Consider the following 111953-nt stretch of genomic DNA (forward strand, 5'->3'; position numbering starts at 1 on the left):
AAGCTCACCGGCACCATTCAGAACGACATCCTCAAGGAGTACGCCTCGCGCGGCACCTGGATCTGGCCGCCGGAGCCGTCGCTGCGGCTGATCGCGGACACCATCGAGTTCTGCGCGGCTGAGGTGCCGAAGTTCAACGCGATCTCGGTGGCCGGTGCGCACTTTCGCGACGCGGGCGCCAACGCTGTTCAGGAGATGGCGTTCACGCTCGCCGATGGTGTCACGTACTGCGACACCGTGGTCGAGCGCGGCCGGATGACCATCGACCAGTTCGCCCCCCAGATTTCGTTCTTCTTCTATACGCACGGGGATTTCTTCGAGGAGATCGCCAAGTATCGGGCGGGCCGCAGGCGATGGGCGACCATCGTTCGCGAACGGTATGGCGCCACCACGGACAAGGCGTCGATGTTCCGGTTCGGCTGTGTGGCGGGCGGCGCGTCGCTGTATGCGCCCCAGGCTCAGAACAATCTGGTGCGGGTGGCATACGAGGCGATGGCGGCGGTTCTCGGTGGCGTGCAATCGATGTTCACCGCGGCGTGGGACGAACCGTTCGCGCTGCCCAGCGAGGAGTCGGCGACGCTCGCCTTGCGCACGCAGCAGATCCTGGCCTACGAAACTGGGGTCGCGAAGGTGGCCGACCCGCTCGGCGGCTCGTACTTCGTCGAGGCGCTCACCGACGCCACCGAGGAGAAGATCATCGAGATCATGCACGACCTCGAAACCCACGGCGGCATGGTGCGCGCCATCGAGGACGGCTATCTGCAGGGGTTGATCGCCGACGAGGCGTTCAAGATTCACCAGGAGGTCGAATCCGGCGAGCGCCCGGTCGTCGGCGTGAACAAGTTCGTCTCCGACGAGCCGCCCCCCGAAATCGCAACGTACGAACTGGATGCCGAAGGCCGCGACCTCCAGCTGAAGCGGCTGTCCAAGGTCAAGGCGGAGCGGGATTCCGAGGAAGTGGCGGCCAGCCTGGCGGCGCTGTCGCGTGCGGCGGAAGGCGATGACAACTTGATGCACAAGCTGATCGACTGCGCAGGAGCGTATTGCACTGTCGGCGAGATGGTCTCCTCGCTCAAAGCGGTGTGGGGCGAGTTCCAGCAACCGGTGGTGTTCTAGTGGCTGAATTCGCTCCCGCGCCAGCCCGCCCGGCCCGTGTACTCGTTGCCAAGCCCGGTTTGGACGGCCATGACCGCGGCGCGAAGATCGTTGCCCGAACATTGCGCGACGCGGGCTTCGAGGTGATCTACACCGGGATCCGGCAGCGCATCGAGGACATCGTATTGATCGCGCTGCAGGAAGACGTTGCCCTGGTGGGCCTTTCGATCCTGTCCGGCGCGCACGTCGCGCTCACGACGCGCACCGTCGAGGCATTACGGGCGGCCGAAGCCGGTGATATCGCCGTCGTCGTGGGTGGCACCATTCCGCAGGGCGACGTCCAGAAATTGTTGGATGTCGGTGCTGCGGCGGTGTTTCCGACCGGAACACCGCTGGACGTGTTGGTCGAAGAGGTGCGCAAGCTGACGGCCGAAAGGGTGACCGACTGATGCGTCTTGGCGTGATGATCGGGGCCGAGCGCGGCGATATGGCCCGCAAGGTCTCCAAGTTGCTCGACGATATCGAGTGGGCCGAAGCCGCAGGCCTTGACACCGCGTGGATGCCTCAGGTGCCCAACGACTTCGACTGTCTGACCATGGTGTCGCTGATGGGTGCACGCACGTCCCGGATCGAACTGGGCACCGCTGTCGTGCCACTTCAGGCGCAACATCCGATCGCGTTGGCCCGCCAAGCGCTGTCCGTGCACGCCGGAACGGGGGGACGACTCGCGCTCGGTGTGGGTCCGTCGCACCACTGGATCGTCCGCGACATGCTCGGCATCTCCTACGAGAAGCCGGCGGCCTACACGCGCGACTATCTCGAGGTGCTCAACAAGGCGGTGGCGGGTCCCGGCGATGTCGACGTGGAAAACGACACGTTCACCGTCCACAACCCGACGGTGTTGGGCGCGCAGACACCGATGCCGGTGCTGGTTGCCGCGCTCGGCCCGGTGATGCTGCAGATCGCGGGTGAACTCGCCGATGGCACGGTGTTGTGGATGGCCGACGAGCGCGCGATCGGCGAGCACATCGCACCGCGGATCACCAAGGCCGCGGACAACGCGGGTCGTCCGGCGCCACGGATCGTCGCGGGCATCCCGGTGTGCCTGTGCGCGAACTCCGAAATCGACGCGGCCAAGGAGCGTGCCAATCGCATTCTCGCCGAGGCCGAGACGTCGCCGAACTATCAGAAGCTGCTCGATCGTGGCAACGCCCGCGACGTCGGCGACCTGACCGCCGCCGGCGACGAGGAGGCGATCCTCGCGCGATTCCGCAGCTTCGCCGACGCCGGTGTCACCGATCTCTCGGTTCGACTGTTGCCGATCGGTGAAAACCGCGACGAGCTGGTCGCGTCGAAATACCGTACCCGCGAGGTGATTTCAGACCTCGCGGCCGCAGTGCGATGACTTCCGGCCCGCTTTCTGGCATCCGCATCCTCGAGGTCGGCGTGATGTTGGCCGGACCGTACGCGACGATGCTGTTGGCCGACCTCGGGGCCGAGGTCATCAAGATCGAGCCGCCGGGCGGGGAGATCTCCCGGCAGGTAAGCGACAGCTACTTCGCCAGTCTGAACCGCAACAAGCAGAGTGTGTGCCTGGACCTGCGGTCGGAGGAAGGGCGGGAGCACCTCGGCGAACTCGTCGCGGATTCGCAGGCGCTGCTGGTGAATATGAAGCCGTCGGCGATCAAGCGGTTGGGCCTCACCTACGACGCGTTGCGCGTGTTCAACGACCGAATCGTCTGCGTGGCGGTCACCGGGTTCGGATTGAACGGCGGTGACGATCCGGCATTCGACTATGTCATCCAGGCTGCGACGGGTGTCGCAGCAATGACAGGCGACCCGGACGGCCCGCCGACGTTGCCGGGCTACTCGTCGGCCGACAACTCGACTGCCCTTGCCGCCGCGTTGGGATTGCTCGCGCAGATCGTGTCGGGGCGCGGCGGGCAGGTGGACGTATCGCTGCGCGATGTGATGCTTTCGCAATTGAACTATCGGGCGTCGGCTTATCTGAACGACGGCGCGGCACCACAGCGGTACCCGCACGGTGCGCATTCGTACTACGTTCCCGCGCAGCTCTTTCCGACGGCGGACGGGTATCTCGCGCTGTTCATCACCCATGATGCATTCTGGAAAGCCTTCGCCGTCGAAGCGAAGATCGACGGCTTCCCGACTATGGCCGAGCGCGCGGCGAAGCGTGCCGAAGTGCTCGAGGTCGTCACCGCGGCGCTCGCGACCGACACCGCGGCGAGTTGGCAAACACGGTTGCAGCCCTTGGGTATCCCCGTGGCCGCGGTGCGGACGCTGCCAGAGGCGCTGGACGCAACGCCGGAGGCACTAGTCACGGCGGGTCAATTCCGGCTGATCGGCAGCCCGATCCGCATCCTTGGGTATGAGCCCGAGTATCGGCCTGCGCCGCGACTCGACGAGCACGGCGCTCAGTCGGCTCAATCGGCTCAATCGGCTCAGTCGGCTCAGTCGTCGTAGGTGACGCTTATCGACGCGGTGTCCGGCACCGCCTGGCAGGTCAGCACGTATCCGTCGTCGATCTCGTCCTGCTCGAGGGCGTCGTTGACGCGCATCGTGGCGCTGCCCTCCGTGAGCTTGCCCATGCAGGTGCCGCAGTTGCCCGCCTCGCAGGAGAACGGCGGCGACAGGCCGGCGCGCCGGGCGCTCTCCAGAAGCGTTTCGTTCGCCGCCCGCCGCACCGACACCTTCTTACGATCGAGCACGATCGTCACCTGGCCACCCTCATCGGGCGGTGAGGGCGGCACCGGTTCTGCCGTCATCAAGCCCCTCCTGGCATATGGGTTCTGAAAATCCGAGAATACCATTCTCGATAAGTGATACGCTATTCTCGGCGGTACACCCATTCCCGGTTAGGACAGCGTGTGAGTGAAGCGACCGCGCTCGCATTCGAGCAGCGTGAGTACACGCTGCCCCAACTCGACACGCTCGCCAACGGGATGGCCACCGAACTGGGAAAGCGTGGCGTGCGGGCGGGGGACCGGGTCGCGGTGATGTCGTCGAATCGGCCGGAGTTCGTGATCGCTGTGTGGGCGATCTGGCGGCTGGGTGCGGCGGCGGTGCTGTTGAGCCCGGCATGGAAGCAACTCGAGGTCGACAATGCGCTGGCGCTGACCGGGCCGTCGCATGCGGTCGGCGATCATCCGGTGCTCGCCGAGGCGATGCCGATGCTGTCCCTGGACGAGGCGATCGCCCGCGGGCACCGGACGTTCGAAACGCCAGATCCGTCGAGTGATGCTCTTCTTGTGTTCAGTTCGGGGACGACGGGGATGCCCAAGCCGGTGCGGCACACCCACGCGTCGTTCGCCGTCGCCGTGCGGCACTGGCGTGACGCGCTGCACCTGACATCGGCCGACCGCATGCAGATCATGACGCCGCCCTCACACATCCTCGGCTTGCTGAACATCATGATGGCGCTGGACAGCGGCGTCTGGCTACGACTGCACCGCCGCTTCGACATCGACCTGATGCTGCACCACATCGAGAAGGATCGGCTGACGATCGAGATGGCCGTTGCGCCAATTGCTTTGGCGCTGACCGCGCACCCGCGCCTCGAAGGCCATGACCTGTCGTCGCTGCGATACATCATGTGGTGCGCGACACCGGTAACGCAGAGCGTCGCCGAGACGATCACCGCCAGAACAGGCGTCAACTGGGTGACCGCCTACGGCACCAGCGAATTGCCGGTCATCGCGTGCAACGAGATCGACGGCGCGCGACTGGACACCGTGGGCAGGCCGGTTTCCGGTGTGCGTGTGCGGATCGTGTCCCTCGAGGACGGGTCACCGCTGTCGAGTGGCACAGTCGGTGAGATTCAAGCGCGCTCGCAATCCGTGATGGCCGGTTATCTGCCTGACGACGTCACGGCACAGGCTTTCTCGGATGGTTGGTACCGCACTGGCGATGTGGGCTACCTGGACGAAGGCGGTCGGCTGCACATCACCGATCGCGCCAAGGAGATGATCAAGGTGCGGGGGTTCCAGGTGGCGCCCGCCGAGATCGAGGCGATCTTGCACGGGCACGGGGCCGTCGACGACTGCGCGGTGTTCGGCGTACCCGACCCGGCCAACGGCGAAGCCATCGTTGCGGCGGTCAAGACACACAGTCCAGTTGAGGCGGACTTGCTGATCGAACTCGTGGCCGAGAAGCTGGCGTCCTACAAGCGGCCGAGCCACGTGGTGTTCGTCGAGGAAATTCCGCGCCTGCCATCGGGAAAGGTGTTGCGTCGAGTGTTGAAGGAGCGGCTGTGGACGTCCGTCTGACTGCTGAACAGCAGCAGCTGAGGGAGGCGGCCGCCAAGCTGGCCGACGATCTGGGGCCGGGATCCGTTGCCGATCTCGGTGATTCGAGCCGGATCGCCCGGCTGGAGAAGGCCGTCGGGGGCGCCGGGTTTCGGACACTGCGATCCGACGGCGCCTCAGGGGTGGAAGTGGCCATCGTCGCCGAGGAATTCGCGCGGGGTCTGGTCGACGTGCCTTTCCTGGGTCCGGTGCTCACCGACGAGCTGCGGCGGCTTGGTGTCGAGCCGTCGATACCGCCGGCTGCCCCGGACTCGGTCGATCTGACCGGAAGCCTGGTGGGAGCGGCCGAGTCGCCTGCTGAGTTGAGCGCGCTGCCGGAGGGGGACGCCGGGCGATGGCGTGCTCTTGCGCTGGCCGTCACCTGTGCCGAGTTGGTGGGCGCCGCGCGCGGTGCGCATGGCTTGGCAGTGGACTATGCGAAGGTGCGCGAACAGTACGGTGCGACCATCGGGTCCTACCAGGCCGTCGGCCATCTCCTGGCCGAGAGCCTGGCCCTCATCGAGGGGTCGATCAGCGTGCTGCGCCACGCGGCGTGGGGGGTCGACGAACTGCCCGCGGCTGAGGCGATCGAGGCGGCGAAGGTCGCGAAGATCTATTGCGCGCGTGCGGCGTTGACCGTATGTGAGACATCGATTCAGGTGCACGGCGGCATCGGCAACACCTGGGAATGCCTCGCGCATGTGTACCTGCGCCGGGTCCTGGCCGCGACCGAACTGTGGCCGGTGAAGCTGGAGGAGTTGACCATTGGACTTTCGTGACTCACCGCAGGAAGCCGCGTTCCGCGACCGGTTGCGCGGCTGGCTGACCGAGCAGAAGGGCAAGTTCCCGACGTCGGGCGACGAGTACTGGGCCAAGCAGGGCGACTGGCACCGCGCGCTCTACGAGGCGGGGTTCTTCGGCACGTCGTGGCCGAAAGAGTATGGCGGCCAAGACCTGCCACCGGTTTACGACGTGATCGTCGACGAGGAGATCGCGAAGGCCGGTGCGCCCGCCCGGCCCAGTCTCGGCTACCTCGTCGTGGGCCTCGGGCAGCACGGCAGCAAGGAACTTCAGGACAGATTCCTGCCGGGCATGATCAACGGCACCGAGCGCTGGTGCCAGGGCTTCAGTGAGCCGGGCGCGGGTTCTGACCTCGCATCACTGACCACCACGGCCACCCGTGACCGAGATTCTGATGAGTACGTGATCCACGGGCACAAGATCTGGACCAGCTACTCGGACGTGGCTGACTGGTGTCTGCTGTTGGCGCGCACCGACAAGGATGTGCCGAAACATCGAGGCATCTCGGCGTTCATCGTTTCCATGCACCAGCCAGGCATCGAGCAGCGTTCGCTGAAGATGATCAGCGGTGTGACGAAGGAATTCGGGCAGGTGCTGTTCGATGGCGCGCGTGTGCCGGCAGCCAACATGGTCGGTGCGCCGGGTGAGGGCTGGAGGCTGGCGATGACCGTCGTCAGCCACGAGCGAGAACCGTCGACACTGGGCTTCTCGGCGCGCTATGGAAAGTTGGTGCGGCAGTTGGCGTCCCGCGTCGACGGTGGTGTCCCGGAGGAGCTGTCGTGGGCGTGGGTGCAGACGGAGATGCTGAGGCTGCATGTGCGCAGGAGGCTCTCCGAGCAACTCGACGGCATCACGCACGGGCCGCAGGGGTCACTCGACAAGCTGCTGATGACGTGGGTCGAGCAATCAGTCGGACACGCCGCGCTGAAAACCGTTGGCACCAGCGACCAGGAGTTGTTCGGCGCTTACATGTACAGCCGCGCGCAGAGCGTGATGGGCGGCACCAGTCAGATCCAGAAGAACATCATCGCTTCGCGCATTCTCGGGTTGGGAGTCTAAATGTATGACATGCCAGCGGAAATCGACGTCAAGGCCGACGGCCCCCTACGCGTCATCACGCTCAACCGACCCGATGCGCTCAATGCGGTCAACGATGCGCTGCACGTCGGGCTCGCCAAGCTCTGGGATGCGCTCAACGAGGACGCCGACGCGCGCGCGGCGGTGATCACCGGCGCGGGGCGGGCGTTCTCGGCGGGCGGCGACTTCAACTATCTCGATGAGCTCCGCGGTAACGAAGCGTTGCGGCAGAAGACGATCAAACACGGGCGAGACATCGTCATCGGTATGGTGCGATGCCGCATTCCGGTGATCGCCGCGGTGAACGGCCCAGCCGTGGGTCTCGGTTGCAGCCTGGCTGCATTGTCCGACGTCGTCTATGTCGCCGAGACGGCGCACTTCTCCGATCCACATGTGCAGATCGGCTTGGTGGCGGCCGACGGGGGTCCGTTGGTGTGGGGCTCGCAGATCAGCCTGCTGCAGGCCAAGGAGTTCGCGTTGACCGGTGTGCGCATCAAGGCGCAGCGGGCGGTCGAGCTAGGGCTGGCCAATCATGTGGTCGAGGATCCGCTGGCCGAGGCGATCGCATGCGCGAAGAAGATCCTGGAATTGCCGCAGCAGGCGGTCGAGGCGACCAAGCGGTTGATGAATCTGCAGCTGGAGAAGTCGGTGATGGCGTCGCTGGACTATGCCAACCTCGCCGAATACGTATCCTTCGGCACCGCCGACTTCAACAAGATCGTCGACGGCCTCGTGGAAAAGGGCGCCAAGAAGTAGCGCACCACCTTCCGCGAACGTGCGTGTCTGCCCGCCGACACGCCGCGTGATGCGTACATTCGCGCACGCTCGCGCTTAGGTGACGGTGCTCCTTCTGACGCGCTCTCTCATCGACGCGATCACTCCGCCGTCGTTGAGGATGTCGGTGCCGGTGAGGTAGCCGGCTCTGGCGCTGGCGCAGAAGGCCAGCAGTTCTGCCATCTCCTCCGCCGTGCCCCACCGCGGGACCGCGGCGTCGGCGACCATCGCGCCGGCGCCTGCCTGTTCCTCGAGCCTGCCCATTTCGGTGTCGATGGATCCCGGCGAAACCGAGACGATGCGCAGGCCCCTGCCGTTGAATCTCTCGGCCTGCGATGTGCTGTACCACCTGACGAAGCTCTTGCTCACCGCGTAGGCGATCCCGGAGCGCGCCTCCTCGGGTACGACGTCGTAGACCGACGCCATCTGCTTCATGAAGGCGTCTTCGTCGTGCAGGGCGAGCGAAAAGTGCGCTGTCGGGATCATCTCTTCCGGCAGCATGTGGGCCGCCATAGACGCGACGTTGACGATCGCTGAGCCCTCGCCGCCGGTGGCGAAGAAGGATTCGTTGACGTTCACCGTGCCGATCGCGTTGGTCCTCATGACGAAATCGGCGTCGCCCATGCTGGGGCTCACCCCAGCGGTGTGAATGACCGAAGCCACTTCCCCGAAACCGGTTGCTGTCTCGAACAGTTCGGTGACCGCCCCTCGGTCGGTGACGTCGCAGTTGACGACAGCGGGCTGCATGCCGAGACCCGTCAGCGTCGCGGCCGCATCGTCAAGCCTATCCTGCCGGACGTCGCAGAGGACCACGGTGTGGTCTCGGCCGACGTTCTTGGCGGTGGCCAGACCCATTCCACCCGCGCCGCCGGTGATCACCGCCGCCCGCTTCATTTCGTATGCCCTTTCCGTCAACCGACGAATTCTTCCGAGCGCTGCACGGTGCCGGTGATGCCGCTGGCATCCTGTTGCGCCAACAACACCGCCGCATTCGCCATCGCCTCCGGCGGCTCGACCATCTCTGCCGGAATCTCCACGCCGCCGCCACCGGCTTGCCAGCCCTCGGTGAGCACCACCCGCGACGGGCTCAGGCAGTTCACCGCGATGTTGTCGGCCTCGAGCTCTGCGGCCAGACCGAGATACAACCGCTCGACGCCGGCTTTGGACACCCAGTAGGCGTTCGAGCCGCGTTCGATCATGCCGACGCCGGTCGTCGTGATCGCGATCAGCGACCCGCCGCCGCGGGCCTTGACGTACGGGACGGCGGCCTTCGTCACCAGGAACACCCCGGTCAAGTTGACGTTCAGGCACAGTTGCCAGCGCTTCAACGGCGTGGATTCGATCGGACCCAACCACAGCACGCCTGCGTTGGCGACCAGGATGTCGATCCCGCCAAGCTCCGAAACGGTCTGTGCTACCGCGGTTTCAACGGACTCCTCGCTGGTGACGTCGCAATGCACAGGCAACGCGCGGCCGCCCGCCGAGGTGATCCTGTCGGCGACGGCGTGGATCGTGCCTGGCACCTTGCCTTCTCGTTCAGAGCGCGCCGCCACCGCCACCGCCGCGCCCTCGCGCGCAAGTGCTTCTGCGACGGTCGCCCCGATGCCCCTGCTGGCACCGGCGACGAAGGCCACCTTGCCGTCGAGTGTCATTTCGGCGGGAACCGCAGCGCCCCATCCAGGCGAATGATTTCGCCGTTGAGATAGTCGTTTTCGATGATGCTCTGCGCCAACTGCGCGTACTCCGTTGACCGGCCCATGCGCTTGGGGAAGGGGATCTGCTGGCCCCAGTATTGCTCGAGCTGGTCAGCCGCCTTCCCGTACGCCGGGGTGTTGATGGTGCCCGGCGCGATCGTGACGACGCGAATCCCCAACGGGGACAGGTCACGTGCGGCGACAAGCGTCATCCCGAGCACACCGCCCTTGGCCGCCGAGTAGGGGAGTTGCCCGATCTGACCCTCGTATCCTGCGATCGACGCTGTATTGACGATGACGCCGCAGCCGCCCTCCTCCAGCGGTTCGGACTTTGCGATCTCGGCGGCCGATAACCGCATCACGTTGAACACCGCCGTGAGATAGAACTCGATCGTCTTCTTGAAGCCGTCGAGATCGAGCGGAGAACCGTCCTTGCCGATCAACCGGCCGCCGCTCGCGGGTCCGCCGTGGGTGTCGACGGAGATGCGCAGCGGAGCCAGCGACGACGCCTCCGCGATCGCCGCGTTGACCGACTCTTCCGACGTGGCGTCGGTCCGGACGTAGCGCACGCCCAGCTCGCTCTCGAGTTCTTTGCCCTTGTCGTCGGCGAGGTCGGCGACGACCACTTTGGCACCGGCCGCATGCAGGCGCCGCACGGTTGCCTCACCGAGGCCGCCCGCCCCACCCACAACGATCGACGAGCTACCTGCGATTTGCATGTGGTTCCCCTTCTTGCAACTGGCACTCTCGGACTGAGAGAATAGCATTCTCATCAGAACGGAGAGTTCCCATGCCAGAAGCCGTCATTGTGTCCGCACTGCGCACGCCGATCGGCACCGCGATGAAGGGCACACTGCGCGACACCGACGCCTACCAGCTTGCAGAGCACGTCGTCGGCGCGGCGGTGTCCGAGGTCGGGGGCGCCCCGATCGACGACGTCGTCCTGGGGGAGGGCCTCTACGGCGGCGGCGTCGTCGCTCGCCACGCAGCGATCACGGCCGGACTCCCGTCGGTGCCGGGCCTGGCCGTCAACCGGCACTGTGCCGCCGGCCAGGCCGCCGTGCAGAGCGCCGCGGCGAGCATCCGAGCAGGCATGGATCGCCTGATCCTGGCCGGAGGCGTGAACTCTGCGTCGACGTCGCCGCGATTCAAACGACGTGAGGGCGATGAGACGGTGGACTGGTTCCCACCCACGCATCCCAACCGGCCCGACGCGCCGAACATGGACATGTCGATCACGGTCGGCTGGAACGCCGCGGTGAAGGCGGGGGTCTCGCGCGAGGAGATGGACGAGTGGGCGCTCGGCTCGCATCGCAAGGCGATCCAGGCCATCGATGAAGGACGGTTCAAGCACGAGATCGTGTCGATCGAAACGCGGCACGGCCTGTTCGAGGTCGACGAGCATCCGCGGCGCGACACCAGCATCGAAAAACTGGCCGCGCTCAAGCCGCTGCATCCCGAGATCGAAGGGTTCTCCATCACCGCGGGCAATGCATGCGGCGGTAATGACGGCGCCGCGATTCTTGGTATCGCGAGTGATCGGCTCGGGTTGCCGGCGTTGGCCACGATCCGGTCATGGGCGTCCGTCGGCGTCGATCCGGCGTCGACAGGGCTTGCGCCTGTCGAGGTGATCCCGAAAGCACTTGACCGAGCCCGCCTTTCCCTCGCCGACGTCGACCTGTTCGAGATCAACGAGGCGTTCGCGTCCATGTGCGTGGCCACCATCAAGCTGTTGGACCTCGACCCCGGCAAGGTCAACCCCAGCGGCAGCGGCTGTTCGCTCGGCCATCCTGTCGCGGCGACCGGTGCCAGGATGCTCGTCACGCTCGTGCACGAACTGCGCAGGCGGGGCGGTGGGATCGGGGTCGCGGCGATGTGCGCCGGTGGCGGGATGGGCAGCGCGACAGTGATCGAGGTTCCGGCTCCTTAGACTGAGATCGATGACCATCGACGAGCTCATCGCTGCGGCGCGCAACGGGTCGACCCGAGCGGCCGGGCGACTGCTGAGCCTTGTGGAAAGTGAGCGCCGCACCGAGGTTCTCGACGCTCTCGGACCGACTGCGACGCCCCGCATCGTCGGTGTGACGGGGCCGCCGGGCGCGGGTAAGTCGACGACCGTCGGGGCTTTGGTCGGTGCCTACCGCGAGCGCGACATGCGGGTGGCCGTGCTTGCCGTCGACCCGTCCTCTCCCTACAGCGGGGGTGCGCTGCTCGGCGACCGGATCCGAATGACCGCGCACATCAACGACTCCGACGTACTGATCCGCTCGGTGGCCACCCGCGGACATCTGGGCGGCTTGGCCGCGGCCGTGCCCGCCGCTATCAGGCTGCTTGCCGCGCTGTCGTTCGACCTGATCGTGCTGGAGACCGTCGGGGTCGGACAGTCGGAAATCGAGATCGCCGCCATCGCCGACCCGACCATCGTCATTCTCAATCCCGGTGCCGGCGACGCGGTTCAGGCCGCGAAGGCGGGCCTGCTCGAGGTGGCCGACATCGTCGTGGTGAACAAGGCCGACCGCGACGGCGCCGACCAGACAGTGCGCGATCTGCGCGCCGAGACGATGGCACCGATACTCAAACTCGTTGCCGCCCAGAGCCTCGGCATCGCGGAACTGGTCGACTCAATCGAGGAACACCACCGCGCTGACAGTGTGGAACGGCGAACCGCGCGCGCCAGGGCGCAGATCCTGTCGTTGGCGCAAACACTGTTGCGCAATCATCCGGATGTGGATCGATTGGCCAAACTTGTCGCCGAGGGTGGCGATGATCCCTACACCGCTGCCGAGCAACTCATCAATCCGACGCGGGTAGGTTGATCATCCGGCGTGTCATCTCTTTGAGTTGGGCGCGCAGTGTTTTGCCGTCGACGTCGGCAAGCAGGGGGTGCATCACGGCGACGCTGATGGCGCTCGACAGCATCGCTGCGTGCAATCGCGCTTCCACCCCTACCTCCGTGCCGAGCAGCGCCGCATAGAGGCGTTCGATGAACCGCTGAAATGGCTCGTACTCCGCCTGCAGCCGAATGATGACCGGATCGAACAGTGGAACGCTGAACTCGCCTCTGCGGTCGATGGCCTGCTCGATCATTCGATCGAGCAGAACCTCCCGGGCTCGAAGCGGATGACCTTCCGCCTCGGCGGCTTCGACCGCGTCTTCGAGCTTGCTCATCTCCCGCTCGGTGATCGCGATGACAATCTCTTCCTTGGTCTTGAACTGGCGGTAGACCGCCGCCTTCGTCACACCCATCTCGTCGCCGATCATCTGCAGCGATGTCCCGCTGACGCCGTGCTCGGAGATCAGTTTCAGTGCGGCGTCCAGCACACGGGTTTGCGCTGCCGTGCGCGTGATGGCGCTGAACCTGCCCTCTCGCGTTGACGTCACAGCGCCGAGGGTAGCCGAGGATTGACCGCCCGGTTGCCGATCGGCTACCGTCCAAGTTGCCGATCGGCAACCGACGCTATCTGCGAAGAGGGTTCGACGATGAGACGAACTGACGGCGAGTTGATCTTGCTATGGGCGTTACCTGTGATCGGAATCATCTGGGTCTCCGCGTTTTTCCTCTTTCCCGGTTTCGGCCACCCCATGTCGCCAACGATGTCGGCGGACGCGGTGGCCGAGTTCTATCGCGATGAGACCGCGCGGATCCGCTACAGCATGATCTTGTTCAACTGGTTTGGTGTCGGCCTGATCCCCACCGTCATCTTGTTGGCGATGCAGGTGCGCCGGATGGCGCACCGGACGCCGATCCTGTCGTACAGCCTGATCGCCTGTGCCGGTGGACCGCCCTGTCTTTTCCTGATCGCCAACATGTTCTGGCTTCTCGGTGCCTTCCGGCCGGAGCGCTCGCCAGAGTTGACGCAACTGCTCAACGACCTCGCTTGGGTCACCTTCACCGTCCTGGTCTCGTACCTCATCGCGCAATGCCTGCTGCTGGCGCTGGCGATCTACTGGGACCGTCAAGAGGAACCCGTTTTCAAAATGTGGGTGGCACACTTCAACGTAGTCGTCGCGGTCGCGTTGGCGCCTGCCGCCTTCACCGCGCTGACGTTCAGTGGTCCGTTGGCGTGGGACGGCTTGCTGTCGTTCTGGGTCAAGAACATCGCGATCGCCGTTTGGATCGTGGTCATGGGAATCGTTCTGGCTCAAACGATCATGCGCCGACGCGCCGGCGAGCCGGTGGCTGCCGCATGAACTCCGCGCTGAGCAGGCTCGTCAGGAGCGGTTGGAACAATCCCAAACGCGAACTGTGGTTCGCGTGGTGGGTGATGGTGATCTTCTACAACCTCTACGGCGTGCTGTTCTTCCTCGTCACCCGTGTCCAGCCGCCGCCAAGCCCGGCCTGGAGCACACCGATGGTCGTGGCGTGGTTCGACGCCAGGCACGACGGAATTCTCGCCGGATTCGGCATAGTGTTCCTCATCTCCGGCATGTGCGCGCCGATGAATGCTCTTCTCGCGTACTCGATGCGACGCATGTCGGTGAGTCGGGTGTACGGATATTCATACCTCGTCATGTACTCGCTCAGCGCCATCCCTGGCATGCTGGTCATGGCCATCGCGATGACCGTCGGCGCCCTGCGACCGGACCGCGATCCTGCGATGATCCAGTGGCTCTTCGACTTCGCGTTTCTGTCGTTCAGCGGCACCATGGGCGTGTTCATGGTCGGTTCGGTGGTCTGGTTGGTGGCCATTTTGATCGACAAGAACCGGGTGTTCCCCAAGTGGTTCGGATACCTGGGCCTTTGCAATGCGTTGACCGAGGTCGTCGTCGCGCCGGCGTGGATCTTCCAACGTGGGGTGTTCGCCTGGAACGGCGCGATCGCATGGTGGATCAACATGGTGGTGTTCCTCACCTACACCGCCTGCTTCATCGTGTTGCTGAGGAAGATGATCGAACGTGAGGACTTCGGCGTCGGCCCGCTGCCTGATCTACCACCCAAATCCGCACGCTTTCAACCGGACTCGGTGGGCGCGATGCAATGACGCACCTCCAGCAAGACTCTTCAACGGAGCAGACCGACCGCCACAGATTCGTGCCCGGGCAGCCGGACATGTGGGTGTTCGTCCTGTTCGAATCGCTGCTCTTCACGGGTTACTTCTCTGTGTACCTCATCGGTCGCATCCAGAACCGCGAACTCTATCTGCAGTCGCAGGCCGCGCTGGATCTGCGCTTCGGCGTTTTCAACACCGTTGTCTTGCTGTTGAGTTCGTGGGCGATCGCCCGCTGCGTTCAAGCGTCTCGTGAAGGTCTCTACCGCGACGCGCTGAGGGGTGCCTTCCTGACCATCGGCTTCGGCGTCGCGTTCCTGGTGTCGAAGATCATCGAGTGGACGAAGGAGGCTCGGCTCGGAAACACGTTCACCAGCAACGAATTCTTCCAGCATTTCTTCTTTCTGACGTCGATCCACCTGATTCATCTACTGATCGGCTTCATCGTGATGGGTGTCGCGGTGTGCCAGTTGTGGAGTCCGAGGCGGCGGTCACAGCAGCTGGTGGAGACCTGCGCCACCTATTGGCACACAGTCGATTTCCTATGGGTCCTGATTTTTGCGTTGATCTACGTCGTGAGGTGAGCAGTGAGCGGAAGGTTCAACAAGAGGCTGGCGATCGTCTGGCTGGTGCTCACCGCGATGACACTGGTCTACGTGTGGCTGGACCACTCTGCCGATGACGACGGGATGCTGAGGGCGAGCACCGTGGTCACGGTGAGCGCGATCGTCATCGCCCTGGTGAAGGTGCGCATCATCTTTCGCGAGTTCATGGAGGTACGGCACGCTCCGGTGTTGCTGCGTCGACTCACCGATGGCTGGGTGGTGCTGATGGCAGCGTGCTTGCTGGGCAGTTACGTCATCGGCTCGGCAGTGGTCGGCTGACTCCGGCGAGTTTGTGTCTGCTCGCGCTCGGAACGGGCTAGGAGTGCGCTGCCGCTGCCCGTCCCGCCCGATAGCCGAACACCATTGCCGGGCCCAGTGTTCCGCCCGCGCCGCCGTAGGCCTTGCCCGTCGCACCGGCCATTGCGTTGCCCGCGGCGAACAACCCCGGGATGACCGAACCGTTCACGTGCAGCACGCGGCCGTCGCGGTCGGTGCGGGGACCACCCTTGGTGCCCATCGCGCCGATCGACACCTGCACCGCGTAGTACGGGGCGGTGTCGATGGGCCCCAGCGTCTTACCTGCCGTGGTGGACGCCGTGGCGTCACCCCAGTAGCCGTCGTAAGCACTCGAGCCGCGGCCGAAGTCGGGATCGGTCTCGTGTACCACGTTGTCGTTCCACGCCGCCAGCGTGCGCGCGAGGCCGTCGGGGTCGATACCGGTCTTGGCGCCTAGTTCGGCGAGATCGGCCGACGGCGAAAACCACTCGGGCGCTTCGTCGCCGGGCAGCACGCCGAGGAAGCCGTACCGCTTGAGATGCTGTGAGTCGAAGACGATCCACGCCGGGTCGTTCGCGTACCCGGCGCGTGGGTCGAGGTATTGGAACGGCCCCGCCATCGAGTTGTATTCACCCGCCTCGTTGAGGAACCGGTTGCCCGCCCGGTTGACGATGATGCTTCGCGGCCGGGTCCGCTCCAACCGCACGCTGCGGCTGCGCGGGTGCCCCTGGAACGTGTCGTCCGGCAGCTGCACGATCGGCACCCACCACGCCTCGCCCATGTTCGCGAGGTCGGCGCCGTGTGCCATCGCCATGCGCAACCCGTCGCCGGTGTTGTTCGGAGGCGACACCGCCCCGCGCATGGGCCCGCGCAGATAGGCCTCGACGAGCCGCGAGTCCCACTCGAACCCACCGGTGGCCAGCACCACCCCGCGTCCGGCGCGCACGCGAATCTCCGTACCATCCACATTGATCCGCACGCCCGTGATGCCGAGGGCGTCGGCGAACAGTTCGACGGCGCGGGCATTCGTCCGCGGCACCACGTCGGCGTCGAGCAGTCCCTTCAACAATCCGGCGATCAATGCGGTGCCTGCCACGCAGTAGTCGCCCGACTCGCTGTTTACCGACGCATGGATTCGGGCGCGCGTCTCGGCGTCGATGCCGACGTTGCTGAAATCCGCCGGAAAGCTGGTGATTCGGTCGCGCCAGTCGCCCAGCCGCGCCAAATCGAACGGCTTGGCGTTCAGCGACCGACCGCCGCCGGGTCGCCCGCCGGGTAGTTCCGGCTTGTAATCCGGAAAGCCATCGGCGATTTCGAACTGCAGTTCGCTGTGCTCCTCAACGTAATCCAGCATTTCTGCACCGGTGCGGACGAACGTTTCCATCAGGTCGTCGTCCATGAATCCGAGCGACTGTGCGCGCAGATATGCCATCGCGTCCTCGACCGGCAACTCACCGTCGACCGACCGCGAATGGGCGGGAATCCACACGATGCCACCCGAAACAGCGGTCGTGCCACCAACGGTCGCGGCCTTCTCGTAAACGGCGACCGACGCCCCGGTGCTCGCCGCGGTCAGCGCCGCCGTCAGGCCGGCCCCACCGCTTCCCAACACGACCACATCGACCTCGGTGTCCCAGTCGCTCACGGCTGTCTCCCTTCGTCGCGCACGCCGAACGTGGGTTTGCGCCTCAGAAATCTGCGAGATCCCGCACAAAAGCTCACGTTCGACGCTCCTTTCAACTGAGGGTCGCGGAGAGTTCGTCGGCGGCCTTGATCACCGCGTCCCTGCCGTCGATCACCACGTCCTCGCGATGTGAGATCAAATTGATGCACGTCGGCGGCGACGGCGGCCTGCGCCGCACCGGCACGGCCAGGCCGTACGTATTGGGCTCGACCTCGCCATGGGTGATGACCCAACCCTGTTGGCGCGCAAGGGGAACCAGGTCCCGTTCGCCAGGGCGCGGCGGCATGCTGGCCAGCAGTGCGATTCCCGCGGCGCCTCGTTCCAGCGGATATCGACTGCCCTCATGGAAGGACAGTTGGTAGAAGACCTTGCTCGGCACGATCACCGCGATCGCCACCTGCTGATCACCCTCGGCCACCAATAGCGACACCGTCGTGCCGAGTTCGTCGGCCAGTTTGCGCAGTGTCGGCACGCTCAACTGTCGGACATTGTTGTCGAACGACGCGCCCAACACCGCCAACCCGGCGCCTGACCGGTATCGACCATCTTCGCCCTTGGCCACCATTTTGAACTGCGCGAGCGTGTTGAGCAGGCGATACGCGATCGTTCGATGCACGCCGATATCGTCGGCGACCTGCTGGACCGTCAACCCCGTGCGCGCCGCGGCGACCAGTTGCAGTGCGGTCAAACCCCTGGCCAACGTCTGCGAACCGGGCGCACCGTTCTGGGCCTCGCCCTCCGGCGTCATGGCGGCCCCTTCCTTGACAGATTCACTCCGTGAGAGTGATGCTCTGACTATAGTGCACATAAATGTGCGATAAATGAGCAGAGTGCTTACAAAATACGAGAATTGCATTCTCGGCGTCAAGAGAGGTCAGGGGTGGCGGAGCACGAGAGCGTGTGGGGCGATCTGCAGGGCGTCCCGTTCACACAGGGGTTCCTCGACGCGGGCGGAGTGCGCACCCGCTACTTGCACGCCGGTGACCCCGCCAAACCCGCGTTGGTGTTCCTGCACGGCTCGGGCGGACACGCCGAGGCATATGTGCGGAACCTCGACGCACATGCCGAGCACTTCTCCACCTGGTCGATCGACATGCTGGGCCACGGCTACACCGACAAGCCGGGCCACCCGTTGGAGGTGCGGCATTACGTCGACCACCTGATGGCATTCCTCTACGCGATCGGCGCCGAACGCGCGCACGTCAGCGGCGAGTCACTCGGCGGCTGGGTCGCCGCACGTGCCGCCGCCGACCACCCCGACCGCATCGACCGACTGGTGCTCAACACCGCGGGCGGCTCGCAGGCCGACCCGGAGGTGATGAAGCGGATCGTCACGCTGTCGATGGCCGCCGCCGAGAACCCGACGTGGGAGACCGTGCAGGCACGCATCAAGTGGCTGATGGCCGACAAGTCGAAAGGCTACGACGACATCGTGGCGAGCAGGCAGCGCGTCTACCGACAGCCGGGGTTTGCCGCAGCGATGAAAGACATCATGGCGCTGCAGGATCCGGAGATCCGCGCCAAGAACCTGCTCGGGCCTGCCGAGTACGGTTCAATCACCGCGCCCACGCTGGTGGTGTGGACCAGTGACGATCCGACCGCCGACGTCGATGAGGGCCGCCGCATCGCGTCGATGATTCCCGGTGCACGGTTTGAGGTGATGCCGGGGTGTGGGCATTGGCCCCAGTACGAGGACCCGAAGACATTCAACGCACTGCATCTCGACTTCCTGTTGGGCCGCTGATCATGGGCGGCCACACGGATGTCGTCATCGTCGGGGCGGGCCCCGTCGGCCTGACCCTGGCCAACATCCTTGGGCTGCAGGGCGTTCGCACCCTGGTGGTCGACGAACGGCCGTCGCTGATCGACTATCCCCGCGGCGTCGGCCTCGACGACGAGGCGATTCGGACGTTCCAGTCGATCGGCCTTGCCGACCGCATTCTGCCGCACACCGTGCCCAACCAGATTCTGCGGTTCTTCGACGCCAAGCGCAGACTGCTCGCCGAGATGGCACCACCCGACGCCCGGTTCGGGTGGCCGAAGCGCAACGGCTTCGTGCAACCGATGGTCGACGCCGAATTGCTCGCAGGACTTGGACGATTCGACCACGTCGAGACGGCGTGGAACCGGCGGATGGAATCCTGCAGGGAGTCCGACGACCATGTCACGGTCGAATTCGCGGACGGCGGCGAACCCGTGCGGGCCCGGTATGTCGTCGGGTGCGATGGCGGCCGAAGCGTCACCCGCCGTCTGATGGGAGTGTCGTTCGACGGCACCACCTCCTCGACGCGCTGGCTGGTGATCGACTGCGCGAATGATCCGCTCGGCCATCCCAACAGCGAAGTGGGCGCGGACCCCGCGCGACCGTACGTCTCGATCTCGATCGCACACGGAATTCGGCGCTTCGAGTTCATGATTCACGGCGACGAGCCCGACGAAGTGGCCCAGGATCCGGAGTTCGTCAGGCGCATGCTGTCGCACCTGGTGCCGCATCCGGAGCGTGTCGACATCATCCGGCACCGCGTCTACACCCACCACTCGCGCATCGCCGGGGCCTTCCGAAAGGGCAGGCTGATGCTGGCCGGCGACGCTGCGCACCTGATGCCGGTGTGGCAGGGCCAGGGCTACAACAGCGGCATTCGCGATGCCGCCAACCTGGGCTGGAAGCTGGCCGCCGTGGTCAAGGGGCACGCAGAGGATGCCCTATTGAACAGCTACGACGTCGAACGACGAAGGCATGCGCGCGCGATGATCGACTTGTCCACCCTTGTGGGACGAGTCATTTCGCCGACGAATCGGCGAGTGGCTGCGCTGCGCGACCGTGTCATCCATGCCGCTTCGGTGGTGCCCACACTCAAGCGGTACATCCTCGAGATGAGGTTCAAGCCGATGCCGCGCTACAGGGAGGGCGCCGTGGTTCACACCGGCGACCAGACGTCGCCGACGGGAACCCTGTTCGTCCAGCCACGCGTTGACACCCGCGACGCGCAGAACGTGCTGCTCGACGACGTGCTCGGACCGGGATTCGCGGTGCTGTGCTGGAGCAACAACCCCCGCGCGTTCCTCGGCGACGACGTGTTCGACAGGTGGAAAGCGTTGGGAGCCACATTCGTTGCCGCTCGGCCGATGACTCAGTTGCACTGGACCGGACACGACGACCGGGACGTGGTGATCGTCGGGGATCGCACCGGCGCACTGAAGGCCTGGTTCGACAGCAACACCGACTCCGTGCTGTTCCTCCGTCCCGACCGCTGCATCGCGGGAGCGTGCATCGCGCAGCGCGCGGCCGAACTGTCCGAATCATTGTTCAGGGTTCTCTGTCTGACCCAGGGAGGAGGTAACGGTGCCACTGGCCCTCTGCTGTATGTCACACAGCCCACTGCTGAATCTTCCGGGACCGTCGCAGGATCTCCTTGACGACATCGAATCGGCGCTCGCTCGCGCGCGTGAGTTCGTTGCGGCTTACGATCCCGAACTCGTCGTGATCTTCTCCCCGGATCACTACAACGGGTTCTTCTATCGGACGATGCCCCCGTTCTGCATCGGCACCGCGGCCCAAGGGGTCGGTGACTACGGCACCCACGCTGGACCGCTCGACGTTCCTCAGCACATCGCGACCGGATGCGCTGAGGCGGTTCTCGAATCCGGTGTGGATGTGGCGATCTCGGCCAGCATGGACGTCGACCACGGCACTGTGCAGCCATTGCAGAAGCTGTTCGGCGACGCCGCGGCCATCCCGGTGATCCCGGTCTTCATCAACTCGGTCGCGACACCACTGGGACCGCTGCGCCGGGTGCGCGCGCTGGGCGCGGCCGTTGGCTCGTATGTGGCGACGCTCGGTAAACGCGTGTTGCTCGTCGGATCCGGCGGCCTGTCCCATGATCCGCCGGTGCCGACTCTGGCGACTGCGCCGCCCGCCGCGCTGGAGCGGATCGTGCACGGTCAGCCGATGACCCCGCAGCAGCGGCGGGCCCGGCAGGTTGCGGTGATGGAGGCGGCCAGGGAATTTGCTGGCGGCAAGGGACCACTTCAACCGCTCAACCCTGACTGGGACCACGCGTTCCTCGAGTTGCTCGACACCAACCGGCTGACCGAGGTCGATGCCTGGTCGAACAGCTGGATCGAAAAGGAGGCCGGCCACTCGGCACACGAAATCCGCACCTGGGTGGCGGCGTTCGGCGCGTTGGCCGCCCACGGCCACTACGCCACAAGGGACCGCTTCTATCGCGCAGCGCCGGAGCTGATCGCGGGTTTCGCGATCCGGACGGCGGTGCTCGATGTCTGAGTCGTTCGATCACACCGTCGACGTCCTGGTCGTCGGTTCCGGTGGCGGTGGGATGACGGCCGCACTCGCCGCCGACGCCGCGGGTCTGAACACTCTCGTCGTCGAGAAGTCACCGCAGTTCGGTGGTTCCACCGCATTGTCCGGCGGCGGCATCTGGGTGCCCGGCGCCCCGAGCCAGCGCAAGGCGGGATACATGCCGGACCCCGACGGGGTCTTCGAGTACCTCAAGCAGATCACCGGCGGCCTGGTCAGTGACGCGCGGCTGCGGCAGTACGTCGACAGCGCACCCGCGATGATGGAGTTCCTGGAGAACCTCAGCCCCTGGTTCGAATTCGTGTGGAAACCCGGCTACGCCGACTATTACCCCGAGTTGCCCGGCGGCTCCCAACTCGGCAGCACCATCAACGTGCCGGCCATCGATCTACGCAAGCTCGGCGACGAGGAACAACATCTGCTGCAGCCGCTGGCGCTCGCCCCGAAGGGAATCTGGTTCGCCCCCAAGGATCTTCGGCTGTTCTATCAGGTGCGGCAGAACTGGCGCGGCAAAGCCGTGTTGCTGAAGCTGATCTGGCGGATGTTCCGGGCGCGGGTATTCGGCGACCGGATGGCCGCCATCGGCCAGTCCCTTGCCGCCCGACTGCGCCTGGCGCTCAAGCAGCAGGACATACCGCTGTGGCTGAGCACGCAGATGACGGAACTGATCACCGACGTCGACGGTGCGGTGACGGGTGCGGTGGTCGAACAAGACGGCAGGCAGCGACGCATCCACGCCCGCCGCGGTGTGATCCTGGCCAGCGGAGGTTTCGACCACGACATGGCCTGGCGTCGACAGCACCTGCCGGTGCTCGAGAAGGATTGGAGCTTCGGCAATCCCGCCGCGACGGGGGACGGCATCCGAGCGGGGGAGAAGGTGGGCGCCGCGACCGACCTTCTGGACGAGGCGTGGTGGTTCCCGGCGATCTGCTGGCCGGACGGCCGGCTGCAGTTCATGCTCAACGAGCGCATGATGCCGTCACAATTCGTGGTCAACGGCGAGGGCAAGCGGTTCGTCAACGAGGCGGCGCCCTACATGGACTTCGCCCATGCGATGATCGACGGCCAACGCTCCGGGGTCACGCACATCCCGTGCTGGCTGGTCACCGACATCCGGTCGTTTCACCGCTACGTGGTCGCAGGCCATCTCCCGATCCCGAAGATTCCGTTCGCACCGGTGCCCACCGGATGGAAGGTGCCGAAGACCTGGCTTGACTCCGGTGTCGTCAAGGAAGCCAACAGCTTTGAGGAACTCGCTGCGAAAATCGCGGTGCCCGCCGCGAATCTGCGTGCAACTGCGGAGCGGTTCAACCAAATGGCGCGCAACGGGCACGACGACGACTTCAACCGCGGTGACAGCGCCTACGACAACTACTACGGCGATCCGACATTGCCCAACCCGAACCTGGCTGCGCTCGGCAAGCCGCCGTACTACGCGTTTCAGGTCATCCTCGGCGACCTGGGCACATCGGGCGGCCTGCGCACCGACGAATTCGCACGGGTGCTCCGCGATGACGGCAGCGTCGTCATGGGCCTCTACGCCGTCGGCAATGTGTCGTCCGCCGTGATGGGACGCAGCTACGCGGGCGCGGGCGCAACCATCGGCCCCGCAATGACGTTCGGCTACGTCGCCGCCAACCACATCGCACGCACGCCCGAAACCGACCACCAAAACCGCTCGATCTTCCAAGGAGGAAGCAAGTGAAGATTTCCCTGTTCTACGAGTTTCCGCTGCCACGGCCGTGGACGCCGGATGATGAGCACAAGCTCTTCCAGGACGGTCTGGACGAGGTGGAGGCGGCGGACAAGGCGGGCTTTTCCACGGTCTGGTTGACCGAGCACCACTTCCTCGAGGAGTATTGCCATTCGACCGCGCCGGAGATCTTCTTGGCCGCAGCGAGCCAGCGCACCAAGGACATTCGGCTGGGCTTCGGCATCATGCACCTGCCACCTGCCGTCAACCACCCTGCCCGCGTCGCCGAGCGGGTGTCGACACTGGACCTGCTCTCCAACGGCCGGGTGGAATTCGGCACCGGCGAGTCCTCATCGGTAGGTGAATTGGGCGGGTTCGGTATCGATCCCGCCGACAAGCGAAAGATGTGGGAAGAGGCTCTCGAGGTATCGATCCGCTGCATGATCGAGGAACCGTTCACCGGGTTCAAGGGCGAGCACGTCGAAATGCCCCCGCGCAACGTGGTTCCCAAGCCGCTACAGAAGCCGCATCCACCGGTGTGGGTTGCATGCACCCGACCCGCGTCGGTGTCGATGGCCGCGCAGAAGGGCCTCGGGGCACTGAGCTTCGCCTACACGGGCCCCGGCCCGCTGACCGAACGGGTGAACGGCTACTACAAGGAGTTCGAAGAGAGCGCCGTGCCCGTCACGCCGCAGATGAACCCGAACATCCTGGCGATCGGCGGCGATCTGTCGATGATGGTGGCGCCCACCGGCGAGCAGGCCATCGAGCGACTCGGCAAGGGCGGCGGCTTCTTCGCGTTCGGCATCATGCACTACTACATGACCGGCATGCACACCCCTGGCCGAACCGGAGTGTGGAAGCGGCATCTCGAGGAGATCGAGAAGGATCCCAGCATCGTCTACGGTCCGGATCGCGGTCCGATCGGTAGCCCCGCGACCGTCCGCGAATTCCTGCGCGGCTATGAGGAAAGCGGCGTCGACGAACTGATTCTGTTGCTGACTCCGCGCCGCCACGAAGAAACCATGGAGTCGATCGAGCTGATGGGCTCCCAGGTGCTGCCCGAGTTCATCGAACGCCACGAGAAGTCGGCCGCCGAGAAGGCCAAACGCATGGAGCCGATCCTCGAGAAGGCCGAAGCCCGCAGGCCGGCCCCGAACGCGCCGGCATTCGACGAGACCTACGCGTTCGGCGGCCTGCCCACCGGCCGCGAGAACTACACCGCCAACGAGGTGTCACTGGCGATGGACGAGATGAACGCCGGCATCGAAGCGGCCGCGGCGAAGCTGAAGTCAGGTGAGGGGTGGGACAGCCGGAATCCTTCTGCGGACGCGAGGAGCAGTGACTGACGGGCTGTGGCGCTACGACGGCAAGCGCGTCGTGGTCACCGGCTGTGCCTCGGGCATAGGTGAGCAGGTCGCGCGGCAGCTCGCGGAGTTGGGCGCCGAGGTCGTGGGGCTGGACCTGAAACGTCCCGCCGTGCAACTCAAAGAGTTTCACAAAATCGACCTGGGCGACGCCGTCTCCATTGATCGCGCCGTAGCCGGTATCGACGGCCCCGTCGATGCGCTGTTCAACATCGCAGGCGTGTCATCGGGCATTGCGGATCCACTGCGGGTCGTCACGATCAATTTCCTCGGCACCCGGCATTTAACCCAGGCGATGGTTCCCAGGATGCCGAGAGGGTCGGCGATCGCGAACGTGTCCTCACTGGCAGCGTCCGCCTTCCGCGAGAACGCCGTGGTCACCGCCGGCCTGCTCGACACCGAATCGATGGCCGACGGCATCGAGTGGTGCCGACGCAACCCCGGGCCAGTCGCCGATGGCGGCGGGTATCGGCTGTCGAAGGAAGCGCTGATCCTCTACGGCATGGCCAACGTCGGGGCGCTGGGCGCCAACGGAATCCGCATCAATTGCACCGGCCCCGGCGTCACCGATACGCCGATCCTCGATCAACTGCGGTCGGCCTACGGGCAGGAGTTTCTCGACTCCTTCCAGACCCCGCTCGGTCGTGTCGCAGGCCCCGATGAGCAGGCGAGCGTGCTGGTTTTCCTCAACAGCGACGCGGCGCGCTACATCAGTGGTCAAGTGATCTGGGTGGACGGTGGTTCAGTCGCGGAGAGAATTTTCGGCGACGTGATCGACGAGAGGCGGACGGAGTCGAACCATGGCCAGCCTGAGTGATTTTCGACGCCTCGCAGACGATGTCCGCAACTGGGGCCGCTGGGGCGACGACGACGAACTCGGCACGCTGAATTTCATCTCCGCCGACAAGGTTCGGGAGGCGGCAGCCCTCGTCAGGAGCGGCAAGGTCATCTCGCTCGGCGGCGACTTCGGCTCCGGCGGTCCGCAGGGTGCCTTCCAGTTTCGGCAGAACCCGACGCATGTGATGACCGTCGATGGCGGTGACGCGAAGACGCTGGCGGAATTCGGACCGCAGTGGCTGCGTAACTCGGTGGCGCACCAAGTCAGCGAGTTCTTCGTGGACAACCCGTTCCGATTCAACGACGACATGATCGTGATGCCGTTGCAGGCCGCGACGCAGTGGGACGCGCTGTCTCACGTCTACTACGAGGACAAGCTCTACAACGGGTTCCCCGCGGATTCGGTGACCAGCTTCGGCGCCTACCACTGCGGCATCGACAAGGTCGATGGTAAGGGCATCATCTCGCGCGGCGTGCTGCTCGACGCCGTCCGCCACCGCGGCGCCGGGGTGTTCCTCGAACCCGGAATCCCGGTCACCCCAAGCGAACTCGACGATATCGCCGAGGCGCAAGGGGTTGCGATCGGTCAAGGCGACATCGTCGTTGTGCACACCGGGTGGTGGACACGGTTCTGCGTCACCGGCGACGGTGCCGAGCCCGGTTCAGGCTTGCACTGGACCTGCGCGTCCTGGCTGCACGACCATCGGATCGCCGCGGTCGCCGCCGACAACCTGATGGTGGAGGATCCCGATCCAGCCAACGGTGTCGAAGGCACCTTTCTGCCCATGCACATGCTGTGCCTGCGCGACATGGGGCTGATGTTGGGCGAGTACTGGAACCTCACCGAGTTGGCCGCCGACTGCGCCGCAGACGGGATATACGAATTCCAGCTCATCGCACCGCCATTGCGCGTGGTCGGTGCCGTCGGCTCCCCGGTCAACCCCATCGCAATCAAGTAGGTAGGACATGACTACGAGCACAACCACAGGGGGCGCGCCGCTGGCCTTGGCGGAACACTACGGGCCAACTCGTCCACGGAGCGCGCGCTGCGGCAGTGCCTGGACGCCGTCGAACGACAGGGCGGCCGGACCACGTTTTTCGCGGGACCCGATCTCGATCTGCCGATGTACGCCCCGCACGAGTTGAAACGCACACCCAAGGCGCTCGAACTGGTCAGCGCGCTGCGGGATGCCGACGCCGTCGTCGTGGGATCCCCCGGCTATCACGGCGCGGTGTCTGGACTCGTCAAGAACGCCCTGGACTACATCGAGGACCTCCGCGAAGACCCGCGGGTCTATCTCGACAACACACCGTGGGGCTGCATCAGTTGCGCGTACGGATGGCAGGCGGCGGTCGGCACGCTGGGCCAACTGCGCAGCATCGGTCACGCGCTGCGGGCATGGCCGACTCCGCTTGGTGTTGCGATCAACTCGGCCGACCGGATATGGGACGACGCGGGACGTCTGGTCGACGCCGGGGTGGCCGGCCAACTCGACATGCTTGCCACCCAGTTGTTGACGTTCGCCCGCGCTGCGTGGGAAGCGACGTGACGGACTTCTGCCGCAAGACCATCCAGGTCGACGGGCTCACCACGGCGTACCTCGAAGCGGGACAGGGTGATCCGGTCGTCCTGCTGCACGGCGGGGAGTTCGGTGTGACCGCGGAGATCGGGTGGGAGCACAATATCGCCGCACTCGGGGAGCACCACCGCGTCCTCGCGCTGGACATGCTCGGGTTCGGCGGATCGGCGAAGGTCATCGACTTCAACGACGGGCGTGGCATGCGGATCAGGCACATCGCGCGGTTCTGCGATGCGGTCGGCGTCAAGTCGGCGCATTTTGTCGGAAATTCGATGGGTGCGGTGAACCTGTTCGTCGACGCCACCTCGGATACCCCGCAACTGCCCGCGCGCACGTTGGTGATGATCTGTGGCGGCGGCGAGATCCAACGCAACGAGCACTCCGCGGCGCTCTACGATTACGACGCAACGCTTTCCGGCATGCGGCGCATCGTCGAGGCGCTGTTCCACGACCCCCGGTATGCCGCGGACGACGCCTATGTGCGCCGACGCTACGAGTCGAGTATCGCGCCGGGCGCATGGGAAGCGCTCGCAGCCGCACGGTTCCGGCGCCCGGGACTGGACCCTCCCGCGTTGCCGTCGAGCGACCGACCGTACGGACGCATCGCCGTACCCACGCTGGTGGTGGAGGGCCAGTGCGACAAGCTGCTGCCGCCGGGATGGGCGGCGGAGATCGCAACCAGGATTGGCGGCGGCCGGTCCTGCGTGGTGCCAAAAGCCGGACACTGCCCGCAGATCGAGCAACCATCGGTGGTGAACCACCTGCTGGTGGACTTTCTCAACGAGGTGCAGCGAAAGGTGCCTGCGTCATGGGGCTGAACATGTCGTGTCGAAATGCACGTTTTGCACACGTCTACTCGAACTTTCTGTACAAAACGTGCATTTCGGCGTAAGGAGTCGGCGGTATGGGCGACGAACTGGCGGGCAAGGTCGCACTCGTGACCGGTGGTGCGTCGGGCCTCGGCGAAGGACTGGTTCGGCGATTCGCCGCCGAGGGCGCCAAGGTGCTGATCGGTGACGTCGACCGGGACCGCGGTAAGGCGTTGGCGGCCGAACTCGGCGGCGACACGTTGTTCGTCGAGGCCGACGTCGCCGATTTCGACCAGGTCGGGCGGCTGGTGTCGACGGCGGTCGAGCATTTCGGCGGCCTGCACGTCATGGTCAACAACGCGGGCGTGTCCGGCACCATGCACCGCCGTTTCATGGACGACGACCTCGCCGACTTCCACAAGGTGATGGCGATCAACGTCGGCGCGGTGATGGCGGGTACACGAGACGCCGCCCGGCACATGTCCGAGCACGGCGGTGGATCGATCATCAACGTCACGTCCATCGGTGGCATCCAGGCCGGCGGCGGTGTGATGACCTACCGCGCATCGAAGGCCGCAGTCATCCAGTTCACCAAGTCCGCCGCAATTGAACTGGCGCACTACGAGATTCGGGTCAACGCGATCGCGCCGGGCAACATCCGCACCGCGATTGTGCGGAAGTCCGCGGCGGGGGAGGACCTCGAGAAGCTCGCTGAGTTCGAGGAGAAGATTCGCGCGCAGATGCGGGCCGACCGTCCGCTCAAACGCGAGGGTACCGCCGAGGATGTCGCGGAGGCGGCGCTCTACTTCGCCACGGATAGATCGCGGTATGTCACAGGCACGGTGTTGCCTGTCGACGGCGGCACGGTCGCGGGCAAGGTGATCCGACGCCCGTGACATTTTTAAATCAGTCGCTTGACTTAATGCGTGGAGGGGGATTGACTAGATCGGTGACCCCCGCCAGGACCGTGCGCGCCGATCGGGCCAGCTCCACCCAGGAAGCGATACTGAAGGCCGCCGAGCGCCTGTACGCCGAGCACGGCGTCTATGCGGTGTCCAACAGGCAGGTCAGCGAGGCTGCGGGACAAGGAAACAACGCCGCGGTCGGTTACCACTTCGGCACCAAGACCGATCTGGTGCGTGCCATCGAACAAAAGCACCGCGCGTCGATCGAGGGGCTACTCGATGCGATGGTGGCCGAGACCGGCGACTCGACCGAGCTGCGCGATTGGATCGCCTGCCTGGTGCATTCATTCACCGAGCATCTGGCGCGACTGGGCAACCCGACCTGGTACGCGCGTTTTGCCGCTCAGGTGATGGCGGATCCCGCGTACCACAAGATCGTGACCAGGGACGCGCTGGCCTCGCCGTCGCTGGCGCGGGTGGTGGACGGGATCACCCGCTGCCTGCCCAACCTGCCGATGGCCGTCGTCGCCGAACGCAACATCATGGCCCGCAACCTGATGATGCACACATGCGCCGACTTCGAGCGGGCCTTCGCCGAAGGCGCCGACGTCCCGCGAATGACGTGGAACGCCGTTGGATTGGGCTTGATCGACGCGATCGTCGGGCTGTGGTGCGCGCCTGTCACGGAGCACGCCTGACATGAAAGTGACTGTCGATCAAGACAAATGCGTCTCGTCCGGCCAGTGTGTGCTGAACGCGAGCGAGGTGTTCGACCAGCGCAACGACGACGGCGTCGTGACCCTTCTGACCGCCAACCCGCATGCAGAGCAGGCCGAGAACACCCGCAAAGCCGCGGCGGCCTGCCCCGCCCTGGCCATCGACATCGAGGACTGACATGTCGGAAATTCTGGCCCAGTTGGACATCCCCGAGTACCCCATGGACCGCGACGCGCGCTGCCCGTTCGCCCCGCCGCCGCAGGTGCTCGACATGGGGACCGCCAAACCGCTGTCGAGGGTGCGGATCTGGGACGGCAGCACGCCGTGGTTGATCACCGGACACGAGGTGGCGCGGGCATTGTTCGCCGACTCCCGAGTCAGTGTCGACGACCGCCGCGAGGGCTTCCCGCACTGGAACGAACACATGCTCTCGACGGTGTACAAGCGGCCGCGGTCGGTGTTCACCTCCGACGCCGAGGAGCACACCCGGTTCCGCCGGATGCTGTCCAAGCCGTTCACCTTCAAGCGTGTCGAGAGGCTGCGCCCCGCCATCCAGGAGGTGACCGACGAGTGCATCGATGCCATACTGGCCGGCCCGCAACCCGCTGACATCGTCACCAAGCTGGCGCTGCCGGTGCCCACTCGGGTGATCAGCGAAATGCTCGGTGTGCCATACGAAGACCACGAGTTCTTCCAGCATCACGCCAACGTCGGACTGGCCCGCTATGCCACCGCCGAAGACGGCCAGAAGGGCGCGATGAGCCTGGCCGGGTATCTCATCGACCTGGTCAAAAAGAAGATGGAAGAGCCCTCCGAGGACGCGGTGTCGGACCTGGCCGAGCGGGTCAACGCCGGTGAGATCAGCATCAAGGAAGCCGCGCAACTCGGCACCGGGCTGCTGATCGCGGGGCACGAGACCACTGCGAACATGATCGGCATCGGCGTGCTGGCGCTGCTCGAGAATCCGGAACAGGCTGCGCTGCTGCGAGATTCCAGCGATCCCAAGTTCATCGCCAACGCGGTCGAAGAATTGATGCGTTTCCTGTCGATCATCCAGAACGGGCAGCGCAGGGTGGCCATCGACGACATCGAGATCGGTGGTGAGACGATCCGCGCCGGCGAGGGCATCATCTTGGATCTCGCCCCGGCGAACTGGGATGCCAGGGCCTTCCCCCAGCCGGACAAGCTGGACCTCAGCCGTGATGCGGGTCAGCAGTTGGGTTTCGGCTACGGCCGCCATCAGTGCGTCGGGCAGCAGCTTGCCCGAGCAGAGCTACAGATCGTGTTTCACACGCTGCTTCGGCGCATCCCGACGCTGAGTCTTGCCATTCCCTTCGACGAGGTGCCGTTCAAGCACGACCGCCTCGCGTATGGCGTCTACGAACTTCCCGTTACCTGGTGATTGGAGCGTCGACCATGTCAACTCAAACAGCCACCCTCTACCCCGCCGAGGGTTGGGGCGCACCCAAGAACCGCAAGGGACACGCCATGGAGGGCGGCCTGACCGGAATCCCCAAGGGCACCGAGATCTTCTCGGCCGACAACCACATCTCGGTCGCCGACGACATCTTCTTCGAGCGGTTCCCCGACGACCTGAAGGGCCAGGCGCCGCGCATCTGGTACGAGGACGGTGCGTACATGGTCGGCATGAAGGGTAAGTCCTGGGTCGGCGGTGACTTCGGCCGCGTGCTGATGCAGTACGACGACCTCGCAGGCGCGGCGTCCAACAACATCGAGGCGCGCATCCGAGAACTCGCCGAAGACGGCATCGATAAGGAGTTGGCATTCCCGAACGCGGTGCTGGCGCTGTTCCATTACCCGGACAAGGCGTTACGCGAACGGGTGTTCCGGATCTACAACGAGTACATGGCCGACCTGCAGGAGCGGTCCAACGGCCACTTCTACGGTGTCGGGCTGATCAACTGGTGGGATCCGAAGGGCACCAGGAGCACCCTCGAGGAGCTGAAGTCATTGGGACTCAAGACGTTCCTGCTGCCGCTGAACCCCGGCAAGGACGACGACGGCAACGTCTACGACTACGGCGGCGCCTCGATGGACGCGGTCTGGGATGAGATCGAGGCGGCGGGCCTGCCGGTGACCCACCACATCGGGGAGACCCCCCCGAAAACGCCGTGCGAGAACAACAGCGTCGTCGTCGGCATGATGATCAATGTCGACTCGTTCCGCGAACAGTTCGCCAAGTATGTCTTCTCCGGGATCTTGGACCGGCACCCGAGCCTGAAGATCGGCTGGTTCGAAGGCGGGATCGCCTGGGTGCCGACAGCGCTGCAGGACGCCGAGCACATGCTGGCTTCCTATCGGCACATGTTCAACCATGAACTTGCCCACGACGTCCAGTACTACTGGAACAACCACATGGCGGCTTCGTTCATGGTGGATCCGCTGGGTCTGCAGTTGATCGACCGGATCGGTGTCGACAACGTGTTCTGGTCGTCGGATTATCCGCACAACGAAAGCACGTTCGGCTACTCGGAGAAGTCGCTGGCGACGGTCGTGGACGCGGTCGGGCCGGAGAATGCCGTCAAGATCGTCAGCACCAACATCAAGAAGTTTCTGGGAATCGACGGATGACCGCATCATTGACGGCGATCACCTGCGCCTCCGATATTCCGGAGTGGCCCGACCGGGCTCGCATGTACCGCGAAACTGGCGCCCGGCTACGGAGCGCCATGGCGGACAACGGGGTTGATGCGCTGATTCTGCTCGGCAACGGCAACGTGGTGTACTCCACCGGCGCAAGTTGGCCGCTGCTGGATGCGGGACTGTCGCACGTCGAACGCCCCGTCGCGATCGTGTTGGCCGACGACGAGCATCCGCACCTGTTCATGCCGCTGCGCGTAGGCGCCGCGTCGGCGACGGAGATACCGCCCGATCACGTACATCCGCCGCTCTATCTCGAATTCGACGAGGGCGTCGCGCATTTGGCTCGGGTACTGGCCGAGCTCATCCCGGCAGGCGCAGCGGTCGGTCTGGACGAACTGACCGGCGCGATGCGCCGCGCGACGGACCGGCTGTTCCCCTCCGGCGCCCCGGTTGACGCTGCGCCCGTTGTCGGTGCCGCCAAGTTGGTCAAGACGGCCGACCAGATCTCCTGTATTCGGCGGGCGTGCCGTATCACCGACGAGGCCGCCGTCGACGTGCAGAAGGCGTTGGCGCCGGGCGTGCGGCAGATCGATCTGTCGGCACAATTCGTGCGTCGCGCATTCGAACTCGGCGCCACCGCCAGCATGCTCGAGCCCATCTGGCAGGTGATGCCCGCGACTCGGGCCGAGGGCACGTGGACCACGCACGGGGACCTCGCGCTTCCGCTGTTGACCACGGAGCGGGAGTTGGCCAAGGGTGACGTGCTGTGGACCGATGTCAGCATCACCTACACGGGTTTCTGCTCCGACTTCGGCCGGACCTGGTTGGTCGGGGAGACGCCGTCGGCACGCCAGCAGGATCAGTTCCGCCAGTGGCGCAGCACCCTCGACGCCGTGCTGAAGGTGATCAAGGCCGGCGCGACGTCGGGGGACTTGGCACGGGCGGCGATCGCGGCGAACGGGGGGAAGAAGCCGTGGTTGCCGCACTTCTACCTGGGCCACGGCATCGGCACCAATGCCGCCGAAATGCCGATGATCGGGACGGATCTCGGCCAGGAGTTCGACGACAACTTCGTCTTCCCAGCCGGGATGGTGCTGGTGCTCGAGCCGGTGGTCTGGGAGGACGGTACCGGCGGCTATCGAAGCGAGGAGATTGTGGTGATCACTGAGGACGGCTACGTGCCGTTGACCGACTACCCCTATGCCCCCTATGGCGATTGAGGTTCTGCCCGACGAGCGGGCACTGCGGATCGGCCGGCGCGAACGCGCCTTCGCCCAAATGGAAGCGCACGACCTTGATGTGCTCGTGCTCGGCCGTCAGGCCAATGTCCGGTATTTCTCGGGTGCACCGCAGTTGTGGGTTGCGGGCACCCGGCCGTTCGGTCCGATCTGTACCGTTGTGCGTTCCTCCGGTGACATCCACCTGAACAGCACATGGGACGAGGGGATGCCCGACGACATTCCCCACGACCACCTCTACGGACTGGCGTGGAACCCGATGACCCTGATCGAGGTGTTGAAAGGCATCGACGGCGTGTCGACGGCGCGCCGAGTCGGAACCGATGCCCTGACACCGTCATTCGCCAAGCTTCTTCCGGCCGCGTTCCCGAACGCCGAGATCGTCGACGGTGAGCCCGCCATGCGCGCGGCCAGGAGGGTCAAGACATCGGAGGAGTTGGTCACACTGCGCGGCGCGCTGCGGGTGGCCGAGGAGTCGTTGGCCACCGCGGTCGCGAAGCTTCGAGTGGGCGCCACCGAGAAGGACTTGACGGGAATTCTGCTCGAGGCGCAGGCCGCCGGTGGGGTGAGTACACCAGCCACCCAGGACGGCGCCTGGGTCACATCGCGTGAGCATCCCTGGCGCAGGACGCGCGGTGGCGGCCGGATCGAAACCGGCGACCTGGTGGCGTTGTCGGCGGGTGTGCTGGCTGACGGCTATGTCGGCGAGGTGGGCCGGACGTGGCCCGTCGGTGACATCACCGACAGCACAGTGTCCGCCCTGTACGACCGATGGAACACGCTGTGGGACAGGCTGGCTGCATCGTGTCAACCGGGTAAACCCGCCGCGGAACTGCTCAAGGCGTATGAGACGGCCGGTGAACCGCTGCCCCCGATGCCGGTAGCGCACGGGCTGGGCCTGGGCTTCGACCCGCCGGTGGTGGTAGCGGAACTGCAGGCCACCGCGGCGAGGGAAGTCTTGGAGCCGGGGATGGTGCTGTCCGTCACCGGTTACGTGTGGCAGGACGGCGTCGGTGCGGTGTTCGGACGCGAGGCGGTGCTGATCACGTCCGCCGGTCCGGAACTGTTGACGTCGAGTCCGTCGTGGGGAAATCGCGCCGGTGTGGCGATCAACTGAAGGAGTTGTGATGGTAGACAAGCGAACTCGTCCCAAGCCCGAAGAGTTGATTCTGTACGAGAAGGATCCGAAGACCAAGATCGCCACCATCACCTTCAATCGTCCTGAGTATCTCAACGCGCCCACCTCGATGGCGAGGCTGCGGTATGCGGACCTGCTCCGGGCTGCGACCGTCGACAACGACGTCAAGGTCGTGGTGATCCGAGGGGTCGGGGACGATCTCGGCAGCGGCGCCGATCTCCCCGAATTCATGGAGGGCTACGACAATACGGACCTCCGGTTGGCCGAGCTGCGGCTGGAGGACGAAGGTGTCGGCGAGGTCACGTACCCGCCCGCGGGAACGTTCCGCAGCGGAGCAACGATCAGCGCCTGGTACGCCAACGTGCAGGCCGGTAACCGACCGCTGCAGGAACTCAAGAAGATCAGCATCGTCGAGGCCAAGGGCTACTGCTATGGCTGGCACTTCTATCAGTGCGCAGACGCCGACCTGGTGATTTCCTCCGATGACGCGCTGTTCGGCCATCCGTCGTTCCGCTACTACGGCTGGGGCCCGCGGATGTGGACGTGGGTACAGATGATGGGGCTGCGCAAGTTCCAGGAGATGGTGTTCACCGGTCGACCCTTTACGGCTGCCGAGATGTACGACTGCAATTTCCTCAACAAGGTGGTGTCCCGGGATAAGCTCGAGGCGGAGGTGGACAAGTACGCGCGTGCTTGTGCCCGAAACCGACCCGTTGACACCGTGTTTCAGCAGAAGGTCTTCTTCGAGGTATACAAACAGCACCAGGGCGAGTACATGGGCAGCCTGTTGTCCGCGTTCTTCGAGTCGATGGGCAGCGGGGTGGCCAACGATGACACCGACGACCTCGACATGATGGAGGCGATCGACAGTGGACTGGCCGATGCCGTCAATGACAATGACAGCAAGTTCCCGCCGGAATTCCGGTTGAGCAAGTCGAACCGCAAGAAGAAGGACTAGTGCCTGCGCTGCATTCCGCGAGACGTGACTTGGTGAACGGCCCACTCGCCTTTCCGCGCAACAAGTGCAATCTCGTGTGGCGGGTCGCGTGAACGGTCCGCTTGACGGCTACAGCGTCGTGGACCTTTCCAGTGGCATCGCGGGCGCGTATTGCACCAAGCTGCTGGCCGACGGTGGCGCCGAGGTCATCAAAGTCGAAGCGCCGGAGGGTGATCCGCTGCGGCGGTGGTCGGCGTCCCGGGCCGAGATACAGCCCGGTCACGACGGCGCGCTGTTCAGCTTTCTGGCGTGCTCGAAACGCAGCGTCGTCGCCGACGCCGAGGCCGACCTGAAGTTCGTCAACGATCTACTCGCCGACGCCGACGCGATGGTGTGGTCGCGGGGTTCGGCGGTCGCCGAGGCCTTGCCCCCCGCTGGGATCCACCTGGCGCACCCGCACCTGACCGTCACCGCGATTACGCCATTCGGTCTTGACGGGCCGTGGGCGGATCGGCCTGCCACCGAATTCACCCTGCAGGCCTGGTCGGGCGGCATCGTCGGGCTGGGACGCGGATCAGCCGACCGCGCACCGGTATTCGTGGGCGGGCAGGTCGGCGAATACCTCGCCGGCGCCTACGCCAGCGCGGCGACGATGGCGTCGCGGATGCGCGGTGCCGCGGAGTTGATCGACCTGTCGATGCTCGAGACGCAGATCCTGGGTCTCACCTACTACCCAGTGAGTTACTTCGAAATGCTCGGCAGGCCGTGGCGCGACGCCCGCAGGCTCACGGTGCCTGGCATAGCGCGGGCCGGTGACGGGTTGATCGACATCGGTTGCGGGACCGCGCAGCAGTGGTTCGACCTGTGCGCGATGACGGGCCACCAGGACTGGATCGACGAGGAGTCGCCGCTGTCGATCACCGAGCAGGCCAACGAAAAATCCGCCGAACTGTACGCGTGGGTCGAAAGCCGGACCGTCGACGAGATCCGTGACCTCGCGACGGCGTTCCGGATACCGAATGCACCAGTTGCCAACGGCGCCAACGTCGAATCGCTCGACCACTTCGTCGAGCGCAGGTCGTTCGTGCGCAATCCGCGTGACGGGTTCACCCAACCCGCTCCGCCATATCGGATGCAGCCCGCGTTTCTGCGGGCACCGCAACCGGCGCCCCGCCTCGGCGAGCACACCGACCATTACCGCCGACAAGCGGGTCGAAAAAGCCCCCCAGTTCGCGCCCGAATGCCAGCTTCGAAGTTGCCATTCGAGGGGCTGCGGGTGGTGGACATGACGACGTTCTGGGCCGGACCGTCGTGCACACACCTGCTGGCCATGCTCGGTGCCGAGGTGATCCATGTGGAGTCCACGCGGCGACCCGACGGTACCCGGTTGATCGCGGGCATCCCGATCACCGAAGACCGGTGGTGGGAGAAATCGCCGATCTTCTCCGGGCTCAACACCAACAAGAAGGGGCTGACGCTCGATCTGCAGAGCGCCGCGGGACGCGAACTGCTGTTGCGGCTGATCGGGACGTGCGACGTCGTCGTCGAGAACTTCACTCCGCGCGTGCTCGATCAAATGGGATTGGATTTCGCTGCAGTCCAAGCGGTTCGGCCCGACGCGATCATGCTGAGGATGCCCGGCTTCGGCCTCGACGGACCGTGGCGGGACAACCCCGCCTTCGCCTACGTCATCGAGGCTGCGTCGGGGATCAGCTGGCTGACCGGCTACCCCGACCGAAACCCCTACGAACCGTATTCCGTCGGCGACCCGAACGCGGGCGTACATGCGCTCAACGCACTGTTGCTCGCGCTGGAACATCGCCGCCGAACCGGAACGGGCGTGTACATCGAGGCCGCCATGGTCGACGCTGCGCTCAACGTGGCCGCCGAGCAGGTGATCGAGCACTCCTCCTACGGCGCCCTGCTGCAGCGCGACGGAAATCGCGGGCCGACGGCCGCGCCGCAGAACCTCTATCGCACCAACGAAATCGACGAGTTCGGCAGGCGCGACTGCTGGGTCGCCGTCGCCATCACCACCGACGAGCAGTGGGCCTGCCTGTGTGCAGCGTTGGGGCACCCCGACTGGGCGTCCGATCCCGAGCTGACAACGGCCGACGGTCGGCGTCGGCGACACGATCTGATCGATGAGCACCTCACCGCGTGGTGCGAGATCCGCACCGGCGACGACATCGTCGAGGCGCTGTGGGATCACGGTGTGCCCGTCGCCAAGGTCATGCAGCCGCACCGGCAAACGGAGCTGCCGCAACTGGCCGCCCGCAGGTTCTTCGAGGAGGTCGCACACCCGGTGAACGTCCTGACTCCGCACAGCACGCTGCCATTCCGGTCGTCGCGGGGACCCGAGCGGGTGCATGTCCAGCCGGCGCCGCTGCTGGGCCAGCACAACCGGGAGGTTCTCTGCGGGCTGGGACTGAGTGAGCGCGAGATCGACGACCTGGAGGTCGCGGGCGTGATCGGGACGACTCCGGCCATGGGCGGCGCCACGGTCTGATAGCGGTGTGAATTTTGCACTCAGGGTTTCCGAATTTTTGAGCGGCCACGACCCTGCGTGCAAAAATGGCGACCGCATCGTGCGCATGACCCATTAGCGTTGGTCTTATGGCGATCGATCCGTCCGATATCCTGCTCACCGGCCGCATCGCGGTGGTGACCGGTGGGGGAGAGGGGCTCGGCCGCGGCATCGCAGAGGGCTTAGCTGCCTTCGGTGCAAAAGTCGCGATTTGGGAACGCAACCCAGATACCTGCGCATCGGCCGCGGAAGCCATCGGCGCCCTGGGCGTCGTCACCGATGTCAGGGACAGCGAGCAGGTCGACAAGGCATTGCAGAGCACCAGATCCGAATTGGGCATGCCGTCGATCCTCGTCAACAACGCGGGCGGAGTGTTCAAGGCGCCGCTACTCGACACCACGGAAAACGGCTGGGATGCGTTGTACAAGAGCAACCTTCGCCATGTGCTGCTGTGCACGCAACGTATCGCCCGCGGCCTGGTGGGCACCGGAGAGCCGGGCAGCGTCATCAATGTGACGTCCATCGAGGGAGTTCGTGCGGCTCCCGGCTACGCCGCGTATGCGGCGGCGAAGGCCGGCGTCATCAACTACACCAAAACCGCTGCGCTCGAGTTGGCCCCGCACGATATTCGCGTCAACGCTCTCGCCCCCGATCTGACCGTGACCGAGGGCTTGCTCAAGATCTCGCCTAACGATCTTTCGGAGAACGCCCGCCACATGATTCCAATGGGTCGCCCAGGACACGTCGACGAGATGGCAGGCGCGGCGGTGTTCCTGGCGTCGGATTTGTCGAGCTATGTCACAGGACAGACGATTCACGTCGATGGCGGTACCCACGCTGCGAGCGGGTGGTACCACGATCCCGAGACCGGTGACTATCAACTGGGCCCCGGATAGCGCAGCGACGGCAAACTATCATGAACGCATGACTGCACGCGGTAAGCGGCCGGCACGCCGGCGAACATCCCCATTAGATGCCGCAGTCCCCGATACGGACGAGGTTCCGGTTTCCACCGTCGACGAAACCGACCGCCAGATCATCCGATTGCTGTGTGCCAACGGACGGGCGAGTAACGTCGACATCGCCAAGACCATCGGCGTCACCGAGACCACTGTGCGCAAGCGGATCGCGCGCCTGCTGTCCACCGGTGCCATCGAAGTCGTTGCCATACCGAGCCCGAGCCTGGCAGGTCTGAATTTGTCCGCGATCATCGGAATATCCACCGAACTGCACAGCCTGCGCGCGGTGTGCAGGAGCCTAGCGGCGCTGCCGGAGGTCCGCTACTGCGGATATTCAACTGGCCGTTTCGATCTCATCATCGAGGCGTTCTTCGCCGATCAGGCGCATGTGCTCAGCTTCACCACCGATGTTCTCGGCGCGATGGAGGGAATCACCGCGGTGGAGACCTCTTTGATCCTGCAGATCGAGAAGTTCTCCTTCGAGTGGTAGGCGGCTAGCCGGTTGCGGGCTGCTCGATCTTGTAGACGTTCGTCTTCGTCAGCTGCTCATACTGCGCGGGATCGTGGATCCGCAACCAGTAGGTGCGCAGCACCCCGACGAGAACCAGCGCGGGAAGACTCAGTAACAGAACGACATTGATCCAACCAGTCTGGCCGGATAGCAGCGCGAAATTCTTCGCTACCAGGTACGAGGCAATGAGCAGGCCGACGAAGCTCAACAGCGGTGCGACCAAAGTGCTCCATCGCGACAGCCCATGGTCGGTGTGGCGGATATTGAAGTACACCAGAATCGAAGCGGAACACAGTGTTTGCAACACGATCACCGCCAGCACCCCGCCGGAGACCACAGGCAAGAAGACATTGAGGTAGGCGTCCTTGGCGCCGGCAGCGATGAACGCCCCGATCACCAACAGCGAGAACACCGACTGGACGACGTTGGCCCGGTGCGGTGACCGGTGGATCGGATGCACCCGTGCGGTGGCCGCAGGCAGCAAGCGTTCACGGCCCAATGTGTGCAGATAGCGAATTGCCGTGTTGTGGAACGCGAGTGCCGAGGCGAACGCGCTGGTGACCAGCAATATCTCGGTGACCACGACGGCGGGGTGCCCGACATAGCGCTCCATGGCTGCGAACACCAAGCGGACGGGATCGGCGGTTGCCGATGCCACGATCTGTGACTTGCCGTACGCCGTGAAGACGATCCAAGCCATGAACGTGTAGAAGATGCCGAGGAATCCGACAGCTAGATAGATTGCCCGAGGAACGGTCTTCTCGGGTTGCCGTGACTCCTCGGCGTAGATCGCGGTCGACTCGAATCCGATGAATGCGCCGAACACGATGGCGAACATCGCGCCGGTACCTCCGCCGGCGAAGATGGCCGACGGTGTGAACGAACTGAGGTCGAATCCCTCCGGGCCGCCCCTGTACAGCACGCAGATGCCCAGTATCAGCAGCACACCGGCCTCGGTCATCAGCGCCACACCAAGAACCTTGGCGCTGATCGAAATCTGGCGATGACCGAGAAACGCCACGATCGCGAGTGACGCCACTGACCAGACCCACCATGGGATTTCGACGCCGGTCACCACCCTGTCGAGGGGTGTCGCGGCGAACGCACCGACGACCGCGATTTCGCCGATTGCGATGATCGAGTAGGAGACCATCGCCAGTATCGCGGCCCCGCCGCCCGCCATCTTGCCGAAGGCCTGCCCGATGTAGGCGTAAAACGCGCCCGCATTCGGTATGCGCAGCGCCATCTTGGTGAGCCCGACGGCGAAGAAGAGCAATACCAGGCTGGCGACGAGTTGCGCACCGGGCGCGCCGATTCCGCCGATGCTGAACGACAGCGGCGTGTAGCCGGCGACCACCAGCAGGGGGCCGGCAGCCGCGATCACGAAGAACGCCAACTCCAATGGGCCCATGCCCTTCCGGCGAGATGTGGTGCCCCGCTCCGAGTCCAGGCTGGGCTTCGGCGAGAGTTCGGTCATCGAGCACCGTCCAGCCTGCTGTTGTCCGCCCGGTCGTATTGCGCGCGATAAGCTTCGAATGCCGACTCGAAGCTGTCCAGGTCAGGAATCAGCAGGCCCGCGCCGATCTGCCCGCCGGAGCTACCCGCAAGACCACCGTCGATCATTGGGGTACGTCGCAGCCGAAGGACCTGCATCAGATCGATGCCCGCCGGCGTGCCACGGAATCCGAATGCGGGGATGGCAAAGTCCGGGTGCTCGGCGAGAGTGATGTCGTAGAGCGCCAAGTTGTTCTCCATCATTCGGTTGAAGCTGCCGCCCTGGTATGCCTGCAAAGCGGGAGCGGCGGCCTGCGCGAAGGCGCCCAACCCGGTCACTTCGGTGAAGCAGCTTTCACCGCCGATCCATTCGACATCGCGTGGGCCGAACCCGTCGAAGAACTTCCCGTCGAGTCGGGGGTGCACACCGGTGAACCATTGATCACCCAAACCGCTGACACGAATCGCGAAGGACAGGCAGTTGATGTTCATCCCGGTGATCAGCGTGCTGGCCGGCACGCCGTGCGCGGCATCCGCGGTGACCTTGGCGGCGGCCATCCCCATTCGCAGGAAGGTGTAGTCGTTGTCCCGGAAGAAGTCGAGTACGTCGGACACCGCGGCCGCACTGCGCGTGCTGCCCATTCGGATGAATGACGGTGTCAGCTCGCGTTCGAACACCATGGTTGCTGCGGTGTTCCTGCTGTGCAATTCATCACCAAGGCGCAGGGCCCGCGCCATGATCGGCTTCAGCGGGATCGGCCCGCGCAGTTTCAGCGCTTCGGACAGCACCGGCGCCATGGTGTTCTCCAACCAACGCAGGCCGTCACGAACCTCGTCGTTGTACGAGCCGTAGTTCAGTCGATGCCTGCTCTTGCCTTCGTAGAGATTGCAGAACGCGGTGCCGCCGTAGGTGTCGTCACGTACCACCAGCACGGGCATGGAGGCGGTGTAGATTCCCGCGACGGACCCGATGCACTGGTGTTGCTGGGTGCTGCGGACGATGATGCTGCCGTTGTCCAACGCCTTCTCGGCCGCCCCGAGCGAGCTGGCGAGTCTCTCATAAACCGCGGCATACAGGATCGAACGACGTTGGCCACCCGTGTACTGCGGCCACTGAAGCGGTGCCCCCGATGTCAGGATCGTCGAATCCGTCATTCCGGGAACGACATCGCGTGCCGCGGCGACATCGACAAGCACGGGTTGGGCGGACAGCAGTCGTTCCAGCGCGGCGGTGTTTCCTTGCTGACGCCGCAACTCGGCGTCCTGCGTCAACGTGAACGCCATGGTTTCTGTCGTCATCGTCGTCAGACCCGCTGCAGGTAGGTACGGGTCTCCCAGTCGGTGACCACGGACTGGTACTCGTGACACTCGCGACTCATGTAGTCAAAGTACGTTCTGTGGAAGTCCTTGCCGAAGGCGCGCTGAGCGAGGTCATCTGATTCGAATGCAGCCAAAGAACGCTCGAATGTGGTCGGCAGTGCAATATCTCGCAGTTCGGCAGGGTCGAGCTTGTACGTGTCGACATTCAGCGGCTCACCCGGATCGAGCTTCTTCTCGATGCCGTCGAGTCCGGCCGCGAGCGCCATCGCGATCCCCAGGTAGTAGTTCACAGCCGCGTCGGCGGTGCGCACCTCGAGGCAGTGTCGGTTCACGGGCAGCCGGCACATCAGTGTCCTGTTGTTGTTGCCCCATGCTCGATATATTGGCGCCCAAGAGATTTCGTCCATGAAGCCCTTACTGGTGAACCGCTTGTACGAGTTCACCGTCGGGCAGGTGACGGCGGTGATCGCGTCACCGTGCGCGAGAACGCCTGCGGTGAAGTGCCGAGCCAGGTCGCTGTAGCCCTCGCCGTCGGCATCCGCGAACACGTTGCGGCCCGAGGCGGCGTCGGCCAGGCTGATGTTGATGTGCGCAGCGGAGCCGAAATCGTCCTGGAAGGGCTTCGGCATGAAGGTGGCGACGCAACCCAATTTGCGCGCGCAGTGCTTGGCCATCAGGCGGAAGATCACCATTCGATCGGCCATCGTCAGCGCGTCCGCATAGTCGAAGTTGAACTCGTACTGACCGTCGCCGCCTTCGTGGTCGAAGGAGTACAAACCCCAGCCGAGGTCGGCCATGTACTGGGCCATCGGGTCGAGGAAGTCGCGCGCGAGGATGGTCGCTTCGAGGTCGTAGCCTCGAGTCGGCTCATTGAGCGTATCGCTGGGAACCAATGGCTCCCAGCCGGTTTCGGTCTGTCGGATCACATAGAACTCGGGTTCGATACCGACGTTGGCGACGAATCCCATATCGGCGGCCCGCTCAACCTGCTGCAGCAGCACATTGCGTGAGTCCTGGGGATAGAGCTCGTTTTCCAGTTTGAGAGTGGCGGGGGCGAGTGCGATTTGTGGATCCCACGGCAATACGACGAGCCGGTCGAGGTCGGGGAAACCCTGACACTCATCCTCGTGCGGGCCAAGCTCGCCCATGCCTTCCAACGCGCCGACCGTGTACAGCTCCGAACCGTTGGCCATCGACTCGAGTGACGTCACAGGCACGCATTTGCTCTTGGGCACGCCGTGGATGTCGACATAGAAGCCGAACACATATCGCACTCCTTGTTCAGCGAGTGTGGTGGCCAGGTCGGCGGCTGATGACATCGATGACGTCCCTTCGTTGGTCGATTTATGGCATCTAAACACCGGCATAAGTCGAATACAAGCATTAACCTGACCGAAATGGAACGAAAATCGTTTAGAAATCGATGTGGAGGCCGGCTCGGTGCGACAGCAGGGACTGCGTCACCGCACGTGTGCGTAGCGCGCTAAAGCGTTGCGGCGCTTAGGGTGTGACGATTTTCGATGGCGGCGCTGGCCCGGTCACCACCAAGATCAGTTCAGTGTGTCCAGCCCTCGGCGTTCTGATCGTCGAAGGTGTGGTCGATGCGCTCGAACCGTCGCCGGATCGAATCACGCGCTGCACGGTGCGGTAACACGTACAGACGGTTGGCCAGGATCGCGTCGGCGGTGAGTCGCGCGACGTCGTCGGCCCGAACGAGTGGATCGGTCGCGGTCAACAACAGTGCCGTATCTTCTGCGGACGACGTGGCTGGCCCATAGTCTGCGGTTCGCACTCGTTCGCTGTTGGCCGCCAACTCGGTTTCCACGATCATCGGGCACAGCACGGAGACCCCGATCCCGTCCGGCCGCAACTCACGGGCCAGTGTCTCGGCAAGCGCGACGACTCCGTACTTCGCAACGCAATACGGCCCAAGCCCCACGTTTGGGATCAGCCCCGCGAACGATGACGTGAACACGATGTGGCTCTCGCCGCCCTGGGCGATCAACCGCGGCAGGAACGCCTCGACGCCATGGATCGGGCCCCAGAGGTCGACGTCGATCACGAAGCGCCAGTCGTCGTGGCTGGTTTCCGCGATCGCCCCAGCGAATCCGATGCCGGCGTTGTTGAACACCACGTGCACGTCGCCGAAGACGCGGAATGCCTCGTCGGCGAGGTGGGCGACGTCGTCCAGTTTGCGCACGTCGCAAACCACGCCATGGGCGTCGACTCCGTCTGCACGCAGCGTCGCGACCGCGCCGTCCAACGCGGACTGATCGATGTCGGCGATCATCACCCGGGCGCCGCGGCGAGCGAACTCCTTGGCTGTCGCGAAGCCGATGCCATTCGCACCGCCAGTGATGACTGTTGCGCGCCCTTCGAAACTCTCCACGGCGCGAACACTATGCGGTCAGGTCCGGTCGTACAGCCTGTCCGGGTCAGGTTCCCCCAACTTCGCGCGGATGGCGCCCCAGGGGTCGGCGTACTGGCCGGGTGCGTTCCAATAGGCCGACCGGCGTTTCATCACCGCGCGAACGATCGGCGCGAGCAACCGGCCCCAGTACCGCATGAACCAGAACTTCGCGGACAACTCGGCCATCATGTCCGGCCACGAGTGGTGCTGGAACTTCAACACTTCCTGTGCCCGTGTCGGGTCCATCCAGTCGGTGACGAACCAGTCCTTGTCGCTGTTGGGGTCTCCCGGCCGCCCTGGCGGGATGGCCCGCGGTATGCCGAGCGCAGACACCATGGCCGGCGCCAAATCGCCGTAACAGTGCCGATGGGAGTCGTCGCCCGCGATCAGCAAGATCTCCCCGACGGCATCGGCGGTCGTCGCAGCGGCACATGCCCGCGCGACGTCGCGAACATCGACGGTGTGCACCCGGTTATCGCTGGGAAGTGCGCTCTCGAAGAGCATGGCGTCCCCGCTGAGCGGCATCGTCGACAAATCCGGGGTGAGCACACCACCGAACCGCAGCACCACCCAGTCCAGTTTCGACGACCGCACGATTTCCTCGGCCTCCGCCTTGGTACCGCTGTACAGGTCGCATGGCCGCGTCGGGTCGTCGGCCGTCAGCGGCGCGGTGGTCCGGTGCGGATTGCGCGGACCGAACACCGCGTTGCTCGATCCCAATACGAGGCGCGGCGGAGTGGGTTGCCCTTCGGCGATGCGCACCAGTGTTGCCGTTGCCTCGACATTGACGCGACGCGCGAGTTTGGCATTGCGGTAGATCAGCGGCGGGATGATCGCGGCGAGGTGGATGATTGCGGCGGGCGTGACGTCGGAAACCAGGCGCTGCACCTGCTCGGGATCCGTGAGGTCGGTCCACCGCGCCTCGACGCCGGTAGGGAGTGCGGTTGCCTTCTTGACGTTGGCGGCTGTCTCGAGGTCGGCTATCACCACCCGCCTGCCGTCGGCCGCCAGCCGCCGCACGGTCGCAGTACCGACCAGGCCGAAGCCGCCGGTGACGAGCACTGTGTCGGACATATCGCTCCTACCTGCGGATATGACATTCTCTTTTTTCGAGAGTAGCATACTCTGATTCTTGGGGGACGACGCAGGGAACAGGCTAGACATGAGCAGCGACGGGGTGGACAAACCGGAAACCGCGAAGTGGGATCCCGGGTTCGCCCGGCAGATCGCCAGCCGGGTCGGTCCACTCATCAAGCGGTACTTCCGCGCCGAGGTGCGCGGTCTGGAGTCCATTCCGAAAGCGGGCGGCGCTCTGGTTGTTTCGAACCACTCCGGCGGCATGTTCACGCCAGACGTACTCGTCTTCGCGCCCGCGTTCTACGAGAAGTTTGGTTTCGACCGGCCGGTTTACACGCTGGCGCACTACGGCGTGTTCATCGCGAACATCGGTGACTGGCTCCGGCGCGCCGGCGTGATCGAGGCAAGCCGCGAGAATGCGGCCAAGGCGCTGCGCGACGGCGCGCTGGTGCTGGTGTTCCCCGGCGGCGACTACGACTCCTACCGTCCGACGTTGACGGAGAACGTCATCGACTTCAATGGTCGCCAAGGCTATGTGAGGACCGCCATCGAGACCGGAGTGCCGATCGTGCCGATGGTGTCGATTGGCGCCCAGGAGACCCAATTGTTCCTTGCCAGAGGCGATTCCATTGCTCGGCGGTTGGGTCTGACAAAGGCCCGGATGGAGATCCTGCCGATCAGTTTCGGCTTTCCGTTCGGGCTGTCCGCGATCTTCCCGCCGAATGTCCCGTTGCCCGCCAAGATTGTCACGCGCGTGCTGGATCCGATCGACATCACCGCCCAGTTCGGTGACGACCCCGACATCGACCAGGTCGACCTGCACGTCCGCGCTGTCATGCAGAAGGCGCTGGACGAACTCGCCGCCGAACGCCGCTTCCCGATCCTGGGTTAGCCCGCAGTGGCAGGGGCCATCGCGGTCCCGACGGTAGTGGCTGCGGCCAATCCGCAGGCACGCCGGATCTCGCCGAACGCATGCACCATTGCATCGGTGGCTTCGTGGGTGTCGTCGAAGGTGCGGTCGTCGGACAGCACAGCGATGTCGAGTTGGTCGACGTAGCTCCATACCGTCATGTTGAACGCACTGCCCGCGGAAAGTACTCCAACGGAATAGATTTCACTGACCGGCGCGCCGCCGATGTGGCCACGTTGGCGCGGCCCTGGCACGTTCGACACCGCGACGTTCATGATCTTGTTGCGCGCAGTGCGTTTCGCCTGCCAGCGGAACAAGGCGGGTGTCAGCGGCGGCGGTAGGTACTCCATCATCTGGCCATGCAACTGCGGGCCGAACAACTCGTTGTCTTCCTTGGCCCGGTTGGCGGCGACCGCTGTCAACCGCACCCGTTCCAAGGGGTCGTCGACGTGCACCGGCAGCGAGACAGCAAGACCGCTTATCTCATTGCCGGTGATCCTGTCCGCCGAGCGGTCGGTGCTGACGGGGACGGAAGCGAGAATGGGCTGATCCGCCCGTCCGTCGTAGCGCAGCAGCAGTTCGCGCAGGCCGCCAGCGGCCATTGCGAGCACGACGTCGTTGAACGTCACGCCGAGGTGCTTGGCGGTCTCCTTGATCTCGGCAAGCGACAGCGATGCGGTCGCGAATGTCCGCACGGGGGAGACGATGTGGTTGAGGAACGTCTGCGGCGTCTTGAAGATCCTGGCCATTTGGGCGTCGTTTTCGCGCTCGCGTGCTTTGCGGCGAACCCGCGTTGCGCCGCGCACGGCGTCCCGCATCAATGCGGGTAAGGCGACCATGTTGCGGAAGTGATCGAGTTGCGCTTCCCAGAGCAGCTGCCGCTTATTGGGCGCATCACAGACGGGGTAGTCGTCATTCTCGTCCTGAGTCGAACCCGCGAGATCCATCAGTCGTGCGAGCAGGTTCGCTGATGCGACGCCGTCGGCAAGCGTGTGGTGCACCTTTCCGATGAGCGCGAACCGGTCGTCGGTCATGCCTTCGGCGAAATGGAATTCCCAGAGCGGTCGAGTGCGGTCCAGCGGGGTACTGGCGATGGTGCCGATCACTTGGTCGAGTTCGCGTCGGCCACCGGGCGCAGGGACCTGAACGCGCCGCAGGTGATAGTCGAGGTCGACGGGGCAGTCCTCCAGCCACATCGGATGGTGCAGCTTCAACGGGATGTCGACCAGTCGGTAGCGCAGCGGGTCGAGCAGGTGCAGCCGCCGCGCGATGGTGCGCCTGAAGACGTCGAAGGTGAATTCACCGTCGAACTGGGCGGCGTGCACGATCGCAACCTTGAGCGTGTGCGTGTGCAGGTTCGGCGTCTCGCTGTACAGCAGCATGGCGTCCATGCCGTTGAGTCGCTTCATGTTCCACCCCCGCGCTCTATCGAAGCACTAGAGCCACGAGCGTTCGGGCGGTTTCGGGCGAATGACGTTAACCGGCGATGGCGTCCAAGACCGCGCGGGTGTCCAAGTCGGCGAACGCCGCCGAGTATCGCTGCGTGAATGCCAGGCAGATGTCCGGTCGTTGCCATGCGTCGCCGCCCGACAGCGTCGCCATCCAGATCGCCAACCCGTGTGCGACCGAGGCGCGGTACCGCAACCACACCTCGTCGGCGCTCGGCATCTGCTCGGCGGGCAGTTCGAGCGCGCCGCGGTACTCCTCGAGGAGTTGTCGCTCGCCGGCGCGACGATCCTCGATGGTCAACGCGCCCTGCAGGAAGTAGCCCAGATCCAGTGACCAATTCCCGCGGCGGACCATCTGCCAATCGAGGAACCCGACTTCGTCGTCGGGCAACACGTAGGTGTTGCCGATGTGCGGATCGCCGTGGAGAAGCGTTTGAGGAGATGTCGTCAGCGTGCTGATGTAGCGCGCCCAGATGTCGACGAAGAGTTCTGTCCCGTTGAGCGCGGTGATTTCGGCAGGCACGGTGTCGCCCAGTCGCTCGTGAGCGATGTGCAACGGGGCGTACTGCAGACCGTCGAACGCCACAAACGGCTCTACCCATTCCAAGGACGGATTCCGCGTGACGCGGTCACCCCAGAACTCGCTGTGCATCCTTGCGAGCCCGCGCACGCCGCTGGCCACCTGGTCGACGGTCATCGGCCTCGTCGAATCGCGCGGATCTGCCCCGCGAGTGACGACATCTTCCATGATCATCAGGAAGTCGCGGTGGTCCTCATCGATGATCGCCGTGTACACCTGCGGATGGTCAAGCGGCAGAGCAACTCTCGACATGAACAGCCGCGGCTCGTGATACAGGCCGCTCGTCAGCGCAACCAGATCGGCGTGCTCGGGGTCCACGGCCTTCGCGAACACCGTCGCCGGACCCGCACCTGCTGAATAGCTCAGCTCGAGGCGGGCCCGGCGGTTGGTGCCGTCGTCACGCAGTGCGACTGTCACTCGGTCGACGGATGCTCCAGGGAAGTGCTGCGCCAGCGCCGCCGTCATCCACTCCGCAGTGATCTCGTCCCATCCCTGCGGAATGGACAACTCGGCCGTCGTCACTTCAGGCAGCTGCCGCCGTCGACGGGCAGTGTGACACCGGTGATGTAGCGGGCTTCGTCGGAAGCCAGGAAGAGTACGGCGTTGGCGATGTCTTCGGGTTCGACCCAGCCGATCGGAAGCGTATGCATCAGCTGGCCGACGACCTTCATGTCATCGGGGCCCGGGTTCTCCAGATCGGGACGGAACAGCTTCATGGTGGGTTCATTCATGAACAGCGGCGTGTTCACATTGGTCGGGTGCACGGAGTTGACGCGGATGTTCTGTGCGCCCAGTTCGACGGCGAAGGTGCGCATCAGGCCGACCACACCGTGTTTGGCGGCGACATAGTGGCCGGTGTGGGGGTACGCCTTCAGGCCGCCGACCGAACTGGTCAGGATGATCGAGCCGCCCCGGCCGCCCTTCAATATGTGGGGGACACCGGCTTTGACGGTCTTCCATACGCCGCCCAGATTGATGTCGATCATGGCGGTCCAGTCGGTTTCGCTGGTCTTGTCCAGTGTTTGGCCGCCGTTGCCGATGCCGGCGTTGGCCACGATAATGTCTAGACGCCCCAGTTGTTCGACGCCGGTGTCGACGGCGGCCTTCAGCGCGTCGTAGTCGCGCACATCGACTTCGGCGGTGTAGATGCGCCGGTTGTGACCCTTGACGAGGTCGGCGGTCTCGGCGAGATCTTCGGGAGTGGAGGCCGCGATCAGGTCGACCGTGTCGATTTTCTTGCAGATGTCGACGGCGATGATGTCGGCGCCCTCTTGCGCGAGCCGTACCGCGTGCGCGCGGCCCTGCCCGCGCGCCGCACCGGTGATGAAAGCGACCTTGCCTTCTACACGTCCTGCCATGTGTCTGTCGTCCTTCTGGTGGTTGTTGTTGACGGTTTCAGGAAACGAACGTGGGCATGGATTCCCAGCCGCGGACAGCAGTCGTCTGCGACGGACGAGCGTTGGGCCAGTCGACCTCCCAGCTCGGGAACCTCTTGAGGATTTCCTCGAGTGCGATTCGGCCCTCGAGACGTGCAAGTGCGTTGCCCATGCAGAAGTGCGTCCCCGCACCGAATGTCATGTGCGCGTGCTGCTCTCGATGGATGTCGAACACGTCGCCGTTCGGCGGGAAGCGGCGGTGGTCGCGGTTGGCGGCGCCGACAAGCATCAGCATCGCAGAGCCTTCTGGCACGGTCTGTCCGTAGTACTCGACGTCCCGGGTGACGTAGCGGGCAATCTGCAAAGCAGGCGGCTCCCAGCGCAGGATCTCTTCGATCGCCTGGGGAATCAGGTCGGGATTCTCCGCCAGTTCACGACGTTGGTCGGGGTGCTCGGCCAACGTCTTGCCTGCCCAGCCGATCAGCCGAGTCGTGGTTTCCGACCCCGCAGTCGCGATCACCGTCAGGTACATCAGCAGTTCGTCACGGCGCAGCCGTCGCACGGTGCCGGTCTCGTCGGTGAATTCGACGTTCAGCAGGTCGGTCATGATGTCGTCGGACGGGTGCTCGGTGCGGTAGTCGATGAACTCGGCGAACACCTCGCCGGTGGCCAGGAGATTGACTTCCTTGCTCTGCAGCGTCGCTTCGCCATGGTCGGTCACTCGACGCTGATCTTCTTCCGGAATGCCCAACAACATCCCGATCACCCGCATCGGCATCTGCTCGCCGAGGTCGTTGACGAAGTCGAAGCGCCCAGTGCCCACCAACGGGTCAAGGCAGCGGGCGGTGAACTCGCGGATCTGCGGTTCCAGGGCGAGGACCTTGCGCGGCGTGAACATCCGCGACAGCAGATTGCGATGGATGTTGTGGATCGGCGGATCCTCGAAAATCAGTGTGCCGGGCGGGATCTCCATTCCGGACTTGATGATCTCGAGCAGCGCGCCGCGGCCGGAGATGAACGTTTCGTGGTCGATCACGGCCTTGTTGACATCGTCGTATCGGCTCAACGCGTAGAAGTCGTGCTTGGCGTTGTAGTACAGCGGCGCTTCCTCGCGGATGCGGGCGAACACCGGATACGGATTCATGTTGAGGCCGACGCTGTACGGGTCGTAGTACAACTCGTCGGCTGTGGCGGCGTCCTGCACGTCGGAATTTTCCGCACTGATCGTCACGGTGTCGCCTTTCGCTGAACCTGGGCGTAAGACAGATGGGTTGTATTTGTCTCGCAACTCTGGCACCGGGCTGCCACGGGTGTCAACAACAGACTCCGTTACTGCAACTTAAGCTCTCCGCTTACAAGAATGAGCTTCTCATATGGCACGCGATCTGCGGAAATCCACCCGGACATCACGCCTGTTCGTCGGGGAAGCGGAGGACGCCGAGTTTTGACGGCCTGGTCTGGACATATCGCCTACGCATCCGGGTGGAATCGCGCGCGGAGTTGGCCGCCGAAGATCCCCGCCGTCGGCCGATGGCATCGAGCGTCGATCCAGTCGCACAGCAGATCGACCAGAGCTCGCGCAGACATCAGCGTAAGCGCCGTTCTACGCCACAGAGAACCGAATTCTCGTGTTAACCCGCCGCGAATCCATGCGAGCAGAAGTCCCACACTTCGTCGGCCGTGATCGGATTACCCGCACCGTCCTCGGGCTCCCCGCTGTGCTGCGAGACGAACATCACGGTCTGCATCGTCATCGCGGCCATCCGCTTGGGATTGATGCCCGGACGCAGCCTGCCTGAGTCGGCGGCGGCTTCCATCAACTCGGTGAGCAGCGCCAACAGCGGCGCATGCGCGATGTTGACCTCGGACGGGTGGGAAACCAGTAGCCGGGGCGCGAAGTCGGTGAACAGCGGCCGCTTTGCCGTCGGGTCCGGTCGAGACGACTCGAAAAGCAGTTGGACGGCGACCTTGAGGCGCTCGAGCGGGTCCTTCTGGCTCGATGTGGCGGCGCGGATCTGGTCGGCGGACCGGCTCAGCGCGTCCTCGAACAGCGCGAGCAACAGTTCGTGTTTTCCGTCGAACTGCAGGTAGAAGCTGCGCAGAGACTGGCGCGAACGGTCGACGACCTCTTGCACCGTGAAGTCGGTGCTGCCCTTTTCGATGATGATGGCCTGTGCGGCGTCCAGGAATCGCTGAACGCGTTGCGCCGCCCGCAGCTTTGCGGTCTTGATCGATCGCTCGACCGCTCGCTGCTTCCAGGCGGGTTCTTCGCTGGGGCTGGTCACCGGCGGCTCTGATCCCGGCCGATTGGGGAGAACATGCACTGACTGTACCGGAGAACGCCTTGCCATCGCGGTCCTCGACCCCTTCGCGGTTCACGTGCTAGAGATTGTAACTTTCTCATCATGAGAATAGTATTCTCATTTTGGAGATAACAGTAGCCTTTGCATTTTTCTTCCCAGGAGCGCCGTGTGCAGCTGACCTTCGACGCTGACGTCGAGGCCTTCCGGGCGGAGTTCGTGGATTTCGTGGACGCCAACCTGCCTGCCGAGGCGGAGGCGTTCGAGCGCTCGCGATCGAGTAGCCACGTTCCCGGGTGGGCGCGCCGCTGGCAGCGGTTGCTGTTCGACAACGGCTGGCTGCTGCCCGGGCACCCTCCCGTATTCGGCGGCCGAAACGCCACACTGCTGCAGCAGTACGTGCATCAACAGGAATTGGCGTGTCGCCGCGTGTATTTGACATTCAATCCGCAGGGCGTCGGGATCATCTCGGCGTCGTTGATCTCGTTCGGAACTCCGCAGCAACAGCAGCAATGGGCGGTGCCGATCCTGCGTGCCGAGATGACGGCGTCGCTGGGCATGAGCGAGCCCGGCGCAGGCTCCGACCTGGCGTCGCTGCGCACCCGTGCCGAACTGGACGGCGACCATTTCGTGGTCAACGGGCAGAAGGTGTGGACGTCCGGCGCGCATGACGCCGACGTGCTACTGACTTTTGTTCGGACTGATCCGAATGCCGTCAAACACAAGGGGATCAGTGCACTCATGATCCCGACCGACCTGCCCGGCGTGGTCCGGCGACCGTTCGCGTCGGTGTGCGACGTCGATGATCTGGACTTCAACGAGGTGTTCTTCAACGACGTGCGGGTGCCTGCCGAAAATCTGGTCGGGCCGCTGAACGAGGGCTGGCGGGTGGCAAGCGGGTCCTTGGGTCACGAGCGAAATATGTTGTGGCTGAGCTATGCCGACCGGTTGCAGGAGTTGGTGGAGGACTTCCGTCCGTCCTCTGCGCTGGACCGTGACCGGTACGCCACGCTGGTGATGGACAACCATGCGCTGCGGTTGATGGGGTCGATCGCGCTGGCGCGCGCGGCGCGTGGTGACGACGATTCCGCGGCGCTGTCGGTGCTCAAGCTGTTCGGGTCGGAGGCCGCGCAGACGGCATCGGAACACGCGTTGAGCGCTTCGGGTGACTGCGGTCTGGCGCACCCCGGCATGTCCGGCCCCTACAGCGCGCACCACCTCGATCTGTATCGGGCCGGTTGGTTCGAGCGCTATGTCCGGTCGTTCGGCGGCACCATCGCCGGCGGGACGTCCGAAATACAGCGAAACATCATTGCCCAGCGAGGGTTGGGCTTGCCCCGAAATTGAGGAACGACCGTGTACATCGACTATGACGTCGCCGACCGCATCGGCACCATCACACTGAACCGCCCGGAAGCCGCCAACGCGCAGAACCCGGAACTGCTCGACGAACTCGACGCGGCGTGGACCCGCGCCGCCGAGGACCCCGATGTCACGGTGATCGTGTTGCGCGCCAACGGAAAGCACTTCTCGGCGGGTCACGATCTTCGTGGCGGCGGGCCGGTGCCCGACAAGGTCACGCTCGACTTCATCATCCAGCACGAGGCCAAGCGCTATCTCGAGTACACGCTGCGCTGGCGCAACGTGCCGAAGCCGTCGATCGCGGCGGTCCAGGGTCGGTGCATCTCCGGCGGGCTACTGCTGTGCTGGCCGTGCGACCTGATCATCGCCGCCGACGACGCGCAGTTCTCCGACCCGGTCGTGCTGATGGGCATCGGCGGCGTCGAATATCACGGGCACACATGGGAATTGGGTCCGCGCAAGGCGAAGGAGATCCTGTTCACCGGCCGCGCGATGACGGCGGAAGAGGTGCTCAGCACGGGCATGGTCAACAGGGTGGTGCCGCGCGAGGAGCTTGACTCGCAAACCCGCGCGTTGGCCGAGCAGATCGCCAAGATGCCCCCGTTCGCCCTGCGGCAGGCCAAGCGCGCCGTCAACCAGACCCTCGACGTGCAGGGCTTCTACGCGGCCATTCAGTCGGTGTTCGACATCCACCAGACGGGCCATGGCAACGCGCTGAGTGTCAGCGGGTGGCCGGTGCTGGTCAACCTCGACCAGATGAAGGCCAACATCAAGTAACCGTTCTAGCGCGAGCGACCGCAAAATGCCACCGCTTGACGGCGTGTTGACGTGCAGACACGGTCACTCGCGGGAGGTTACAGCTGGGCGAGGCGCGGCACCGAGCCGCGGGCCCGCAGACCGGCCCCGGCCTTGCGGGTGAGTTCCTTTGAGCTGCCGAGCAATCCGTCGAGGACCAGCGCCCGCTTCACGTGCTGCTGCAAGTCGTGCTCGGCGGTGAAACCGATGCCGCCGAGCACCTGCTGGCAATGCTTGGCCGCGGTCAGCGCGGCCTTGCCCGCGGCGGCCTTGGCCAGCATCGCGCTCAGGTCCGGGCTCTCGGTGCCGGGCAGGATCAGCGTCGCTTCGGCGCCTTCGATCGCCACCAATGTCTCGGCAAGCCTGTGCCGGACCGCCTGAAACGAGGCGATCGGCCGGCCGAACTGGACCCGGTCGAGCGCATGCTGTCGCGCGAGGTTCAGCATCGCCCTTGCTGAACCGACCAACCACCAGCCCAGCGCCCGCCTGGCTTCGCCCATCCGCATCAGCTCGCCGTCGGGTACCCGGCGCAGCGGCAGCCCGCCGAGTGTCGAGTCGCTGGTATTAGCCCGCTCCCACACCACCCAGGCGCCGCCTGCGTATGGCATGGGCGGCGTTCCGCCTGGCAGACCGCCGATGGTCTCGAGCAGCACATCATTGAGAACCGAAGCGTGCGAACCGGTTTCACCCATCAAGCGGAACACCAGCGGTATCGCCACATCGGGCATGTCGGAGAGCATGTCGGCCCAGCCCAGGTCCGCCAGCGCCGCATCGAGTTCGGTGCCGGAGACCGACAGCATGGTCTTGCGCAGCCCGTCCTCGAGCAGATCGAGCGACTCGGTGTCCACGCCTATTCCTTTCCCAGGCCGAGTAGCCGCCGGGCGATGATGTTGCGCTGCACTTCGGCGGTGCCGCCGTAGATGGTCGCTGCCCGCGAATACAGGTATTCCGTGCGCCATTGGGTGTCATCGAGTTCGACGGCGCCGGGCAGTAGGTCACGTGCGGTGTCGAAAAGCCGCTGCTCTGCGCTGGCGAGCAACACCTTGTCAATGGATGTGTCAGGGCCGAGTTTGTGGCCTTCGGCCAGCCGCAGCTGGGTAGCTCTGGACCTGCACCGCAACGTGTGCAACGCCAGATAGGTCTCGCCCAGCTCCGAATCGACGCTTTGCCCCTGCCGTTTGACTTGGTCGATCAACGCGTCGAACCTGGAGTACAGATACGCGATGCGCTGCCAGAAACAGGTCGAGCGCTCATAGGGCAGCAAGTCCATTGCCAGCCGCCACCCGTCGCCGGGCTTGCCTAGCATCCGGTCCGCGGGTACCGCGACATCGTCGAAGTACACCTCGCAGAACTCGTCGACGTCGTGCATGGTGCGTAGCGGACGCACGGTGACGCCGGGGCTGTCCAAGTCCACGAAAAACGCGGTGATCGCCTCATGATCGGGGGTTTGCGCGTCGCCGGTGCGGGTGAGCAGGATGCATCGCGTGGCGAACTGCGCGAAGCTGGTCCACACTTTCTGGCCGGTGACGATCCACTGGTCGCCGTCCTGAACGGCGCGCGTGGTCAACGATGCGAGATCGCTCCCGGAGCCGGGCTCCGAGAAGCCCTGGCACCACGATTCCTGACCCGACAGCAGCCTGGGCACCATCTCGGCGGCCAACTCCGGTCGTGCGTAGTCGATCATCGTCGGAGTGAGCACATCGAGCATCGAATACGGTCCGGGATGGTCGATTCCGCGTCCGACGATCTCCTCGCCGACGATCGCGCGCAGGATGTCGGGCCCCCCCAGTCCGCCTGCCGATTCCGGCCAGCCGTAACGCATCCAGCCGGCGTCGTAGAGCGCCTTCAGCACACGAAGGTGCTGCGCCTGGTGAGCGTCGAGCGAATCGGCACCCGCCGGGGGAGTCAGGTCATTCTCGTCGAGCCAGTTCTGTAGCGCGGTGCGGAAGGCGGCGGGCTCGAAAAGATCGCTCATCCTGCCTCCGGAGCCGCACTGGGGACGACATCGGGATCAGGCCTTCCGATCGCGTGCGGACGGCCGGAATCGTGGTCGCCGCTGCGCCGGATGAACGTCATGGCACGGGTTTTCAGCCGCCAGCCCTCGTCGGTGCGGACATATGTGTCGTTGTAGTAGCCGATCCGCATGTCGTGCTTGGAGTGCTCGATGAAGCACAACGGTTGGGTACCGGTCGCCGCGTCGGGGTTGTCCGGATCGAGGTTGATCAGTGCGGTCCCGGTCATGAACAAGCCCTTCGGCGCGGCATCCACGAGTTCCGGGAAACGGGCCAAGGTATAGGTGGAGCCGAACGCACTGTAGGTGCCGTCCGGGGTGAACACCGAAATGAGCCCGTCGATGTCCCCCTGAGTGATGGTGACCGCGTACCTGGCGAGCGTCTGCTGGATCTCGACCAGATCCTCAATTCGATTGCTCATGTCTGAAGACCTTACCGCCCTTCATTACAAAGCTGACATCTCGTGTAACGCTGATATCCGCCAGCGGATCGCCGGGGACGGCGATGATGTCAGCGAGATGGCCCTCGGCGATCCGACCCAGATCGGGTTTGTTGATCAAGTCCGCTGCGACGACGGTGGCTGCGCGCAGCACCGCATCGGCGGGCATGCCCCAGTCGACCAGGGTGACCAGTTCGTCGGCGTTCTTGCCGTGCGGGATGGCGGGCGCGTCGGTGCCGACGGCGATCTTCACGCCCGCCTCGTAAGCCGCCTTGATCGACGTCCTGGCCTTCGGGAACATCTCGGCGGCTTTGTCCTGCAGCTCTTTTGGGGCCTTCGAGACGTCCATGGCCTCGGCCAGCCGCCGGGTGGTCACCAAGAAGCGATCGTTGTCGACCATCATCTTGATGGCCTCGTCGTCCATCAGAAAGCCGTGCTCGATGCAGTCTATGCCGCACTCGACGGCGTGCTTGACCGCCTCAGCACCGTGCGTGTGTGCGGCGACGCGGAGCCCGCGCCGGTGCGCCTCGTCGACGATGACCCGTAGCTCTTCGTCCGAATAGTGCTGTGCGCCAGGCTCTCCGGTGAGCGACATGACGCCACCCGAACAGCACACCTTGATCAGCTGGGCACCGTGCTTGATCTGGTAACGCACCGCCTTGCGGATCTCGTCGACGCCGTTGGCGATGCCTTCCTCGATGGTCAGCTCCAACACGCCCGGCATGAACGCGGCGAACATCGTCGGGTCGAGATGCCCACCGGTCGGGGTGATCGCGTGGCCCGCCGGAATCACCCTGGGGCCTTCGATCCATCCGGCGTCGATCGCCTTGCCCAGCGCGACGTCGAGCAGGTATCCGCCTGTCTTGACGAACAATCCGAGATTGCGCACCGTGGTGAACCCGGCACGCAGCGTGCGGCGTGCGTTGCCGACGGCGCGAAGCACCCGCGTAGCGGGATCGTCCTGGACCTGGGACAAGCCAGGGTTCTCCCCACGACCGCCCATCAGGAGGTTGACCTCCATGTCCATCAAGCCGGGCAGCAGAATGGCGTCCCCGAGATCGATGACGTCACCCTCTGCAGATCCCCCGATGCCGACGATCCGATCGCCATCGATGCGAACGATTCCCGGCCGGATGATCTCACCGGCGTCGACGTCGACCAGACCCGCTGCTCTGAGGGTCAGCACCTCTAGACCACCGGCTCCTTGATGCACGTGATATATGTTGCGCCGCTGTCGAGAACACGGGGCTGCTTCCACACCTCGATCGGGAATGACACGTTCACCAGTGACTGCATCATGTGGATGAGCGCCTTGGCGTCATCGGGCATACCGTCCAGCGGGAACCTCGCATCGCAGTACTCCATCACGGCCTCCAGCCGAGGAAACGCGGTGTCGTAGAAGTCTTGCATCTCGGCCATCGTCGAGGACAGCCGCTTCTGGTAGCGCTCCTCCTCGGTCGGCAGGCACCAGTGGGTGAACCGCTCCAGGTCGGCGAATTCCTCGGGCAACTTAGGCATTGATGGCATCCTTTTGACTCGCCCTCGACGTCGCCTGGCCGTTCGCCAGACCGTTTTCCTTCTTGTATGCGTTCACGTGGTCCCATGCCGTCTTGTGCAGGTGGCGGAGCAGTATTTCCTGGTCACACAACGGGAATTCCTTCACCACACCGGTATTGATCATGGTCTGGGTGGCTTCCAAGGTGTTGGCGTCCTGGAATGCGTACTCCTTGAACGTGACCGCCGCGAGTTCGTGTGCGAGCCGCTCACGGGTGTTCGTCGCGGGAACGAAGTACAGCGTGCACTCGAAGATGTGCTTGTCGACGTCGGTGGGCCAGTAGTGATAGGTCAGGTACCAGCCCGGCGCCCAGAGCAACAGCGTGAAGTTCGGGAAGAACTCGAACGAATCCTGCCCCCAGGACTGGTGACGCGACGGGTTGACAGCCGGCGGCAACTCGTCCGGCAGGATGCCTTTGATCTTCGGTCGGTCCCACGGTCCGAACAACCCGCTGTGCAGCACGCGTTCAATGGGCTTGACCATGCTCTCGTCCTTGGGTGGGCTCATCCCGCCCCACGACGAGATCATCGAGTGGCGGCCCTTGATGTCGTAGTGCAAAGCCTCGAAACCGTAGCCGGCCAGCTTCTCGGCTTCTTCCTTCACCGCTTGTTTCATGTGCAGGATCGGGGCGTGGTAGAACTCGACGAACGCGTCGATGAACAGCTTCCAGTTCGAGTTGACTTCCGCTCGGTACGAATAGGTTTCGGTCATCTCATGGAAGGGATAGCCCTGAAGGCCCTTCGCGAAGTCGCCCAGATAGTCGATCAGTGGTTCGGCGTCGTTGTCGAAGTTGATGAAGATGAAGCCCTCCCACACCTCGCAGCGCACCGGAACCAGCCCGTAGTTCGCCTTGTTCAGGTCGAAGAACTCGCCCTCCTGCTGCACGAAGGTCAGATCGCCCTTCAAGGAGTACCGCCAGGCGTGGTACTTGCACGTGAACTGACGGCAGGTGCCGGAGACTTCCTCGCCGGGATAGTCGTTCCACACCAGCTTGTTTCCCCGATGGCGGCACATGTTGTAGAAGGCCCGCACCTCGTTGTCACCGTCCTTGACGATGATCACCGATGTTCCGACGCCCGCCGAGGGCATCTCGCGGGTGAAGTAGCTGCCTTTCTTGGGAAGCCGCTCGACCCGGCCCACGTTCAGCCAGCACTTCTTGAAGATGGCCTGCTGTTCGAGCTTCCACTGCTCGGGGTCGATCGAATCGGTGTAGTCGACGGGCGCTGTACCGAGTTCCGGCCAGTTCTCTGTCCAGCTACCAGCCTCTGGCTTCGGGAAGAATGCCATGGGTTTGATTACCTTTCCTCGTCAGGTTCTACGCCGAAGGTGTTGATCGCCATGGCAAGTGCGCCATAACACCCGATCGTGAAGACGAGATCCATCCGCTGGCGCTCGTCCAAGTGCTCTGACAGCGACGTCCACGTCGAGTCCGAGATCGCCGATTTGTCTTGGAGTTCATCGACGGCGCGCAGGACGGCATGGTCGAGTTCGTCGGTAGCCTCACCGCGCTGGATGCCGTCGATCACGTCGTCGGTGAGGCCGGCGTCCTTGCCCATGCGGACATGGTGGTTCCACTCGTATTCGGAGCCGTGCACGTGCGCGACGCGAAGCACTGCGAGTTCACGCAGGCGCGGCGGCAGCGTCGAGGAGTACAACAGGTGGCTGTTGAAACGCAGGAACGCCCTGGTCAACTTGGGGTGGCGGACGAGCGTCGCCAGCAGATTGCCCGCGGCTTCGGGGTTGCGGCGCTCGGGCGGCAGCAGACCGGACAGGGCATGGTCGACGGTGTCGTCCCAGTCGTCCGCCGGTAGCGGCGTCACCCGCATGGGCCGTCTCCTCTCGTTCACGAGAATCAGGTTCTCATATTTCGCCAATAGGTTTCCACCTTTTCGGCAATTGGTCAATCCGAACAGCCGGAAGGGCCGGTCACGGCGGTGCTCGCCGAGGACCAACGGTGCTGCCTGCGGCCCATAAGCGCGATGACGAACATTGATTCTCGCTGTATGAGAAGGTAGTTTTCTAAGACAGAGAACATCACTGCTCCAACGAAGGTGACGAGCGAGGAGAAGTCGAGGTATGAACAAAGACGACATGATCCTGATCAGCGTTGATGACCACGTTGTCGAGCCGCCGGACATGTTCAAGAACCATCTGCCCAAGAAGTATCTGGATGAGGCGCCGCGATTGGTGCACAACCCTGACGGGTCGGATACCTGGCAGTTCCGTGATGTGGTCATCCCCAACGTCGCGTTGAACGCCGTGGCTGGGCGCCCCAAGGAGGAGTACGGCCTGGAGCCCCAAGGCCTCGACGAGATCCGCCCAGGCTGTTGGCAGGTCGACGAGCGGGTCAAGGACATGAACGCCGGCGGGATCCTCGGGTCGATCTGCTTTCCGTCGTTCCCCGGTTTCGCCGGACGACTCTTCGCCACCGAGGATCCCGAGTTCAGCTTGGCGCTTCTTCAGGCCTACAACGATTGGCATGTCGAGGAGTGGTGCGGGCAGTATCCGGCCCGGTTCATCCCGATGTGCCTGCCGGTGATCTGGGATGCCGAGGCGTGCGGCAAGGAGGTGCGGCGCAACGCCGAACGTGGGGTGCACGCGTTGACCTTCACCGAGAACCCCGCGGCGATGGGCTATCCGAGCTTCCATGACGATTACTGGACGCCGCTGTGGGAGGCCCTGGTGGACACCGACACGGTGATGAACGTGCACATCGGTTCGTCGGGCCGGTTGGCGATCACCGCCCCTGACGCCCCGATGGACGTGATGATCACGTTGCAGCCGATGAACATCGTGCAGGCCGCTGCGGACCTGCTGTGGTCCAAGCCGATCAAGAAGTACCCGGACCTCAAGATCGCGTTGAGCGAGGGCGGCACCGGGTGGATTCCCTACTTCCTCGAGCGTGCTGATCGCACCTATGAGATGCACTCCACCTGGACCGGCCAGGACTTCAAGGGCAAGCTGCCCAGCGAGGTGTTCCGCGAGCACTTCCTGACCTGCTTCATCTCCGATCCGGTTGGCGTCAAGCTGCGCAACGAGATCGGCATCGACAACATCTGCTGGGAAGCCGACTACCCGCATTCGGATTCGATGTGGCCCGGAGCGCCCGAGCAGTTGCACGAGGTGCTGACCGCCAACAACGTGCCCGATGACGAGGTCAACAAGATGACCTTCGAGAACGCCATGCGCTGGTATCACTGGGACCCGTTCACTCACATCAGCCGCGAGCAGGCCACTGTCGGCGCCCTGCGCAAGGCCGCCGAAGGCCACGACGTGTCCATCCAGGCGCTGTCCAAACACGACCACGGCGGCGCGAACTTCGCGGACTTCGCCGCGAATGCCAAGGAGTTGACCGGCAATAAGGACTGAGTCGTAGTTTCTACTGTCAACTGCGCCGGTGACGTGCGACCGTTTCACGCACCGGCGTACTGCCATGCCACCTGAGGAGAATCATCGTGCCCGGCGGAATGAGCTTCGAACTGACCGAGGATCAGGAGCTGATCCGTAAGTCCGTCGCGGAATTGGCGGGCAAGTTCGACGACCACTACTGGATGGAGAAGGACCAGGCGCACGAATTCCCCACAGAGTTCTACGACGCCATCGCCAAGGGTGGCTGGCTCGGCATGACCATCCCGGAAGCGTACGGCGGCCACGGCCTCGGCATCACTGAGGCGACGCTGTTGCTCGAGGAAATTTCACGCTCCGGAGCGGCGATGAACGGCGCCAGCGCCATCCATCTGTCGATCTTCGGCATGCAGCCGGTGGTCAGACACGGCTCCGAGGAGCTGAAGAAGGCGACGCTGCCGCGGATCGTCAACGGCGACCTGCACGTGTGCTTCGGCGTGACGGAACCCGGTGCGGGCCTTGACACCTCGCGTATCACCACCTTCGCCAGGCGCGAGGGTGACCACTACCGCGTCAACGGCCGGAAGGTGTGGATCTCCAAGGCGCTGGAATCCGAAAAGATCCTGCTGCTCACGCGCACCACGCCATACGACGAGGTGACCAAGAAGACCGACGGTATGACGCTGTTCCTGACCGACCTCGATCGTGACCACGTCGACATCCGGCCGATCAACAAGATGGGCCGCAACGCGGTGAGCTCCAACGAGCTGTTCATCGATGACCTGATGGTGCCGGTGGGCGACCGCGTCGGCGAAGAGGGCAAGGGCTTCAAGTACATCCTCGACGGCCTCAACCCCGAGCGGATGCTGATCGCCGCGGAGGCGCTGGGCATCGGCAGGGTGGCGCTGCAGAAGGCGGTCAAGTACGGCAACGAGCGCGTGGTCTTCAACCGACCCATCGGAATGAACCAGGGCCTGCAGTTCCCGCTCGCAGATTCTCTTGCCCGACTGGACGCCGCCGAGTTGGTGCTGCGCAAGGCGACGTGGCTCTACGACAACGGCAAACCGTGTGGGCGCGAAGCCAATACAGCCAAGTATTTGTGCGCCGACGCCGGGTTCGGTGCCGCTGATCGTGCGCTGCAGCTGCACGGCGGCATGGGCTATTCCGAGGAGTACCACGTGTCGCGGTATTTCCGCGAATCCCGCCTGATGAAGATCGCGCCGGTCAGTCAGGAGATGATCCTGAACTTCCTCGGCGAGCACGTGCTGGGCCTTCCCCGTAGTTACTGAGACGGAGTGTTACTGGATGACCAACTACTTCGACCTGAGCGGCCGCTCGGCTTTGGTGACCGGCGCCGCGGGCGGCATCGGCTCTGCGGTGGCAGGCGCGCTGGCGGACGCGGGGGCGGCCGTGCTGGTCACCGATCTCGACAAGGACGCGGCCGCCGCAGTGGCCGAACGCATTTCGGAGGCCGGCGGTCGGGCTGAGTCCGCCGCGCTCGATGTGGCTGACCGGGAATCAGCTGATGCGGCCGCGGCGCAGGCGGCGGCGCTGGCCGATGGGGCGCTGCACATCGTGATCAACAACGCCGGGGTCACCAGGCCCGCGATGTTCGAGAAGACAACCAAGGAGTCGTTCCGGCTGCTGTTCGACGTCCACGTGATGGGTGCCTTCAACGTCACCCAGGCGGCGCTGCCCTACATCCCGACCGACGGCACCGGACGCATCGTCAACGTGACGTCGGCAGCCGGCCTCACCGGCACGCTGGGCCAGGTCAACTACTCGGCGGCCAAGGCCTCCATCGTCGGCTTCACCAAGTCGCTGGCGCGCGAATTGGCCACCAAGGGCATCATGGTCAACGCGCTTGCCCCATTGGCGGCAACGCCGATGACCGAGACCATTCGCACCAACGAGAAATTCGCGGCCAACATGATGAACCGTATCCCGATGAAACGGTGGGCGGAGCCGTCGGAGATAGCGGGCGCATTCGTGTTCATGGCTTCTGACGCGGCGTCGTACGTCACCGGGCAGGTGCTGCCGGTTGACGGCGGAATGGTGATGTGATCGCGCACGCGAGGAGCGAGACGAGCGGAGCGCCACTCGCCGGCGTCACCGTCGTCGCCATGGAACAGGCGGTGGCCGCGCCGATGTGCACACGTGTACTCGCCGACTTCGGGGCGCGCGTCATCAAGGTGGAAAACCCCAACGGGGGTGACTTCGCGCGTCACTACGATGATGTGGTCAATGGTCCGGGCGGACTGGCCGCGCACTTCGTGTGGTGCAACCGGGGCAAGGAGTCCGTGACGCTCGACACCAAGTCCGCAGCGGGCCTTGACGTGTTGCACCGGCTGCTCGACCGCGCCGATGCGTTCGTTTCGAATCTCGCGCCCGGTGCCACCGCCAAGATGGGTATCGCCGCGGCCGATCTGGCGCGGCGCCACCCCGACGTCATCCCCGTCGAGATCGACGGGTACGGGCCCGGCGGCCCCATCTCGCACAAGCGCGCGTATGACCTTCTGGTGCAGGCGGAATCGGGATCATGCGCCATCACCGGTTACCCCGGTATGCCCGCCAAACCCGGACCCGCGATGGCCGATTTCGCCACCGGTCTGTATGCCGCGATTTCCATTCTGGCGTTGCTGTTCGACAGGAACCGTCGCGCTGGTCAAACCGCCGCGCCGGCCGTCGAACTGAGCCTGTTCGACGTGATGACCGACGTCATGGGTTACGCGCTCACCTACACCCAGCATTCCGGCATCGACCAGGAACCGCTCGGCGTCGGCTCGCCCGCGGTCGCGCCGTACGGTGCGTTCGCCACCCGCGACAGCCAGACCGTCGTGCTCGGAACCACCAATGACCGCGAATGGCAACGGGTGGCCAGAGAGATCATCGATCGCCCCGACCTGGCGGACGATCCTCGATTCGCCACCAACTCCGGACGTTGTGCGCACCGCGACATCCTCGACGAAGCCATCGGATCCTGGTGCAGCCAACACGATCTCGCCGAGATCCAGAAGATCGCCGACGCCGCGGGGATCGGCAACTCCCGCTACAACCTGCCGAGCGAAGTGGTGGTGCATCCGCAGTTGGCGGCGCGGGACCGGTGGCGAACCGTCGCCACGTCCAAGGGCGACATCCAGTCGCTGCGGCCTCCGCCGGTGATCACGGGGTTCGAGCAGCCAATGGGTGCCGTGCCCGGGTTGGGTGAGCACACGGATGCGGTTCTGCATGAACTCGGGTTCACCGAAGATGAGGTGAACAGGTTGCGCGCCGACGGAGTGATCGGACCGGAGTACTCGTGAGCGTGTTGCTGCGTTGTGACCACGACGGCGTCCGCACCTTGACCCTGAACCGGCCCGAGCGCAAGAACGCGATCAATCCGCAGCTTTGGCAGGAGTTGGCCGACGCGTTGCGCGCCGCCGCTCGCGAAGAGGTGCGCGCCCTGGTGATCACGGGCGCAGGCGGCGCGTTCTGTTCGGGCGCCGATATCTCCACGCCGGAAGACGTCCACCCGCGGCACAAGCTGCGCAGGCTCACCGACGTCGCGCTGGCGTTGCACGAGTTGGCCATCCCCACCATCGCGAAGGTCGACGGAGTGGCTGTCGGCGCGGGCTGGAACCTGGCGCTCGGTTGCGATCTCGTGGTGGCGACACCGGAATCACGGTTCTGTCAAGTGTTCTCGAAACGTGGCCTTTCGGTGGACCTTGGCGGATCCTGGTTGCTGCCCAAGCTGGCCGGGCTTCAGCAGGCCAAGCGTTTGGTGCTGTTGGCCGATACCATCGACGCCGACGAGGCGCGGTCGCTCGGGTTGGTCACCTGGGTGAAATCCGCAGGCGAGATTGACCAGTTCGTCGCCGATCTGGCTGGGCGACTCGCGGCGGGACCGCCCGTCGCGCTGGCGCAGAGCAAGGCGCTACTCAACGACGGTGCGAACGCGACGTTGCGGGAGGCGGTGGCAAACGAGGCCCGGGCGCAACCGGGCAACTTCGCTACCGCAGACTCCATAGAGGCTTATGCGGCGTTCGCCCAGAAACGCGACGCGGTGTTCACCGGCCGGTGGGCCGTACCGAGATCGGAGTGAGAAGATGCGTGAAACCGTAATCGTCGAGGCGGTGCGCACGCCCGTCGGCAAGCGCAACGGCGGACTGTCGGATATGCACGCCGCCGACCTGTCGGCGATCGTCCTGAATGCGTTGGCCGAGCGCGCGGGCATCGACCCGGAGATCGTCGACGATGTGGTGTGGGGTTGCGTCTCACAGGTCGGCGACCAGTCGAGCAACATCGGCCGCTACTCGGTCTTGGCGGCGGGCTGGCCGGAGACGATCCCCGGGACCACCGTCAACCGCGCATGCGGATCGAGCCAGCAGGCGCTGGACTTCGCGGTTCATGCGGTGATGTCCGGCCAACAGGACGTGGTGGTGGCGGGCGGCGTCGAGGTGATGAGCAGGGTGCCCCTCGGGGCGGCACGCGCCACCGGCATGCCGTACGGGCCCAAAGTGCTTGCCCGATACGGGGATTTCTCGTTCAACCAGGGTATTTCGGCGGAGCTCATCGCTCAGAAGTGGGGCTTCTCGCGCTCCCGCCTTGACGAGTACTCGGCGCGCTCCCATGAACTCGCGGCGAAGGCGCAGGACGCCGGCGCATTCGAGACGCAGCTGATGCCGGTGTTCACCGACGGCGAGCCCGTGGTGGCCGACGAAGGTATCCGCCGCGGGACGACCGTCGAGAAGCTGGCGGGTCTGAAGCCGGCATTCAAGGACGACGGTGTCATTCACGCGGGCAACTCGTCGCAGATTTCCGACGGCGCCGCGGCGCTGCTGGTGACGACGGCCGAGAACGCCGTCACGATGGGGCTGACGCCGATCGTCCGTTACCGGGCGGGCGCGGTGACCGGTGCCGACCCGGTGTTGATGCTGACCGGCCCGATCCCGGCCACCGAGAAAGTTCTGCACAAGGCGGGGGTCACGATCGACGAGGTCGGGGTGTTCGAGGTCAACGAGGCGTTCGCGCCGGTGCCGTTGGCGTGGCTGGCCGAGACCGGCGCCGACGAGGACAAGCTCAACCCGCTGGGCGGCGCGATCGCGCTCGGTCACCCGCTCGGTGCGTCGGGCGCGGTGTTGATGACACGCATGATCAATCACATGCGCGACAACGGGATTCGGTTCGGTCTGCAGACGATGTGTGAGGGCGGCGGCACCGCCAACGCAACTTTGGTAGAGCTCATCGCTTAGACAGGAACCTCGATGCAACGCGATCTGTTTACCTCCGACCACGAGGCGTTCCGTGAACTCGCCCGCGACTTCGTCGAAAAGGAGGTGGTTCCGCACTACCCCCAATGGGAGGAGGGCGGCCGGATGCCCCGCGACGTGTTCAAGCAGATGGGGTCGCTGGGCATGCTCGGGATGGCCATCCCCGAGGAGTACGGGGGTGGCGGGGCACCCGACTACCGCTACAACGTCGTGCTGCAAGAGGAGGCGGCGCGCGCGTTGGTCACGCTGTCGACGGTGCGGACCCAGCTCGAAGTGATCCTGCCGTACTTCCTGCATTATGCGAATGAGGAGCAGCGCAGGCGGTGGTTCCCCGGGTTGGCCGCCGGGACGCTGCTGACCGCCATCGCGATGACCGAACCCGGCACCGGCTCGGACCTGGCGGGCATGCGCACCGGCGCGGTCCGCGACGGTGACGACTGGATCATCAACGGCGCCAAGACATTCATCACCGGCGGCATGCAAGCCGACCTGGTGATCGTGGTGGCGCGCACCGCAACCCATCCGGACAATCGCCGCAAAGGGCTCACCCTGTTCGTCGTCGAGGACGGCATGCCGGGATTCACCAGAGGCCGCGAGCTGGAGAAGATGGGTTGCAAGGTCCAAGACACCGCGGAGTTGTCCTTCGTCGACGTCAGGGTTCCCGCCGCCAACATGCTGGGGGAGGAGGGCGAGGCGTTCGGTTACCTCGGCCACAACCTTCCGCAGGAGCGGCTGACGGTCGCGGTCGGCTCGGTGGCCCAGGCGAGATCGGCGATCGCCGCTGCCATCGAGTACACCAAGAACCGCAAGGCTTTCGGCACGCCCGTGGCCTCGTTCCAGAACACCAAGTTCGAGCTCGCGGCGTGTTCCACGGAGGTCGAGGCGGGGCAGGCGATGCTGGACAAGGCGGTGGCCCTGCACGTCGACGGCGAATTGTCGGCCGCCGACGCCGCGAGGGTCAAATTATTCTGCACCGAGATGCAGCAGCGTGTCATCGACCGGTGCCTGCAGTTGTTCGGAGGGTACGGCTACATGATGGAGTATCCCATCGCCCGGCTCTACACCGATGCGCGCGTGGCCCGCATTTACGCCGGAACCAGCGAGGTGATGAAGGTGATCATCGCGAAGTCGTTGGGTTTGTAGCGATTTGGGTGTGCTCAGTCGCGGTCAGCGCGACCGATCACGCCGAAATCGCGGTCACGTGCGTCCGATGTTCTCGACGATGATGGCGCGCGCCGCCTCGTAGAATGCACTGATCAGGGTCGAGAACGACAGCTCGAACGGATAGATCATGTGCACCTCCAATGGTTCGGGCTGCCAGTCCGGCAGCACTGGCAACATCGTGCCGTCGCGAAGCTCGTCAATGCAGAGGATCTGTGTGGGCATCGCACCGACGCCGAGGCCGTGCAGGATGTACTGCTTGCAGACCTGAAAGTTGTTGGCCCGCGCCCTGACCTGGGGCGACAGTTGATGGCGTCGCCGCTGGTTGGCCACGGTGACCTTGTGTGAGCCTGCGAACCCGAACTCGATGAACGGCAGCGAGTTCAGTTGCTCCGGAGCGGTGATCGGCTCGGCCAACGATTCGACGAAATCCGCTGAGGCGCACAGAAAGAGCTCGAGGCTGAACACTTTGCGTGCGATCAACGTCGAATCCTGCAGCGGTCCGGTCCCGAACACCACGTCGAAGCCGTCCTTGATGGGGTCGACCATGCTGTCGACCAACCGGATGTCCAACCGGGAGTTAGGGTGCCGCTTCAAGAAGGTGGCGCCGACCCTGGATGCGTAGTCGATCCCGACGAAGACTGGTATCGCGACCCGGAGTTCGCCCTGCGGTTCCTGCCTGCTGGCCTCGACAAGGGCACGCACCCCGTTGGCCTCGGTCAAGATCTTCACGGCGTGCTCGTAGACCTGCTCGCCGACGTCGGTGACGGTGAGCTGGTGGGTGTTCTTGCGCAGCAGCTTGATGCCGAGGTCGGTTTCCAGTTTCGCGAGCTTACGGCTGACCGTCGATTTGGGCATGCCCAGCAAGGTCGCGGCCTTCGAGACGCTGCGCGACTCCACCACCTTGCCGAACACCAGCAACGCGTCGACGTCGAAGGGCAGGTTCTGCTCCATACGTTCCAAATATGCAACAGGGTGTTGCGGTTTTGCGTCTATTTCGGCGAAATGACCAGTTGTACCGTCAGCCTTCATGAGTCACAACAGCCTGGTGACCAAACCGGCAAGCGGACATTGGACCGACGCCTATCCCGAACTCGGTCGCGGTCCGGTGTCACTCGAAGACTGTGTCTCGCCTGAGTTCTACGAGAAGGAGCGAGAGTACGTCTTCAAGAAGACGTGGCTCTACGTCGGGCGGGTCGAGCGGGTGCCGAAGTCCGGCAGCTATTTCACCCGCGAACTGAGGTTCTTGAACACCTCCGTGATCATCGTGCGGGGCAAGGATGACGTGATCCGCGCCTTCCACAACATCTGCCCGCACCGGGGCAACAAGATGCTGTGGGAGGACGACCCGTTCCAGGAAGTGGCAGGCCGCGCGCCGTTGCTCTACTGCCGCTTCCACGGCTGGCGCTACAAGCTGGACGGCACGCTGCACTCGGCCACCCGCAAGGATCTGCTGCTCGACTTCGATGCCGACAGCTGCCGGGTCCCCGCGGTCCAGTGCGATGTGTGGGAGGGCTTCATCTTCATCAACCTCGACCCGCACAACACCGAACCGCTGCGCTCGTTCCTCGGCGAACTGGCGCACGGAATCGAGGGCTATCCCTTCGCGGGGCCGCACCAGGTGTACCGGTTCAACACCGAATTACAGTGCAACTGGAAGATTTTCGTCGACAGCTTCGCCGAGAGTTACCACGGACCGTACTTGCACGCATCCTCGTTCGGCGCTCTCACGGCGGAGGCCAGGGAGGCTTTCGACCAACCGAACCCGTTCACCGACGCGTTGGCCTACCAGATCGATGGCCCGCATCGGATGTTCTCGTTCTCTGGAGAGCCCTCGCAGAAGACGCCGTACTCGAAGCCGATCGAGTGTGTGATGGAGGCCAGTGCTGCCGGCCCGTGGAACAAGCGGGTCGATCGGGGCCCGATGCCGCTGGGAATCAACCCCACCCGGTCAGAGAAGTACGGCTTCGACTCGTTCCAGTTCTTCCCCAACTTCGTGCTGATCTTCGGCTCGTCTGGGTTCTCCACCCACACCCATTGGCCGACGGGACCGCACTCGCACATCTTCGAAGTCGAGATGTTCTACCAGCCGCCGAAGACGCACAAGGAGCGGTTGGGCCAGGAACTCACGGTGACGTTCCTCAACGACATCATCTTGGAAGACGCCAGTCCATCAGAGGGCCTGCAGGCGATGCTGAACAGCGGTGTGCTCACCCATTTCACGATGAACGACGAGGAGATCCTGTTGCGCCACCTGCACAAGACGGTCGCGGACTATGTGGAGGCGGGGGTGGCCGGCCGATGAGCACGCTTCTGCCGCTGGAGTTTTCTCAACTCGAGCACCTGGTAGAAGAATGGGCGATCGAAGACGGGCACGAGCGCTACGTGAAGCGGGTCAACAGTTCGATGGCAGAGATCCGGGTGTTCTACGACGAAGTGTTTCCCGTCGCCGAAGAGGCGGTGGCCTACATCGACAAGTTCGACTACTCCCAACCGCTGCCCGATGACGTCGCCAACCTCCGTAATCTGCTCTATTCGCTGATCACCGTCTCCCTCGCGGTGGAGTTGTGGCAGCAGCCGCGCGTGAAGCATTCTGCCGACACCATTCTCACGAGAGTGAGTTGATCATGGGACTCACCTCGGCCCAACTCGACGTCGTCGACCTCACCCCGAGGATTGGCAGCGAGATCAGGACGGACCTCGAAACACTGCTCGGCGGAAGCGAAGCCGCGAATATCCGCGCCACGCTGGAGCGGCGCGGGGTGGTGTTCTTCCGCGGCATCAAGATCAGCGATGAGCATCAGGTCGCCGTCGCCAAGACCCTTGGCAACATCGTCCAGAACGAAGGGGAGAGCGGCATCTACAAGATCTCGCTCGACAAGAACATCAACCAGCGAGCCGAATACCTGAAGGGCTCGATGTTCTGGCACTTCGACGGATCGCTGCAGCCCTATCCGAATCTGGCGACACTGCTGCGGGCGGTCAAGCTCTCGGACACCGGCGGCGACACCGAGTTCTGCAACACCTATGCCGCGTACGAGGACCTGCCACAGGCCGATAAGGACCTGATCGCCGACCTTCGCGTGGTACACAGTGCCGAACGTTCGCAGTACTACGTCCGTCCCGAGATGAGCTACGCCGAAATCGCGTTCTGGCAGAAGTCACCGACGAAAGTATGTCCGTTGGTGTGGACGCACCGGTCCGGCCGCAAGTCGCTGCTGCTGGGTGCCACGGCGGACTACGTCGTCGGGCTCCCGGTTGAGGAGAGCCGGGCACTGCTTGCCCGACTTCGCGACTGGGCGACCCAACCGCACTACGTCTATCGACACAAGTGGCAGGCCGGCGACCTGCTGATCTGGGACAACACCGGCACCATGCATCGAGTGCTCGAGTATCCCGTCGACAGTGGCCGACTCATGCATCGCACGATCCTGGCCGGCGAAGAGCCGCTTCAGTGAAACTGGGCATCGCAACTCCCGTCGTCACGAATGTGGCCGGCGCGGGTATGACGTGGGAAAAGAACGCCTCTGTCGAGGACATCGGGCGAATCGCGGAAACCGCGGATCGGCTCGGGTATCACCACATGACCTGCAGCGAACACATCGGTCTGCCGTCGTCTGAGGCCGCGCGGCGCGGCACCCGGTACTGGGACCCGCTCGCCACGTTCGGCTACCTGGCGGCTCGCACGAAACACATTCGATTCGCGACCATGACGTTGGTGCTGGGTTATCACCATCCTCTGGAAATCGTAAAGCGCTACGGCACACTGGATCACGTCAGCAATGGACGCGTCATCCTCGGCCTCGGCGTCGGATCGCTGCGCGCGGAATTCGATCTGCTCGACGCCCCATTCGAGGGCCGCGGTCCCCGCGCCGACGACGCTCTACGCGCGCTGAGGGCCGCATTGCCGTCCAACGAGCCGACCTACCGCGGCGAGTTCTATTCCTTCGGTGGCCTGACCGTCGACCCCTGCGCAGTGCAGCCACACATGCCGTTTTGGATCGGCGGCCGGACCAAACGCTCGCTGCGGCGGGCGCTCACCCTTGCCGAGGGCTGGTGCCCCTTCGGCATCTCGGTCGCTACCGCAGGCGAGTGGCTTTCGGCCCGCGACATCCCTTCCGACTTCGAGGTCGTGCTGCCTGCAGACCAACCGCTCGACCCGGTGGGAGAGCCGGAAGCCACACGTGAGGCTTTGCACGGGATGGCGGCCGCGGGCACCACGACCGTGTCCGCGCGCTTCGTCCATCACTCGCTGGAGCACTACCTCGAACAGATCCACGCGCTGGCCGAGATGCATCACCCCGCCGCAGCGCGGTCGCACGACGCAAGCGCGCGCCCTTGACTTGCGGCTTTTGGAACTTCTAAACCCAATTTCGGTGAGACGCTTGTCACAGTCGGAGAACCTACCTACTGTGTGTTCACTAGGTTGGTTGAACGAAGGGGTTCAGTGCAAGAGCCGAGGCCGTATGCCACGCTCTTCGCCAAGGGCGAGGACCGGCGGCAGCGCATTCTGACGGTCGCCGAGCGACTGCTCGCGCGCAATGGCTGGCGAAACACCTCACTCGCGCAGATCGCCAAGGAAGCCGGCGTCACGCCCGCGGGCCTTCTGCACCACTTCGAATCCAAGGAGCAACTGCTCAACGCGGTGCTCGATGCCCGTGACGCCGATGACGAGATCCATGCCGACTACCGCTCCGGTGACTTGATCACCGAGCTGTCGCGTGTGCCGGAGCGATTCGATCGCGCACCCGAACTCGTTGGCACCTTCACCGTGCTGCTGGTGGAGAACATCGCGCCCGATGCGCCGCTGCACGACCGCCTGCACAAGCGCTACCGCGACGCCGTCGACATCATCACCGAGATCATCAAACGTGGTCAGAGCAAAGCTTTGTACCGCCCCGATTTCGACGCGGCCGGCAAGGCCGTGGAGATACTCGCCTTCATCAACGGAATGGAGACCCTATGGTTGCTCGATCCTTCAATCCCGCTGACCGAGGTGTTCAAGGGGTACGCAGAGTCATTGGGCCGCGACCTGGCGCCCAGGAGCTCGACATGAGGTACCGGCTTGACGTCGTGGCGCCGACCGTGCTCGATGCGGTGACGTTCGCAGGCGGCTGGATCTACGACCGGGTGATGGCAGGTTGGGACGTGACCGTCCTGATCAGCACGGACGAGGACGCGCGGCCGCTCGAGATTCTCGGCGCCGAGGTGCGCGATCTGGAAACCGTCCTGGCGGCCTGGGAAGACCGCCCGCATCCGCAGACGGTTGCGGTCGCCGCCGATCTGCTGGACAGCGACGCCCGCGTGCATCAGCATGTGCTCAACGCGCTTCAGCAGGGCGCCACCGAGGTCACGCTGTGGGGTGAGCGGCTGCCAGCCGAACTCGACGAGAGTGTCGACTCCGTGGAACACCGCTTGAGTGCTGCCGCAAGGGCTTTCAAGACACAGGCGTTGGCCGCTGCGGACGCGGACGCCACCGTCACCGGGGCCGAGACATTCCGCTGCGGGATGATGGCCTCGGTCGCCGCGGACTTGGTGCCCGCCAGCTAGCTTCTGTGCCGAGCAGACGCAAAACTGCCGTAAATCCGCGGAAAAAGGGCAGTTTCACGTCTGCTCGCGCGGTGAGGTGAGGTCGATCAGCACCTTGCCGATGGCACGGCCGTCGGCGACGTGCTTTAGCGCCGCGACGGTTTGGTCAAGCGGGTAGACCGCTCCGATGTGCGGCCGTACCCGTCCGCTGACGAGGTGGTCGCGCAACTCGGCCTCATTGCGGGCGAATTCGTCAGGCGGCACATGCTGGAACTGGAAACCCAGAAGGTGGACGCCCTTCACCAACACCAGATTCAGCGGGATGCGGGGGATGACACCCGACGCGAAACCTACGGTGACGAATCGTCCGTCGTGACCCAGCGACCGCAACGCTGCCTCCGACAAATCGCCGCCCACCGGGTCGATGACCGCATTCGCGCCACCCGGCACAGCCTCCTTCAGCGCGCCCCGGACGTCCGTCGTCGTGTGATTGACGACGTGCCGGGCACCGTAACGCGCTGCCACAGCGAGCTTTTCGTCAGACGACGCGACGGCAGTGACCAACGCGCCCAGCTGGACGCCGAGCTGAACTGCCGCCAGACCGACGCCGCCACCCGCGCCAAGCACGATCAATTCGTCGCCCTCCCGAACGCGTGCCATCGATCGCAGCGTGTGGTATGCCGTGCGGTACGCGACGCCGAATGCGGCTGCGGTGCGCTCGTCGATGCCATCGGGGATGCGGGACAACCCCTCGACGGGCACCGCCAGCTCTTCGGCGAATGCTCCGAACAGGCCCGTGCCGGTCACTCGGTCGCCGACCGTGAATCCCTCTGCCCCGCTGCCGGTCTCGGCGATAACCCCCGCGAACTCACTGCCCGGCACGAAGGGCGGCGGCACACTGACCTGGTACCGGTTGGCGATCAGCAGCACATCCGGGAAGTTGACCGCCGATGCGGCGATCTTCACCAGGACCTGTCCCAGCGCGACCTCGGGGGACTGCCGCTCTTCGATGCGGACCACGTCCGGCGGTCCGTACGACGGGCAGACCGCGGCCTTCACCGATAGTCGCTGGACTCGGCGAGATCGGCCGCCGAGCGCATCAGGGTCGTGATCACAGGTCCGTAGGCCAACAACTTCTGGTTGTCGCCCGCGCGCTGGAAACCCTGTTCCAACACGATCGCGAGTTTCCACTTCGCCAGCACCAGGTAGTAGTCGAGGTCATCGACCTGCCGCCCTGACACCTGCGCGTAGTGCTCGACAACACCGGTGCGCGAGGGCATTCCGCGCATGTCGACATAGCTCATCGCGGACGGGGTGTCGGTGTCTTCCGGCCAGCTCTGCGCCATCCAGCCCAGATCCAGCTTCGGGTCGCCCACGGTGCCCATCTCCCAGTCGACGATCGCGGCCAACTGGGCGGGTGCGCCGTGCCGATACATGACGTTGGCGAACTGGTAGTCGCCGTGCATCAGACCGGGAATGAAGTCGAGCGGCTTGTGCGCCCGCAGCCAGTCGGTGGCGACATCGAGTCCGTCGATCTCACGGCCCTTGATCCGTTCGAAGAATCCGATCCAGCGGTCGACCTGGCGTTCGTGGAAGCCATCAGGGCGGCCGAGGTCGCGCAGCCCTTTGGCCTTCCAGTCGACTCTGGACAGAAGCGCGATGCCCTCGGCCAGCTGATAGGCCAGACCGGGACGTGTGCTGATATCGCTGTCGAACGGCTCTGGCCAGCGGGCGTGCGTGTCCATCGGTGACCAGCCGTCGATAAAGCCCATCAAGTAGAACGGCCTGCCGAGCACCGAGGCGTCGTCGCATACACCGACGGCTTCGGTGTGCGGGACGTCAGTGCCGTCGAGCGCTTCGATGATTCGCCATTCCCGCAGAATGCCCTTGTCCCTGTCGGGCGGTGCGTCCGGCGGCGGCATGCGCAGCACGCAGCGGTGCTCGCCGCGCCGCAATTCATAGATCACGTTCTGCGTGCCACCGGACAGAAACCGGGTCCCCAGCGGTTCGCCCTTGCCCGGCAGTGCCGCGCCGTCCATCCAATCGGCAAGGCGCGCAACGTCGATCTCGGTCACAGGTTCCCCACCTCGTTTTCGATGGCGGTCTCCAGATATTTGGCGTACTTGGCCCGGGCGGCCTCACGCTTGCGCGGTGTCCACTCGGTGGGCCAGGTGTCGTCGGTGGCCTGGTAGCCACGGAGCACCTGCTTGGCGACGGTGGTCTTGTGCACCTCGGTCGGACCGTCGGCAAGGCCCATCACCGCGGCGCCGGTGACCATCGCCATGAACGGCATCTCGTTGGTGACGCCCAGGGCGCCGTGAATCTGCATTGCCCGCCAAGCGATGTCGTGCAGCACGGTCGGCATGACCACCTTCACGGCCGCGATGTCTTTGCGCACCTTCTTGTAGTCGTTGTATTTGTCGATCTCCCATGCGGTGTAGAGCACCATCAAGCGGAACTGCAGCAACTGCGCATACGAATCGGCGATGTAGCCCTGAACGAACTGCTTGTCGGACAACTGGCTGCCCTGTGTCTTGCGACTCAAGGCTCGTTCGCACATCATGTCGAGCGCCTTGCGTGACAGACCGATGGTGCGCATCGCGTGGTGAATGCGCCCGCCACCCAACCGCGTCTGCGCGATCACAAACGCCTGCCCCTCACCGCCCAGTAACGCCTCGGCCGGTACCCGTACGTTGTCGTAGTGGATCAGCGCATGCGAGCCCTCGTCCTCGCCCTCACCGTGCAGGCCGACGTTGCGGACGATGTTGACGCCGGGGGTGTCGGTGGGGACAAGAAACATCGACATGCCTTGGTATGCACTGACGTCGGGGTTGGTCACCACCATGACGATCAGGAACGACGCGGTCTTGGCGTTGGAAGAGAAGAACTTCCAGCCGTTGATGATCCAGTCGTCGCCGTCGCGGACCGCCCTGGTGGTGAACAGGGTCGGATCGGCGCCGGCATGCGGTTCGGTCATCGAGTAGCACGAGAACAACTCACCGTCGAGCAATGGGCGCAGATACTTCTGCTTCTGCTGCTCAGTGCCGTAGTGCGCAAGGATCTCCGCATTGCCGGTGTCAGGCGCCTGGCAACCGAACACGATGGGCGCCCATTGCGAGCGGCCGAGGATCTCGTTCAGCAGCGCGAGCTTGAGCTGGCCATAGCCTTGCCCACCCAGTTCAGGCCCGAGATGAGTGGCCCACAGCCCCTTTCGGCGCACCTCTTCTTTCAACGGGTCGATCACCTTGCGCCGGTTGTCGTCCAGCGGCACGAACTGCAGGTGCGGAAACGCCAGATCGAGAGGCTCGATCTCCTCGCGAACGAACTCGTCGGCCCAGTCCAGCACCTTCTGGTATTCGGGGTCGGTCTCGAAATCCCACGCCATCTCTGGTCTCCTCTTCCATTAGGCGGACAGCTGGTTGTAGCCGGCGATCAACGCCGCGATGTCACGGCTGACGACATCGGAGAATGAACGGGACCCGTAAGTCCCTGCGGCCCAGTGCCGTACACCCTCGCTGACATGTATCCCAGCGAGATGCGACAGGTGATGTACATCGACATGTGCCGCCAGCTTGCCGTCGGCCTTGGCCTTCGCGAACAGCTCACCGAACATGTCGACGTCCGCATCCGCGAGCGGTTCGCCTGCGAGGATCCGGTGCTCGTGGCGGTATCCCTCGAGAATCGTCTCGATGATCAGCTCGCGCGGGTTGCGCGCCATCGAGCGTTCGAGGCTGCGCAATGCCTCTTTGATGACGGCCACCACCTCGTAGTCCGTCCGCACCAGTGAGCGCACCGTTTTCTGCGCGGCGCGTGTCGACAACAGGCCCACCTCGAAGAGCACATCTTCCTTGGCCGGGAAATAGAAGTAGAACAACGCGCGTGAGACACCTGCCGCGCGGCAGATGTCGGCCACGGTGGTCTTGGCGTAGCCGTTGGTGCGCCACAACGCCATCGCGGCCTGCACCAGCGCGCGCTTGGTCTCGTGCGATCTGGCCCGTTGATATGACGCGCGACGTTGACTACCGTCAGCAGTGAGGGCACGGCTGCTCTTCGGCACAACCGCAATCTAACAGCTTCTTTCGCCGATGGAAATAGTTGACGTTTGTCTAACTACTAGTCGCGAGCAGCAGGACCGCCGAGGTGACGAGCATGACGGCGGCGGTGACGCCGTGGACTCCGTAGGCGATCGATTTCGGGCCGCCGTGGCGCAGCACGATCGCTGCGTCGGCGAGCGGAATGATGGTGGCGGTCAATACTGTCCAGCCGAGGAGCTGTGTCGCGCCCGCCACGATCAGGATCACCACGAACAGACCGGACGCGATGTCGCGGACGCCCTTGACGCTCAAGTAGGCGCCGGCGGAGTGCTGACCCGGGTCCGATCGCACACCGTAGCCGGCGGCGGCCGTGCGCGGCGCGACGAGAAATCGTGCGCCGATGAAGATGATCCCGACGGCGATGAGTCCGGCGAGGGTGTAGGCGATGGCGGTCATGTCGAGCACTCCTGTGTCACTGAATGGGTGAGAACGAGGTCGGGTCGAGGCGAGTCGACGAAACGTCGATGATCTCGCCGACGTCGAAACCGGCCATGTCGGCGGCGAATTCCGGGCTGGCCATGATCTGTTGCGTCAGGTGATCGGGGTCAACCCACGGTGGGTAGCCGATCACCGCGACGAGTCGGTGCGCATCGGTGCCTCGCGCGGTCCACACCCCGTGAGTGGTGACACCGAATGACTCGAAGGTTGGAACGTGGCGGGCCCAGTGAACCGTTGCGTACTGCTCTAGGGCTTCGCGTGATCGCAAGGTGTACATCCTCAGCTCAATCATTGAGGTATCACCAGCGCGACGCACAGGGCCGCCACCGCCAGGCCTTGCAGCACCGCGCGGGCGTCGATGATTTTGTCCCACTTTGCTTGCAGCGCACGCGCATTCGGTAGCGCACGACCGGTATCGGAAGCCACGGTCAGTTGTCGGTTGATCGGTGCGCTCACCTGTGTGTAGAGCCCGAGCCAGATCAGCAGCAGGACCACGGCCGCGCCCGCAGGGATTGCCTGTGTCCAATGCGCGGTGACCGCGGCCAGTACCGCACTTGTCGTGGCGGCGACAACCCCCACCACGCCGGGCACCGGCATTCGGCGGTCCCCGTACTGATGGACGCGACCCATCACCGTGACCAAGGTGCTGTCGTCGACCAGCGCCAAGGCGGGTCGCAACGCGATCGCGCAGAACACATCGGTGCCGTACACCACCGCGGTACCCAGCACCGCAACGAGGGCGGCGGCGCGGGTGGCGACATCGAGGTCCATTTCGTCAGTCCTTCCGGTGGGCAAGTGCTAGCAACGCTAACCTCAGCGACAAGCGCTGTCAATAGCATTGCTAGTTTTTCTAGCCATGCTATCGTCAGGCATGGCCATCGAGGATCGCCGTGAGCGTGAGCGCTCCGCCCGCCGCCAACTGATCGTGTCGACGGCCCGCCAGCTGGCGGAGGCCGAGGGTTGGGATGCCGTGACCACTCGTCGGCTGTCCACCGAGATCGAGTACAGCCAGCCCGTGCTGTACAAGCACTTCGCCGGGATGGAGCAGATCGCCGACGCCGTCGCGGTCGAGGGTTTCGGTCAGCTCGCGGAGGTGATCGAGGGCGTCCGCGCAGGCACCGGTCCAGCCGGTGAGACCCTCGCCGACGTCGCGCACGCCTACCTCGACTTCGCCCGCAACAACCCCGCGGTCTACGACGCAATGTTCACCCGCGCGACCACACTGAGGTTCGCCGACGAGACCGCCAAGGAGCTGACAACCGCGTTCGCAGAGTTACGCGAGGCGGTCGCCGCCGTCGCCGGTGAGAAAGACGCCGATGCGCTCACCGAGGTGTTCTGGGCCGCGCTGCACGGACTGGTCACGCTGGGCCGCACGGGCCGACTGAGGTCCGGCCACGAGGCCGAACGCGTTCAACTGCTGGTGCAACAGATCATCGACTGATTGAACGCACGGCCGCGGCTTCATAGCTCGACGTCAGGTGGTGCACGGTCCTGTCGAGGCTCGGCAGAATCTCGGTGATGTCGATCTCGCCCGAGGCGAAGCGGCCCATCAGGCCGTAGACGACGCTGGACACGATGTCGTCGACGTCTTTGACGAACGCTGTGTCGGCTTCGGCAAGCACCTCCATGGCAGCGGGCACCACAGCATCGAAACCACGTCGGACAAGCCTTGCCCCTCCGGGTGCGGTGCGAGCACGGAAGTAGGCCTTCAGCATCGCGGGGTGCCGCTCCCAGGGCTCGAAGATGGTGCGTAGCACGCGCATCAACCCGGCGTACAGCGATTCGTCGGCGTCGTGTGGGTCTGTCAAACCGGAATACCGGTTCTCTTCCATCCAGGTGTCCAGCGCGGCGAGGATCAGCTCGTCGCGGGTGCCGAAGCGCTTGTAAATGGTGGCGAGGGAGGTCTTGGCGCGCCGTGCCACCTCGCGCAGTTGCACCGCGTCGTAGCCCTCGGTTTCGAGCAACTCGACCACGATGTCGAGGATCCGATCCTGCCCCTTGCCGTCCATGAGTAACCACGTTACCGTACCGGGTGTAACACGGTTACTCAGGCAGCGAAGCGAGGATCGATGGGCTCTTTAGACGGCAAGGTCGCGTTCATCACGGGCGTAGCCCGCGGGCAGGGCAGAAGCCACGCGATGCGGCTGGCGGCCGACGGCGCCGCGATCATCGGAGTGGACATCTGCACCGACATTCCCTCCAACGGCTATCCGATGGCGTCTCGTGAAGAGCTCGACGAAACGGTCGCGTTGGTGGAGGCCATTGGCGGCAAGATGCTCGCATCGGTCGCCGATGTTCGTGACTTTCATAAGCTGAAGGCGGCAATCGACGCGGGGGTCGAGCAGTTCGGGCGGCTGGACATCGTGCTGGCCAACGCGGGAATCGCGGCCATGGCGTTTCGTGAGCTGACCGACGACGAAGACCTCCAGATGTGGACCGATGTCCTCAACGTGAATCTCGTCGGCGCCTACCACACCGCGAAGGCCGCCATTCCGCACCTGATCGCAGGCGGACAGGGCGGTGCAATCGTGTTCACCAGCTCGACCGCAGGGTTGCGGGGTTTCGGTGGACTGCAGGGCGGTGGTCTCGGGTATGCCGCATCCAAGCACGGCCTCGTCGGCCTGATGCGCACGCTCGCCAATGCGCTTGCCCCGCTGAACATCCGAGTCAATACGGTGCACCCGACCGCGGTGAACACCATGATGGCCGTCAACCCTGCGATGACCTCGTTCCTCGAGAACTATCCCGATGGCGGTCCGCATCTGCAGAACCCGATGCCCGTCGAACTGCTCGAGCCAAAAGACATCAGCGCCGCGATCGCGTACCTGGTCTCGGATGAGGCCAAGTACGTCACGGGCGTGACCTTCCCCGTCGACGCCGGCTTCACGAACAAGTTATGAGCGGCCGAGTCGAGGGCAAGCGCGTCCTCATCACTGGAGCGGCGCGGGGGATGGGCCGCAGTCACGCGGTGCGCCTCGCCGAGGAGGGCGCCAGCCTCATCCTCGTCGACATCTGCGAGTCGCTACCGGAGCTCGAGTATCCGCTGGCAACGCGCGAAGACCTGAGCGAGACCGCCCGGCTGGCGGAAAAGCACGGCGCGCAGGTCGTGACCCATGTCGTGGATGTGCGAGACGCGGACGCGCTGGCCGCCGCCGTCGACGACGGCGTTGCCGAGTTAGGCGGGCTGGACGCATCGGTGGCCAACGCCGGAGTCCTGACCGTGGGTACGTGGGACAAGACGACGTCGAAGCAGTGGCGGACGGTGTTGGACGTCAATCTGATCGGTACCTGGAATACGTGTGCGGCAGCACTACCGCACCTGGTCGAGCGTGGCGGCAGCCTGGTGAACATCAGTTCCGCGGCCGGACTGAAGGGCACGCCGCTGCATCTGCCGTACACGGCGTCCAAGCACGGCGTGGTCGGCCTGAGCCGGGCACTGGCCAATGAGCTTGCAGCACAGAATGTTCGGGTCAACACGGTGCATCCCACAGGTGTCGAAACCGGTATGCGGCCGGAAAACCTGCAGCAGACCCTCGCCGAAGGGCGGCCGGACCTCATCCCGATTTTCCTCAACGCGTTACCCACGGTGATGGCGGAAGCGATCGACATCAGCAACGCGGTGTTGTTCCTGGTCTCCGACGAGTCCCGTTATGTGACCGGTTTGGAGTTCAAGGTCGACGCGGGGGTGACGTTGCGTTGACGGCGGTTGACATCGAGCGTTCGGAACGCGGCAGGCGCGCATTCGAGGACGTGATGACCTTCGCACCGCCCCCGGACCCGGCGCCCGCCACGCAGCATGGCTTGATCGACTTCGTGTTCGGTGAAGTGTGGACACGGCCGGGACTGAGTAGGCGAGATCGGCGCTTCGTCACGCTGCCCTGCGTCGCTGCGGCGGACGCCGAACAGCCGCTGAGGGAACACGTCTATGCGGCGCTGAACAGCGGTGACCTCTCCATTGCGGAAATGCGGGAGACAGTACTGCATTTCGCGGTCTACAGCGGCTGGCCGAAGGCATCACGGTTCAACATGATGGTCGACGAGCAGTGGGATCGTATTCACCGCGACCGCGGGCAGGAGGCGCCCCCGCCGGAACCGCTGCTGCCGCTGGTGACGCCGAGCGATCCGGACGAGCGACTGTTGACCGGCGAGCAGTCGTTTCGGGCCATCAACTGCGTGCCGTTCGCACCGATCCGTGACAATCCGTATTCCGGTGCCGGCATATTGAACTTCGTCTTCGGGGAGATGTGGCTGCGGCCGGGACTCGGCATGAAGGAACGACGCCTGATCACCGTGACCTGCGTGGCGTTCCAGGACGCGCCGATCCCGATCCTGAGCCACGTATACGCCGCGCTCAAGAGCCGGGACGTGTCGTTCGCCGAAATGGACGAAGTCGCATTGCACTTTGGTGCGTATTACGGCTGGGCGAAGGCATCGAACCTCAACCAGGTGATCGGCGAACAGAAGCAGCGCGTCCTCGCTGAGTGGCAGGCGGAGGCCTAGCGCGGCTCGAATTTGTGCAAGTGCACAGCATTGGTATGGGCGTCAGGTGAAGATGATGGGCGACGTCATGAGAAGGCGCGAGAAGGAGGGGCAATGGCAGGGCGGGTAGAGGGCAAGGTCGCGTTCGTCACCGGGGCAGCGCGGGGGCAAGGACGCAGCCACGCGGTGCGATTGGCCCAAGAGGGCGCTGACATCATCGCCGTCGACATCTGCCGGCCGTTTCCCGATTCGCCTGCCCCTGCGGCGACGCCAGAAGACCTTGTGGAAACCGCCGACCTGGTCAAGGCGCTGGACAGGCGGATCGTCACCGCCGAGGTCGACGTTCGGGATTACGCCGCGCTGAAGTGCGCCGTCGACAGCGGGGTCGAGCAACTCGGCGGATTGGACATCATCGTCGCCAACGCAGGTATCGGCACCGTCGGGACGCGGCTTGAGCGGATGAAGGAAGACATCTGGGAGGAGATGATCGATGTCAACCTGACGGGGGTGTGGAAGTCGGTCAAGGCCGGCGTGCCGCACATGTTGGCTGGGGGTCGAGGTGGCTCGATCATCTTGACCAGTTCAGTCGCGGGCTTGAAGACATACCCGCACACCGGTCACTACGTTGCTGCCAAACACGGTGTGGTGGGGTTGATGCGCACATTCGCCGTCGAACTCGGCGCACAGTCCATCCGCGTCAACTCCGTGCATCCGACCCACGTGAACACGCCGCTGTTGCACAACGAACAGACGTACCGGATGTTCCGGCCGGACCTGGAGAACCCCGGTCCCGATGACATGGCGCCGGTGTGCCAGACATTCCACATGTTGCCGATCCCGTGGGTGACGGCCGACGACATCAGCAACGCCGTGTTGTTCCTGGCGTCCGACGAGGCGCGCTACATCACCGGCGTCGCACTTCCGGTCGATGCGGGCAGTTGCCTGAAATAACCCCGAAAGGACTGGTCCGGCATGACAATTGCGTCCGATACGGATGTCTATTACGACCCCTACGACATCGAGATCGTGCACAACCCCTATCCGGTGTACGCCCGGCTTCGGGAAGAAGCGCCGATCTACTACAACGAACGCTACGACTTCTGGGCGATCTCGCGGTACGCCGACGTGGAAAAGGCGCTGGCCGACTGGGAGACCTTCTCCAACAGCCGCGGCGACATCCTCGAACTGATCCAGTCGGATTTCGACATGCCCAAGGGCGTGATGATGATGGAGGACCCGCCCGTGCACACCATGCTGCGCGGGCTGATGTCGCGGGTGTTCACACCCCGACGGATGGCCGAGATCGAAGATCAGATCCGTCGGTACTGCGTCAACTGCCTTGACCCGCATGTCGGTTCGGATGGCTTCGACATCATCGCCGAGCTTGCGTCGATGATGCCGATGCGCGTCATCGGCATGCTGCTCGGTATCCCCGAGTCGGAGCAGGTCACCGTCCGCGACGCCAACGACGCGAACCTGCGGACCAGACCCGGCGCACCGATGAAAGTGGTCAACGCCGACAAGATCGCCGATGGCCGCATTTACGCCGACTACATCGACTGGCGCGCGAAGAATCCCTCCGACGATTTGATGACCGCGTTGCTCAACGTCGAATTCGAGGACGAAAACGGCATCACGCGCACGTTGACTCGCGACGAGGTGTTGCGATACACGCAAGTGGTCGCGGGCGCGGGCAACGAGACGACAGGACGGCTGATCGGTTGGCTGGCCAAGGTACTGGCCGAACATCCCGATCAGCGGCGCGATATCGAGCAGGATCGCTCATTGTTGAATCGTGCCGTCGACGAGACACTGCGTTTCGAGCCGACCGGTCCGCACGTGGCGCGCTGGATGGCAAGGGATTGCGAGTGTTACGGCACGACCGTGCCTGCCGGAAGCGCGATGTTGCTGCTGTTCGGCGCGGCCAACCGTGATTCGCGCCGCTACCAGGATGCCGAGACGTTCAACATCCACCGCGACTACATCTCGCATCTGACATTCGGCAAGGGTATGCACTACTGTCTTGGCGCCAATCTCGCTCGGCTGGAAGGCCGTGTCGCGCTCGACGAGTTGCTCAATCGCTGGCCGGAGTGGGATATCGATTACGCGACAGCGGAACTCGCGCCGACGTCGACCGTTCGCGGCTGGGAGAGGCTGCGGCTCGTCCTGCCGTGAGTGCTGCCGCGCTCGAAGCAGTTGCCACCTTCGGCCAACTGACATGTCGTGATCCATTCGAAGGCCCCGACCCGGCTTTGGCAGCTCTGTGCGTCGTTGGTTTTGTCGCTGATGTTGAAGCCTCGCGGACGTCGTGATGACTCTTCGGTGATGTGGCAGTGGCGCCGACCGAGTCCGCCGCGACCTGAGTGGTGTTGGAACCGGACGACTTCGACTGTGTGGTGACCGCCAGGGTACGAAGGGTGACGGCCCTGGCCGAAGGAGCGGTGGACACGGCGGGCGGTTCGGTGGTCACGCCGGTGGAACCTGGGGGCACGGTGATCTGCTGAGCTTTTGCGGGCGGCCCGCCGAAGTTGCTTGCAACGGCGCCGACGACTTGCCTGACAGCACTGACGGGTATGTCGACAAGGGCTGGCCCGGCATACAAGAGTCCGGCGACCGGACCCCCGGATTGGTATGCGTTAGGAAGCCCGATCGCGAATTTCTCGAATGCGGGAAACTCCAACGCGAATCGTGTACGGGTGAGTTTGGAGTAGGTGATTCGCCACTGCCCATCGACCTGCTGATAGTTGTCGGTGTAGTGGCCGTACCCGTGGATTGTGACAAGGCCCGCGAGGGAAAGCCTGTCATGCATGGTCCATACGGCACTGGCAGTCGTATCGGAAGTCAGGCTGATCTGTGGGTCGTAACCTTGGTGGCGGGTGTTGATGGGACTCAGCGTCAACGACGTGAAAGCGATGAACGAATCGCGGTTGGGGAAGTAGGGGCCGAACGAGCCGGTCGTATCCACCACCGCATCGGGTGCGAAGAGCTGACGCAACGCCAGCCAATTCTTGGTGTCGACGTCGTCGAAGTATGTCGCCTTCAATAGTTCTACCGCCGCCGTCTCAGCGTCGGGGTCGGTAACGGTTGCAGCGTGCGCTGCGGGGATTGCACCGCCGAGTGCGGCCGCGATGCCCAACACGAGGGTGGCGTGCAGCAGACGTCGTTGGAATTCAGCTTTGCGCATCATTCGCTCTCCTGCGTTGAATGGGCATCTATCAGAACATTACATAATCAAATCTGATAGTCGAGTATGCGAAATACCGAGTCGACCACGTGCCCGGGGTAATGTTCGGATAGTCAACATCCGCGGCCCAGGAGCAGCTCGTGACCGGTTCGTCGCCGCCCACCCGTCGGGTGGTCGAAATCGTCGAGCTGCTCGTCGAGCGTGCCGGCATGCCGACCCGGCTCAGCGACATCGTGAAGGCACTGGGGCTCAACCAGGCAACCGCCTACATGATCATGAAAGAGCTTGTCGATACGGGCTGGGTCACGCGCGATCCTGCGACGAAGGTTTTTTCGATCGGTGCGACACTCGTGGGTCTCGCCAAGCAGATGGATCAATCACCGTCAGTCGCACACGCCGCGCACTTCGCCGCCCAAGCCGCTGTCGCCGACACCGGATTCGCCGCGTCGGTGTCCGAGCGCGCAGGAAACCAACTCGTCATCACCGCTTTCATCACCGCACATGGCGCACGGGACAGGCACTGGGACGCCGCAGTCGGGGATCGGCTGCCCTTCGCCGCGCCGTTCGGCCCTGCCTACGCGGCTTGGGAACCCGACGATGAGCGCGGGAGTTGGATCAACCGCAGCGGAGTGGCCAGCCGGGCGTTTCATCGCCAGCTCGGCCAGTTCCTGGCCGACACCGCCCGTCAGGGTTACAGCGTGGAGCGCATGAGCCCCGAGATGGTGTCGGCGATCCCCGTGATGACCAGGCTCCAGGCCGAAGCGCTTTCGGACTCGATGCGCGATCATCTCGACCACATCCTGCTCGAAATGACCGGTACGTCAAGCGATCCCACGGGTCAACAGCGACACTATGTCGGCGCCATCAGTGTGCCGATCTTCAACGCTGCGGGCCGCGTATCACACAGCATCAGCCTGCACCCGTTCACTAGTCTCTCGACGCGCAAGATCGAGCAGATCGGACGCCGTCTTCGGCGGGCCGCCGACGCTATCGGCGTGCCTGAATCGACCCGCGTTGACGTGCGCTGAGTCGTCCGTTAGGTTCCGATTAGTCGAATAATTGAGTTGATTATTTGATATCTGCGCGCAACTTCCTTCGACGAGGAGAGCAGACATGCCGAAGAGGCTGGTCATCGGCGCCAGCGGCTTTCTCGGGTCGCACGTCACGCGTCAGCTCGTCGCCGCCGGGCAGGACGTTCGGGTCATGCTGCGCCGCACTAGTTCCACGAAGGGCATCGACGACCTCGATGTCGATCGTGTTCACGGTGACATCTTCGACGAGGTGGCACTCAGGGAGGCAATGTCGGATTGCGATGTCGTCTACTACTGCGTCGTTGACGCGCGAATGTGGCTCCGTGACCCGACCCCGTTGTTTCGCACCAATGTCGACGGTCTGCGCTGTGTGCTCGACGTGGCGGCGGGTGCCGAGTTGCGGAAGTTCGTCTTCACCAGCACGACGGGCACGTTGGCGATCAATGACAGCCGACCGGTCACCGAGGCCGACACGCGCAACTGGAATCAGGGTGGCCCGTATATCGAATCACGGGTAGCTGCCGAGAATTTGGTGTTGGGCTATGCCCGGGAGCGCGGCCTGCCTGCCGTCGCGATGTGTGTCTCCACCACCTACGGCGCCGGCGACTGGGCGCCGACACCGCACGGGTCGATCATCGCCGCAGTAGCCGCTGGTCGCTTTCCCGTCTACTTCGACTACGCCGCAGAGGTCGTCGGTATAGAAGACGCCGCGAAGGCCATGCTGCTGGCCGCCGATCGCGGCCGAATCGGTGAACGATACATCATCTCCGATCGCTATCTGAGTGTGCGCGACATCAACACCATCGCCGCGGCGGCAGTCGGTCGTAGACCACCCCGAGTCGGGATTCCCTTGCCCGTGCTGAAGGCTGCGGCGCGCATGAACGACCTCACCGCTCGCATCATCAACCGAGATCTGCCCTTGACTTATGCCGGGATCCGTATGGCCGAGCTGATGTCTCCCCTCGACCACAGTAAGGCCGAACGCGAAATGGGTTGGAGGCCAAGACCTGTCGAAGAATCCATTCGGGAGGCCGCCCTGTTCTTTGCGGCACGGCGCGGGACTGTGGTATTAGCCCGCCCAACCGGGGTTGAGCGTTGAGATGCGGTCGAGGTTGTCCTCCGCCCAGGTTCGCAGCATGCTCAGGGGGACAGCGGCGCTGGCGCCGAGCTCCGTCAGTTCGTATTCGACTCTCGGTGGGACGTCGGCGTATACGGTCCGACTGATCAGCGAGGCGGATTCGAGTTGTCGCAGTGTGCGCGTCAACATCTTCGAACTGATGCCGGGCAGTTGGTCCCTCAATGAGCTGAAGCGCACGGGCCCGTTTTCCAGCAGACCGATCAGTAGCGCCGACCACTTGTTGGCCAGTAAATCCAGCAGGATCCGGCATGGGCACAGTGCTCGATACACATCGTGATCGTCGTGCTGGCCGGTGTGACAGGTCTGAGTCATCGCCGTGCCTTTGCCTTCCTTGCTCGGGCGATCGCGACCAGCGGTTGTTGCGCCACGATCAGATCGCCCTCCGCGATCCGGTGATGGAACTGCCATGGTATCGGCCCACGTTCGCAGCGAACGCACAGCCGTTGTTCGGCAGGCGCACAGTGTCGTCCTGCACGATGCATCTACCGGCAGTGCATCTTGGCATTGCGGCCGGTGGTGCTGGCCGAGGGATCGGTGTCGCTTTGAAAGGCACGGTGACCTCATGACCGCTCCCGACACGAATCGGCCAGAAGCCTGGGCAGGGTCCCGCAGTGTCATTGAGACTGCGTTCGGCTTGCTCGACCTCATTGCCGAGCTTCAGCCGGTTCGGCTCGTGGATCTCAGCGTGGCGTCGGCGCTTCCACATCCCACGGTGCACCGCCTACTTCAGCAGTTGGTCACAGTGGGGGCCGTTCGGCGTGAGAGATCGCGCTACGCGCTCGGCGCGAGCCTGCTTCGTCTCGGCGCGACGGTGACGCCCGCGGCCCGGCTACGTATCGCTTGCAGGCGGCCCATGGCTGAACTCGCATCGATCACGGGCGCGGCGGTGAGCCTGTCCGCCGACCTCGGCGACGGCCCGATTTATCTCGACGCGCTTGCGGCCCGATCGCCGGTGCGTTTCCTCGCGAAGGCCGGCGGCGCCGTCCCCGGCGAGACCGCTCAGGGCCGCGCGCATCACACGCTCAACAGGCCGGTTGTCGATGCCGGTGAGGTCGCACCTGACTACAGCTGCGTCGCGATGGGGATTCCGTATGGTTCGGCAACCGGCGTGGCTGTCGTCTCCACTTTGATCCCGTCGTCGCGTCCATCGGACGTGATGCTGGCCGCGACCCGCCGTACGGCCGAACGTATTGCCGGCGTGATGCTCATGAATCCGTTGTGAGGCGGGGTCGGCTGCCCGGGAAAGGGCGGACATCGGCGCGGATTTCCGCAACGCGGTGACCAGTAACGGTTTCCGCAAGGTAACTAATGGCCCTTGCATGTCACCGGCCTTCGTTGGTTAGCCTCGTCGCGGCCGCCCGTCTACTGAGGAGCATCAGCGATTTTGTCCACTCACCGAACATTCACTGGCAGGCGCGGCCGGACTATTCCTAGCTTCGGTCTCATGAGTGATCGCGAGGCGATGGTCGAGTTGTGGACTCGGCACACCAGGTATGAGTTCGAGCTCAAGGGCGCCGCTCTGGCGGTGTCGACAATGGTGCCGCACGCGCGTGTGATGCACCTTCCGACGATGAGTGGAGCGTCGGGGCGCGATGCGTTGCGCGCTTACTACGCCGACGTTTTCATTCCAGCCCAGCCACCGGATACCACGCTCGATCTCGTGCGACGCTCACTCGGCGACGACTTGCTCGTCGACGAATGCGTCATGAAGCTCACCCACGATCGGGTGATGCCCCACCTTCTCCCGGGAGTTGACGCCACTGGCGCCCTGCTGCAGATCCCTTTTGTTGTCGTGGTGAAGTTCGAAGACTCTCTGATGCTCAGCGAAACGCTCTACTGGGACCAGGCGCAGGTGCTTCGACAGGTCGGGCTGCTCGGAGACATCGGCGCGTCCTTACCTGCGATAGCCGATGTCACCGGCTATCTGTGCCGGGAAGTTCGGAATGAGCATCAAACCGTGAGGGGATCCTGATGGTGAGCGGCTCGCCGATGACGCTGTGCCGCAGTGCCGTCCGTGCGGTGGTGGTTCCGCTGCGGCACCCGATCATCGCCGCGATCGGCCGGTTCGATCACTGGCCGCTGGTGCTTGTCGATGTGGAGATGACCGACGGGGTCGTCGGCTCGAGCTACATCGCGCCGTATCGGGCCAAGTCGCTGCGGGTGGTGGTCGCCGAGCTGCGTGATCTGCTCGAGGGGCTCCAGGGTCGCGACATCGCACCCGGTGACGCCTTCGCGGAGGCACTGAAGTCACTCAACGTAGTTGGGGTGGCCGGTATCTCGACCATTGCGGTGTCGGCGATCGACATGGCGTTGTGGGATGCCCTTGCCAAGACCGCAGGTCTTCCGCTTGCCCAGCTTCTCGGTGGCTCGGTCGGACCCCTGCGGGCGTACAACAGCAACGGGTTGTGGCGTCATGAAATCTCCACGCTGGGTTCTGAAGCCAAGGCGTTGGTCGGCGAGGGCCGGTTCACCGCGTTGAAGATGCGACTGGGCAACACGCATCTTCGCGACGACCTTGCAGCGATCGATGCAGTGCGGCAGGGGATCGGCGACGACATCGACCTCATGGTCGATTTCAACCAGGCCCTCGGGCTTGGTGATGCAATTCGGCGTTGCCACGAACTCGACGAACAGAACCTGTACTGGTTCGAGGAGCCGATCGCATACGACAACGTTCGCGGCTACGCGCAACTCGCACGGCATGTTCGGACGCCACTGCAGGCAGGCGAAAACTACTACGGTGCAAGGGATCTGCTCAACGTCCTGGACAGTGGCGGCGTTCACTACGCGATGGGCGACCTGATGCGGATCGGCGGTGTCACTGGCTGGCTGCAGACCGCAGGCGTCGCGGCTGCGTCAGGCATTCAGTTCTCCAATCATCTGTACCCCGAGTTCGCGGCACATCTACTTCGCGTCACCCCCACGGCGCACTGGCTGGAGTGGGTGGACTGGGCATGTCCGATCCTGGCCACTCCGCTACAGCCGGAGGCGGGCATGCTCAGCGCTTCCGATCAGCCGGGCGCGGGACTGGTTTGGGACGACCGGGCCGTCAAGAAATACGCCGTCCAGCTTTGACAATCCGATCCGACCACAGCCGAGAGGTGACCATGCCGACTGTACGAGAAGCGTTTTTCGAGATCGCCCGCCAACTGGGTCTTACGACGATGTTTGGGAACCCCGGTTCGACCGAAGAACCGTTCCTCAAGGCTTTCCCGACCGATTTCCGATACGTGCTGGCCCTACAGGAGGCGCCCGCAGTGGCTATGGCCGACGCGTACGCCCAGCGCACGGGCCGGCCAGCACTGGTGAACCTGCATACCGCGGCCGGCATGGGCAACGCCGTTGGGAATATCGAGAGCGCGTGGTACAACCGTGCGCCGCTGATCATCACGGCCGGGCAGCAGACGCGCCAGATGCTGTTGCTCGAACCGTATTTGACCAACGTGCAACCGGAACTGGTACCGCAACCGTACGTCAAGTGGGCCTACCAGCCCGCCCGGGCTGAAGACCTTCCCGCGGCACTGATGCGCGCCTACGCGGCAGCCATTCTGCCCCCCGCCGGACCGGTCTTCCTGTCGATCCCGATGGACGATGGGGACCAGCAATGTCCTCGACTTCCGCTGCTGCGCAAGGTGAGCCGACGGTTGGCCGCCGACGACGATCTCTTGGCGGACGTGATCGCGGCGCTGACTGCGGCGCGCTCACCGGTTCTGGTCCTCGGCGGTGCCGTGGATCAGGTCGGTGGCTGGGACGATGCCGTCGCGCTGGCGGAGAAGTTGCGATGCGACGTGTGGGCGGCGCCCGAGGAAGGCCGACCCGGTTTCCCGGAGACGCATCCGCAGTATCGCGGGATGCTTCCACCCGCCATCGGCCCTCTGGCACAGGCTTTGTCGGGGCACGATGTGATCGTCGTCGTCGGCGCGCCGGTGTTCCGCTATTACCCGTACGTGCCCGGCGAGTACCTGCCCAACGGTGCCGAGCTTTTCCACATCACCGATGACCCGTCCGAGGCGGCCCGCGCACCCGTCGGGACGGCGATCCTCGCCGACCCGGGCCGTTCCTGCGCAGTCCTCGCCGAAGCTGTGCCACAAGCGAGTCGCACCGTGCCCGCGTCGCAGCCGGTCCCAGTGCCGGCGGTGATCGATGATCGCATCACCGCGGAATGGCTGTACTACACAATCGAGTCTGTCCGCCCAGGCGACAGCATCATCGTGCAGGAATCGCTTTCGACGGTGCGTCAGCTGCGCCAACAGATACCGACAGACCAGCCGAAGTCGTTCTTCTCCATGTCCAGCGGTGTGCTTGGTTACGGGCTGCCCGCCGCCGTGGGCGTGGCCTTGGCCGAACGCGACGAGGGCACCAACAGGAAGGTCATCTGCATCGTCGGTGACGGTGCGGCGAATTACGTGATCCAGAGCATCTGGACGGCGGCCCGGCACAATCTGCCCATCTTGTTCATCGTCGTGCGCAACGGCGCCTACAACATCCTGAAGTCATTCGCCGAACTGCTGGAAACCCCCGGTGTGCCCGGCCTTGACCTACCGGGCCTGGATTTCCTGGGCTTGGCCAAGGGCTACGGCTGCACCAGCGAACGGGTGACGTCAGCAGATGGCCTGCAGGAAGTGATCAAGCGTGGAATGGACACCAATCGGCCCCACCTCGTCGAGGTGGGCATCGACGCGACCGTTCCGCCGCTGATCTAGCCATCCGATTGCGAGTATGCCCATGAAGGCAGCAGTTCTCATCCAATTCGGTGCGCCGCTTCAGATCGTCGAGATGGACGTACCGTCGCCGGGCCCAGGTCAGGTGCTGGTCCGGGTGATCGCAAGTGGAGTCAACCCGCTGGATACGAAGATCCGGCACGGACAGGCGCCACACGCGCGGACGGTGCTCCCGGCGGTGCTCGGCATGGATATGGCGGGGGTCGTCGAGTCGGTCGGTGACGGTGTCGACGAATTCCGGCCAGGAGACGACGTGTTCGGAATGACCGGCGGTGTGGGTGGCATTCAGGGCACGCTCGCCGAATTCGTCGCTGTCGATCACCGGTTGCTGGCACCGAAACCGCATGCACTGTCGATGCAGGAGGCGGCCGCGTTGCCGCTGGCGTTCATCACCGCCAGGGAGGCGTTCGTCGGTCACGCACACATACGCGATGATGCGCTGGTGCTTGTGCACGGTGGTGCGGGCAGCGGAGGTCAGATGGCCATCCAGTTGGCGCGCCACCGGGGTGCGAAGGTGTTCGCCACCGGCAGCCCGGCGAGCCAGGCGATCATCACCGCTGCCGGCGCCGTGGCGATCGACTACACGACGACCACGGTGGCCGAGTATGTCGATGAGCATTCGGCAGGGCATGGTTTCGACGTCGTCTTCGACACCGTCGGCGGGGCCACACTGGACGACTCGTTCGCGGCGGTCAAGCGCTACACCGGCCATGTGGTGAGCGCGCTTGGCTGGGGTACGCACAGTTTGGCGCCGCTGTCGTTTCGGGCGGCGACCTACTCGGGCGTGTTCACCCTGCTTCCGCTGCTGACCGGACTGCACAGGGAACGGCACGGCCGTGCTCTCCGGTTGGCGGCCGAGATGGCCGACTCCGGGCAGTTGGGTACCCGACTGGACGGCGGGACATACACCCTCGCGAACCTGGAAGAAGCCTACGCTGTCGTCGAAAAACGCACGGCCACAGGAAAAGTTATCGTTCAGATCGCCCAAGTACCGGGCGGGATCAAAAGCAGAAAGCAGATATGACAAATGGTTTCACCCCGACCGCTTGGCAGTGACGCCCAGCCCGAGTATGACGTGGTCGCACAGTTCACCAATCTGATGCCGACGGGTGTCACGGTCAACGACGAGGGCCGGGTGTTCGCCTCATTCCCGCGGTGGGGCGACGACGTCCCCTACACCGTCGCCGAGATCGTCGACGGCACGGCCGTCGCCTACCCGAGTATGCAAGCGAACACCTGGACTCCGACGGGACCGCGCGATCGGCTCATTTCCGTCCAGAGTGTGGTCGTGGATCCGGATGGGTACCTGTGGCTACTCGACACCGGTGCGCCCTCGTTTTCCCCTTACGTCAGCGGCGGCCCGAAGCTGGTGCGGGTTGATCTGTCCAGCAACGAGATCGACCGCGTGCTTCCCATCGACGACACTGCGATGACGCCGACAACATATCTCAACGACGTGCGGTTCGACTTCAGCCGCGGCAGGTACGCCTACATCACCGACTCACAACCCACCGGCGCGCTCATCGTCGTCGACCTCGACACCGGTGACTGCTGGGATCGGTTACGCGGTCACCGAAGCACGCAGGCGGCGGATCAATTTCGCGCCGTCGTCGAGGGTGTGGTACGCGATCAGTACCGGGTGGGCGCCGACGGCATCGCGATCAGCGCCGATGGTGCCCGGCTCTTCTACTGTCCGCTGTCGTCACGCCGACTCTACAGCGTAGATACGGCCGCACTGCGAGACCGCGGCGCGCCTGACTACCTTGTCGCCGAGACCGTGCTCGACCACGGTGACAAGTGCGCGTCCGACGGTCTGGAATCGGACACCGCCGGAAACCTGTACGCCACCGCCTATGAGCATGGCGCGGTGCTGCGGCGCGACTCGGCGGGGCAGTGGACAACGGTGCTGCAGGCCAGGAAGCTGCTGTGGCCCGACACCTTGGCGATCGCCGCGGACGGGTATCTATATGTCAGTGTCAACCAGCTGCCGCGCACCCCATTGTTCAATGATGGCACCGATGAGCGGATACCGCCGTATCTGATCATCCGGATCGATATCGGCGCCCAACCGATTCGGCTCAAGCCATGAGCGGCGCCGAACCCGAACTCGCCCATGGGTTCACAGCCATCGGGCACAGTGATCAGGGCGGTCGGCCCGATGCGATGCAGTTGCAGTATTGGAACAACCACGTCTATGTCGGACATCTGTTCAGCGGCGGCTTCAGCACGATCGATGTTGCGGACCTGCGCTCACCCAAAACCGTGCGCTTCCAGGCCGCACCTGCCAACACCTGGAACATTCACCTGCAGGCGGCCGACGATCTCCTTCTGGTCATCCACGCCAAGGACCTATGGAAGCAATTCGACCGGGAAGCCAACTATTACAGCGGCTCATTGGGCACTCGGCTCAGCTCATCCGAGCAGAATTGGTCTGCCGGCGTGGCCATCTACGACATCGCGGTGCCCTCGGACCCTCGGCGCATCGGCTTTCTGCCGATCGACGGGGTCGGCGCACACCGGTTGTGGTACCCGGGCGGGCGCTATGCGTACGCATCGGTGCTACCCAAGGGATTCAGCGACTACATCTTCGCGGTGATCGACCTTGCCGACCCTACCCAGCCGGGTGTCGTCGGGCAGTACTGGCTGCCCGGGATGAACACGAAGGCAGGCGAAGAACCGACATGGGACACCACCCGGTGGCGCTATGCCCTGCACCACGCGATCATCGCCGGTGACGTTGCCTACGCGTCGTGGCGAGACGGTGGACTGACGTTGTTGGACATCAGCGACAAAACGGACCCCCGTCTGATCGTGCACCGCAACTGGTCGCCGCCGTTCGGTGGAGGGACGCACACGGCGTTACCACTCCCCAGCCGCGATCTGCTGATCGTCGCCGACGAAGCCACTGCCGACGAACTCGCCGACGGCCTGAAACATACCTGGGTGTTCGACATCCGGGAACCGTCGAACCCGGTCAGCATCGCGACCTTCCCGACACCGGCCGAACAAGATTACGCCCGCAAGGGGCGGCACTTCGGTCCGCACAACCTGCACGAAAACCGGCCGGGCAGTTGGGTTTCGGACACGACCATCTTTGCCACGTATCAGAACGCCGGCTTGCGGGCATTCGATATCAGCGACCCCTTCGCGCCTCGCCAGATCGGTGCATACGTGCCAGGCCCTCCTGATCGGCTCATCGACCCCCGGCCCGGCGGTCGGCGTGTCATCCAAACCGCCGACGTCTGCGTCCGCAGCGACGGGGTCGCGTTCACCACCGACTACAACGCTGGATTGGACATCGTGGAATTTCACGGCTGACTTACAGAAAGGACGGCGATGAAGTCAATCGTCTACACGCACAACGGGGATCCGTCTGTGTTGACCCTCGTCGAGCGACCCTTGCCTGCAGTGGGCCCAGGTGAAGCCAGGGTGAAAGTGGTCGTATCAGGCGTCAATCCGACCGACTGGAAGGCGCGCCAGGCCAACGCACCCGTCGCGGGCGGGCAAGTGCCCAACCAGGACGGCGCAGGCATCGTCGACGCCGTGGGGCAGGGCGTCGCGGGCCTCGAAGTCGGTGACAGGGTCTGGGTCTGGGACGCCGCATGGCAGAGATCTGATGGCACCGCGCAGGAATATGTGACCCTGCCCGCCGACCAGGTGGTGCGCCTGCCGGACAATGCCAGCTTCGACGTCGGTGCCTCAATGGGCATCCCGGCGCTTACCGCCCACCACGCGCTCACCTCGCACCGGGGCGCGCCGACGCAATTGCAACCCGGCGCATTGAGCGCGCTGACGGTCCTCGTGGCGGGCGGGGCGGGGGCTGTCGGTCATGCCGCGATTCAACTCGCGGTTTGGGCGGGCGCGGCCGTGGTGACCACAGTAAGCAGTGACGAAAAGGCCGAGCTGTGCCGGGCGGCGGGGGCCCAGCAGATCATCAACTACCGCCGCCAAGAAGTCGCCCCCGAGTTGCTCCGGCAGCACCCCGGTGGCGCCGACGTCATCGTTGAGGTGAATCTGCGCGCCAACGTGGCCGACGACTTGGCGGTGATCGCGAACGACGGCGTCATCGCCGTGTATGCATCTGACGAGCAGGACACGATCGCCGTTCCGACCAGGGCGGCCATGACCAAAAATGCTCGGCTGCAGTACATCCTGACCTACCTCACCGACCACGACGCCAAGATGGCGTCGGTCCGGGCAGTGAACGCCGCGATCGCCGAGGGTGCCATGGAGGTGGGAGACCAGTCTGGGTTGCCGTTGCACCGCTACCCGCTCGAACGTACCGCCGACGCTCACCGCGCGTCCGAGGCCGGCGTCGTCGGCAAGGTACTCATCGACGTGGCAACCACATGACACGCCGCATCCGCGTCGGACACATCGATTTGAGTTTTCACGACGCTGCCGCACGCGAAGTCGAACGGATCCTGGACGCTCATGGGCATGGCATCGAACGCTCGGCGGCGCCGCATGAGGAGATGTTCCGACGCATGGGTGACGGCGACGTCGACGTCCTGGTATCGGCATGGCTGCCGAGCAGCCACGGCGCTTACCTTGCCCCGTTCGCCGACCAAGTCCGCGAAGTCACCGTCCTGTACGAGCCGTACTGCATCTGGGGGGTACCCGACTACGTTCCCGAGGACGCGGTCAGAGGGGTCGCCGACCTGCTCGCGGAACCGGCGTTGGACCGGATGGAGCGACTGATTCAGGGAATCAACCCGGGCGCGGGTATCAGTCGCTTCTCCGAGGACATCGTCGACAGCTACGGTCTCGGCGCCGCCGGATACGAATTTCGCACCGGCACAGAACAACAGTGCTTCGGTCGGTTCGTCGCCGCCGTCGCGCAGCGGCGGTGGGTGGTGGTCCCGCTGTGGCAGCCACAATGGCTGCACCATCGCTACCGGATCCGTGAATTGGACGAGCCAAAGGGTCTGCTGGGCGGCACTGACAGGGCAACCCTGATCGTCCGCAAGGACGCCGAAGCGCGGATCGGTGATGAGCCGCTGTCCGCACTGGCGACGCTGCACCTCGGCAACGCGAGGGTCAGCGAACTGGACGACCTGCTTGCACGCTGAGGAGCTCTCGAGGCGGTGCGCTGCCTTCGCTCATCTCGAGACCGCTGCCGGCTATCCGGCCACAGCCATGATCGACTCGTGCTGACCGATGCGCTCGAATCGTTGGACGCGATCAGCGAGCCTTTGCGCTGGGTCGACGTTGCGGAGGGTCGCCAGTTCGTCGCGGAGCACTGCGCCGACACGTCGGCAGAATTGCACGGGTTCCGCTGCGGCCGTGGGATATTCGGGAATCACCCTGTCGACGACGCCGTTCGCGAGTAGATCCGTCGATCGGACGCCCTGTCTGGTCGCCATGTGGGGGGCGTGGTCGGTGTCGTGGTACAGGATCGCGCTGGCTCCCTCGGGAGAAAGCGGGGAAAGCCATCCGTGTTGTGCGGTGACAATCCGATCGGCGGGCACAAGCGCGAGCGCTCCGCCGCCGGTTCCCTGGCCGAGAAGTATTGACACCGTGGGCACTTCGAGCGTCACCAGGTCGGCGATACACCGAGCGATCTCGCCGGCCAGGCCGCCCTCCTCGGCGTCGCGGGACAACGCGGCGCCGGCCGTGTCGATGAGGGTGGCCAGCGGTAGTTTCAATTCGGCGGCCAAGCGCATACCGCGTCGCGCCTGCCGCAGCGCTGCAGGACCCAGTGGTGCCTCAGGGGTCTGGCCGTGCCGGTCTTGACCGAGCAACACACATGCCTGGTCGCCGAATCGTGCGAGCGCGAGCAGAAGTCCCGGCTCGTTCTCGCCCTGCCCGGTTCCGTTGAGCAAGATGACGTCGGAACACGCGTGGTGAAGCAGCTCACGAACGCCTGGCCGATCCTGTCGGCGGGACGCCAGCACCGACTCCCACGCCGGCGCATCCGACGACGGTGCGTGCAGCGGTACACGCTGCGAGACCTGCTGCGGTGCCCGCGTGATGATGGTCAGCGCGCGGTCCACCATCACGGAAAGGTCCGCCGCGGACACCACAGCGTCGACAAGGCCACAGGCGTAGAGGTTTTCCGCGGTTTGGACGCCTGTGGGAAACGGGTCACCGTACAGCGCCTCGTACACCCGCGGGCCCAGGAAACCGATCAACGCGCCCGGTTCGGCGAGGGTCACGTGCCCGAGGGATCCCCACGATGCGAACACCCCGCCCGTCGTCGGGTGCCGGAGGTAGACGAGATACGGTAGTCCCGCCGCCTTGTGATCGGTGACGGCCGCCGTGATCCGGACCATCTGCATGAATGCGGTCGTACCTTCCTGCATGCGGGTGCCACCTGACGTCGGCAGCGCCAGCAGTGGAAGGCGCTGCGCGGTGGCACGGCGGATCGCCACGGTCAGTCGATGACCGGCGGCGACCCCGATCGAGCCGCCGAGAAACCCGAACTCGCACACCAACATCGCGACGCGGTGGCCATGTATGGTCGCGGTGCCCGTGAGCACTGATTCGTCGAGGCCGGTTGCGGCCCGCGCGCAGGCCAGTTCGTCGGCATACTCTCCGCTGGCGGGCACGGCGGGCAGTGCCTCGTCCCACGACGTCCACGACCCGTCATCGGTCACCGCCGCGATGACCTGTCGAGCGCTGCGTCGGGTCATCGGGGCCCCGCAAGCACTGTCGCCTCGATGAGGCCGTTGTCGGCGCCCAGCACCGGGGGAGCGGTGTGCTGCCTGCGGGTCAATTCGGTGCCGGCGGCGTCGAAGAATCGCAGCGGCGGGCCAGGCAACGTAATGGTGCCCAACGTGGCGTGATCGACATCGATCAGCAGGCCCTGCGACTTGGTCTGTTCCCACTCGTACACCTCGCGGATGGAGCGAATGCGCCCGGCGGGCACGCCGATTCGGTCCAGCTTCGCGAGTAGCTCGTCGGTGGTGTAGAAGGAGAACCGTGCCTGCACCATCTCGTTGACCCGCTTGCTGTTCGCCACCCGCTGTGGGTTTGACGCCATTCCGGGCGTGTCAGCGGCGAAGCCGAAGCCTTCGCAGAATCGCTTCCACAAGCCTTCGCTGCCGACCGCGATCTGCACTGCGCCGTCCGCGGTTTCGAACAGCCCGTACGGGCAGATCGACGGATGGTGATTGCCGGTCGCCTCGCCGATCTGGCCTGCGACCGTCCACTTCGTGCCTTGGAAGGCATGCACTCCGACCACCGCCGCGAGCAGTGAAGCACGCACCACCTGGCCTCTGCCCGTCCGCTCACGCTCGTGCAGCGCCGCCAGCACGCCGAATGCGCCGTACATGCCGGCCAACAGGTCGGCGATCGGCACCCCGACGCGCTGCATATCCGTTGTGGAAGAACCGGTTACCGACATGAGGCCTGCCTCACCCTGCGCGATCTGGTCGTAGCCCGAGCGTGCCGACTCTGGACCGTCATGCCCGAAGCCGCTGATGGACAGCACGACCAAGCGGGGATTGATGTCTGCCAACTGCTGCTGCGAAAAGCCAAGGCGGTCAAGCACTCCTGGCCGAAAGTTCTCCATGAGCACGTCGGCGCGGCTGATCAGCGCCTGCAGCGCCGACTTTCCGGCGTCGGCCTTCAGGTCCAGTGTGACCGACTTCTTGTTCCGGTTTGCACTGAGAAAGTATGTCGACTCCCGTTCGCCGTGCGCCGGATCGACGAACGGTGGTCCCCAACCGCGGGTGTCGTCGCCGCCATGCGGGTTCTCCACCTTGATCACCTCGGCGCCCAGGTCTCCGAGCATCATCGCCGCGTGCGGCCCAGCGAGGGCGCGAGTCAGGTCGACCACAAGCAGTCCGGCGAGAGGCCCTGTAGATGCGTCTGATGAATTTGTAGATGTCATAGCGGACCGCCTTAGGCCTAGTGACTGAGTGAGCTAGTGGACTAGCCAATTTAGCAAACCATGGTCTGACCTGGGCGTCAAGGCCTGACAACGCAGAGTTATGTGAGCTGGGTCGCAGAAAGAAACAGCGGCGGCCTACTCGTTCAGTAGACCGCCGCCGTCATGTGCATGGTTCAGAGCCAACCGGGCAGCACCAGCGCGGCCCATGCCAGCAGTGGCCCGATCAGCACCACGAGCGTGCTGTACTTGAGGATCTGTTTGTAGAACTTGTCACGGTCGACATCCTGCGCGTTGGCCAGTACCAGGGCGCCGTTGGTCGAGAACGGGCTGACATCGACGATCGTCGACGAAATCGCCAGCGCGACAACAACTCCGATCGCCCCCACCTCTCCACCGGCCAGTAGCGGCACGGCCAGCGGGATGGTGGCGCCGAGGATGGCCGTCGACGATGCGAAGGCCGACACAATAGCGCCGACGTAGCACAGCAGAAGCGCGACAAGGAGGGGCATGCCTAGTTTGGCGACACCGTTGCCGACCCACTCGACACTGCCTGCCTGCTGCAGCACGCCGACGAAGGTCAACACGCCGCCTATCAAAAGCACGGTGGACCAACTGATCTGCGAGACAGCGCCCTTCTGCGCCTTCGGCGAGGCCAGTGCCAGCACCGCCGCGACCGTCATCGACACGAAGCCGATGTCGAGGTCGAGAACGAGTGAGAACACGGCGAGTGCTGCGAGTCCGATCAAGGTCAGCACCTGGTCGTAGCTGACCGACTTCGTCGGCAGTGGTTTGACGATGACGCGAGGCTTCGTCTGGAGTACCGCGAGGGTCGCGGTACCGCCGATGGCATTCCCTGACGGTGCGGGACCGCCGACCCCGCCGATGCTGTCGGTGGGGTCGGCGCCGATCGGATCGTCGTGGTCGTCGTGCACGGTCCGACCGATCAGTGAGCGCCCGCCAAGCAAGACGAACAGCACCACGCCGATTGCCGCGTTGAACAACAGGCTGCCAACGAACAGCGCGACCGGGCTGTTGATCAAGTGCGCCTTGGCGACGATGTTGTTGACGGTGACGCCGTAGACGCTGATCGGCGAGAAGCCTCCGGCCTGTGCGCCGTGGATCACCATCATGCCCATCAGCAGTGCGTTGATCCGGTACTGCTTGGCGAAACCGAGGGCGATCGGCGCGATGATCGCCACCGCGGCAGGGCCGAGGGCGCCAAGCGCGGTCAGCACGCCGGTGATGCCGAACATCACCCATGGGATGAAGGCGACGCGCCCGCGTACCAGTCGTACGGCGCCGCGAACCATGAGGTCGACCGTGCCGTTGTTCTGGGCGATCGCAAACAGGTACGTCACGCCGACAAGCGTCAGGAAAAGATCGCTGGGGAAACCGGCGATGATGTCGTCGGTGTTCATCCCGACGGCGAGCGTTCCGACAAGGAACGCGGCGACAAAGCCCAGCGTGCCCATGTTGATCGGCAGCAGCGTGGCCGCTACGAACATCGCGATGAGGGCCAGGACAGGAATCAGTTCGAGCGGCATCGAGATCCTTGGGTGGCGTAGGTACGGTGACCTAATGGAGCAGTGGCCTAGCCAGTAAAGCAGTGACCGCGGTCACTGTCAATATGCAGTGTGGCCCCGGTTACCGGGGCCGCGCAGCGCGACTGGGTATGGTTGGAGCAGAGAGTAGGTGAGTCAGTGGTTCAGCAACTGAGACCTGTCACACGTCCGCGACTGTACGAAGTGATCGTCGAGCAACTGTGCGCGTACATTGCCGAGAACGAGATGACGCCAGGTGATCGGCTGCCTGCCGAGCGTGACTTGGCCGCCAAGCTAGGGGTCAGTCGGGCCTCGCTGAGTCAGGCATTGGTCGCGCTCGAAGTGCAGGGGGTGTTGTCGGTGCGCCACGGCGACGGGGCGATCCTCGTGCGTCGTCCGACCGAGGAGCGTGCCGTCAAGGCCCTGCGCGAACATGCCGACCGGATCCCCGACATCATCGAAGCCCGCGAAGCGCTCGAGGTGAAATTGGCCGGGTTGGCTGCCGCGCGGCGAAGCGACGCCGAGATGGCCGCGATTGACGCTGCGATCGCCACGATGGAGTCGGAGGTCCAGGCGGGAGAGCGCGGAGTCGTGGGAGACGAGATGTTCCATGAGGCCATCACCACCGCGGCGCATTCCTCACTGCTCGCCAAGCTGATGCACGAGATCTCCGGGTTGATAAGAGAGACCCGCATCGAATCGCTTTCCCAGGAGGACCGTCCGCGATCGTCGCTGGAAGGCCACCGGCGGATCGCCGACGCGGTCCGCAAACAAGACCCGCAAGCGGCGTCGAAGGCGATGGCCGACCACATCCGGATGGTGTCCGACGTGGCCTTGCTGCGCGAGGCCGACTGAGGTTCTAACCAGCCGGCGTGAACTCGATGTGCAGTTCGGTGAGCCCGCGCAGCAGGAAGGTCGGCTCGTAGCTGTAGTGACGATCCTCGGCTGCGCCGTGTTTGGCGTCGCTGATCGCGATCTCACGCATCCGGTCCAGCATCCGGTTCACGGTGATCACGCCCTCGACACGGGCGAGCGGTGCGCCGGCGCAGCTGTGGATACCGCGACCAAAGGCGATGTGTTCGCGAACGTTCTTGCGGTCCAGCCGGAATTCATGCGGAGCTTCGAACTTGGCTGGGTCGCGGTTGGCCGCACCCAGACACAACATCACCACGGTTCCCGCCGTAATGCGAACGCCGCCAAGGTTCGTCGTCTTGCGGGCCAGGCGGAAGTCCACCTTTGTCGGGCTCTGTGTGCGCAGCGACTCCTCGATGAACGGGCCCACCAGCTTCCGATTCTCCCGGACCAACTGCTGGAGGTCCGGCCGTTCGGCGAGCACCTGAACGGCTGAGCCGAGTAGCTTGGTGACGGTCTCCTGGCCCGCCGCGAACAGGAAGGTCGCGGGGCGAACCACCTCGAGCAGTTGCGGTGTGGCGCCGTCGGGATAAGTGGCGGTTGCCATTGTGGTGAGTACGTCGTCGCGCGGCTCGTGTCGCCGCTCGGCGAGGTATGCGCTGAACTTGTCGTCAAGGTACTGCAGCGGATTGAGGCCCACCGGCTCTCCATCCAGTGCGCCGACGCCTCCCTCCGGTTGCCCCGCGCCCAGTGCGCTGCGGATCTCGTCGCGATCCTCGTCGGGTACCCCGAGCAGGTCGGCGATCGCCAAAGTGGCGAACGGCCTTGCGTACTCGGCCAAGAATTCGCAGTGGCCTTCGGTAGAGGCCGGGTCGATGACCTCGTCGAGCTGGCGATCAACCAGCTGCCACATGAAGTCCTCGTTCTCCTTGAGCCGCTTGGGCGTCAACAATTTGGTCAGCAGAGACCGCGCGCGGGTGTGGTCCGGTGGATCCATGACGACGAGGTGCTCGTTGATCGGGAACAGATGGCGGTGCGCCTCGATCAGTTCGGTGATGTCGTCGCCTTCAGGCTTGAACGGCAACGGCGGGAACGGGCCGCCGATCGCATTGACCGCCGAGAAGGCATCGGTGTCCTTGAACGCCGCCAACACCTCCGAGTAGCCCGTCACGGCAACAACTCCGTGGTGCGGCTCGCGGAACACGGGGCCGTGGCTGCGCAGGTAGTCGAGGTAGTCGTATGGGTCTTGCGCGACGTGCGGATCGGAGAAGTAGTCGACGGAGGCGTAATCTGTCATCTTGATCGATCGATCTATTTCAACATGCTGCCTGCGTCGACGGTCAGGGTCAGACCGGTGACATAACGGGCTTCGTCGGAGGCCAGGAACAGCACTGCGTTGCTGATGTCGACAGGTTCGACCCAGCCCACCGGCAGCACGTGCATGAATTGCGCGGCCACCGCGAGGTCGTCTGGCCCGGGATTTTCCAGATCCGGGCGGAACAACTTCATCGTGCCCTCGTTCATGAACATCGGGGTGTTCACGTTCGTAGGGTGCACGGAGTTGACCCGAATCGAATGCTGGCCGAGTTCGACGGCGAAGGTGCGCATCAGGCCGACGACCCCGTGTTTGGCGGCGATGTAGTGGCCGGTGTGCGGGTACGCCTTGAGTCCACCACCGAGCTCGTCAACACAATCGAGCCGCCGCGACCAGCGGAGAGTATATGTGGCACACCGGCTTTGACCGTGTGCCATACGCCGGACAGGTTGACGTCGATCATGTCCTTCCAGTCGTCGGCACTGGTCTTGTCCAGAGTTGCTCCGCCGTTTCCGATGCCGGCATTGGCGACGATGATGTCGAGCCGACCCAATTGTTCGACGCCGCCGTCGACGGCCGCCTTGAGCGCGTCGTAGTCACGCACGTCGACCTCGGCGGTGACGACGCGCCGGTTTTGCGCCTTGACCAGATCGGCGGTCTCGGCGAGGTCGTCAGGGGTGGAAGCGGGGATCTCACTGCTGCGGCTGATCGGCTGGCAGATATCGATGGCGATGATGTCGGCGCCCTCCTGTGCCAGCCTCACCGCGTGGCCGCGACCCTGGCCACGCGCGGCACCTGTGATGAACGCGACCGTGCCGTCGACGCGACCCGTCATACTCCACCTCATCTGTTGATCGATCGATCAACACTTTACATCCGCACCGGAACCTGTCAATCGAGGTCGAGCGCAGCCAAGAACTCCTGGGTGCGGCCACGCGACTGGCTGCGCGTCGCCGCGTCGCCGCCGAGCGGGACGACACGCGCAGCGAGATCGGTGACGCCGACGTCGCGGTATCGCTGTAGACGTGCGAGCACGGTTGATTCATCACCCGCCGCCATGGTGTCGCCGACATCCTCGGCGTCGCCGTGTTCGAGAAGCCGGACGTAGTTGGGAGAGAAGTCGGCGTGACCGAGCACCTCGCTGGCGTACGAGCGGGCGTCGTCGATTTCGTATCGCGAGCACAACGCGACCGGAACTCCTGCGACGACGCGCGTTTCGGACTTTCCCGCCGCGGCCGCGGCTTCGGTGATGCGCGGCACGACGTAGTCGCCGATTGCCCGCTCGTCGGCCATCCACAGAATCGTTCCGCCCGCGCGCTCGCCTGCGATCCGCAGCATGGTCGGGCCGAGCGCGGCGAGAAGCACTGGCATTTCGAAAGTCTCGGTGACATCGATCGGGCTGTGCACCTGGTAGTTGTCGTTGTCCACGTCGACCGCGCCAGGGCCGGCGAACGCGGCGGTCAGCACCTCGAGATAGTCACGCACCAGCCGCGCCGGACGGTCATACGGCAAGCCGAGTTGGTCGGCGATGATCCAGTGGTGCGACGGGCCGAGCCCCAGACTGAACCTGCCGGCGCACGCGACCTGTGTGGTCAGCGCCTGTTGCGCCAGGATCAGCGGATGCCGGGTCTGAATCGGGACGACCGCGGTGCCGATCTCGATCCGCTCGGTGGCCTGGCCGAGAAGCGAGACCGCCGTCAGGGCGTCGAGATAACCGGGCACCTGCGGAAACCAGAACGAGGCGAATCCTTGAGCTTCGGCGGTCTTTCCGTCGTCGAGCAGCCCGGCCAACCGGTCCGCGCGTGCCCGCTCCCTATCGGAGCCGACCATCAAGCCAATCCGCATGCTGCCCTCCTACGGCACATAGCGGTCCCACTCGTAGGGCACCACTGCGTGGAAAGGAGCGGCGAATAGTGGTTCGATGCCGTCCTCGCCCCACCGCTTCTCGAGTGTCGGACGTAGCCGCTCCGCGGTGGCGACCGGATCCTCGTCGAGGAAGCAATACGAGATCGTCTGTCCTGCAGGCGCACTCGCCAGCCTGGCATCGACGGACTGTGAGTCGGCCGACCACACGCCCGCGACACCGTCGACGTCGGTCAGTTCGGCCGCTGACACCGCGTTCGTCTCCAGCAGGAGATAGACGCCGCGAATCGGCCACCACGGCAACACATCGGCACCGGCCTTGATCCGGGTGGCCGCGATCTTGTCGTTCACACGGTAGATCCCGCGTTCAACCGGAGGGAGCAACGGCAGTTTCCGGCCGGCGTTGCCGAGCGCCTTGGACAGGTCCAGGAAGCCCGTCATGCCGCCCGGATCGGTGAAGAAGTACGTCATCACATGGTCGATGGAGTTGTGTGGGTCGTAACTGGCGGCCCGCGCCGACCTGCAGGCGGGCGTCGACACCAGGCGCAGAGAGGCGCGTACGGCGGACAACCGATGCTGCTCCGGGCGATGGTCCAAGGTATGCCAGCGCAGGTACTCCGCGTCCGCGCCTTCGGGATGCCGCGTTGCCATCGAGACGAACAACGTGGTGACATCACCACGGCCGGTGGCAAGAACATCGGGAAGTTCGTCCGACGGCGTGCCGGGTAGCTGCATGGTCACTTGCCTTCCAGACGGAGTTCGGGGTGGCGAGCTTCGATCATTCGCCGAAAGCCGTCGCGCCAGTGCACTTTGGTGCGGCCGAGCACTTCGTGCATGTAGGTGACATCTGGCCATAGAGGCGCGTGTGCATCGGGTGTGTACGCGAAGATCGGTTGCGCTCCGACGAGTTCACCCATGTATGCGCAGTAGTCCTCGACGCTGACCGTCTCGCTGCCCGCCCAATTCACCACGATCGGCGGCGTCGACGCGACCTCCATCGCCCGGATGCCCAACTCGACGTAATCGTCCTCATAGATGGGGTTGTAATTGTTGGGCTTGTCGGGATACAGCCGAATCGGTTTGTGCGCCAGCATCATTTCCAGTCGGTCGGCCGGCGCACCGCCCTCGGGACCATAAGTGGAACAGATCCTGATGATGGTGAGCGGGATCTTGTGCTGGTTCGCGACCCACGTGCACACTGCCTCGGCGGCGATCTTGGAGAAGCTGTAGTTCGCGCGCAGGGGTACCCCCGGCGGATCGGACTCCCGCAACGGTCGCTGACCCCGGTAGCCATACACCGATCCGGTGGAGCAGAACACGAAGCCCTTGGCGGTGCGGCAGTGGTACAGCAGGTCGCCGGATTTCTGGGCGTTGGTGTCCACACACCGCGTCCATTTCCCTGCGCCGACGTCGACGGCAGCATGAAACACGTAGGTGAAGTCGTCAGGAAGCACCGAGAAATCGCCGATGCTCACGTCGAGCGCAACAGGTTTGACGCCGACCGCCGCAAGTCTTTCCCGATCGGCCGGATTCCGCATCCTGGCAGCACCCCAGACCTCATTGCGCTTGGCGAGCGCACGCGCGATCGGAAAAGCGATCTTTCCCGTTGCGCCGGTGATGAGGATCTTCTCCGACTCGAGCATCTACTCAGTCATAGCGCACAGGCGCACAAATGTTAAGTACTTGATATGTTGGCGGGGTGCAGCTGACGTTCGACGTCGAGGTCGAGGAGTTCCGGGCGGAATTCGGCAGATTCCTCGACGCCTACCTTCCGGCCGAGGCCCAGACCGGGGAGAGGTCACGCTCGACGGCGCATGTGCCGGCGTGGGCCCGCGACTGGCAGCGACTGCAGTTCGACCACGGTTGGCTGTTGCCGGGAAACCCGCCCGAGTTCGGCGGCCGCAACGCTGGTGTGCTCCAGCAGTTCGTTCATCGTGAAGAGCTCTCCCGGCGCCGTATCTACCACAGCTTCAACCCGCAGGGCGTCGGCATCATCGCGGCCTCGCTGCTGTCCTTCGGGACCGACGAGCAGAAACAGAAGTGGGCCGTGCCGATCCTGCGGGCGGAAATGACTGCGGCCCTTGGCATGAGCGAACCGGGTGCTGGATCCGATCTGGCCGGACTGGCCACCCGCGCGGTGCTCGACGGCGATGGGTTCGTGGTCAACGGGCAGAAAGTCTGGACATCGGGCGCCCACGACGCCGACGTACTAATGACGTTCGTGCGCACGGATCCCGATGCGCCGAAGCACAAGGGGATCAGCGCGCTGCTGATCCCCACTGACACGCCCGGGGTGGAACGCCGCCCGTTTCCCGCCGTATTCGACCGGGACAGCGTGGATTTCAACGAGGTGTTCTTCACCGACGTGCGTGTGCCTGCACAGAACCTCATCGGTCCACTGGGCGGCGGCTGGAAAGTCGCCAACGGATCGCTCGGTCATGAACGCACGATGATGTGGATGGCGTTCGCCAACCGGATGGAGCAGCTGCTCGAGGACTATCGACCGGCGGGGGCGCTCAACCGCGATCGGTACGCGACGATCGCGATGGACTACCAGGCGCTGCGGCTGCTGGGGTCGGTGGCGCTCGGGCAGGCGGCGCGCGGCGAGCGGGACATCCCCGGCATCTCGGTGTTGAAACTGCTCGGTTCGGAGGCCGAGCAAAACGCATTCGAGCACGCATTGGACGCCGTCGGCGCCGACTGCCTGCGCAGCCCCGCGCTCACCGCGCCGTACAACCCTTACGGCCCAGACCTTTTCACCGGTAGCTGGTTCACCCGTTACATCAGCACCTATGCGGGCACGATTTCGGGCGGCACGTCGGAGATCCAGCGCAACATCATCGCGCAGCGGGTGCTTGGACTCCCCGCGCGCTGACTAGGTTTGTCTCCGGGTGGTGGTAGTGTCGAACACATGTTCGATTCGAGGGTGTTGGCGGTGGTGGATCCGCTGGCTGAGGAGGCCGCCCTGGTCGAGCGGATCGCCTGGTTGGAGGCGGTGAAGTCGGCCGCGGCGGCCGGGCAGGCCCGCGCGGCGGCGGCGTTGGCCGAGGCGCGGCGCGCGGCTGAGGCGGCTGCCGGGGTGCCCGCGGCCAAACAGGGTCGCGGGGTGGCCAGTGAGGTGGCGTTGGCGCGCCGTGAATCGCCGAATCAGGGTGGTCGGTTGTTGGGGTTGGCGACTGCGTTGGTGCACGAGATGCCGCACACCCTGGCCGCCATGGAATGCGGGGCGCTCTCGGAGTGGCGGGCCACGTTGATCGCCCGCGAATCGGCGTGTCTGAGTGTGGCGCATCGGCGGTTGTTGGATGCCGAGATGTGCGCCGAGGTGGCCGGTCTGGCGGGGTGCGGTGATGGGCGCATCAGCGCCAGGGCCAAGGAGATCGCTGCCCGGTTGGATGCGGCGGCGGTGGTCGATCGCGCGGCCAAGGCCGAGGCTGATCGCACCGCGACGATCCGGCCGGCGCCGGACTGCATGGCCTATGTGACGGTGTTGTTGCCGATGCGCCAGGGCGTGGGGATGTGGGCGGCGTTGAAGCGGCAGGCCGATGTCACCGTTGATGAGCGGTCGCGCGGTCAGGTGATGGCCGATACCGCCTATGAGCGCATCACCGGGTGCCCGGCCGAGCAGCCGCAGTCGGTGGCGCTGAATCTGGTGATGACCGACGCGGCGCTATGGGGCGCGGACAACGCACCCGCGGTGGTGGCGGGGTATGGGCCGATTCCGGCGTCGTTGGCCCAGCAGTTGGTCGCTGACGCGGTCACCGAGGCGACGGCGGTGGCCACGTTGCGGCGGCTGTATCGCCATCCCGGCAGTGGGGCGTTGGTGGCGATGGAGTCGCGGGCGCGGTTGTTTCCCAAGGGGTTGGCGGCGTTCATCGGGATCCGGGATCGCACATGTCGCACGCCGTATTGTGATGCCCCGATTCGGCATCGTGATCATGCGACTCCGCGTAACCGGGGTGGCCCGACCAGTGCGCTCAACGGGTTGGGGGAGTGTGAGCGGTGCAACTACGTCAAAGAAACACCGGGCTGGCAGGTGTCGACCAGCGAGGACAACGCCACCCACACCGCTGACTTCGTCACACCCACCGGCGCCGCCTACCGTTCGACCGCGCCACCACTGCCCGGCGCGCCGATGATCACCATCAGCGAACTCGAAGTACGAATCGGCGTCACCCTCACCGACCTCCACGCAGCCTGACGTCTGTCAGCTATTTCCGGCAACCGCAATGGATTTGGTGTCGGTGTAGCCGTCGATACCCTCGCGGCCGAGTTCGCGCCCGTAGCCGCTGGCCTTCACGCCGCCGAAAGGCGCGAAGGGGTCCATGGTGTAGCCCTGGTTGACACCGAAGGTGCCGGTGCGGACGGCGGCGGCGACGGCAAGGCCATGCTCGATGTCGTCCGTCCACACCGAACCCGCGAGCCCGTAGTCGGAGTCGTTGGCGATGGACACCGCTTCGTCCTCGTCGGCGTAAGGGATCACCGTCAGCACCGGGCCGAAGATCTCCTCGCGCGCGATCCGCATCGAGTTGTCGGCATCGGCGAACAGCGTCGGCTTGACGTACCAGCCGCGGTCAAGGCCGTCCGGCATTTCGGGGCCACCGAAGACAAGGCGGGCGCCTTGCTGCCTGCCGCTGTCGATGTAGTCTCGGACGCGTTGCTGCTGACGTTGTGCGACAAGGGGACCCATTTGCGTGGCGCTGTTCGTCGGATCACCAACCGCTATCGAGGCCATCTCGGCGGCGAGCGCGTCGGTGAAGTCGCCGGCCCGACTCGACGGCACCAGGATGCGGGTCAGTGCGTTGCAGATCTGCCCGCTGTTCGACAGGCTGGCCGACCGCACGCCCTTGGCGACGGTGCCGGGATCGGCGTCGTCGAGCACGATCGCGGCGGACTTGCCGCCCAGTTCGAGGCTGACGCGCCGCAGATCCGTCGCGCACGCCGTGGCGACGGCTTTCCCTGCCGCGGTCGAGCCAGTAAACGAAACCTTGTCCACGCCAGAGTGTTTGACCAAGTAATCGCCGATTCGGGCATCGCCGGGCAGCACGCTGACGACACCGTCGGGCAGTCCGGCCTCGGCGATCATCTCGGCGAGCAGCGTTGCGTTGAGCGGCGATTCCGGCGCCGGTTTGACGATCACACTGCAACCCGCCAACAGCGCCGGCATCAGCTTGGTGGCGATCAGGAACTGCGGCATGTTCCACGGCACGATCGCCCCGACGACGCCTACGGGCTCGCGTCGGATGTGGATGTCGGCCCCGTACAATCCCGGCCGCGCCTCGTACCAGGGGTAGGACTCGGCGACATCGCAGAACGCGGTCATCATCATCGCGGGCAACCCGACCTGCGCGCGCTGCGAGAAACTGATCGGAGCGCCGATCTCGGAGGTGATCACGTCGGCCATCTCAGACCGGCGTTCGCTATATACCTTCGCGAGCTTGCGCACCGCGTCGATCCGCTCGGCGGCCTCCTGCCGCGGCCACGGCCCGGTGTCGAACGCCGCCCGCGCGGCCTCGACGGCCGCATCCACATCGCTGGGTCCTGCGGCCGCGACCTGCGCCACCGGTTCCTCCGAGTGGGGCGAGATCACCTCGATGCGCCGGTCGGTGCTCGGCTTTGTCCAAATACCGCCGATGAACAGCTCGTCTCGACGCACGAGAGGG

At 64.6% G+C, this 111953-nt stretch carries 113 protein-coding genes and 1 pseudogene (1 of these 114 only partly in view); 70 read left to right on the forward strand and 44 right to left on the reverse strand.

Annotation, left to right across the window (positions count from 1 at the left end; translation table 11 throughout):
* The 4 genes in view from ACGFK1_RS17295 to ACGFK1_RS17310 are tightly spaced (each overlapping or abutting the next) and all read left to right on the forward strand, a layout consistent with a single transcriptional unit that may run on beyond the window.
* A protein-coding gene (locus ACGFK1_RS17295) for a methylmalonyl-CoA mutase family protein (protein WP_393431428.1) crosses the window boundary here: on the forward strand, positions 1–1116 show its 3' portion. 474 nt of this gene lie to the left of the window's left edge; the window shows 1116 of its 1590 coding nt (coding positions 475–1590); its start codon lies beyond the left edge, outside the window; its stop codon occupies positions 1114–1116.
* On the forward strand, positions 1116–1544 hold the full coding sequence (locus ACGFK1_RS17300; RefSeq protein WP_393431431.1) for a cobalamin B12-binding domain-containing protein: 429 nt from the start codon (positions 1116–1118) through the stop codon (positions 1542–1544). Before ACGFK1_RS17295 ends, ACGFK1_RS17300 begins: the two co-directional genes overlap by 1 nt.
* Positions 1544–2500 (forward strand): LLM class F420-dependent oxidoreductase, encoded by a 957-nt coding sequence (locus ACGFK1_RS17305; RefSeq protein ID WP_393431434.1) that lies wholly within the window; start codon positions 1544–1546, stop codon positions 2498–2500. The genes ACGFK1_RS17300 and ACGFK1_RS17305 overlap by 1 nt, the downstream gene beginning before the upstream one ends.
* Positions 2497–3579, forward strand: coding sequence for a CaiB/BaiF CoA transferase family protein (locus ACGFK1_RS17310; RefSeq protein WP_393431437.1), 1083 nt, complete (start codon positions 2497–2499; stop codon positions 3577–3579). Before ACGFK1_RS17305 ends, ACGFK1_RS17310 begins: the two co-directional genes overlap by 4 nt.
* Here the strand turns inward: ACGFK1_RS17310 and ACGFK1_RS17315 are convergent.
* A complete protein-coding gene (locus ACGFK1_RS17315) occupies positions 3567–3881 on the reverse strand; it encodes a 2Fe-2S iron-sulfur cluster-binding protein (protein WP_393431440.1) in 315 nt (104 codons plus the stop codon). The genes ACGFK1_RS17310 and ACGFK1_RS17315 overlap by 13 nt on opposite strands.
* A gap of 102 nt (positions 3882–3983) precedes the next feature.
* Between ACGFK1_RS17315 and ACGFK1_RS17320 the strand changes: the two genes are divergently transcribed.
* Genes ACGFK1_RS17320 through ACGFK1_RS17335 form a run of 4 tightly spaced genes read left to right on the forward strand, consistent with a single transcriptional unit; the run spans position 3984 to position 8033 of the window.
* Positions 3984–5381, forward strand: coding sequence for a class I adenylate-forming enzyme family protein (locus ACGFK1_RS17320; RefSeq protein WP_393431443.1), 1398 nt, complete (start codon positions 3984–3986; stop codon positions 5379–5381).
* Positions 5366–6178 (forward strand): acyl-CoA dehydrogenase family protein, encoded by an 813-nt coding sequence (locus ACGFK1_RS17325; protein ID WP_393431446.1) that lies wholly within the window; start codon positions 5366–5368, stop codon positions 6176–6178. Before ACGFK1_RS17320 ends, ACGFK1_RS17325 begins: the two co-directional genes overlap by 16 nt.
* Entirely contained in the window at positions 6165–7259 is a 1095-nt protein-coding gene (locus tag ACGFK1_RS17330) for an acyl-CoA dehydrogenase family protein (protein WP_393431449.1), read from the forward strand. Before ACGFK1_RS17325 ends, ACGFK1_RS17330 begins: the two co-directional genes overlap by 14 nt.
* Positions 7260–8033 (forward strand): enoyl-CoA hydratase/isomerase family protein, encoded by a 774-nt coding sequence (locus tag ACGFK1_RS17335; protein WP_393431452.1) that lies wholly within the window; start codon positions 7260–7262, stop codon positions 8031–8033.
* A 75-nt stretch (positions 8034–8108) separates the two neighbouring features.
* On the opposite strand, the gene ACGFK1_RS17340 is transcribed toward ACGFK1_RS17335, so the two are convergent.
* The 3 genes from ACGFK1_RS17340 to ACGFK1_RS17350 are packed head-to-tail and all read right to left on the reverse strand — an operon-like array spanning position 8109 to position 10464.
* Positions 8109–8945 (reverse strand): SDR family oxidoreductase, encoded by an 837-nt coding sequence (locus ACGFK1_RS17340; RefSeq protein WP_393432342.1) that lies wholly within the window; start codon positions 8943–8945, stop codon positions 8109–8111.
* A 17-nt stretch (positions 8946–8962) separates the two neighbouring features.
* Positions 8963–9703, reverse strand: coding sequence for an SDR family NAD(P)-dependent oxidoreductase (locus tag ACGFK1_RS17345; protein WP_393431455.1), 741 nt, complete (start codon positions 9701–9703; stop codon positions 8963–8965).
* Positions 9700–10464 carry an SDR family NAD(P)-dependent oxidoreductase gene (locus ACGFK1_RS17350; RefSeq protein ID WP_393431457.1) on the reverse strand — a complete coding sequence of 255 codons (765 nt, stop codon included), beginning with the start codon at positions 10462–10464 and terminating at the stop codon, positions 9700–9702. Before ACGFK1_RS17350 ends, ACGFK1_RS17345 begins: the two co-directional genes overlap by 4 nt.
* 71 nt (positions 10465–10535) lie before the next feature.
* Between ACGFK1_RS17350 and ACGFK1_RS17355 the strand changes: the two genes are divergently transcribed.
* Positions 10536–11675, forward strand: a complete 1140-nt coding sequence (locus ACGFK1_RS17355) for a thiolase family protein (RefSeq protein WP_393431460.1) — start codon at positions 10536–10538, stop codon at positions 11673–11675.
* A gap of 10 nt (positions 11676–11685) precedes the next feature.
* Positions 11686–12561: a methylmalonyl Co-A mutase-associated GTPase MeaB gene (gene meaB, locus ACGFK1_RS17360; RefSeq protein WP_393431463.1), complete on the forward strand. Its 876-nt coding sequence runs from the start codon at positions 11686–11688 to the stop codon at positions 12559–12561.
* Here the strand turns inward: meaB and ACGFK1_RS17365 are convergent.
* The gene (locus ACGFK1_RS17365; protein ID WP_393431465.1) at positions 12539–13126 is read right to left on the reverse strand and encodes a TetR/AcrR family transcriptional regulator; all 588 of its coding nucleotides are present in this window, start codon (positions 13124–13126) and stop codon (positions 12539–12541) included. The genes meaB and ACGFK1_RS17365 overlap by 23 nt on opposite strands.
* A 99-nt stretch (positions 13127–13225) precedes the next feature.
* Here ACGFK1_RS17365 and ACGFK1_RS17370 point away from each other — a divergent pair, with 99 nt between their 5' ends.
* From ACGFK1_RS17370 to ACGFK1_RS17385, 4 genes are read left to right on the forward strand one after another with little or no spacing between them, the layout of a single operon-like run.
* Positions 13226–13936: a hypothetical protein gene (locus ACGFK1_RS17370; RefSeq protein WP_393431468.1), complete on the forward strand. Its 711-nt coding sequence runs from the start codon at positions 13226–13228 to the stop codon at positions 13934–13936.
* On the forward strand, positions 13933–14727 hold the full coding sequence (locus ACGFK1_RS17375; RefSeq protein WP_393431470.1) for a hypothetical protein: 795 nt from the start codon (positions 13933–13935) through the stop codon (positions 14725–14727). The genes ACGFK1_RS17370 and ACGFK1_RS17375 overlap by 4 nt, the downstream gene beginning before the upstream one ends.
* Positions 14724–15317, forward strand: coding sequence for a heme-copper oxidase subunit III (locus ACGFK1_RS17380; protein ID WP_393431473.1), 594 nt, complete (start codon positions 14724–14726; stop codon positions 15315–15317). The genes ACGFK1_RS17375 and ACGFK1_RS17380 overlap by 4 nt, the downstream gene beginning before the upstream one ends.
* 3 nt (positions 15318–15320) lie before the next feature.
* Positions 15321–15617, forward strand: coding sequence for a cytochrome C oxidase subunit IV family protein (locus ACGFK1_RS17385; protein WP_393431475.1), 297 nt, complete (start codon positions 15321–15323; stop codon positions 15615–15617).
* A 37-nt stretch (positions 15618–15654) separates the two neighbouring features.
* Here ACGFK1_RS17385 and ACGFK1_RS17390 read toward each other — a convergent pair whose 3' ends face one another.
* Positions 15655–17259: an FAD-dependent oxidoreductase gene (locus ACGFK1_RS17390; RefSeq protein WP_393431478.1), complete on the reverse strand. Its 1605-nt coding sequence runs from the start codon at positions 17257–17259 to the stop codon at positions 15655–15657.
* A 91-nt stretch (positions 17260–17350) separates the two neighbouring features.
* Complete coding sequence (locus ACGFK1_RS17395) at positions 17351–18046, reverse strand: IclR family transcriptional regulator (protein WP_393431481.1); 696 nt, start codon at positions 18044–18046, stop codon at positions 17351–17353.
* Between the two features lie 132 nt (positions 18047–18178).
* Here ACGFK1_RS17395 and ACGFK1_RS17400 point away from each other — a divergent pair, with 132 nt between their 5' ends.
* The 20 genes from ACGFK1_RS17400 to ACGFK1_RS17495 all read left to right on the forward strand — a co-directional run bounded on the left by ACGFK1_RS17400 (position 18179) and on the right by ACGFK1_RS17495 (position 39417).
* Positions 18179–19042 carry an alpha/beta fold hydrolase gene (locus ACGFK1_RS17400; protein ID WP_393431484.1) on the forward strand — a complete coding sequence of 288 codons (864 nt, stop codon included), beginning with the start codon at positions 18179–18181 and terminating at the stop codon, positions 19040–19042.
* Positions 19043–19044: 2 nt separating this feature from the next.
* A complete protein-coding gene (locus tag ACGFK1_RS17405; protein WP_393431486.1) occupies positions 19045–20715 on the forward strand; it encodes a bifunctional 3-(3-hydroxy-phenyl)propionate/3-hydroxycinnamic acid hydroxylase in 1671 nt (556 codons plus the stop codon).
* Positions 20663–21583 carry a 3-carboxyethylcatechol 2,3-dioxygenase gene (locus ACGFK1_RS17410; protein WP_393431489.1) on the forward strand — a complete coding sequence of 307 codons (921 nt, stop codon included), beginning with the start codon at positions 20663–20665 and terminating at the stop codon, positions 21581–21583. Before ACGFK1_RS17405 ends, ACGFK1_RS17410 begins: the two co-directional genes overlap by 53 nt.
* Complete coding sequence (locus tag ACGFK1_RS17415) at positions 21576–23321, forward strand: FAD-binding protein (RefSeq protein WP_393431492.1); 1746 nt, start codon at positions 21576–21578, stop codon at positions 23319–23321. Before ACGFK1_RS17410 ends, ACGFK1_RS17415 begins: the two co-directional genes overlap by 8 nt.
* Positions 23318–24658 carry an LLM class flavin-dependent oxidoreductase gene (locus ACGFK1_RS17420; RefSeq protein WP_393431494.1) on the forward strand — a complete coding sequence of 447 codons (1341 nt, stop codon included), beginning with the start codon at positions 23318–23320 and terminating at the stop codon, positions 24656–24658. The genes ACGFK1_RS17415 and ACGFK1_RS17420 overlap by 4 nt, the downstream gene beginning before the upstream one ends.
* Positions 24651–25493 (forward strand): coniferyl-alcohol dehydrogenase, encoded by an 843-nt coding sequence (locus ACGFK1_RS17425; RefSeq protein ID WP_393431497.1) that lies wholly within the window; start codon positions 24651–24653, stop codon positions 25491–25493. The genes ACGFK1_RS17420 and ACGFK1_RS17425 overlap by 8 nt, the downstream gene beginning before the upstream one ends.
* A complete protein-coding gene (locus ACGFK1_RS17430; RefSeq protein ID WP_393431500.1) occupies positions 25477–26472 on the forward strand; it encodes a cyclase family protein in 996 nt (331 codons plus the stop codon). Before ACGFK1_RS17425 ends, ACGFK1_RS17430 begins: the two co-directional genes overlap by 17 nt.
* An 87-nt stretch (positions 26473–26559) precedes the next feature.
* Complete coding sequence (locus ACGFK1_RS17435) at positions 26560–27063, forward strand: NADPH-dependent FMN reductase (RefSeq protein WP_393432345.1); 504 nt, start codon at positions 26560–26562, stop codon at positions 27061–27063.
* Positions 27060–27911 carry an alpha/beta fold hydrolase gene (locus tag ACGFK1_RS17440; RefSeq protein ID WP_393431503.1) on the forward strand — a complete coding sequence of 284 codons (852 nt, stop codon included), beginning with the start codon at positions 27060–27062 and terminating at the stop codon, positions 27909–27911. Before ACGFK1_RS17435 ends, ACGFK1_RS17440 begins: the two co-directional genes overlap by 4 nt.
* Positions 27912–27997: 86 nt before the next feature.
* Positions 27998–28798, forward strand: coding sequence for an SDR family NAD(P)-dependent oxidoreductase (locus tag ACGFK1_RS17445; protein ID WP_393431506.1), 801 nt, complete (start codon positions 27998–28000; stop codon positions 28796–28798).
* 26 nt (positions 28799–28824) lie between these two features.
* A complete protein-coding gene (locus ACGFK1_RS17450) occupies positions 28825–29505 on the forward strand; it encodes a TetR/AcrR family transcriptional regulator (protein WP_393431509.1) in 681 nt (226 codons plus the stop codon).
* Position 29506: 1 nt separating this feature from the next.
* Complete coding sequence (locus ACGFK1_RS17455) at positions 29507–29701, forward strand: ferredoxin (protein WP_393431512.1); 195 nt, start codon at positions 29507–29509, stop codon at positions 29699–29701.
* Between the two features lies 1 nt (position 29702).
* The gene (locus ACGFK1_RS17460; RefSeq protein WP_393431515.1) at positions 29703–30926 is read left to right on the forward strand and encodes a cytochrome P450; all 1224 of its coding nucleotides are present in this window, start codon (positions 29703–29705) and stop codon (positions 30924–30926) included.
* Positions 30927–30940: 14 nt separating this feature from the next.
* Positions 30941–32116, forward strand: a complete 1176-nt coding sequence (locus ACGFK1_RS17465; RefSeq protein WP_393431518.1) for an amidohydrolase family protein — start codon at positions 30941–30943, stop codon at positions 32114–32116.
* Positions 32113–33348: a M24 family metallopeptidase gene (locus ACGFK1_RS17470; RefSeq protein ID WP_393431520.1), complete on the forward strand. Its 1236-nt coding sequence runs from the start codon at positions 32113–32115 to the stop codon at positions 33346–33348. The genes ACGFK1_RS17465 and ACGFK1_RS17470 overlap by 4 nt, the downstream gene beginning before the upstream one ends.
* Positions 33338–34483 (forward strand): M24 family metallopeptidase, encoded by a 1146-nt coding sequence (locus ACGFK1_RS17475; protein ID WP_393431523.1) that lies wholly within the window; start codon positions 33338–33340, stop codon positions 34481–34483. The genes ACGFK1_RS17470 and ACGFK1_RS17475 overlap by 11 nt, the downstream gene beginning before the upstream one ends.
* A gap of 10 nt (positions 34484–34493) precedes the next feature.
* Complete coding sequence (locus tag ACGFK1_RS17480; RefSeq protein WP_393431526.1) at positions 34494–35462, forward strand: enoyl-CoA hydratase/isomerase family protein; 969 nt, start codon at positions 34494–34496, stop codon at positions 35460–35462.
* An 88-nt stretch (positions 35463–35550) separates the two neighbouring features.
* Positions 35551–37950 carry a CoA transferase gene (locus ACGFK1_RS17485; RefSeq protein ID WP_393431529.1) on the forward strand — a complete coding sequence of 800 codons (2400 nt, stop codon included), beginning with the start codon at positions 35551–35553 and terminating at the stop codon, positions 37948–37950.
* A 107-nt stretch (positions 37951–38057) separates the two neighbouring features.
* On the forward strand, positions 38058–38864 hold the full coding sequence (locus tag ACGFK1_RS17490; RefSeq protein WP_393431531.1) for an SDR family NAD(P)-dependent oxidoreductase: 807 nt from the start codon (positions 38058–38060) through the stop codon (positions 38862–38864).
* 28 nt (positions 38865–38892) lie between these two features.
* Positions 38893–39417: an Lrp/AsnC family transcriptional regulator gene (locus tag ACGFK1_RS17495; RefSeq protein ID WP_393431534.1), complete on the forward strand. Its 525-nt coding sequence runs from the start codon at positions 38893–38895 to the stop codon at positions 39415–39417.
* 4 nt (positions 39418–39421) lie between these two features.
* Here ACGFK1_RS17495 and ACGFK1_RS17500 read toward each other — a convergent pair whose 3' ends face one another.
* The 5 genes from ACGFK1_RS17500 to ACGFK1_RS17520 form a co-directional block, all read right to left on the reverse strand.
* On the reverse strand, positions 39422–40915 hold the full coding sequence (locus ACGFK1_RS17500; RefSeq protein WP_393431537.1) for an APC family permease: 1494 nt from the start codon (positions 40913–40915) through the stop codon (positions 39422–39424).
* A complete protein-coding gene (locus ACGFK1_RS17505) occupies positions 40912–42231 on the reverse strand; it encodes a DUF1116 domain-containing protein (RefSeq protein ID WP_393431540.1) in 1320 nt (439 codons plus the stop codon). The genes ACGFK1_RS17500 and ACGFK1_RS17505 overlap by 4 nt, the downstream gene beginning before the upstream one ends.
* Positions 42232–42236: 5 nt before the next feature.
* Positions 42237–43571 carry a glutamate--ammonia ligase gene (locus tag ACGFK1_RS17510; RefSeq protein ID WP_393431542.1) on the reverse strand — a complete coding sequence of 445 codons (1335 nt, stop codon included), beginning with the start codon at positions 43569–43571 and terminating at the stop codon, positions 42237–42239.
* A gap of 236 nt (positions 43572–43807) precedes the next feature.
* Positions 43808–44641: an SDR family NAD(P)-dependent oxidoreductase gene (locus ACGFK1_RS17515; RefSeq protein ID WP_393431545.1), complete on the reverse strand. Its 834-nt coding sequence runs from the start codon at positions 44639–44641 to the stop codon at positions 43808–43810.
* An 18-nt stretch (positions 44642–44659) separates the two neighbouring features.
* Positions 44660–45736 carry an NAD-dependent epimerase/dehydratase family protein gene (locus ACGFK1_RS17520; protein WP_393431548.1) on the reverse strand — a complete coding sequence of 359 codons (1077 nt, stop codon included), beginning with the start codon at positions 45734–45736 and terminating at the stop codon, positions 44660–44662.
* 88 nt (positions 45737–45824) lie between these two features.
* On the opposite strand from ACGFK1_RS17520, the gene ACGFK1_RS17525 reads away from it, so the two are divergent.
* Complete coding sequence (locus ACGFK1_RS17525; RefSeq protein ID WP_393431550.1) at positions 45825–46631, forward strand: lysophospholipid acyltransferase family protein; 807 nt, start codon at positions 45825–45827, stop codon at positions 46629–46631.
* On the opposite strand, the gene ACGFK1_RS17530 is transcribed toward ACGFK1_RS17525, so the two are convergent.
* The 5 genes from ACGFK1_RS17530 to ACGFK1_RS17550 all read right to left on the reverse strand — a co-directional run bounded on the left by ACGFK1_RS17530 (position 46628) and on the right by ACGFK1_RS17550 (position 52338).
* Positions 46628–48058, reverse strand: a complete 1431-nt coding sequence (locus tag ACGFK1_RS17530; RefSeq protein ID WP_393431553.1) for a wax ester/triacylglycerol synthase family O-acyltransferase — start codon at positions 48056–48058, stop codon at positions 46628–46630. The two genes, ACGFK1_RS17525 and ACGFK1_RS17530, sit on opposite strands and share 4 nt — an antisense overlap.
* Before the next feature lie 67 nt (positions 48059–48125).
* On the reverse strand, positions 48126–49199 hold the full coding sequence (locus ACGFK1_RS17535; RefSeq protein ID WP_393431556.1) for a phosphotransferase: 1074 nt from the start codon (positions 49197–49199) through the stop codon (positions 48126–48128).
* Entirely contained in the window at positions 49196–50035 is an 840-nt protein-coding gene (locus ACGFK1_RS17540) for a mycofactocin-coupled SDR family oxidoreductase (RefSeq protein WP_393431559.1), read from the reverse strand. The genes ACGFK1_RS17535 and ACGFK1_RS17540 overlap by 4 nt, the downstream gene beginning before the upstream one ends.
* Positions 50036–50072: 37 nt before the next feature.
* Positions 50073–51284: a cytochrome P450 gene (locus ACGFK1_RS17545; RefSeq protein WP_393431561.1), complete on the reverse strand. Its 1212-nt coding sequence runs from the start codon at positions 51282–51284 to the stop codon at positions 50073–50075.
* Between the two features lie 400 nt (positions 51285–51684).
* Complete coding sequence (locus ACGFK1_RS17550; protein ID WP_393431564.1) at positions 51685–52338, reverse strand: TetR/AcrR family transcriptional regulator; 654 nt, start codon at positions 52336–52338, stop codon at positions 51685–51687.
* Positions 52339–52524: 186 nt separating this feature from the next.
* Here ACGFK1_RS17550 and ACGFK1_RS17555 point away from each other — a divergent pair, with 186 nt between their 5' ends.
* Positions 52525–53700 carry an acyl-CoA dehydrogenase family protein gene (locus ACGFK1_RS17555; RefSeq protein WP_393431567.1) on the forward strand — a complete coding sequence of 392 codons (1176 nt, stop codon included), beginning with the start codon at positions 52525–52527 and terminating at the stop codon, positions 53698–53700.
* Positions 53701–53709: 9 nt separating this feature from the next.
* Positions 53710–54492, forward strand: coding sequence for an enoyl-CoA hydratase (locus tag ACGFK1_RS17560; protein WP_393431569.1), 783 nt, complete (start codon positions 53710–53712; stop codon positions 54490–54492).
* Between the two features lie 77 nt (positions 54493–54569).
* On the opposite strand, the gene ACGFK1_RS17565 is transcribed toward ACGFK1_RS17560, so the two are convergent.
* Genes ACGFK1_RS17565 through ACGFK1_RS17595 form a run of 7 tightly spaced genes read right to left on the reverse strand, consistent with a single transcriptional unit; the run spans position 54570 to position 60342 of the window.
* Positions 54570–55310: an acyl-CoA dehydrogenase family protein gene (locus ACGFK1_RS17565; protein ID WP_393432348.1), complete on the reverse strand. Its 741-nt coding sequence runs from the start codon at positions 55308–55310 to the stop codon at positions 54570–54572.
* Positions 55311–55360: 50 nt separating this feature from the next.
* Positions 55361–56485, reverse strand: a complete 1125-nt coding sequence (locus tag ACGFK1_RS17570) for an acyl-CoA dehydrogenase family protein (RefSeq protein WP_393431572.1) — start codon at positions 56483–56485, stop codon at positions 55361–55363.
* A complete protein-coding gene (locus ACGFK1_RS17575; RefSeq protein ID WP_393431575.1) occupies positions 56482–56943 on the reverse strand; it encodes a nuclear transport factor 2 family protein in 462 nt (153 codons plus the stop codon). The genes ACGFK1_RS17570 and ACGFK1_RS17575 overlap by 4 nt, the downstream gene beginning before the upstream one ends.
* Entirely contained in the window at positions 56927–58147 is a 1221-nt protein-coding gene (locus ACGFK1_RS17580; RefSeq protein WP_393432351.1) for an amidohydrolase family protein, read from the reverse strand. Before ACGFK1_RS17580 ends, ACGFK1_RS17575 begins: the two co-directional genes overlap by 17 nt.
* Before the next feature lie 2 nt (positions 58148–58149).
* The gene (locus tag ACGFK1_RS17585) at positions 58150–58479 is read right to left on the reverse strand and encodes a hypothetical protein (RefSeq protein ID WP_393431578.1); all 330 of its coding nucleotides are present in this window, start codon (positions 58477–58479) and stop codon (positions 58150–58152) included.
* Complete coding sequence (locus ACGFK1_RS17590) at positions 58472–59803, reverse strand: aromatic ring-hydroxylating dioxygenase subunit alpha (RefSeq protein WP_393431581.1); 1332 nt, start codon at positions 59801–59803, stop codon at positions 58472–58474. Before ACGFK1_RS17590 ends, ACGFK1_RS17585 begins: the two co-directional genes overlap by 8 nt.
* An 8-nt stretch (positions 59804–59811) precedes the next feature.
* Entirely contained in the window at positions 59812–60342 is a 531-nt protein-coding gene (locus tag ACGFK1_RS17595) for a carboxymuconolactone decarboxylase family protein (protein WP_393431584.1), read from the reverse strand.
* A gap of 250 nt (positions 60343–60592) precedes the next feature.
* Here ACGFK1_RS17595 and ACGFK1_RS17600 point away from each other — a divergent pair, with 250 nt between their 5' ends.
* From ACGFK1_RS17600 to ACGFK1_RS17630, 7 genes are all read left to right on the forward strand, one after another.
* Entirely contained in the window at positions 60593–61885 is a 1293-nt protein-coding gene (locus tag ACGFK1_RS17600) for an amidohydrolase family protein (RefSeq protein ID WP_393431586.1), read from the forward strand.
* A 98-nt stretch (positions 61886–61983) separates the two neighbouring features.
* Positions 61984–63150 carry an acyl-CoA dehydrogenase family protein gene (locus tag ACGFK1_RS17605; protein WP_393432354.1) on the forward strand — a complete coding sequence of 389 codons (1167 nt, stop codon included), beginning with the start codon at positions 61984–61986 and terminating at the stop codon, positions 63148–63150.
* A 16-nt stretch (positions 63151–63166) separates the two neighbouring features.
* Positions 63167–63925 carry an SDR family NAD(P)-dependent oxidoreductase gene (locus ACGFK1_RS17610; RefSeq protein WP_393431589.1) on the forward strand — a complete coding sequence of 253 codons (759 nt, stop codon included), beginning with the start codon at positions 63167–63169 and terminating at the stop codon, positions 63923–63925.
* Positions 63925–65163, forward strand: coding sequence for a CaiB/BaiF CoA transferase family protein (locus ACGFK1_RS17615; RefSeq protein WP_393432357.1), 1239 nt, complete (start codon positions 63925–63927; stop codon positions 65161–65163). Before ACGFK1_RS17610 ends, ACGFK1_RS17615 begins: the two co-directional genes overlap by 1 nt.
* A 2-nt stretch (positions 65164–65165) precedes the next feature.
* Positions 65166–65942, forward strand: a complete 777-nt coding sequence (locus ACGFK1_RS17620; protein WP_393432360.1) for an enoyl-CoA hydratase/isomerase family protein — start codon at positions 65166–65168, stop codon at positions 65940–65942.
* Positions 65943–65946: 4 nt separating this feature from the next.
* A complete protein-coding gene (locus tag ACGFK1_RS17625) occupies positions 65947–67092 on the forward strand; it encodes a thiolase family protein (RefSeq protein ID WP_393431591.1) in 1146 nt (381 codons plus the stop codon).
* Positions 67093–67104: 12 nt separating this feature from the next.
* Complete coding sequence (locus ACGFK1_RS17630) at positions 67105–68253, forward strand: acyl-CoA dehydrogenase family protein (RefSeq protein WP_393431594.1); 1149 nt, start codon at positions 67105–67107, stop codon at positions 68251–68253.
* Between the two features lie 54 nt (positions 68254–68307).
* On the opposite strand, the gene ACGFK1_RS17635 is transcribed toward ACGFK1_RS17630, so the two are convergent.
* The gene (locus tag ACGFK1_RS17635; RefSeq protein WP_393431596.1) at positions 68308–69225 is read right to left on the reverse strand and encodes a LysR family transcriptional regulator; all 918 of its coding nucleotides are present in this window, start codon (positions 69223–69225) and stop codon (positions 68308–68310) included.
* Between the two features lie 76 nt (positions 69226–69301).
* Between ACGFK1_RS17635 and ACGFK1_RS17640 the strand changes: the two genes are divergently transcribed.
* The 6 genes from ACGFK1_RS17640 (at position 69302) to ACGFK1_RS17665 (ending at position 73821) form a co-directional block, all read left to right on the forward strand.
* The gene (locus tag ACGFK1_RS17640; RefSeq protein WP_393431599.1) at positions 69302–70576 is read left to right on the forward strand and encodes an SRPBCC family protein; all 1275 of its coding nucleotides are present in this window, start codon (positions 69302–69304) and stop codon (positions 70574–70576) included.
* Positions 70573–70896, forward strand: coding sequence for a hypothetical protein (locus tag ACGFK1_RS17645; RefSeq protein ID WP_393431602.1), 324 nt, complete (start codon positions 70573–70575; stop codon positions 70894–70896). Before ACGFK1_RS17640 ends, ACGFK1_RS17645 begins: the two co-directional genes overlap by 4 nt.
* 2 nt (positions 70897–70898) lie before the next feature.
* Positions 70899–71729, forward strand: coding sequence for a TauD/TfdA dioxygenase family protein (locus ACGFK1_RS17650; RefSeq protein WP_393431605.1), 831 nt, complete (start codon positions 70899–70901; stop codon positions 71727–71729).
* On the forward strand, positions 71726–72613 hold the full coding sequence (locus tag ACGFK1_RS17655) for a TIGR03619 family F420-dependent LLM class oxidoreductase (protein WP_393431607.1): 888 nt from the start codon (positions 71726–71728) through the stop codon (positions 72611–72613). Before ACGFK1_RS17650 ends, ACGFK1_RS17655 begins: the two co-directional genes overlap by 4 nt.
* Before the next feature lie 105 nt (positions 72614–72718).
* Positions 72719–73327, forward strand: coding sequence for a TetR/AcrR family transcriptional regulator (locus tag ACGFK1_RS17660; protein WP_393431610.1), 609 nt, complete (start codon positions 72719–72721; stop codon positions 73325–73327).
* Positions 73324–73821 (forward strand): hypothetical protein, encoded by a 498-nt coding sequence (locus ACGFK1_RS17665; RefSeq protein ID WP_393431613.1) that lies wholly within the window; start codon positions 73324–73326, stop codon positions 73819–73821. The genes ACGFK1_RS17660 and ACGFK1_RS17665 overlap by 4 nt, the downstream gene beginning before the upstream one ends.
* A gap of 54 nt (positions 73822–73875) precedes the next feature.
* Here the strand turns inward: ACGFK1_RS17665 and ACGFK1_RS17670 are convergent, their stop codons facing one another.
* Genes ACGFK1_RS17670 through ACGFK1_RS17700 form a run of 7 tightly spaced genes read right to left on the reverse strand, consistent with a single transcriptional unit; the run spans position 73876 to position 79103 of the window.
* Complete coding sequence (locus ACGFK1_RS17670; RefSeq protein WP_393431615.1) at positions 73876–74859, reverse strand: NADPH:quinone oxidoreductase family protein; 984 nt, start codon at positions 74857–74859, stop codon at positions 73876–73878.
* Entirely contained in the window at positions 74856–75875 is a 1020-nt protein-coding gene (locus ACGFK1_RS17675) for a phosphotransferase family protein (protein WP_393431618.1), read from the reverse strand. Before ACGFK1_RS17675 ends, ACGFK1_RS17670 begins: the two co-directional genes overlap by 4 nt.
* Positions 75872–77185 carry an acyl-CoA dehydrogenase family protein gene (locus ACGFK1_RS17680; RefSeq protein ID WP_393431621.1) on the reverse strand — a complete coding sequence of 438 codons (1314 nt, stop codon included), beginning with the start codon at positions 77183–77185 and terminating at the stop codon, positions 75872–75874. Before ACGFK1_RS17680 ends, ACGFK1_RS17675 begins: the two co-directional genes overlap by 4 nt.
* A gap of 18 nt (positions 77186–77203) precedes the next feature.
* Positions 77204–77857 carry a TetR/AcrR family transcriptional regulator gene (locus ACGFK1_RS17685; RefSeq protein ID WP_393431624.1) on the reverse strand — a complete coding sequence of 218 codons (654 nt, stop codon included), beginning with the start codon at positions 77855–77857 and terminating at the stop codon, positions 77204–77206.
* 49 nt (positions 77858–77906) lie between these two features.
* A complete protein-coding gene (locus ACGFK1_RS17690) occupies positions 77907–78290 on the reverse strand; it encodes a DUF4267 domain-containing protein (RefSeq protein ID WP_393431627.1) in 384 nt (127 codons plus the stop codon).
* Positions 78291–78306: 16 nt separating this feature from the next.
* Positions 78307–78624, reverse strand: a complete 318-nt coding sequence (locus ACGFK1_RS17695; RefSeq protein WP_393431630.1) for an NIPSNAP family protein — start codon at positions 78622–78624, stop codon at positions 78307–78309.
* Positions 78621–79103: a DUF1772 domain-containing protein gene (locus ACGFK1_RS17700; protein WP_393431633.1), complete on the reverse strand. Its 483-nt coding sequence runs from the start codon at positions 79101–79103 to the stop codon at positions 78621–78623. The genes ACGFK1_RS17695 and ACGFK1_RS17700 overlap by 4 nt, the downstream gene beginning before the upstream one ends.
* Before the next feature lie 100 nt (positions 79104–79203).
* Here ACGFK1_RS17700 and ACGFK1_RS17705 point away from each other — a divergent pair, with 100 nt between their 5' ends.
* Positions 79204–79773, forward strand: coding sequence for a TetR/AcrR family transcriptional regulator (locus ACGFK1_RS17705; RefSeq protein ID WP_393431637.1), 570 nt, complete (start codon positions 79204–79206; stop codon positions 79771–79773).
* On the opposite strand, the gene ACGFK1_RS17710 is transcribed toward ACGFK1_RS17705, so the two are convergent.
* Entirely contained in the window at positions 79763–80341 is a 579-nt protein-coding gene (locus ACGFK1_RS17710) for a TetR family transcriptional regulator (RefSeq protein WP_393431640.1), read from the reverse strand. The two genes, ACGFK1_RS17705 and ACGFK1_RS17710, sit on opposite strands and share 11 nt — an antisense overlap.
* 60 nt (positions 80342–80401) lie before the next feature.
* On the opposite strand from ACGFK1_RS17710, the gene ACGFK1_RS17715 reads away from it, so the two are divergent.
* The 5 genes from ACGFK1_RS17715 (at position 80402) to ACGFK1_RS17735 (ending at position 84986) form a co-directional block, all read left to right on the forward strand.
* Positions 80402–81232, forward strand: a complete 831-nt coding sequence (locus ACGFK1_RS17715) for a mycofactocin-coupled SDR family oxidoreductase (protein ID WP_393431642.1) — start codon at positions 80402–80404, stop codon at positions 81230–81232.
* Positions 81229–82032, forward strand: a complete 804-nt coding sequence (locus ACGFK1_RS17720; protein ID WP_393431645.1) for a mycofactocin-coupled SDR family oxidoreductase — start codon at positions 81229–81231, stop codon at positions 82030–82032. Before ACGFK1_RS17715 ends, ACGFK1_RS17720 begins: the two co-directional genes overlap by 4 nt.
* A 53-nt stretch (positions 82033–82085) precedes the next feature.
* Positions 82086–82832, forward strand: a complete 747-nt coding sequence (locus ACGFK1_RS17725; RefSeq protein WP_393432363.1) for a carboxymuconolactone decarboxylase family protein — start codon at positions 82086–82088, stop codon at positions 82830–82832.
* Between the two features lie 93 nt (positions 82833–82925).
* The gene (locus ACGFK1_RS17730; RefSeq protein ID WP_393431648.1) at positions 82926–83762 is read left to right on the forward strand and encodes a mycofactocin-coupled SDR family oxidoreductase; all 837 of its coding nucleotides are present in this window, start codon (positions 82926–82928) and stop codon (positions 83760–83762) included.
* Between the two features lie 21 nt (positions 83763–83783).
* Positions 83784–84986, forward strand: coding sequence for a cytochrome P450 (locus tag ACGFK1_RS17735; protein WP_393431651.1), 1203 nt, complete (start codon positions 83784–83786; stop codon positions 84984–84986).
* On the opposite strand, the gene ACGFK1_RS17740 is transcribed toward ACGFK1_RS17735, so the two are convergent.
* Entirely contained in the window at positions 84886–85998 is a 1113-nt protein-coding gene (locus ACGFK1_RS17740; protein ID WP_393431654.1) for a nuclear transport factor 2 family protein, read from the reverse strand. The genes ACGFK1_RS17735 and ACGFK1_RS17740 overlap by 101 nt on opposite strands.
* Positions 85999–86135: 137 nt before the next feature.
* Between ACGFK1_RS17740 and ACGFK1_RS17745 the strand changes: the two genes are divergently transcribed.
* Together ACGFK1_RS17745 and ACGFK1_RS17750 are read left to right on the forward strand one after the other, a co-directional pair.
* Positions 86136–87023, forward strand: coding sequence for a helix-turn-helix domain-containing protein (locus tag ACGFK1_RS17745; RefSeq protein ID WP_393431657.1), 888 nt, complete (start codon positions 86136–86138; stop codon positions 87021–87023).
* Positions 87024–87108: 85 nt separating this feature from the next.
* On the forward strand, positions 87109–88125 hold the full coding sequence (locus ACGFK1_RS17750; RefSeq protein ID WP_393431660.1) for an NAD-dependent epimerase/dehydratase family protein: 1017 nt from the start codon (positions 87109–87111) through the stop codon (positions 88123–88125).
* On the opposite strand, the gene ACGFK1_RS17755 is transcribed toward ACGFK1_RS17750, so the two are convergent.
* Positions 88096–88476 (reverse strand): winged helix-turn-helix transcriptional regulator, encoded by a 381-nt coding sequence (locus ACGFK1_RS17755; protein WP_393431663.1) that lies wholly within the window; start codon positions 88474–88476, stop codon positions 88096–88098. The two genes, ACGFK1_RS17750 and ACGFK1_RS17755, sit on opposite strands and share 30 nt — an antisense overlap.
* Before the next feature lie 250 nt (positions 88477–88726).
* On the opposite strand from ACGFK1_RS17755, the gene ACGFK1_RS17760 reads away from it, so the two are divergent.
* The 9 genes from ACGFK1_RS17760 (at position 88727) to ACGFK1_RS17800 (ending at position 97957) form a co-directional block, all read left to right on the forward strand.
* Entirely contained in the window at positions 88727–89386 is a 660-nt protein-coding gene (locus ACGFK1_RS17760; RefSeq protein ID WP_393431666.1) for a helix-turn-helix domain-containing protein, read from the forward strand.
* A 222-nt stretch (positions 89387–89608) separates the two neighbouring features.
* Positions 89609–90136: a hypothetical protein gene (locus ACGFK1_RS17765; protein ID WP_393431668.1), complete on the forward strand. Its 528-nt coding sequence runs from the start codon at positions 89609–89611 to the stop codon at positions 90134–90136.
* On the forward strand, positions 90136–91239 hold the full coding sequence (locus ACGFK1_RS17770) for an enolase C-terminal domain-like protein (protein WP_393431671.1): 1104 nt from the start codon (positions 90136–90138) through the stop codon (positions 91237–91239). Before ACGFK1_RS17765 ends, ACGFK1_RS17770 begins: the two co-directional genes overlap by 1 nt.
* 32 nt (positions 91240–91271) lie before the next feature.
* Complete coding sequence (mdlC, locus tag ACGFK1_RS17775; protein ID WP_393431674.1) at positions 91272–92867, forward strand: benzoylformate decarboxylase; 1596 nt, start codon at positions 91272–91274, stop codon at positions 92865–92867.
* A 22-nt stretch (positions 92868–92889) separates the two neighbouring features.
* A complete protein-coding gene (locus ACGFK1_RS17780; protein WP_393431676.1) occupies positions 92890–93909 on the forward strand; it encodes a zinc-dependent alcohol dehydrogenase family protein in 1020 nt (339 codons plus the stop codon).
* 3 nt (positions 93910–93912) lie between these two features.
* Positions 93913–94974 (forward strand): SMP-30/gluconolactonase/LRE family protein, encoded by a 1062-nt coding sequence (locus ACGFK1_RS17785; protein ID WP_393431679.1) that lies wholly within the window; start codon positions 93913–93915, stop codon positions 94972–94974.
* Positions 94971–96203: an LVIVD repeat-containing protein gene (locus ACGFK1_RS17790; protein ID WP_393431682.1), complete on the forward strand. Its 1233-nt coding sequence runs from the start codon at positions 94971–94973 to the stop codon at positions 96201–96203. Before ACGFK1_RS17785 ends, ACGFK1_RS17790 begins: the two co-directional genes overlap by 4 nt.
* Before the next feature lie 18 nt (positions 96204–96221).
* Entirely contained in the window at positions 96222–97238 is a 1017-nt protein-coding gene (locus ACGFK1_RS17795) for an NADPH:quinone reductase (RefSeq protein ID WP_393431685.1), read from the forward strand.
* The gene (locus tag ACGFK1_RS17800; protein ID WP_393431688.1) at positions 97235–97957 is read left to right on the forward strand and encodes a glycine betaine ABC transporter substrate-binding protein; all 723 of its coding nucleotides are present in this window, start codon (positions 97235–97237) and stop codon (positions 97955–97957) included. Before ACGFK1_RS17795 ends, ACGFK1_RS17800 begins: the two co-directional genes overlap by 4 nt.
* A 51-nt stretch (positions 97958–98008) precedes the next feature.
* Here the strand turns inward: ACGFK1_RS17800 and ACGFK1_RS17805 are convergent, their stop codons facing one another.
* The 3 genes from ACGFK1_RS17805 to ACGFK1_RS17815 form a co-directional block, all read right to left on the reverse strand.
* The gene (locus tag ACGFK1_RS17805; RefSeq protein WP_393431692.1) at positions 98009–99520 is read right to left on the reverse strand and encodes a carboxyl transferase domain-containing protein; all 1512 of its coding nucleotides are present in this window, start codon (positions 99518–99520) and stop codon (positions 98009–98011) included.
* Entirely contained in the window at positions 99517–100722 is a 1206-nt protein-coding gene (locus ACGFK1_RS17810; RefSeq protein WP_393431695.1) for a CaiB/BaiF CoA transferase family protein, read from the reverse strand. The genes ACGFK1_RS17805 and ACGFK1_RS17810 overlap by 4 nt, the downstream gene beginning before the upstream one ends.
* A 173-nt stretch (positions 100723–100895) precedes the next feature.
* Positions 100896–102266: an SLC13 family permease gene (locus ACGFK1_RS17815; RefSeq protein WP_393431698.1), complete on the reverse strand. Its 1371-nt coding sequence runs from the start codon at positions 102264–102266 to the stop codon at positions 100896–100898.
* Between the two features lie 156 nt (positions 102267–102422).
* On the opposite strand from ACGFK1_RS17815, the gene ACGFK1_RS17820 reads away from it, so the two are divergent.
* Complete coding sequence (locus tag ACGFK1_RS17820; protein ID WP_393431701.1) at positions 102423–103118, forward strand: FadR/GntR family transcriptional regulator; 696 nt, start codon at positions 102423–102425, stop codon at positions 103116–103118.
* A 4-nt stretch (positions 103119–103122) separates the two neighbouring features.
* Here the strand turns inward: ACGFK1_RS17820 and ACGFK1_RS17825 are convergent, their stop codons facing one another.
* From ACGFK1_RS17825 to ACGFK1_RS17845, 5 genes and pseudogenes are all read right to left on the reverse strand, one after another.
* Positions 103123–104412, reverse strand: coding sequence for a cytochrome P450 (locus ACGFK1_RS17825; protein ID WP_393431704.1), 1290 nt, complete (start codon positions 104410–104412; stop codon positions 103123–103125).
* Positions 104413–104426: 14 nt separating this feature from the next.
* Positions 104427–105265: pseudogene (locus tag ACGFK1_RS17830) on the reverse strand (mycofactocin-coupled SDR family oxidoreductase).
* A gap of 56 nt (positions 105266–105321) precedes the next feature.
* Entirely contained in the window at positions 105322–106275 is a 954-nt protein-coding gene (locus ACGFK1_RS17835; protein ID WP_393431707.1) for an LLM class F420-dependent oxidoreductase, read from the reverse strand.
* A gap of 9 nt (positions 106276–106284) precedes the next feature.
* Complete coding sequence (locus ACGFK1_RS17840; protein WP_393431710.1) at positions 106285–107028, reverse strand: hypothetical protein; 744 nt, start codon at positions 107026–107028, stop codon at positions 106285–106287.
* A 2-nt stretch (positions 107029–107030) separates the two neighbouring features.
* Complete coding sequence (locus ACGFK1_RS17845) at positions 107031–107936, reverse strand: NAD-dependent epimerase/dehydratase family protein (RefSeq protein ID WP_393431712.1); 906 nt, start codon at positions 107934–107936, stop codon at positions 107031–107033.
* Between the two features lie 56 nt (positions 107937–107992).
* Here ACGFK1_RS17845 and ACGFK1_RS17850 point away from each other — a divergent pair, with 56 nt between their 5' ends.
* Both ACGFK1_RS17850 and ACGFK1_RS17855 read left to right on the forward strand, forming a co-directional pair.
* The gene (locus tag ACGFK1_RS17850) at positions 107993–109168 is read left to right on the forward strand and encodes an acyl-CoA dehydrogenase family protein (RefSeq protein ID WP_393431715.1); all 1176 of its coding nucleotides are present in this window, start codon (positions 107993–107995) and stop codon (positions 109166–109168) included.
* A gap of 36 nt (positions 109169–109204) precedes the next feature.
* Positions 109205–110491 (forward strand): HNH endonuclease, encoded by a 1287-nt coding sequence (locus ACGFK1_RS17855; protein ID WP_393431718.1) that lies wholly within the window; start codon positions 109205–109207, stop codon positions 110489–110491.
* Positions 110492–110497: 6 nt separating this feature from the next.
* Here the strand turns inward: ACGFK1_RS17855 and ACGFK1_RS17860 are convergent, their stop codons facing one another.
* Entirely contained in the window at positions 110498–111946 is a 1449-nt protein-coding gene (locus tag ACGFK1_RS17860; RefSeq protein WP_393431720.1) for an aldehyde dehydrogenase, read from the reverse strand.
* Positions 111947–111953 lie beyond the last annotated feature (7 nt).

Source organism: Mycobacterium sp. NPDC048908 (assembly GCF_043197955.1).
In the GTDB taxonomy this organism is placed as follows: domain Bacteria; phylum Actinomycetota; class Actinomycetes; order Mycobacteriales; family Mycobacteriaceae; genus Mycobacterium.

Coding starts and splice junctions, on each gene's coding strand:
- ACGFK1_RS17540 (WP_393431559.1), bottom strand. CDS start 50,035: ATGGCAGGACGTGTAGAAGGCAAGGTCGCTTTCATCACCGGTGCGGCG.
- ACGFK1_RS17795 (WP_393431685.1), top strand. CDS start 96,222: ATGAAGTCAATCGTCTACACGCACAACGGGGATCCGTCTGTGTTGACC.
- ACGFK1_RS17510 (WP_393431542.1), bottom strand. CDS start 43,571: ATGTCATCAGCCGCCGACCTGGCCACCACACTCGCTGAACAAGGAGTG.
- ACGFK1_RS17310 (WP_393431437.1), top strand. CDS start 2,497: ATGACTTCCGGCCCGCTTTCTGGCATCCGCATCCTCGAGGTCGGCGTG.
- ACGFK1_RS17720 (WP_393431645.1), top strand. CDS start 81,229: ATGAGCGGCCGAGTCGAGGGCAAGCGCGTCCTCATCACTGGAGCGGCG.
- ACGFK1_RS17355 (WP_393431460.1), top strand. CDS start 10,536: ATGCCAGAAGCCGTCATTGTGTCCGCACTGCGCACGCCGATCGGCACC.
- ACGFK1_RS17735 (WP_393431651.1), top strand. CDS start 83,784: ATGACAATTGCGTCCGATACGGATGTCTATTACGACCCCTACGACATC.
- ACGFK1_RS17605 (WP_393432354.1), top strand. CDS start 61,984: ATGAGCTTCGAACTGACCGAGGATCAGGAGCTGATCCGTAAGTCCGTC.
- ACGFK1_RS17410 (WP_393431489.1), top strand. CDS start 20,663: ATGTCACACAGCCCACTGCTGAATCTTCCGGGACCGTCGCAGGATCTC.
- ACGFK1_RS17520 (WP_393431548.1), bottom strand. CDS start 45,736: ATGTCCGACACAGTGCTCGTCACCGGCGGCTTCGGCCTGGTCGGTACT.
- ACGFK1_RS17375 (WP_393431470.1), top strand. CDS start 13,933: ATGAACTCCGCGCTGAGCAGGCTCGTCAGGAGCGGTTGGAACAATCCC.
- ACGFK1_RS17635 (WP_393431596.1), bottom strand. CDS start 69,225: ATGGAGCAGAACCTGCCCTTCGACGTCGACGCGTTGCTGGTGTTCGGC.
- ACGFK1_RS17415 (WP_393431492.1), top strand. CDS start 21,576: ATGTCTGAGTCGTTCGATCACACCGTCGACGTCCTGGTCGTCGGTTCC.
- ACGFK1_RS17445 (WP_393431506.1), top strand. CDS start 27,998: ATGGGCGACGAACTGGCGGGCAAGGTCGCACTCGTGACCGGTGGTGCG.
- ACGFK1_RS17765 (WP_393431668.1), top strand. CDS start 89,609: ATGAGTGATCGCGAGGCGATGGTCGAGTTGTGGACTCGGCACACCAGG.
- ACGFK1_RS17680 (WP_393431621.1), bottom strand. CDS start 77,185: ATGGCGTGGGATTTCGAGACCGACCCCGAATACCAGAAGGTGCTGGAC.
- ACGFK1_RS17780 (WP_393431676.1), top strand. CDS start 92,890: ATGAAGGCAGCAGTTCTCATCCAATTCGGTGCGCCGCTTCAGATCGTC.
- ACGFK1_RS17630 (WP_393431594.1), top strand. CDS start 67,105: ATGCAACGCGATCTGTTTACCTCCGACCACGAGGCGTTCCGTGAACTC.
- ACGFK1_RS17710 (WP_393431640.1), bottom strand. CDS start 80,341: ATGGACGGCAAGGGGCAGGATCGGATCCTCGACATCGTGGTCGAGTTG.
- ACGFK1_RS17470 (WP_393431520.1), top strand. CDS start 32,113: ATGACCGCATCATTGACGGCGATCACCTGCGCCTCCGATATTCCGGAG.
- ACGFK1_RS17640 (WP_393431599.1), top strand. CDS start 69,302: ATGAGTCACAACAGCCTGGTGACCAAACCGGCAAGCGGACATTGGACC.
- ACGFK1_RS17650 (WP_393431605.1), top strand. CDS start 70,899: ATGGGACTCACCTCGGCCCAACTCGACGTCGTCGACCTCACCCCGAGG.
- ACGFK1_RS17340 (WP_393432342.1), bottom strand. CDS start 8,945: ATGAAGCGGGCGGCGGTGATCACCGGCGGCGCGGGTGGAATGGGTCTG.
- ACGFK1_RS17565 (WP_393432348.1), bottom strand. CDS start 55,310: ATGCTGTCGGTCTCCGGCACCGAACTCGATGCGGCGCTGGCGGACCTG.
- ACGFK1_RS17590 (WP_393431581.1), bottom strand. CDS start 59,803: ATGGCATTCTTCCCGAAGCCAGAGGCTGGTAGCTGGACAGAGAACTGG.
- ACGFK1_RS17740 (WP_393431654.1), bottom strand. CDS start 85,998: ATGATGCGCAAAGCTGAATTCCAACGACGTCTGCTGCACGCCACCCTC.
- ACGFK1_RS17835 (WP_393431707.1), bottom strand. CDS start 106,275: ATGCGGATTGGCTTGATGGTCGGCTCCGATAGGGAGCGGGCACGCGCG.
- ACGFK1_RS17455 (WP_393431512.1), top strand. CDS start 29,507: ATGAAAGTGACTGTCGATCAAGACAAATGCGTCTCGTCCGGCCAGTGT.
- ACGFK1_RS17645 (WP_393431602.1), top strand. CDS start 70,573: ATGAGCACGCTTCTGCCGCTGGAGTTTTCTCAACTCGAGCACCTGGTA.
- ACGFK1_RS17345 (WP_393431455.1), bottom strand. CDS start 9,703: ATGACACTCGACGGCAAGGTGGCCTTCGTCGCCGGTGCCAGCAGGGGC.
- ACGFK1_RS17845 (WP_393431712.1), bottom strand. CDS start 107,936: ATGCTCGAGTCGGAGAAGATCCTCATCACCGGCGCAACGGGAAAGATC.
- ACGFK1_RS17305 (WP_393431434.1), top strand. CDS start 1,544: ATGCGTCTTGGCGTGATGATCGGGGCCGAGCGCGGCGATATGGCCCGC.
- ACGFK1_RS17790 (WP_393431682.1), top strand. CDS start 94,971: ATGAGCGGCGCCGAACCCGAACTCGCCCATGGGTTCACAGCCATCGGG.
- ACGFK1_RS17600 (WP_393431586.1), top strand. CDS start 60,593: ATGAACAAAGACGACATGATCCTGATCAGCGTTGATGACCACGTTGTC.
- ACGFK1_RS17625 (WP_393431591.1), top strand. CDS start 65,947: ATGCGTGAAACCGTAATCGTCGAGGCGGTGCGCACGCCCGTCGGCAAG.
- ACGFK1_RS17315 (WP_393431440.1), bottom strand. CDS start 3,881: ATGACGGCAGAACCGGTGCCGCCCTCACCGCCCGATGAGGGTGGCCAG.
- ACGFK1_RS17690 (WP_393431627.1), bottom strand. CDS start 78,290: ATGACCGCCATCGCCTACACCCTCGCCGGACTCATCGCCGTCGGGATC.
- ACGFK1_RS17475 (WP_393431523.1), top strand. CDS start 33,338: ATGGCGATTGAGGTTCTGCCCGACGAGCGGGCACTGCGGATCGGCCGG.
- ACGFK1_RS17705 (WP_393431637.1), top strand. CDS start 79,204: ATGGCCATCGAGGATCGCCGTGAGCGTGAGCGCTCCGCCCGCCGCCAA.
- ACGFK1_RS17810 (WP_393431695.1), bottom strand. CDS start 100,722: ATGACATCTACAAATTCATCAGACGCATCTACAGGGCCTCTCGCCGGA.
- ACGFK1_RS17805 (WP_393431692.1), bottom strand. CDS start 99,520: ATGACCCGACGCAGCGCTCGACAGGTCATCGCGGCGGTGACCGATGAC.
- ACGFK1_RS17610 (WP_393431589.1), top strand. CDS start 63,167: ATGACCAACTACTTCGACCTGAGCGGCCGCTCGGCTTTGGTGACCGGC.
- ACGFK1_RS17570 (WP_393431572.1), bottom strand. CDS start 56,485: ATGAGCGATCTTTTCGAGCCCGCCGCCTTCCGCACCGCGCTACAGAAC.
- ACGFK1_RS17380 (WP_393431473.1), top strand. CDS start 14,724: ATGACGCACCTCCAGCAAGACTCTTCAACGGAGCAGACCGACCGCCAC.
- ACGFK1_RS17700 (WP_393431633.1), bottom strand. CDS start 79,103: ATGGACCTCGATGTCGCCACCCGCGCCGCCGCCCTCGTTGCGGTGCTG.
- ACGFK1_RS17585 (WP_393431578.1), bottom strand. CDS start 58,479: ATGCCTAAGTTGCCCGAGGAATTCGCCGACCTGGAGCGGTTCACCCAC.
- ACGFK1_RS17785 (WP_393431679.1), top strand. CDS start 93,913: ATGGTTTCACCCCGACCGCTTGGCAGTGACGCCCAGCCCGAGTATGAC.
- ACGFK1_RS17500 (WP_393431537.1), bottom strand. CDS start 40,915: ATGACCGAACTCTCGCCGAAGCCCAGCCTGGACTCGGAGCGGGGCACC.
- ACGFK1_RS17800 (WP_393431688.1), top strand. CDS start 97,235: ATGACACGCCGCATCCGCGTCGGACACATCGATTTGAGTTTTCACGAC.
- ACGFK1_RS17450 (WP_393431509.1), top strand. CDS start 28,825: ATGCGTGGAGGGGGATTGACTAGATCGGTGACCCCCGCCAGGACCGTG.
- ACGFK1_RS17525 (WP_393431550.1), top strand. CDS start 45,825: ATGAGCAGCGACGGGGTGGACAAACCGGAAACCGCGAAGTGGGATCCC.
- ACGFK1_RS17595 (WP_393431584.1), bottom strand. CDS start 60,342: ATGCGGGTGACGCCGCTACCGGCGGACGACTGGGACGACACCGTCGAC.
- ACGFK1_RS17750 (WP_393431660.1), top strand. CDS start 87,109: ATGCCGAAGAGGCTGGTCATCGGCGCCAGCGGCTTTCTCGGGTCGCAC.
- ACGFK1_RS17335 (WP_393431452.1), top strand. CDS start 7,260: ATGTATGACATGCCAGCGGAAATCGACGTCAAGGCCGACGGCCCCCTA.
- ACGFK1_RS17505 (WP_393431540.1), bottom strand. CDS start 42,231: ATGACGACAGAAACCATGGCGTTCACGTTGACGCAGGACGCCGAGTTG.
- mdlC (WP_393431674.1), top strand. CDS start 91,272: ATGCCGACTGTACGAGAAGCGTTTTTCGAGATCGCCCGCCAACTGGGT.
- ACGFK1_RS17815 (WP_393431698.1), bottom strand. CDS start 102,266: ATGCCGCTCGAACTGATTCCTGTCCTGGCCCTCATCGCGATGTTCGTA.
- ACGFK1_RS17840 (WP_393431710.1), bottom strand. CDS start 107,028: ATGCAGCTACCCGGCACGCCGTCGGACGAACTTCCCGATGTTCTTGCC.
- ACGFK1_RS17665 (WP_393431613.1), top strand. CDS start 73,324: ATGAGGTACCGGCTTGACGTCGTGGCGCCGACCGTGCTCGATGCGGTG.
- ACGFK1_RS17695 (WP_393431630.1), bottom strand. CDS start 78,624: ATGATTGAGCTGAGGATGTACACCTTGCGATCACGCGAAGCCCTAGAG.
- ACGFK1_RS17715 (WP_393431642.1), top strand. CDS start 80,402: ATGGGCTCTTTAGACGGCAAGGTCGCGTTCATCACGGGCGTAGCCCGC.
- ACGFK1_RS17855 (WP_393431718.1), top strand. CDS start 109,205: ATGTTCGATTCGAGGGTGTTGGCGGTGGTGGATCCGCTGGCTGAGGAG.
- ACGFK1_RS17460 (WP_393431515.1), top strand. CDS start 29,703: ATGTCGGAAATTCTGGCCCAGTTGGACATCCCCGAGTACCCCATGGAC.
- ACGFK1_RS17370 (WP_393431468.1), top strand. CDS start 13,226: ATGAGACGAACTGACGGCGAGTTGATCTTGCTATGGGCGTTACCTGTG.
- ACGFK1_RS17490 (WP_393431531.1), top strand. CDS start 38,058: ATGGCGATCGATCCGTCCGATATCCTGCTCACCGGCCGCATCGCGGTG.
- ACGFK1_RS17395 (WP_393431481.1), bottom strand. CDS start 18,046: ATGACGCCGGAGGGCGAGGCCCAGAACGGTGCGCCCGGTTCGCAGACG.
- ACGFK1_RS17760 (WP_393431666.1), top strand. CDS start 88,727: ATGACCGCTCCCGACACGAATCGGCCAGAAGCCTGGGCAGGGTCCCGC.
- ACGFK1_RS17730 (WP_393431648.1), top strand. CDS start 82,926: ATGGCAGGGCGGGTAGAGGGCAAGGTCGCGTTCGTCACCGGGGCAGCG.
- ACGFK1_RS17405 (WP_393431486.1), top strand. CDS start 19,045: ATGGGCGGCCACACGGATGTCGTCATCGTCGGGGCGGGCCCCGTCGGC.
- ACGFK1_RS17480 (WP_393431526.1), top strand. CDS start 34,494: ATGGTAGACAAGCGAACTCGTCCCAAGCCCGAAGAGTTGATTCTGTAC.
- ACGFK1_RS17530 (WP_393431553.1), bottom strand. CDS start 48,058: ATGAAGCGACTCAACGGCATGGACGCCATGCTGCTGTACAGCGAGACG.
- ACGFK1_RS17350 (WP_393431457.1), bottom strand. CDS start 10,464: ATGCAAATCGCAGGTAGCTCGTCGATCGTTGTGGGTGGGGCGGGCGGC.
- ACGFK1_RS17575 (WP_393431575.1), bottom strand. CDS start 56,943: ATGAGCAATCGAATTGAGGATCTGGTCGAGATCCAGCAGACGCTCGCC.
- ACGFK1_RS17825 (WP_393431704.1), bottom strand. CDS start 104,412: ATGACAGATTACGCCTCCGTCGACTACTTCTCCGATCCGCACGTCGCG.
- ACGFK1_RS17770 (WP_393431671.1), top strand. CDS start 90,136: ATGGTGAGCGGCTCGCCGATGACGCTGTGCCGCAGTGCCGTCCGTGCG.
- meaB (WP_393431463.1), top strand. CDS start 11,686: ATGACCATCGACGAGCTCATCGCTGCGGCGCGCAACGGGTCGACCCGA.
- ACGFK1_RS17755 (WP_393431663.1), bottom strand. CDS start 88,476: ATGACTCAGACCTGTCACACCGGCCAGCACGACGATCACGATGTGTAT.
- ACGFK1_RS17725 (WP_393432363.1), top strand. CDS start 82,086: ATGACCTTCGCACCGCCCCCGGACCCGGCGCCCGCCACGCAGCATGGC.
- ACGFK1_RS17465 (WP_393431518.1), top strand. CDS start 30,941: ATGTCAACTCAAACAGCCACCCTCTACCCCGCCGAGGGTTGGGGCGCA.
- ACGFK1_RS17495 (WP_393431534.1), top strand. CDS start 38,893: ATGACTGCACGCGGTAAGCGGCCGGCACGCCGGCGAACATCCCCATTA.
- ACGFK1_RS17430 (WP_393431500.1), top strand. CDS start 25,477: ATGGCCAGCCTGAGTGATTTTCGACGCCTCGCAGACGATGTCCGCAAC.